The 115343-nt window shown below is 67.3% G+C and carries 106 protein-coding genes, 2 tRNA genes and 1 pseudogene (2 of these 109 cut by a window edge); 50 read left to right on the top strand and 59 right to left on the bottom strand.

What is annotated here, in order from left to right; translation table 11 throughout:
- The 3 genes in view from glpX to MTY59_RS15135 are tightly spaced (at most 53 nt apart) and all read left to right on the top strand, a layout consistent with a single transcriptional unit that may run on beyond the window.
- Positions 1-226, top strand: partial view of a class II fructose-bisphosphatase gene (gene glpX / locus MTY59_RS15145; protein WP_221041871.1) — the 3' end only. 854 nt of this gene lie to the left of the window's left edge; 226 of the gene's 1080 nt are visible here — the last part of the coding sequence; its start codon lies off the left edge, out of view; its stop codon occupies positions 224-226.
- 30 nt (positions 227-256) lie between these two features.
- Positions 257-1672, top strand: coding sequence for a class II fumarate hydratase (locus tag MTY59_RS15140; protein ID WP_221041870.1), 1416 nt, complete (start codon positions 257-259; stop codon positions 1670-1672).
- A 53-nt stretch (positions 1673-1725) separates the two neighbouring features.
- The gene (locus MTY59_RS15135) at positions 1726-2769 is read left to right on the top strand and encodes a flagellar basal body-associated FliL family protein (RefSeq protein ID WP_221041869.1); all 1044 of its coding nucleotides are present in this window, start codon (positions 1726-1728) and stop codon (positions 2767-2769) included.
- Between the two features lie 16 nt (positions 2770-2785).
- Here the strand turns inward: MTY59_RS15135 and MTY59_RS15130 are convergent, their stop codons facing one another.
- From MTY59_RS15130 to glyA, 5 genes are all read right to left on the bottom strand, one after another.
- Positions 2786-4228: an adenylate/guanylate cyclase domain-containing protein gene (locus MTY59_RS15130; protein WP_221041868.1), complete on the bottom strand. Its 1443-nt coding sequence runs from the start codon at positions 4226-4228 to the stop codon at positions 2786-2788.
- A 156-nt stretch (positions 4229-4384) separates the two neighbouring features.
- A complete protein-coding gene (locus MTY59_RS15125) occupies positions 4385-5260 on the bottom strand; it encodes a polysaccharide deacetylase family protein (RefSeq protein ID WP_221041867.1) in 876 nt (291 codons plus the stop codon).
- Between the two features lie 57 nt (positions 5261-5317).
- Positions 5318-6619 carry an RNA 5'-3' helicase PhoH2 gene (phoH2, locus tag MTY59_RS15120; protein WP_221041866.1) on the bottom strand — a complete coding sequence of 434 codons (1302 nt, stop codon included), beginning with the start codon at positions 6617-6619 and terminating at the stop codon, positions 5318-5320.
- Between the two features lie 249 nt (positions 6620-6868).
- The gene (locus tag MTY59_RS15115; protein ID WP_221041865.1) at positions 6869-7696 is read right to left on the bottom strand and encodes an acyl-ACP desaturase; all 828 of its coding nucleotides are present in this window, start codon (positions 7694-7696) and stop codon (positions 6869-6871) included.
- Between the two features lie 119 nt (positions 7697-7815).
- Positions 7816-9096, bottom strand: a complete 1281-nt coding sequence (gene glyA, locus MTY59_RS15110; RefSeq protein WP_221046459.1) for a serine hydroxymethyltransferase — start codon at positions 9094-9096, stop codon at positions 7816-7818.
- A gap of 116 nt (positions 9097-9212) precedes the next feature.
- On the opposite strand from glyA, the gene coaA reads away from it, so the two are divergent.
- Positions 9213-10151, top strand: coding sequence for a type I pantothenate kinase (gene coaA, locus MTY59_RS15105; protein WP_044487112.1), 939 nt, complete (start codon positions 9213-9215; stop codon positions 10149-10151).
- 27 nt (positions 10152-10178) lie between these two features.
- Here the strand turns inward: coaA and MTY59_RS15100 are convergent, their stop codons facing one another.
- From MTY59_RS15100 to MTY59_RS15090, 3 genes and pseudogenes are all read right to left on the bottom strand, one after another.
- A complete protein-coding gene (locus tag MTY59_RS15100) occupies positions 10179-10601 on the bottom strand; it encodes a hypothetical protein (RefSeq protein ID WP_221041864.1) in 423 nt (140 codons plus the stop codon).
- A gap of 245 nt (positions 10602-10846) precedes the next feature.
- Positions 10847-12219, bottom strand: a pseudogene (locus tag MTY59_RS15095) (hypothetical protein).
- A gap of 47 nt (positions 12220-12266) precedes the next feature.
- The gene (locus tag MTY59_RS15090) at positions 12267-13055 is read right to left on the bottom strand and encodes a (2Z,6E)-farnesyl diphosphate synthase (RefSeq protein WP_221046458.1); all 789 of its coding nucleotides are present in this window, start codon (positions 13053-13055) and stop codon (positions 12267-12269) included.
- Between the two features lie 169 nt (positions 13056-13224).
- Here MTY59_RS15090 and trhA point away from each other — a divergent pair, with 169 nt between their 5' ends.
- Positions 13225-13998, top strand: coding sequence for a PAQR family membrane homeostasis protein TrhA (gene trhA / locus MTY59_RS15085; RefSeq protein WP_221041863.1), 774 nt, complete (start codon positions 13225-13227; stop codon positions 13996-13998).
- Here trhA and MTY59_RS15080 read toward each other — a convergent pair.
- From MTY59_RS15080 to mca, 4 genes are read right to left on the bottom strand one after another with little or no spacing between them, the layout of a single operon-like run.
- The gene (locus tag MTY59_RS15080; RefSeq protein ID WP_221041862.1) at positions 13995-14378 is read right to left on the bottom strand and encodes a nuclear transport factor 2 family protein; all 384 of its coding nucleotides are present in this window, start codon (positions 14376-14378) and stop codon (positions 13995-13997) included. The genes trhA and MTY59_RS15080 overlap by 4 nt on opposite strands.
- Positions 14379-14399: 21 nt before the next feature.
- The gene (locus tag MTY59_RS15075; RefSeq protein WP_221041861.1) at positions 14400-16415 is read right to left on the bottom strand and encodes a thioredoxin domain-containing protein; all 2016 of its coding nucleotides are present in this window, start codon (positions 16413-16415) and stop codon (positions 14400-14402) included.
- Positions 16402-16713, bottom strand: coding sequence for a hypothetical protein (locus MTY59_RS15070; RefSeq protein ID WP_221041860.1), 312 nt, complete (start codon positions 16711-16713; stop codon positions 16402-16404). The genes MTY59_RS15075 and MTY59_RS15070 overlap by 14 nt, the downstream gene beginning before the upstream one ends.
- Positions 16710-17582 (bottom strand): mycothiol conjugate amidase Mca, encoded by an 873-nt coding sequence (gene mca / locus MTY59_RS15065; protein WP_221041859.1) that lies wholly within the window; start codon positions 17580-17582, stop codon positions 16710-16712. The genes MTY59_RS15070 and mca overlap by 4 nt, the downstream gene beginning before the upstream one ends.
- A 122-nt stretch (positions 17583-17704) precedes the next feature.
- Between mca and MTY59_RS15060 the strand changes: the two genes are divergently transcribed.
- Both MTY59_RS15060 and greA read left to right on the top strand, forming a co-directional pair.
- The gene (locus MTY59_RS15060) at positions 17705-18139 is read left to right on the top strand and encodes a DUF4307 domain-containing protein (protein ID WP_221041858.1); all 435 of its coding nucleotides are present in this window, start codon (positions 17705-17707) and stop codon (positions 18137-18139) included.
- Positions 18140-18360: 221 nt separating this feature from the next.
- Positions 18361-18855 (top strand): transcription elongation factor GreA, encoded by a 495-nt coding sequence (greA, locus tag MTY59_RS15055; RefSeq protein WP_064953998.1) that lies wholly within the window; start codon positions 18361-18363, stop codon positions 18853-18855.
- Between the two features lie 85 nt (positions 18856-18940).
- On the opposite strand, the gene MTY59_RS15050 is transcribed toward greA, so the two are convergent.
- From MTY59_RS15050 to MTY59_RS15035, 4 genes are all read right to left on the bottom strand, one after another.
- Positions 18941-20119, bottom strand: a complete 1179-nt coding sequence (locus MTY59_RS15050) for a cystathionine gamma-synthase (protein WP_221041857.1) — start codon at positions 20117-20119, stop codon at positions 18941-18943.
- A gap of 11 nt (positions 20120-20130) precedes the next feature.
- Positions 20131-20865, bottom strand: coding sequence for an RDD family protein (locus MTY59_RS15045; protein ID WP_221041856.1), 735 nt, complete (start codon positions 20863-20865; stop codon positions 20131-20133).
- A 98-nt stretch (positions 20866-20963) separates the two neighbouring features.
- Entirely contained in the window at positions 20964-22370 is a 1407-nt protein-coding gene (locus MTY59_RS15040) for a cystathionine beta-synthase (RefSeq protein WP_221041855.1), read from the bottom strand.
- 62 nt (positions 22371-22432) lie between these two features.
- A complete protein-coding gene (locus MTY59_RS15035) occupies positions 22433-23500 on the bottom strand; it encodes an alpha/beta hydrolase (RefSeq protein ID WP_221041854.1) in 1068 nt (355 codons plus the stop codon).
- Positions 23501-23744: 244 nt separating this feature from the next.
- On the opposite strand from MTY59_RS15035, the gene MTY59_RS15030 reads away from it, so the two are divergent.
- Both MTY59_RS15030 and MTY59_RS15025 read left to right on the top strand, forming a co-directional pair.
- A complete protein-coding gene (locus tag MTY59_RS15030; protein ID WP_221046457.1) occupies positions 23745-24707 on the top strand; it encodes an SGNH/GDSL hydrolase family protein in 963 nt (320 codons plus the stop codon).
- Between the two features lie 93 nt (positions 24708-24800).
- Positions 24801-26018 carry an acetyl-CoA C-acetyltransferase gene (locus MTY59_RS15025; RefSeq protein WP_221041853.1) on the top strand — a complete coding sequence of 406 codons (1218 nt, stop codon included), beginning with the start codon at positions 24801-24803 and terminating at the stop codon, positions 26016-26018.
- Positions 26019-26249: 231 nt separating this feature from the next.
- On the opposite strand, the gene MTY59_RS15020 is transcribed toward MTY59_RS15025, so the two are convergent.
- On the bottom strand, positions 26250-27101 hold the full coding sequence (locus MTY59_RS15020; RefSeq protein ID WP_221041852.1) for a Bax inhibitor-1/YccA family protein: 852 nt from the start codon (positions 27099-27101) through the stop codon (positions 26250-26252).
- A 213-nt stretch (positions 27102-27314) separates the two neighbouring features.
- Between MTY59_RS15020 and MTY59_RS15015 the strand changes: the two genes are divergently transcribed.
- Genes MTY59_RS15015 through MTY59_RS15005 form a run of 3 tightly spaced genes read left to right on the top strand, consistent with a single transcriptional unit; the run spans position 27315 to position 30957 of the window.
- Positions 27315-28364, top strand: a complete 1050-nt coding sequence (locus MTY59_RS15015; RefSeq protein ID WP_221041851.1) for an enoyl-CoA hydratase/isomerase family protein — start codon at positions 27315-27317, stop codon at positions 28362-28364.
- A gap of 13 nt (positions 28365-28377) precedes the next feature.
- Positions 28378-29160: an enoyl-CoA hydratase gene (locus tag MTY59_RS15010; protein ID WP_221041850.1), complete on the top strand. Its 783-nt coding sequence runs from the start codon at positions 28378-28380 to the stop codon at positions 29158-29160.
- Positions 29161-29169: 9 nt separating this feature from the next.
- Complete coding sequence (locus tag MTY59_RS15005) at positions 29170-30957, top strand: alpha/beta hydrolase (protein WP_221041849.1); 1788 nt, start codon at positions 29170-29172, stop codon at positions 30955-30957.
- Between the two features lie 11 nt (positions 30958-30968).
- Here MTY59_RS15005 and MTY59_RS15000 read toward each other — a convergent pair whose 3' ends face one another.
- Together MTY59_RS15000 and MTY59_RS14995 are read right to left on the bottom strand one after the other, a co-directional pair.
- Positions 30969-31406: a rhodanese-like domain-containing protein gene (locus MTY59_RS15000; protein WP_221041848.1), complete on the bottom strand. Its 438-nt coding sequence runs from the start codon at positions 31404-31406 to the stop codon at positions 30969-30971.
- Complete coding sequence (locus MTY59_RS14995) at positions 31403-32008, bottom strand: cupin domain-containing protein (protein ID WP_221041847.1); 606 nt, start codon at positions 32006-32008, stop codon at positions 31403-31405. Before MTY59_RS14995 ends, MTY59_RS15000 begins: the two co-directional genes overlap by 4 nt.
- Positions 32009-32124: 116 nt before the next feature.
- On the opposite strand from MTY59_RS14995, the gene MTY59_RS14990 reads away from it, so the two are divergent.
- Together MTY59_RS14990 and MTY59_RS14985 are read left to right on the top strand one after the other, a co-directional pair.
- Positions 32125-32568, top strand: a complete 444-nt coding sequence (locus MTY59_RS14990; RefSeq protein WP_250160571.1) for a lipoprotein LpqV — start codon at positions 32125-32127, stop codon at positions 32566-32568.
- A gap of 102 nt (positions 32569-32670) precedes the next feature.
- Positions 32671-33741: a patatin-like phospholipase family protein gene (locus MTY59_RS14985; RefSeq protein WP_221041846.1), complete on the top strand. Its 1071-nt coding sequence runs from the start codon at positions 32671-32673 to the stop codon at positions 33739-33741.
- A gap of 33 nt (positions 33742-33774) precedes the next feature.
- Here MTY59_RS14985 and MTY59_RS14980 read toward each other — a convergent pair whose 3' ends face one another.
- From MTY59_RS14980 to MTY59_RS14920, 13 genes are all read right to left on the bottom strand, one after another.
- A complete protein-coding gene (locus tag MTY59_RS14980; RefSeq protein WP_221041845.1) occupies positions 33775-34644 on the bottom strand; it encodes a patatin-like phospholipase family protein in 870 nt (289 codons plus the stop codon).
- A gap of 23 nt (positions 34645-34667) precedes the next feature.
- Positions 34668-35558 carry a class II glutamine amidotransferase gene (locus MTY59_RS14975; RefSeq protein WP_221041844.1) on the bottom strand — a complete coding sequence of 297 codons (891 nt, stop codon included), beginning with the start codon at positions 35556-35558 and terminating at the stop codon, positions 34668-34670.
- Positions 35559-35583: 25 nt separating this feature from the next.
- Positions 35584-36057, bottom strand: a complete 474-nt coding sequence (locus tag MTY59_RS14970; protein ID WP_221041843.1) for an SRPBCC family protein — start codon at positions 36055-36057, stop codon at positions 35584-35586.
- Positions 36058-36076: 19 nt separating this feature from the next.
- The gene (locus MTY59_RS14965; RefSeq protein WP_221041842.1) at positions 36077-37702 is read right to left on the bottom strand and encodes a long-chain fatty acid--CoA ligase; all 1626 of its coding nucleotides are present in this window, start codon (positions 37700-37702) and stop codon (positions 36077-36079) included.
- Positions 37703-37866: 164 nt separating this feature from the next.
- A complete protein-coding gene (locus tag MTY59_RS14960) occupies positions 37867-38985 on the bottom strand; it encodes a WD40 repeat domain-containing protein (protein ID WP_221041841.1) in 1119 nt (372 codons plus the stop codon).
- A gap of 435 nt (positions 38986-39420) precedes the next feature.
- Positions 39421-39759, bottom strand: coding sequence for a P-II family nitrogen regulator (locus tag MTY59_RS14955; RefSeq protein WP_221041840.1), 339 nt, complete (start codon positions 39757-39759; stop codon positions 39421-39423).
- Between the two features lie 15 nt (positions 39760-39774).
- Positions 39775-41190, bottom strand: a complete 1416-nt coding sequence (locus MTY59_RS14950) for an ammonium transporter (RefSeq protein ID WP_221041839.1) — start codon at positions 41188-41190, stop codon at positions 39775-39777.
- A 146-nt stretch (positions 41191-41336) separates the two neighbouring features.
- Positions 41337-42107 (bottom strand): DUF427 domain-containing protein, encoded by a 771-nt coding sequence (locus MTY59_RS14945; RefSeq protein ID WP_221041838.1) that lies wholly within the window; start codon positions 42105-42107, stop codon positions 41337-41339.
- Between the two features lie 7 nt (positions 42108-42114).
- Positions 42115-42387: a DUF6295 family protein gene (locus MTY59_RS14940; protein WP_221041837.1), complete on the bottom strand. Its 273-nt coding sequence runs from the start codon at positions 42385-42387 to the stop codon at positions 42115-42117.
- Between the two features lie 9 nt (positions 42388-42396).
- Positions 42397-43152, bottom strand: a complete 756-nt coding sequence (locus MTY59_RS14935) for a dienelactone hydrolase family protein (protein WP_221041836.1) — start codon at positions 43150-43152, stop codon at positions 42397-42399.
- Positions 43153-43272: 120 nt separating this feature from the next.
- Positions 43273-44079 (bottom strand): hypothetical protein, encoded by an 807-nt coding sequence (locus MTY59_RS14930; RefSeq protein WP_221041835.1) that lies wholly within the window; start codon positions 44077-44079, stop codon positions 43273-43275.
- 367 nt (positions 44080-44446) lie between these two features.
- Positions 44447-44520 (bottom strand) — tRNA-Leu (locus MTY59_RS14925).
- Positions 44521-44550: 30 nt separating this feature from the next.
- On the bottom strand, positions 44551-45777 hold the full coding sequence (locus tag MTY59_RS14920; RefSeq protein ID WP_221041834.1) for a methyltransferase: 1227 nt from the start codon (positions 45775-45777) through the stop codon (positions 44551-44553).
- Positions 45778-46004: 227 nt separating this feature from the next.
- On the opposite strand from MTY59_RS14920, the gene MTY59_RS14915 reads away from it, so the two are divergent.
- The 5 genes from MTY59_RS14915 to MTY59_RS14895 all read left to right on the top strand — a co-directional run bounded on the left by MTY59_RS14915 (position 46005) and on the right by MTY59_RS14895 (position 49949).
- Positions 46005-46292 carry a DUF732 domain-containing protein gene (locus tag MTY59_RS14915; RefSeq protein WP_221041833.1) on the top strand — a complete coding sequence of 96 codons (288 nt, stop codon included), beginning with the start codon at positions 46005-46007 and terminating at the stop codon, positions 46290-46292.
- A 733-nt stretch (positions 46293-47025) separates the two neighbouring features.
- Positions 47026-47931, top strand: coding sequence for a PPE family protein, SVP subgroup (locus MTY59_RS14910; RefSeq protein ID WP_221041832.1), 906 nt, complete (start codon positions 47026-47028; stop codon positions 47929-47931).
- 54 nt (positions 47932-47985) lie between these two features.
- Positions 47986-49164: a PPE family protein, SVP subgroup gene (locus tag MTY59_RS14905; protein ID WP_221041831.1), complete on the top strand. Its 1179-nt coding sequence runs from the start codon at positions 47986-47988 to the stop codon at positions 49162-49164.
- A 159-nt stretch (positions 49165-49323) separates the two neighbouring features.
- A complete protein-coding gene (locus tag MTY59_RS14900; RefSeq protein WP_064881136.1) occupies positions 49324-49620 on the top strand; it encodes a WXG100 family type VII secretion target in 297 nt (98 codons plus the stop codon).
- 44 nt (positions 49621-49664) lie between these two features.
- Positions 49665-49949: a WXG100 family type VII secretion target gene (locus MTY59_RS14895; protein WP_221041830.1), complete on the top strand. Its 285-nt coding sequence runs from the start codon at positions 49665-49667 to the stop codon at positions 49947-49949.
- Positions 49950-50060: 111 nt separating this feature from the next.
- On the opposite strand, the gene MTY59_RS14890 is transcribed toward MTY59_RS14895, so the two are convergent.
- Positions 50061-51422 carry a PPE family protein gene (locus tag MTY59_RS14890; protein WP_221041829.1) on the bottom strand — a complete coding sequence of 454 codons (1362 nt, stop codon included), beginning with the start codon at positions 51420-51422 and terminating at the stop codon, positions 50061-50063.
- Positions 51423-51638: 216 nt separating this feature from the next.
- Between MTY59_RS14890 and MTY59_RS27695 the strand changes: the two genes are divergently transcribed.
- The 10 genes from MTY59_RS27695 (at position 51639) to MTY59_RS14845 (ending at position 62906) form a co-directional block, all read left to right on the top strand.
- On the top strand, positions 51639-51770 hold the full coding sequence (locus tag MTY59_RS27695) for a hypothetical protein (RefSeq protein WP_284145215.1): 132 nt from the start codon (positions 51639-51641) through the stop codon (positions 51768-51770).
- Between the two features lie 351 nt (positions 51771-52121).
- Complete coding sequence (locus MTY59_RS14885) at positions 52122-52895, top strand: response regulator transcription factor (RefSeq protein ID WP_221041828.1); 774 nt, start codon at positions 52122-52124, stop codon at positions 52893-52895.
- Positions 52892-54421: a sensor histidine kinase gene (locus MTY59_RS14880; RefSeq protein WP_221041827.1), complete on the top strand. Its 1530-nt coding sequence runs from the start codon at positions 52892-52894 to the stop codon at positions 54419-54421. The genes MTY59_RS14885 and MTY59_RS14880 overlap by 4 nt, the downstream gene beginning before the upstream one ends.
- A gap of 303 nt (positions 54422-54724) precedes the next feature.
- Positions 54725-54808, top strand: coding sequence for a potassium ABC transporter ATPase (locus MTY59_RS14875; RefSeq protein WP_067128756.1), 84 nt, complete (start codon positions 54725-54727; stop codon positions 54806-54808).
- Positions 54805-54894 carry a potassium-transporting ATPase subunit F gene (locus MTY59_RS14870; RefSeq protein WP_221041826.1) on the top strand — a complete coding sequence of 30 codons (90 nt, stop codon included), beginning with the start codon at positions 54805-54807 and terminating at the stop codon, positions 54892-54894. The genes MTY59_RS14875 and MTY59_RS14870 overlap by 4 nt, the downstream gene beginning before the upstream one ends.
- Positions 54895-56565 carry a potassium-transporting ATPase subunit KdpA gene (kdpA, locus tag MTY59_RS14865; protein WP_221041825.1) on the top strand — a complete coding sequence of 557 codons (1671 nt, stop codon included), beginning with the start codon at positions 54895-54897 and terminating at the stop codon, positions 56563-56565.
- Complete coding sequence (gene kdpB / locus MTY59_RS14860; protein WP_221041824.1) at positions 56565-58715, top strand: potassium-transporting ATPase subunit KdpB; 2151 nt, start codon at positions 56565-56567, stop codon at positions 58713-58715. The genes kdpA and kdpB overlap by 1 nt, the downstream gene beginning before the upstream one ends.
- A gap of 1 nt (position 58716) precedes the next feature.
- Complete coding sequence (locus tag MTY59_RS14855) at positions 58717-59640, top strand: potassium-transporting ATPase subunit C (RefSeq protein ID WP_221041823.1); 924 nt, start codon at positions 58717-58719, stop codon at positions 59638-59640.
- A gap of 12 nt (positions 59641-59652) precedes the next feature.
- Positions 59653-62229, top strand: a complete 2577-nt coding sequence (locus MTY59_RS14850) for a sensor histidine kinase (protein ID WP_221041822.1) — start codon at positions 59653-59655, stop codon at positions 62227-62229.
- The gene (locus MTY59_RS14845; protein WP_221041821.1) at positions 62226-62906 is read left to right on the top strand and encodes a response regulator; all 681 of its coding nucleotides are present in this window, start codon (positions 62226-62228) and stop codon (positions 62904-62906) included. The genes MTY59_RS14850 and MTY59_RS14845 overlap by 4 nt, the downstream gene beginning before the upstream one ends.
- 77 nt (positions 62907-62983) lie before the next feature.
- Here MTY59_RS14845 and MTY59_RS14840 read toward each other — a convergent pair whose 3' ends face one another.
- The 7 genes from MTY59_RS14840 to mfd all read right to left on the bottom strand — a co-directional run bounded on the left by MTY59_RS14840 (position 62984) and on the right by mfd (position 72180).
- Positions 62984-63931 (bottom strand): Ppx/GppA phosphatase family protein, encoded by a 948-nt coding sequence (locus MTY59_RS14840; RefSeq protein ID WP_221041820.1) that lies wholly within the window; start codon positions 63929-63931, stop codon positions 62984-62986.
- Positions 63925-64413: a DUF501 domain-containing protein gene (locus tag MTY59_RS14835; RefSeq protein ID WP_221041819.1), complete on the bottom strand. Its 489-nt coding sequence runs from the start codon at positions 64411-64413 to the stop codon at positions 63925-63927. Before MTY59_RS14835 ends, MTY59_RS14840 begins: the two co-directional genes overlap by 7 nt.
- Positions 64406-65113, bottom strand: coding sequence for an FtsB family cell division protein (locus tag MTY59_RS14830; RefSeq protein ID WP_221041818.1), 708 nt, complete (start codon positions 65111-65113; stop codon positions 64406-64408). The genes MTY59_RS14835 and MTY59_RS14830 overlap by 8 nt, the downstream gene beginning before the upstream one ends.
- Positions 65114-65133: 20 nt before the next feature.
- Positions 65134-66423, bottom strand: a complete 1290-nt coding sequence (gene eno / locus MTY59_RS14825) for a phosphopyruvate hydratase (protein ID WP_221041817.1) — start codon at positions 66421-66423, stop codon at positions 65134-65136.
- Between the two features lie 56 nt (positions 66424-66479).
- Positions 66480-67208: a lytic transglycosylase domain-containing protein gene (locus tag MTY59_RS14820; RefSeq protein ID WP_221046455.1), complete on the bottom strand. Its 729-nt coding sequence runs from the start codon at positions 67206-67208 to the stop codon at positions 66480-66482.
- A gap of 258 nt (positions 67209-67466) precedes the next feature.
- Positions 67467-68477, bottom strand: coding sequence for a nucleoside triphosphate pyrophosphohydrolase (locus MTY59_RS14815; RefSeq protein WP_221041816.1), 1011 nt, complete (start codon positions 68475-68477; stop codon positions 67467-67469).
- Between the two features lie 46 nt (positions 68478-68523).
- On the bottom strand, positions 68524-72180 hold the full coding sequence (mfd, locus tag MTY59_RS14810) for a transcription-repair coupling factor (RefSeq protein WP_221041815.1): 3657 nt from the start codon (positions 72178-72180) through the stop codon (positions 68524-68526).
- Between the two features lie 120 nt (positions 72181-72300).
- Here mfd and lysA point away from each other — a divergent pair, with 120 nt between their 5' ends.
- Positions 72301-73641: a diaminopimelate decarboxylase gene (gene lysA / locus MTY59_RS14805; RefSeq protein ID WP_221041814.1), complete on the top strand. Its 1341-nt coding sequence runs from the start codon at positions 72301-72303 to the stop codon at positions 73639-73641.
- A gap of 10 nt (positions 73642-73651) precedes the next feature.
- Here lysA and MTY59_RS14800 read toward each other — a convergent pair whose 3' ends face one another.
- On the bottom strand, positions 73652-74245 hold the full coding sequence (locus MTY59_RS14800; protein WP_221046454.1) for a TetR/AcrR family transcriptional regulator: 594 nt from the start codon (positions 74243-74245) through the stop codon (positions 73652-73654).
- 160 nt (positions 74246-74405) lie between these two features.
- On the opposite strand from MTY59_RS14800, the gene MTY59_RS14795 reads away from it, so the two are divergent.
- The 8 genes from MTY59_RS14795 to pth all read left to right on the top strand — a co-directional run bounded on the left by MTY59_RS14795 (position 74406) and on the right by pth (position 80564).
- Positions 74406-74477, top strand: a tRNA-Gln gene (locus MTY59_RS14795).
- 123 nt (positions 74478-74600) lie between these two features.
- Positions 74601-76085 (top strand): bifunctional UDP-N-acetylglucosamine diphosphorylase/glucosamine-1-phosphate N-acetyltransferase GlmU, encoded by a 1485-nt coding sequence (gene glmU / locus MTY59_RS14790; protein ID WP_221041813.1) that lies wholly within the window; start codon positions 74601-74603, stop codon positions 76083-76085.
- A 103-nt stretch (positions 76086-76188) separates the two neighbouring features.
- Positions 76189-77169 (top strand): ribose-phosphate diphosphokinase, encoded by a 981-nt coding sequence (locus MTY59_RS14785; RefSeq protein ID WP_064878996.1) that lies wholly within the window; start codon positions 76189-76191, stop codon positions 77167-77169.
- Positions 77170-77526, top strand: coding sequence for an arsenate reductase (glutaredoxin) (arsC, locus tag MTY59_RS14780; protein WP_221041812.1), 357 nt, complete (start codon positions 77170-77172; stop codon positions 77524-77526).
- A gap of 17 nt (positions 77527-77543) precedes the next feature.
- On the top strand, positions 77544-78182 hold the full coding sequence (locus MTY59_RS14775) for an LpqN/LpqT family lipoprotein (protein WP_221041811.1): 639 nt from the start codon (positions 77544-77546) through the stop codon (positions 78180-78182).
- Positions 78183-78255: 73 nt separating this feature from the next.
- Positions 78256-79125 carry an oxidoreductase gene (locus MTY59_RS14770; RefSeq protein ID WP_221041810.1) on the top strand — a complete coding sequence of 290 codons (870 nt, stop codon included), beginning with the start codon at positions 78256-78258 and terminating at the stop codon, positions 79123-79125.
- A 182-nt stretch (positions 79126-79307) separates the two neighbouring features.
- Entirely contained in the window at positions 79308-79976 is a 669-nt protein-coding gene (locus tag MTY59_RS14765) for a 50S ribosomal protein L25/general stress protein Ctc (protein WP_221041809.1), read from the top strand.
- A 12-nt stretch (positions 79977-79988) separates the two neighbouring features.
- A complete protein-coding gene (gene pth, locus MTY59_RS14760; RefSeq protein WP_221041808.1) occupies positions 79989-80564 on the top strand; it encodes an aminoacyl-tRNA hydrolase in 576 nt (191 codons plus the stop codon).
- Positions 80565-80575: 11 nt separating this feature from the next.
- On the opposite strand, the gene MTY59_RS14755 is transcribed toward pth, so the two are convergent.
- The 5 genes from MTY59_RS14755 to MTY59_RS14735 all read right to left on the bottom strand — a co-directional run bounded on the left by MTY59_RS14755 (position 80576) and on the right by MTY59_RS14735 (position 86611).
- A complete protein-coding gene (locus tag MTY59_RS14755) occupies positions 80576-82210 on the bottom strand; it encodes a fatty acyl-AMP ligase (protein ID WP_221041807.1) in 1635 nt (544 codons plus the stop codon).
- A 338-nt stretch (positions 82211-82548) separates the two neighbouring features.
- On the bottom strand, positions 82549-83505 hold the full coding sequence (locus tag MTY59_RS14750) for a 4-(cytidine 5'-diphospho)-2-C-methyl-D-erythritol kinase (RefSeq protein WP_221041805.1): 957 nt from the start codon (positions 83503-83505) through the stop codon (positions 82549-82551).
- Between the two features lie 61 nt (positions 83506-83566).
- Positions 83567-84520 (bottom strand): 16S rRNA (adenine(1518)-N(6)/adenine(1519)-N(6))-dimethyltransferase RsmA, encoded by a 954-nt coding sequence (gene rsmA / locus MTY59_RS14745; protein WP_221041804.1) that lies wholly within the window; start codon positions 84518-84520, stop codon positions 83567-83569.
- Positions 84484-85611: a resuscitation-promoting factor gene (locus MTY59_RS14740; RefSeq protein ID WP_221041803.1), complete on the bottom strand. Its 1128-nt coding sequence runs from the start codon at positions 85609-85611 to the stop codon at positions 84484-84486. Before MTY59_RS14740 ends, rsmA begins: the two co-directional genes overlap by 37 nt.
- Positions 85612-85768: 157 nt before the next feature.
- Positions 85769-86611: a TatD family hydrolase gene (locus MTY59_RS14735; protein ID WP_221041802.1), complete on the bottom strand. Its 843-nt coding sequence runs from the start codon at positions 86609-86611 to the stop codon at positions 85769-85771.
- 33 nt (positions 86612-86644) lie between these two features.
- Here MTY59_RS14735 and metG point away from each other — a divergent pair, with 33 nt between their 5' ends.
- Together metG and MTY59_RS14725 are read left to right on the top strand one after the other, a co-directional pair.
- A complete protein-coding gene (metG, locus tag MTY59_RS14730) occupies positions 86645-88201 on the top strand; it encodes a methionine--tRNA ligase (protein WP_221041801.1) in 1557 nt (518 codons plus the stop codon).
- Between the two features lie 198 nt (positions 88202-88399).
- Positions 88400-88762: a PAS domain S-box protein gene (locus tag MTY59_RS14725; protein WP_081389457.1), complete on the top strand. Its 363-nt coding sequence runs from the start codon at positions 88400-88402 to the stop codon at positions 88760-88762.
- Between the two features lie 15 nt (positions 88763-88777).
- Here the strand turns inward: MTY59_RS14725 and MTY59_RS14720 are convergent, their stop codons facing one another.
- From MTY59_RS14720 to MTY59_RS14705, 4 genes are all read right to left on the bottom strand, one after another.
- Positions 88778-89830 (bottom strand): polysaccharide deacetylase family protein, encoded by a 1053-nt coding sequence (locus MTY59_RS14720; protein WP_221041800.1) that lies wholly within the window; start codon positions 89828-89830, stop codon positions 88778-88780.
- 13 nt (positions 89831-89843) lie between these two features.
- Entirely contained in the window at positions 89844-91892 is a 2049-nt protein-coding gene (locus MTY59_RS14715) for a hypothetical protein (protein WP_221041799.1), read from the bottom strand.
- A gap of 101 nt (positions 91893-91993) precedes the next feature.
- Complete coding sequence (locus MTY59_RS14710) at positions 91994-92704, bottom strand: TetR/AcrR family transcriptional regulator (RefSeq protein WP_221041798.1); 711 nt, start codon at positions 92702-92704, stop codon at positions 91994-91996.
- A gap of 132 nt (positions 92705-92836) precedes the next feature.
- Entirely contained in the window at positions 92837-93508 is a 672-nt protein-coding gene (locus tag MTY59_RS14705) for a TetR/AcrR family transcriptional regulator (RefSeq protein ID WP_221041797.1), read from the bottom strand.
- Positions 93509-93874: 366 nt separating this feature from the next.
- On the opposite strand from MTY59_RS14705, the gene MTY59_RS14700 reads away from it, so the two are divergent.
- Genes MTY59_RS14700 through MTY59_RS14670 form a run of 7 tightly spaced genes read left to right on the top strand, consistent with a single transcriptional unit; the run spans position 93875 to position 101937 of the window.
- Positions 93875-94021 (top strand): hypothetical protein, encoded by a 147-nt coding sequence (locus MTY59_RS14700; RefSeq protein WP_221041796.1) that lies wholly within the window; start codon positions 93875-93877, stop codon positions 94019-94021.
- 2 nt (positions 94022-94023) lie between these two features.
- Positions 94024-95253: a PPE family protein gene (locus MTY59_RS14695; protein ID WP_221041795.1), complete on the top strand. Its 1230-nt coding sequence runs from the start codon at positions 94024-94026 to the stop codon at positions 95251-95253.
- A gap of 55 nt (positions 95254-95308) precedes the next feature.
- Positions 95309-95881 (top strand): dTDP-4-dehydrorhamnose 3,5-epimerase family protein, encoded by a 573-nt coding sequence (locus MTY59_RS14690; protein WP_221041794.1) that lies wholly within the window; start codon positions 95309-95311, stop codon positions 95879-95881.
- Complete coding sequence (locus tag MTY59_RS14685; RefSeq protein ID WP_221041793.1) at positions 95866-97449, top strand: sugar transferase; 1584 nt, start codon at positions 95866-95868, stop codon at positions 97447-97449. The genes MTY59_RS14690 and MTY59_RS14685 overlap by 16 nt, the downstream gene beginning before the upstream one ends.
- A gap of 11 nt (positions 97450-97460) precedes the next feature.
- The gene (locus tag MTY59_RS14680; RefSeq protein WP_221041792.1) at positions 97461-98924 is read left to right on the top strand and encodes an oligosaccharide flippase family protein; all 1464 of its coding nucleotides are present in this window, start codon (positions 97461-97463) and stop codon (positions 98922-98924) included.
- Positions 98921-100882 (top strand): glycosyltransferase, encoded by a 1962-nt coding sequence (locus tag MTY59_RS14675; RefSeq protein WP_221046453.1) that lies wholly within the window; start codon positions 98921-98923, stop codon positions 100880-100882. Before MTY59_RS14680 ends, MTY59_RS14675 begins: the two co-directional genes overlap by 4 nt.
- 11 nt (positions 100883-100893) lie before the next feature.
- Positions 100894-101937, top strand: coding sequence for a glycosyltransferase family 4 protein (locus tag MTY59_RS14670; protein ID WP_221046452.1), 1044 nt, complete (start codon positions 100894-100896; stop codon positions 101935-101937).
- Positions 101938-101946: 9 nt separating this feature from the next.
- Here MTY59_RS14670 and MTY59_RS14665 read toward each other — a convergent pair whose 3' ends face one another.
- Together MTY59_RS14665 and MTY59_RS14660 are read right to left on the bottom strand one after the other, a co-directional pair.
- A complete protein-coding gene (locus tag MTY59_RS14665) occupies positions 101947-102432 on the bottom strand; it encodes a glycosyltransferase (protein ID WP_221041791.1) in 486 nt (161 codons plus the stop codon).
- Positions 102429-102884 carry a glycosyltransferase family protein gene (locus MTY59_RS14660; protein ID WP_221041790.1) on the bottom strand — a complete coding sequence of 152 codons (456 nt, stop codon included), beginning with the start codon at positions 102882-102884 and terminating at the stop codon, positions 102429-102431. Before MTY59_RS14660 ends, MTY59_RS14665 begins: the two co-directional genes overlap by 4 nt.
- Before the next feature lie 479 nt (positions 102885-103363).
- Between MTY59_RS14660 and MTY59_RS14655 the strand changes: the two genes are divergently transcribed.
- Entirely contained in the window at positions 103364-104488 is a 1125-nt protein-coding gene (locus tag MTY59_RS14655; protein ID WP_221041789.1) for a Gfo/Idh/MocA family protein, read from the top strand.
- Positions 104485-105360 carry a hypothetical protein gene (locus tag MTY59_RS14650; protein WP_221041788.1) on the top strand — a complete coding sequence of 292 codons (876 nt, stop codon included), beginning with the start codon at positions 104485-104487 and terminating at the stop codon, positions 105358-105360. The genes MTY59_RS14655 and MTY59_RS14650 overlap by 4 nt, the downstream gene beginning before the upstream one ends.
- 29 nt (positions 105361-105389) lie before the next feature.
- Here the strand turns inward: MTY59_RS14650 and MTY59_RS14645 are convergent, their stop codons facing one another.
- The 6 genes from MTY59_RS14645 to MTY59_RS14620 all read right to left on the bottom strand — a co-directional run bounded on the left by MTY59_RS14645 (position 105390) and on the right by MTY59_RS14620 (position 113975).
- Positions 105390-107099: an FAD-dependent oxidoreductase gene (locus tag MTY59_RS14645; protein ID WP_221041787.1), complete on the bottom strand. Its 1710-nt coding sequence runs from the start codon at positions 107097-107099 to the stop codon at positions 105390-105392.
- The gene (locus MTY59_RS14640) at positions 107096-108022 is read right to left on the bottom strand and encodes an aldo/keto reductase (protein ID WP_221041786.1); all 927 of its coding nucleotides are present in this window, start codon (positions 108020-108022) and stop codon (positions 107096-107098) included. Before MTY59_RS14640 ends, MTY59_RS14645 begins: the two co-directional genes overlap by 4 nt.
- 16 nt (positions 108023-108038) lie before the next feature.
- A complete protein-coding gene (locus MTY59_RS14635) occupies positions 108039-109055 on the bottom strand; it encodes a glycosyltransferase family 4 protein (RefSeq protein WP_221041785.1) in 1017 nt (338 codons plus the stop codon).
- Between the two features lie 86 nt (positions 109056-109141).
- Positions 109142-110644: an O-antigen ligase family protein gene (locus MTY59_RS14630; RefSeq protein WP_221041784.1), complete on the bottom strand. Its 1503-nt coding sequence runs from the start codon at positions 110642-110644 to the stop codon at positions 109142-109144.
- Positions 110641-112104: a tyrosine-protein kinase domain-containing protein gene (locus tag MTY59_RS14625; RefSeq protein ID WP_221041783.1), complete on the bottom strand. Its 1464-nt coding sequence runs from the start codon at positions 112102-112104 to the stop codon at positions 110641-110643. Before MTY59_RS14625 ends, MTY59_RS14630 begins: the two co-directional genes overlap by 4 nt.
- 191 nt (positions 112105-112295) lie before the next feature.
- Positions 112296-113975: a hypothetical protein gene (locus tag MTY59_RS14620; protein ID WP_221046451.1), complete on the bottom strand. Its 1680-nt coding sequence runs from the start codon at positions 113973-113975 to the stop codon at positions 112296-112298.
- Between the two features lie 311 nt (positions 113976-114286).
- Between MTY59_RS14620 and MTY59_RS14615 the strand changes: the two genes are divergently transcribed.
- Complete coding sequence (locus MTY59_RS14615) at positions 114287-115081, top strand: FkbM family methyltransferase (protein WP_221041782.1); 795 nt, start codon at positions 114287-114289, stop codon at positions 115079-115081.
- A gap of 22 nt (positions 115082-115103) precedes the next feature.
- Here MTY59_RS14615 and MTY59_RS14610 read toward each other — a convergent pair whose 3' ends face one another.
- On the bottom strand, positions 115104-115343 hold the final stretch of the coding sequence (locus tag MTY59_RS14610) for a putative bifunctional diguanylate cyclase/phosphodiesterase (RefSeq protein WP_221041781.1). Its footprint extends 1623 nt past the window's final position; 240 of the gene's 1863 nt are visible here — the last part of the coding sequence; its start codon lies off the right edge, out of view — the gene reads right to left on this strand; the stop codon is at positions 115104-115106.

The following is a 115343-nucleotide window of genomic DNA, read 5'->3' as shown; positions in this document are numbered from 1 at the left end:
GGTGTCCGGGAACAACGTCTTCTTCTGCGCCACCGGCGTCACCAACGGTGACCTGCTCAAGGGCGTGCAGTACTACCCCGGCGGCTGCACCACCCAGTCGATCGTGATGCGGTCGAAGTCGGGCACGGTCCGGATGATCGAGGCCTACCACCGGCTTTCGAAACTCAACGAGTATTCCGCCATTGACTTCACCGGCGACAGCACCGCCGCCTATCCCCTGCCCTGACCACCGATCGAAGAACGAGGAAGCCGCTTTATGGGCGCTGAAAACGTCGAAGACGCCGAGTACCGCATCGAGCACGACACCATGGGCGAGGTGCGCGTACCCGCAAAGGCGTTGTGGCGCGCGCAAACCCAGCGCGCGGTCGAGAACTTCCCGATTTCGGGCCGCGGCCTGGAACGCACGCAGATCCGCGCGTTGGGCCTGCTGAAGGGCGCCTGCGCACAGGTCAACAAGGACCTCGGGCTGCTGGCCCCGGAGAAGGCCGACGCGATCATCGCCGCAGCGGCCGAGATCGCCGACGGCCGGCACGACGACCAGTTCCCCATCGACGTCTTCCAGACCGGTTCGGGCACCAGCTCCAACATGAACACCAACGAGGTGATCGCCAGCATCGCGGCCGCCAACGGTGTGACGGTGCACCCCAACGACGACGTCAACATGTCGCAGTCGTCTAATGACACCTTCCCCACCGCAACTCACATCGCGGCCACCGAGGCCGCCGTGCGTCATCTCATCCCCGCCCTCGAGGTGCTACACGCCGCCCTGGCCGGCAAGGCCCGCGAGTGGCACACGGTCGTCAAATCGGGCCGCACCCACCTGATGGACGCCGTCCCGGTGACGCTCGGTCAGGAATTCAGCGGGTACGCCCGGCAGATCGAGGCGGGCATCGAGCGGGTGCGCGCGACCCTGCCCCGGCTCGGCGAGCTGGCCATTGGCGGCACCGCGGTCGGTACCGGCCTGAACGCTCCCGACGGCTTCGGCGCCAAGGTGGTCGAGACGTTGGTCGCCTCCACCGGCCTGAGTGAATTGCGCACGGCGGCAAACTCATTCGAGGCGCAGGCGGCGCGCGACGGGCTGGTCGAGGCTTCCGGCGCGCTGCGCACCATCGCGGTGTCACTGACCAAGATCGCCAACGACGTGCGCTGGATGGGGTCGGGCCCGCTTACCGGCCTGGCCGAGATCCAGCTGCCCGACCTGCAGCCCGGCAGCTCGATCATGCCGGGCAAGGTCAATCCCGTTCTGCCCGAGGCGGTCACGCAGGTCGCCGCGCAGGTGATCGGTAACGACGCAGCGGTCGCATGGGGCGGTGGGAACGGTGCGTTCGAGCTCAACGTCTACATCCCGATGATGGCCCGCAACATCCTCGAGTCCTTCAAGCTGCTGACCAACGTGTCCAAGCTGTTCGCCGAGCGCTGCATCACCGGGCTGGCCGCCAACGTGGAGCACCTGCGCGAGCTGGCCGAGTCGTCGCCGTCCATCGTGACGCCGCTAAACTCGGCGATCGGCTACGAGGAGGCCGCCGCGGTGGCCAAGCAGGCGCTCAAGGAGCGCAAGACGATTCGTCAGACCGTGATCGATCGCGGCCTGATCGGCGACAAGTTGTCGATCGAGGAACTCGACCGGCGGCTCGACGTGCTGGCGATGGCCAAGGTCAAGCCCGAAGGCTGAGCCGACCGTCCGGGGGTGACGGCGGTGGTCGACGAGAGTAAGGGTGGTTTTCCATGACGGCTCCTCCCGGTGGTCCCTACGGTCCGGGGCCCTACGGAAGCAATCCGTATGGGCAGGATCCGAATTGGGGCGGCCAGCCGCAGGGCGGTCCCGGGCCCTACCCGCCAGGTGGTCCCGGCCCCTACCCGCAGGGCGGTCCAGGCCCCTACCCGCAGGGCGGTCCAGGCCCTTACCCGCAGGGCGGCCCAGGCCCTTACCCGCAGGGCGGTCCGTACGCCTACCCGCCGCCCGGTGGCCCGTACCCATATCAGCAGTATCCTCAACCCGGACAACAGTTTCCGCCGGGCGGCCCGGCCGGGCCTTACCCTCCGGGGCCGCCGCCGGGTGGGTCCCGCTCGAAACTGCCGTGGCTGATCATCGCCGGCCTGGTCGTGCTGGCGGTCATCGCGCTGGTGGCGACCCTGCTGGTGATGCAGGGCGGCCATGACAACAAGCCGGCCACCGCGCCATCGACAACGAGCACCTCGGCCTCGCAGCCGAAGAACTCCGCGCAGAACGCGACCGACTGCACCCCGAACGTGTCCGGCGGTGAGATGCCGCGGAGCGACTCGATCTCCGCGGGCAAGCTTTCGTTCCCCGCCAGTGCGGCGCCGGGCGGCTGGACGGTGTTCTCCGACGACCAGGGCCCGAACCTGATCGGCGGGCTGGGAGTCGCCCAGGACGTGCCCGGGGCCAACCAGTGGATGATGACGGCCGAGGTGGGCGTCACCAATTTCGTTCCCAGCATGGACCTTACGGCGCAAGCCACGAAGTTGCTGCAATGCATCGTCGCGGGTCCCGGCTACGCGAACGCCCAGCCCACGCTCGGGCCGACGAAGTCGTCGTCGATCACCGTCGACGGCACCAAGGCGGCCCGGGTCGACGCCGACGTCACGATCGCCGATCCCAGTCGCAACGTCAAGGGCGACTCCGTCACGATCATCGCCGTCGACACCAAGCCAGTCACGGTCTTCATCGGCAGCACACCCATCGGTGACGCCGCCTCGGCGGGCCTGGTCGGCAAAATCATTGCCGCGCTGAAGGTCTCGAAGTCCTGACGCGGGGCATGCCCGGCTAGTCGGCCGGGCCGGTCGGTGCCGAGACGTGGGTGGCCTCGGATCGCCCGCGCAGCACGGTGGAATAGCATTCGGCCCACTGCGCGCGCTCGGCCTCACCCGCGGCATCGATGGCACCGGCCGAGCACAGGATCCGTCGGTCCGAGGTCTTGGCGAGGTCGGCCAGTCGCGCGGCTTCGTTGACGGCGTCACCGATCACGGTGTATTCGTACCGGTTTTCGGCGCCGACGTTGCCGGCGAACACCCGACCCGCCGACACACCGATGCCGAAATCGACCGGCAGCCTCCGCAGTTGGGAGCCGAGTGCACGGGCGGTCGCCAACGCCGACGATGCGGGCTCGCTGATCGGCAACGGCACCCCGAAGACGGCGAGTGCGGCATCGCCGGCGAATTTGTTGATCAGCCCGTGGTGTTCGTCGACGGCGTGCACGACGATCCGGAAGAAGTCGTTGAGCACCTCCGCGACCTCTTGCGGGGCGCGGCTTTCCGCGAACTGGGTGGACCCCACCAGATCGATGAACAGCACCGCCGCTTCGACCACGTCGCCCGACAGCGTGGCGCCCTCGGTGAGGGCGCGTTGCGCGACGTCGGCGCCGACATGGCGGCCGAACAGATCACGCAGCCGGTCGCGCTCGGCGAGGCCTGCCACCATTCGGTTGAATCCCGTTTGCAGTCGCCCGATTTGAGAACGTTCGTAGGCGCCGACATACGTTTCCATGTGGCCGTGTTCGATCTCGGCCATCGCGTCGACGACCTCGCCGACCGGATCCGAGATGGACCGCGAGGTCAGGATCATCGTGGGCAGCCCCAGCACCAGCGCCGCCAGCGCCACCACCAGAATCGGCACGTCCAGCGAGGCCGACTTCTCGATCAGCCAGCCATACGAGCGGAGAACCACCAACGTCGCGATGACGGCGATGGGAAAGGCGCTGCACAAGAACCACAGCAGAACCAGCCGGGCATACACGCTCGGCACCGCCAGCCGCGGCTCGGCGCCCAGCGTGGCGGCGCGCATGATGGGCCGCAGGGTGCGTTGCGCGAGCAGCATCCCGGTGCCGGCGGCGGCCGATCCGCCGAGCAGCACGCCGAGCACGATGGGCAGCAGAACTTGCGGCCCGCCAGTCAGATTCAGCAGGATGAAGATCCCGCCGGTCATCGCCCAGGACGTGACCAGGATCGCCGATTGGCGCCCGGCCAGCCTCACCACGGCTTCGCGTTGTTGTGGGGTGGGTTCGTCGCCCGCGACGAACCAGCGCACGGTGGGTGCCAGGCTGACCGCGCCGGCCACCGCGACGCTGACCACGCCCAGCACGATGAGTAGCACCACGGTCGCGGTGTTCTGGCGCGCGAAGTCGGCGTTGGCGCCGACGGAAGTGTGGCCCCGCAACGGAATCAGGATGGCCGCCGCCTCGACGACGGCCAGCACGTAGGACAGGCTCATATCGAACCCGTATTGAAAGAGCCACCTTCGAAACGACTTTCGTTGCCCCGTGGCGGGCTGCCGCGCCGGGTCACGCCGCGATGGCGGAAGCCGATCCCGAAGCCAGCCCACGGTGATCACCCTATGAAGGTAGCCGCGTCTGGTCCGAAATTTGCTCTACGCACCGTTGTTCGGCCCGCCGGAGTTCTGCCCTGGGATGTCGGTGATCGGGAAATTCGGCATCGGTTTCGGTGAGGGCGTGTTGGGCAGCGTGGGGATGTGGCCAGGTGGGATGTCGTGCAGGCCGTTGACGGGCGGTCCGTTCTCCCGGCTGCCGTAACTGCTGCCGGGAGAACGTGATCCCAGCAGGTCGCTGACCGCCACCAACCGGTAGCCGTTGGCCTTGAGCACCGGGATGAACTGATACACCAGGTCGACGGTGCTCGAGTAGGTGCTGTGCAGCAGGACCACCGAGCCGGGCTTGATGTAGGTCATCAGCATGTAGCGCGTCGCCGCGGTGTTCGAGTCATTCGCCCAATCGAAAGGGATCACATCCCAGAGGATTTCGGCCAGACCGAATTGGCCGGCGGCCTGGCGCACCACCGGGTCGGATAATCCGCCCGCGGGGCGATAGATGTTTGGGGTGCGGCCGGTCGCGGCGGTGATCGCGTCGTTGGCCTTGGAGAACTGGGCGGCGATGTCCTCGCGCGGGATCGTGGTCATGTTGGGGTGTTCCCAGGTGTGGCTGCCGACCTCCATGCCCGCGTCGGCGATGCGCTTGGCCCCGGCCGGGTTGGCGGCCACCTTGTTGCCGATCAGGAAGAAGGTGGCCTTGGCGTCGTTCTCCTTCAGGACTTGCAGCAGCCGGTCGTCGAACGGCCCGGGCCCGTCGTCGAAGGTCAACGCGACGCACTTGACGACCGAGCAGCTGAGGTCGTCGGCGCGCGTCACGTGACCCGTGAGCCCGCCGATCACCAGCACCGCGACGGCCGCCGCCACGCCGACAACCGTGCGCCAGTAGCGCCAGGCTTGGGTGTCGGGTCGTTTCGCCACCGTGGAAGTTTATCGAAGGGGGGCCTACCCGGGATCGAGCGCGCTGGTCAGGCGCCCTCACTGCGGGCCGGCGATCTCCTCGAGCATCTCGGTGACCAGGGCGGCGATCGGGGACCGCTCGCTGCGCAGCAGCGTGATATGGGCGAACAGCGGATGGCCCTTGAGCTTCTCGATCACCGCCGCGACCCCGTCGTGACGGCCCACTCGCAGGTTGTCGCGCTGCGCGATGTCGTGCGTCAACACCACGCGCGATCCGGTCCCCAGCCTGGACAGCACGGTCAGCAGGACGTTGCGCTCCAGCGACTGCGCCTCGTCGACGATCACGAAAGAGTCGTGTAAGGACCGGCCCCGGATGTGGGTCAGCGGCAGCACCTCGAGCATGCCCCGGGACAGCACTTCCTCGAGCACCGCCGGGCTGGCGAGGCCCTCGAGGGTGTCGAAGACGGCCTGCGCCCACGGCCCCATCTTTTCGCTCTCGCTGCCGGGCAGGTATCCGAGTTCTTGACCGCCGACGGCGTAGAGCGGCCGGAAGACCACCACCTTGCGCTGGGTCCGCCGCTCCAGCACCGCCTCCAAGCCGGCACACAACGCGAGCGCCGACTTGCCGGTGCCCGCCTTGCCGCCCAGCGACACGATGCCCACCGACTCGTCGAGCAACAGGTCGAGCGCCACGCGCTGCTCGGCCGAGCGGCCGCGCAGCCCGAACACCTCGCGGTCGCCGCGGACCAGTTGGACGCGCTTGTCCGCGTTGACCCGGCCCAGCGCGTGAGAGCTTCCGCCGAGCAGCCGAACCCCGGTGTGGCAGGGCAGGTCTCGCGCTTCCACCAGATCGATCTCGCCGTCGGCGAACAGCGCGTCGATGTCCTCGGTGGCGGTCTCGATCTCGCGCATCCCCGACCACCCGGAGGCCACCACGTCCTGCGCGTGGTATTCATCGGCGGCCAGACCCACCGCGGCGGCCTTGACGCGAAGCGGAATGTCCTTGCTCACCAACGTAACTCGCTTGCCTTCGGCGGCGAGGTTGGCGGCACAGCTCAGGATCCGGGAGTCGTTGCTGTCGCTGCGGAAACCCGCCGGCAGCACCGACGGGTCCGTGTGGTTCAGCTCGACGTGCAGCGAACCGCCTTGCGTCCCAACGGGAATGGGCTGATCCAGTCGTCCGTGCAACAGCCGGAGATCGTCGAACAGCCGCAAGGACTGGCGGGCGAACCATCCCAGCTCGTGGTGGTGGCGTTTGGCCTCCAGCTCGCTGATCACCACCAACGGAACAACCACCTCGTGTTCGGCGAACCGGCTGCACGCCCAGGGGTCGGACAGCAGCACGGAAGTGTCGATCACGTAGGTCCGGATTTCGGTCACGTAGCGCTCCTCGAGCGGGATGAGCCCGCGCGGACCCGCACAGGCATGTCGACGGGAACCGCAGCACCAGGACCGGGGCCGGTCCTTCCGTTGTGGTGACGGGAGGTGCCGCCCTGGCAGCAGAGCATGACGCTGACCATCGAGATCGACGCTACTCCCGTGGCCGCATGCGCGCTGTGCAGGCGCGCCGACGTGGGGCGAGCCGCGACCACCTTCGGCGGGCGGCCGATGTTGTGCGGGCAGGCCGGCTTAGCCGACGATCAATTGCCGCAGTTCGGGCTCGTCCGCGAGCCCCCATGCGGTGATGCGGTCGGAGATCGCCTGGCGCAGCTGCTCCGGACCGAAAATGCCTACCTTTTCGACGTTCTGCACCTTGTCCGCGTACGCGTCGATGTCGGCGCCGGGCACCTTGAGGTCGGCGGCGCGGGCGGCGATCGCCGCGATGGTCTCGTCGCGGGTGTAGTCGAGGCAGTGCGCGACGAGGTTGGAGAAGAAGACCTCGTGGCGGCGCTCGTCGCGGGCGATACGGTCGATGAGGCCGGCCAGGATGGGCTCCTCGAGCTTGGCCGCCAGGTTTTCACAGAACACGGCGTGGGTCCGTTCGACGAACGCCATGTGCACCAGCGTCTCCACCTGTGAGTAGGTGTCGGCCCGGTAGCCCTTCATGACGTACTGGACGCGGGCCTCTTCGTTGGCGGTCGGGTCGACCTCGCGGGTCACCACCAGGTACTCGCGCAGCGCGATGGCGTGCAGGTGCTCCTCGGCGGTCCACCGGCCCAGCCAGCGGCCCCAGTAGTCCTCCAGGATGAAGTGCTCGACCAGCTCACGGTGGTGGGCTGCCAGGTTGTCCTTGAGCAGCAGCATGATCTCGCAGGCGTCCGTCAACGGCCTCGGCAGCGTCATCGACGACGGGTCCCAGTCGCGCCCACCGAGGAAGGCGAAGTTCTCGCCCCGGTCGAACGGCACGAAGTCGTGTGCGAACCAGAGTTCTTCGGTGGACAGGTGGCGGTCGATGTTTGCTTCGACGACCGGCTCGAGTTCCAGGGTCAGCGCGTTAGCGACAGGTCTTTCGGCCATCAGATAACTGTAACCCGCGTACACATGTTCATGAAATCGACCGGGTCGTATCGCGGCAACTGGTGACATTGGTCCTCAGGGCCGCCCGGCCGGGCCGTTCGGCGCGCGCCGGAGCCGGGTCAGCGGCCGACCAGCGCCCAGTCTTCCAGGCCGTCGTACAGCGGAAACTCCTGCGCCAGCCGCGTCACGCGCTGCCGCAGTCCGGCCACGTCGGCGGAACTGCCGGCCGCCAGCGCGGTGGCGATGATGTCGGCGACCTCGCTGAACTCGGCGTCGCCAAAGCCGCGGGTGGCCAGGGCGGGCGTCCCGATCCGCAGCCCCGAGGTGACCATCGGCGGACGCGGGTCGTTGGGCACGGCGTTGCGGTTGACGGTGATGCCGACCTCATGCAGCAGGTCCTCGGCGGCCTGACCGTCCAGCGGGGAGTTGCGCAGGTCCACCAGCACCAGGTGCACGTCGGTGCCGCCGCTGACCACCGACACTCCCGCCTTCGCGACATCGGCGGCCAACAGCCGGTCGGCGAGGATGCGCGCGCCGGACAGCGTGCGCTGCTGCCGCTCGACGAATTCCGGGGTGCTCGCGATCTTCAGCGCGACGGCCTTGCCCGCGATGACGTGCATGAGCGGGCCGCCCTGCTGGCCGGGGAACACCGCAGAGTTCACCGCCTTGGCGTACTCCTGCTTGCCCAGGATCATGCCGGAGCGGCCGCCGCCGAGCGTCTTGTGAATGGTGGTCGAGACGATGTCGGCGTGCGGCACAGGAGACGGGTGCAGCCCGGCCGCGACGAGACCCGCGAAGTGCGCCATGTCCACCCAGAGTTTGGCGTCGACCTCGTCGGCGATCGACCGGAAGGCCGCGAAGTCGAGGATTCGCGGGTAGGCCGACCAGCCGGCGATGATCACCTTCGGACGGAACTCCAGCGCCTGCGCGCGCACCACGTCCATGTCGACCAGATGCGTCGTCGGATGGACGCCGTAGAAACCGTTCTCGTAGAGCTTGCCGGAGAAGTTCAGCTTCATGCCGTGCGTCAGGTGACCACCGTTGGCCAGGTCCAGACCCAGCAGCCGCTCCCCCGGCGACATCAGCGCGTGCAGCACCGCGGCGTTGGCCTGCGCGCCCGAATGCGGCTGCACGTTGGCGAAGTCGGCGCCGAAGAGCGCCTTGGCCCGGTCGCGGGCGATGTTCTCCACGACGTCGACGTATTCGCAGCCGCCGTAGTAGCGCCGCCCGGGCAGACCCTCGGCGTACTTGTTGGTCAGCACGCTGCCCTGCGCCTGCAGCACGGCGCGCGGCACGAAGTTCTCCGAAGCGATCATCTCGAGGGTGTCGCGTTGCCGGCCGAGTTCTTTGCCGAGAAGCTCGGCGATATCCGGGTCGACGTCGGCCAGCGGGGCGGACATCACGGACGTCGAGGGGCGGGCGTCAGGTGCAGCAGTCACGGCCGCCAGTCTATCCAGCGTTGAGTTTTCGCCAGCCCAGCCGTCGGGCATTTCGGCGCCCCTGCAACACTTGCACTATGCCGCGGCTTAGCGAGCCGAGCCCATATGTGGAGTTCGACCGAAAGCAATGGCGCGCGCTTCGTATGTCGACGCCGCTGGCCCTCACCGAGGAAGAACTCGTCGGGCTGCGCGGTTTGGGTGAACAAATCGACTTGCTCGAAGTCGAAGAGGTCTATCTGCCGCTGGCCCGGCTCATTCACCTGCAGGTCGCGGCGCGGCAGCGATTGTTCGCCGCCACCGCCGAATTCCTCGGCGAACCGCAGCAGAACCCGGACCGGCCGGTGCCGTTCATCATCGGGGTGGCCGGCAGCGTGGCGGTCGGCAAGTCGACGACCGCCCGTGTGCTGCAGGCCCTGTTGGCGCGGTGGGATCACCACCCGCGCGTGGACCTGGTCACCACCGACGGCTTCCTGTACCCGAACGCCGAGCTGGACCGGCGGAACCTGATGCACCGCAAGGGGTTTCCGGAGAGCTACAACCGTCGCGCGCTGATGCGGTTCGTGACTTCGGTCAAATCCGGTTCGGACTACGCGTGCGCGCCGGTGTATTCGCACCTGAAATACGACATCATCCCCGGGGCCAAGCATGTTGTCCGCCACCCCGACATCTTGATCTTGGAGGGGCTCAACGTTCTGCAGACCGGTCCGACCCTGATGGTGTCGGACCTGTTCGACTTCGGCGTGTACGTCGACGCCCGAATCGAAGACATCGAGCAGTGGTACGTATCGCGATTCCTGGCCATGCGCAGCACCGCCTTCGCGGATCCCGAATCGCACTTCCACCACTACTCGGCCCTGAACGACACCAAGGCGGTGGCCGCCGCTCGCGAGATCTGGCGGTCGATCAACCGGCCCAACCTGGTCGAGAACATCCTTCCGACCCGGCCGCGCGCCACCCTGGTGCTGCGCAAGGACGCCGACCACTCCATCAACCGGTTGCGGCTGCGCAAGCTCTGAGGTTGCGAGACCGGCCGGGGCGGCGGATCACGCCACGAGGCGGCGCAAGCCCAGGTATTGCAGAAGCGCGAACGCCGCCGTAAAGGCACCGGTGCCCAGCGTCAACGCGACGCCGGTAGCGGTGAGCGGCAGCGCTTCCGCGGCCGCGATCGAGGCAAGCGCGAAAACGATGTTGGCCACCAGGACGCTGACGCCGACGCGGCGCAGGTCCGGCACCGCCCCGAGGCTGAACACCAGCAGGCCGTAGAGCACAAGAAAGACGCCCCCGACGTATTCCTGGAACGACGTCAGGCCGGTCAGCGACGACAGCGGGTCGGCCAGGACGGCGATCGCCAATCCGCACAATCCCGTCAACGTCGCGTCGGCACGCACGGCAAAACGCAACAGCGAGTCGGTCGAGTCGTAGAGGGGCCGGGTCGTGATGCCTGAAACTTCCGTAACAGAGCTCATGTGATTACTCCTCGCGATGGCGGGTTGGGTCGAACAGCTTTGAGGGTGCCGCCAGTGCACTGCCATATCGACTCGTGGCGCTGCCAACTACTGCCACGGGTAGAAAGACGAGGTGGTTCACCAGACTATTCCCGTCGGCGGGTAAATATTTGACACGCGCCAGCCTTGGGGCTCAGCGGCCCCACAAGCCACAGGCGCACGGCACCGTGTGCCGTCCGGTGACCGCGGTGACTGAAGTACCCGTTCTAATCGCTCGGAACTCGCACCCGTCCACGAAGATCCGCGGCGATCAGCCGAGCGGCGGCGTTCTGCCAATTGTGCAGCGAGCGCTGTGGAACCTCGGTGACGAACCAGTGCCAGGCCTGCCGCGCGGTCGGATCCAGACCCGAGGCGGTGGCGTTCTGCGCGTACGCGCGCACCCCGACTACGTAGGGGAAATACAGCGAGTTGTAGTACCGCCACTCCTCGGTGGTTCCGAAGTCGCCGCCGTCGCGTGGCTTGAGCCGCGCTATGCCGTCGGCCAGTACGGCCTTGAGTTCGTTGGCCCGCTCGATCGGTTGGTCGGGGGCCCCCCGGGCGGCCAGCCGCTCGTCGATCACCGGCAACGCGGTCAGCGGGCTGGCGACCAGCTTGGTCAGGTCGCCGTAATGGCCCAGTGCGCGGCGGGTGAGCCTGGCGAAGGTGACGTCGTCGACGCCGGCCAGCGGATGCTCCTGGCGCAGCGGCAGCGCCGCCCCGGTATGGCGCAGCGCGGCCCGATCCGCCCGCAGCGCGGGAGATTTCGAGAACGCCAGCCGATCGAGGACCCCGGCCAGCGGATCGGCGAGCACCTGCACGGTGATCGCGATCGCGAGGCTGGTGAACAGCAGCACGGTCAGCGCGGTCTGCGCGCCGGGTTCATCGCGGGTCACCGCCAACCCGATCAGCGCCTGGCCACCGAACAGCACCGCCACCACCACCGAACCGGCGAACGAGCGCAGCATGTCGGCGCGCAGCGCGTGGCCCTCGTCGAACGCGTCCCACAGGGCGACGGCGACCCCGAGCCCGAGGACGTCGCAACTCGTCGACGCCAGCGCAACCCAGCTGGGCACCAGGCCCAGCGGAATGACCAGGATCGCATTGCTCAGCGCGAAGAACAGGGTCGCGGTGACGGCGAGTCCCACCGCCGGCCTCGGGCGTCGAGGGCGGCGCAGCGCGACGACCATCGCGCCGAGCGTCGACACCGAGATCACCACGAACATCAGCCAGTGGCCTAACCGCAGCGGCCCGTCGACGCTGCCGGCCAGCGCCGCCCCGCACAGGGCCAGCGCGGCGACCCCGGCCACGAGTAACACCTCGCGGGTGCGTGAGCGCCAGCCGTCACTGGGCCGGGACAACTCGACGAGCACCGCGAACCAGGCCACACCGGGGATGACCGCCAGGTAGATCTCGACCCGACTCAGCAGCTGGGCAGGCCCGGGGCCGGCGGTGCGAACCGCGCATCCAGGCCCACCACAAGCGCGAAACCGCACAGCCCGGCCGCGGCCAGCGCGAGGACGGGTTTGCGCGGATCGCGGGCGGCCAGATACAGGCCCAGCCAGGCGCTCAGCGTGAATACCACCGCCGACAGCGCAGCCATGTCCTTAGTGTGGCACGCGCGCGAGCGGGCGCTGAAGGTCTTTGGGGCTACTTGCCGTGCCGGCGATCCCGCTGGCTGTAGTCCCGCAGCGCGCGCAAGAAGTCGACGCGGCGGAACGCCGGCCAATGCGTTTCGCAGAACCACATCTCCGAATACGCGCTCTGCCACAGCAGGAATCCGGACAGCCGTTGCTCGCCCGAGGTGCGGATCACCAGGTCGGGGTCGGGCTGCCCGGACGTGTAGAGGTTCTCGGAGATGGCCTCGACGGTCACCGCCTCGACCAGCTCCTCCCCGGTGGCGCCGTTCGCGAGTTCTTTGTTCAGCAACGCACGCACCGCGCCGACGATCTCCTGCCGGCCGCCGTAGCCGACGGCCACGTTGACGTGAAAGGGCGCGACGCTGGGCGTGGACTCGACCGCACCGCGCAGCCGGCGGGCCGGCTCGTCGCCGAGCAGTTCCAAGTCCCCCACCGTGCGCACACTCCAGCGGTTGGCCGGTGCGCAGATCTCCTCCACGACGTCGGTGATGATTTCGATCAGGCCGGCCAGCTCGTCGGGATCGCGTTGCAGGTTTTCGGTGGACAGCAGGTACACCGTGGTCATTTCGACCCCAGCTTCCTGACACCAGCGCAGCATCTCGGCGATCTTGGACGCGCCCATGCGGTAGCCGTAGCTGACGTCCTCGTATCCCGCGTCGCGGGCCCACCGCCGGTTCCCGTCGCACAGCACGGCGATGTGCCGCGGCAGCTGGGATTTCGAGGCGGCCAGGCCCTGCCGCAGCCGCAACTCGTAGACGCGATACAGCGGCTCTTTGAGGCGCGGCGGGATAATTTCCACGAACATCCACCCTACTGCCAGCGGTGATTAATTCCCGGTTCTCATTTCGGCCCGGTCGGCTGAGAAGTCGAGACAGCGCCGTAACCATCCCTGGTTACTGTGGATCGTGAGCAGCCTCCCGGCGGCCTCCCCACCGGTACCCCACGTTGCGAGAGCAAGACACGGAGACATGAGCAGCCAGACCAGCACCGTCCCCACCCCGGATCCCGAACCCGAGTCGATCGTTCCAGGCAACACCGTCGAGCAGTTCGTCGAGGGCGCCGCCCAGTTCCTGGGCAAGCCCCGGTTGCGCGGCTGGATCCACTTCGTCTCGGCGTGGCTGGCCATCATCACCGGCGCCACGCTGGTGTCGGTGTCCTGGGCGCTCTCCTCGCCCCGCGCCGGCCACTCGACGCTGGTCTACGCCGCGGCGACGGTGGCGATGTTCGCGGTCAGCGCCACCTATCACCGGGTGCACTGGAAGTCGGCCGTCGCGCGCAGCCGGATGAAGCGGCTCGACCATTCGATGATCTTCGTGTTCATCGCCGGCAGCTACACCCCGTTCGCGCGGCTGGTCATGCCGCAGAACACCGGGGTGCTTGTGCAGTGCATCGTGTGGGGCGGCGCGGCCGCCGGCATCGCGTTGAAGATGTGCTGGCCGACGGCGCCGCGCTGGGTCGGCGTGCCGCTCTATCTGCTACTCGGGTGGGTGGCCGTCTGGTTCGCACCCACGATCCTGCACCAGGCCGGGGTGGCCGCGATGGTGCTGCTGGCGGTGGGCGGCGTCTTCTACAGCGTGGGCGGCATCTTCTACGGGCTGCGCTGGCCCGACCCATGGCCGACGACTTTCGGCTACCACGAGTTCTTCCACGCCTTCACCGCGATCGCGGCGATCCTGCACTACATCGCCATGTGGTTCGCCGTCTTCTACACCGGCGACCACGCCTGGCTGGCGGGCGGCTAGGCCGGGGCGACGTCGTCCTCCGGCGACCAGTAGGCCTTCATCGAGGCGATCTTGCCTTGGGCGTCGAAGACCATGACGTCGATCGGCTCGATCACCATCCGGCGCTCGCCCGCGGTCACGGTCAGCCGGAATTGGAAGGCCGCCTCGTTGCCGGCGACGCGCAGCGTCAGCAGTTCGGATTCGCGCTGCAGTTCGCTGACCGCGGAGTAGAAGCCGTGGATGGCCTGCCGGCCGATGTGCACCTCGCCGCCGACCGGATCCTCGACGGTGGCGTCGTCGGCGTACAACTCGACCAAGTCATCGGCGCCGCCCTTGGCGACCAACTCGATGTAGCGGTTGACCGTGTTCCTGATCGCTTCGGTCCTGGCGGCGTTCGGCATGGGACGCAGGGTAACCGCGCGCTAGCGGCCGGAAACACCTATGGCAGCGGCCAGTTCGGCCGGCGTCGTCACCGGCAGGTCGCAGGCCTGCCCGCGGCACACGTAGGCGGCGTCGGCGCCGCCCACCCGGGGCCGGCCGGCCAGCAGCGCCGACGAATCCAGCTCCCCGCCCACGACGATCGCCCCGCCGGGCGCCAGCCGCCGCGCGTGGGCGAGTAGCGCCGAGGCCGGCGAGTCGCAGGCGACCGCGATCTGCAGCGGTCCGCGCACCGCCGCTTCGGCGACGGCCAGCCAATGCCCGGCCGACCGCGGCGCACGGTCCAACAGCAGCGAGTGCGCGCCCAGCGATTCGGCCGCCGCCCGTAGATAACGCTCGGCGCGGTCGCCGTCGACCAGGTGCGCGGCGGTCAGCAGCGCCTCGGTGATCGACGACGCTCCCGACGGAGTCGCGCCGTCCAGCGGGTCGGCCGGCCGGAGCACCAACTGCTCGGCATCGTCGGCGGTGTCGAACCAGCGGCCGGGTTGCGCCCGATCGGCGAAGTGCGCCAGCGCGGTGTCCAGCAGGTCGGTGGCCGCGGTCAGCCAGGTCGCGTCGGCGCTCAGCTGATAGAGCGCAAGCAGCCCGGTGGCCAGCATCGCGTGGTCCTCGAGAATGGCAACGCTGTCGCCGACGACGCCGCCCAGGCTGGCGCGTCGCAACCGGCCGTCGACGACATGCAATTCCAGCAGCGCCCGCGCGCAACGCCTTGCGGCGTCGATCAATTCGGGCTCGTCGAGCGCCACCCCGGCCTCCACCAACGCGGTGATCGCCAGCCCGTTCCACGACGTGACGACCTTGTCGTCGCGGCCGGGCTGGATTCGGCTATGCCGGGCGGCCAGCAGCGCGGACCGCACCCGGTCCAGCCGTTGCGGATCTTCGGGATCCGCGGGTAGCTGCAGCACCGAGGCGCCGTGCTCGAACGTGCCGCCCGGAGTGACCGCGAAAACGCCTGCCGCCCAAGGGCCGTCGTCGGGCCCGAGCACCTCGTTCAGCTGCGCCGGTGTCCAGACATAGGTCGATCCCTCCCGGCCGTCGGCGTCGGCGTCCAGCGACGAGGTGAACATGGCGCCGTCGGCCAGATCGTCGAGCAGGAACCGGGCGGTCTGGGCGGTGACCCGGCGCGCCAGCGGATCACCGGTGCGCCTGGCCCAGTGCGCATACGCGCGCAGCAGCAGCGCGTTGTCGTACAGCATCTTCTCGAAATGCGGGACCACCCAGGCGTTGTCGACGCTGTAGCGGGCGAATCCGCCGCCGAGCTGGTCGTAGATGCCGCCGCGCGCCATCGCGGCGCCGGTGTGCGCGACCGCCGCGAGGGCCGCCGGCGATCCGGTGCGCTCGAAGTGCCGCAGCAGCGCCTCGAGCAGCGCCGACGGTGGGAATTTGGGCGCACCGCCGAACCCGCCGTGCACCGCGTCGCGTTCCCTGAGCAGCGTGGCGACGGCGTGGTCGCACAGCTCGGGCGCCACGGCCGGACCGGCACCCGGGAGAGCCGAAGCCATCTTGCGTAGCTCACCGGCGATATTGTCGGAGGCCTCCTCCACCTCATCACGACGCTCCCGCCAAGTGGCGGATACAGCCGAAAGAAGTTGCAGGAAGCCCGCTTTCGGATAGTACGTGCCGCAGAAGAAGGGGCGGCCGTCCGGCGTGAGGAAACACGTCATCGGCCAGCCGCCCTGCCCGGTGAGCGCGACCGTGGCGTTCATGTACACCGCGTCGATGTCCGGGCGTTCCTCACGGTCGACCTTGACGCAGACGAACTCCGCGTTCATCGCGGCGGCCACTTCGTCGTCCTCGAACGATTCGTGGGCCATGACGTGGCACCAGTGGCAGGCCGCGTAGCCGACCGAGAGCAGGATCGGCACGTCGCGGGCGGCGGCTTCGGCCAGTGCCTCGGGCGTCCACTGCTGCCAATGCACCGGATTGTCGGCGTGCTGGCGCAGATACGGGCTGGTCGCCAGCCCAAGGGTGTTCGTCGACGCGGGGTCAGCCGGGCTCATCGCCGGGCCCCGGGGCTCGCGGTGAACCGTCCGCCTGGTCGGGGGCGCCGCCCGGGTCGACCGCGTCGGTGCCCTCGTCGGCGGCCTGGTCCGGTTCGGGATGCTTGGGATCAAACGATTCCGGCACCTTCTTCAGCTGGCGGTTCATCGACCGCAGCAGAAACAGCGTGCTGATCAAAAGCAACACGACGATCAGCAGCCCGATCGGGCTGGCCTTGCCGAAATCGGGGCCGGTGTGGTGGGGCGGGCCGTCGGCCTGCCAGCCGGCGGCGGTCACGACCAGATAGAGGTGATTCACTCGTCGCTCTCGATTCCGGCGAACAGGTCGTCCTCGGGCAGCCGGACCGGGACGCGTGAGCGCGCCAACTCGAATTCCTCAGTGGGCCAAAGCCGTTGCTGCCACGCGATGGGAGCGGCGAAGAAGTCGTGGTCGGGGTCGATCTGGGTGGTGTGTGCGCGCAGCGCGTCGTCGCGCTGACTGAAGTACGCCGAGCACTCGACCCGCGTGGTGACCCGGGACTCGAACGGATCGTACTTGGCGTCCCAGTGTTCGAGCCACTTCTTGAACGGGGGTTCTTGACCGTGCTTGATGGCTTCGTCGTGCAGCAATTGCATCCGCGCGCGCAGGAACCCGTGGTTGTAGTAGAGCTTGGACACCGTCCACGGCTCACCGGCGTCCGGGAAGAGCCGGTAATCGCCGGCCGCCTCGAACGCGCCAACCGAAACCTGATGGCAGCGAACGTGATCGGGATGGGGATAGCCGCCGGTCTCGTCGTACGTGGTCATCACGTGCGGGCGGAACTCACGGACCACGCGGACCAGCGCCTCGACCGACTCCTCCAGCGGCACCAGCGCGAAACAGCCTTCGGGCAACGGCGGCGGCGGGTCACCCTGCGGCAGCCCGGAGTCGACGAAACCCAGCCAGGTGTGCTCCACGCCGAGTATCTCGGCGGCCTTGGCCATCTCGTCACGACGGATTTCGGCGATGTGTCCATGCACCTCAGGCAGGTCCATCGCCGGGTTGAGAATGTCGCCGCGCTCGCCGCCGGTCAACGTGACCACCAGCACCCGGTGGCCCTCGTCGGCGTAGCGGGCCAGCGTGGCCGCGCCCTTGCTGGACTCGTCGTCGGGGTGGGCATGCACCGCCATCAACCGCAATTCGCTCACGTGCTCCCTTGTCACCTCTGGTGGTCGCCCGGTCTGACCCTATAATTCCAGTTCCGACTTCGTTGCATGCCGCCGGCTGGTGCCCGGCGGCCGACGACCAGGCAAAACAGGCATAACCAGGTATGACCGAAACCCCGATTTCCCGCCCGGAGGCCCGCTACGGACGCTCCCGGCTGTCGCGTATCCCGCGGCGGTGGCTGATCGCCGCGCTGGGCGCGTTGGTGATCGTGGCCGGACTCGTCATCGCCGTCATCGGTTATCACCGGTTCGGCACCAGCGACGTCAAGGGGACGATGGCCGGCTACCGGTTGATCGACGACCAGACGGCGTCGATAACCATCAGCGTGACGCGATCGGATCCGTCGCGGCCGGTGGACTGCATCGTGCGGGTCCGCGCGCAGGACGGCAGCGAGACGGGCCGGCGCGAGCTGCTGGTCCCGCCGTCGGACGCGGCCACCGTGCAGGTGACCACGACGGTGAAATCCTTCGAACCGCCGGTGGTGGCCGACATCTATGGCTGCGGCACCGATGTGCCCGCCTACCTGCGCCCGGCGTGACCTCCCGATCCACGACGAACTGCGAATATGGGGTCATCAACTGTTTGCGCAGTGGTAACATGGATGAATGCACGGTTCCGGTTGGGGCCGTGTTGCTGCATTAGCGACCGTGAGCAAAACGGAGCGGCAGCACGCGGGGAGGGACCCGCACGCTCCGGGGGCGGCGGGGCTGACACTGCTTAACGCGAACTCGCGAAACAACATACGAGGAGCACGACGAGATGACGGACACTTCCGTGACCTGGCTTACCCAGGAGTCACACGATCGCCTCAAGGCCGAGCTCGATCACCTGATCGCGAATCGTCCGGTCATCGCCGCGGAGATCAACGACCGCCGCGAGGAGGGCGACCTGCGCGAGAACGGCGGCTACCACGCCGCCCGCGAAGAGCAGGGCCAGCAGGAGGCCCGGATCCGTCAGCTGCAGGACCTGCTCAACAACGCCAAGGTCGGCGAGGCGCCCAAGCAGTCCGGCGTCGCGCTGCCCGGCTCGGTGGTGAAGGTCTACTACAACGGCGACAAGTCCGACACGGAGACCTTCCTGATCGCCACCCGCCAGGAGGGCGTCAACGACGGCAAGCTCGAGGTGTACTCGCCCAATTCACCGCTAGGCGGCGCCCTGATCGACGCCAAGGAAGGCGAGACCCGCACCTACGTGGTGCCCAACGGCAACACCGTCGAGGTCACGCTGGTCAGCGCGGAGCCCTACCACTCCTGATCCCGTGGCGATCGCAAGCCCGGCGTAGCCGGGCGGCAGCGGGTCGCCACCATCGGTCAGGCGCCCGAAAGCCTGATCGGGGCTTCTAGCCCAGGGCCTGATCGAGATCGGCCAGCAGGTCCGCGATGTCTTCGATGCCGACCGACAGGCGCACCAGATCATCGGGGACCTCCAATTGCGATCCGGCCGTCGATGCGTGCGTCATCGCGCTGGGGTGCTCGATCAGCGACTCGACCCCGCCCAGCGATTCCGCCAGGATGAAGACCCTGGTCTTGGCGCACAGATCGCGGGCGGCGTCGCGGCCGCCGCGCATGCGGACCGAAACCATGCCGCCGAAGGCACTCATCTGCCGTGCGGCGACCTGATGGCCGGGGTGCGAGGGCAGGCCGGGATAGAGCACCGCGCTCACCGCGGGGTGGCCTTCGAGGAATTCCGCTACGGCAGAAGCGTTTTCGCTGTGTCGCTGCATGCGTAGCACCAGTGTCTTCAGGCCGCGCATCGTCAGGTAGGCGTCGAACGGGCCGGGCACCGCGCCGGCACCGTTCTGCAGAAAGGCGAACGCCTCGTCCAGCTCCTGATCGTTTGAGACCAGCGCACCGCCCACCACGTCGGAGTGCCCACCGATGTATTTGGTGGTCGAGTGCAGCACGATGTCGGCGCCCAGCGTCAACGGCTGCTGCAACGCGGGTGAGGCAAAAGTGTTGTCCACCAACACCTTTGCTGGGCTTTTGCTGGCCCGCCCGGCCGCCAGTTCGGCCAGCGCGGCGATGTCGGCGATGGACAGCAGTGGATTGGTCGGGGTTTCCGCCCAGATCAGCCGGGTTCGCGACGTCATCGCGGCGGCGACGGCGTCCAGCTCGTGCAGCGCCACCGGCGTGTACTCCACGCCCCACTGGGTGAAGACCTTGTCGATCAGCCGGAAGGTGCCGCCGTAGGCGTCGTTCGGGATGACCACATGGTCGCCGGGGCGCAGCAGCGCGCGCAGGGCGCAATCGGTGGCGGCCATGCCCGAACCGAAGGCCCGTCCGTAGGCGCCGTCTTCGACGGCGGCCAGCGCCGCTTCCAGCGCGGCGCGGGTCGGGTTGCCGGTGCGCGCGTATTCGAACCCGCCGCGCAGGGCGCCGACACCGTCCTGGGCGAAGGTGCTGCTGGCGTAGATCGGGGCGTTCACCGCGCCGGTTGCCGGGTCCGGCCGATAGCCGGCGTGAATCGCTTTGGTGGCCAGTCCGGTGAACTCGGGGTGCCCGTTGCGGTCGTCGCTCATCGACGGTCAGCCTAGGTGACGGCCGGCCTCTCGGCCCCGTCGATCGGCAAGCACACCGTCGTCATGATCTTGTCCGCCAGCGTTTGACGCTTCGAATCCCACAGCGGGAAAAGGAAACCGATGAAGCAGATGATCGCGTCGACGAAGTGTGCCAGCGAGCGCACCACCGACAGCCCGAAGCCGATGGGTTGACCGGTGATCTCGCTGACCACCTTGCACTTCAGCACGGACTTGCCGACGCTCGACCCGGTGGTGCCCTGCCGGTAGCCGTAATTCCAGATCAGATAGAACAGCCCGATTATCGACGCCAGCCACTGCGCCACCATGCCGACGGTCGAGTTCTGGGTGGCACAGTACTGGTTGACGGCGTACTGCGTGACGTCGGTGATGCAGGCGGTCTGCTGGGTGGCGACCAGGATCGCGGTGCCGATCCCGTGCACCACGATGTACGGGAGGATGTCGATGACGAACGCCAGCGCGCGGGTGAGCCACGGCGTGTAGTCCTGCGTCGGCAGCGTGCGGATCGCCGGCCCGGGTGGCGGCGGCGCGTACCCGCCGGCCGACGGCGGGGGCGGCGGGTACGACCCGCCGGGCGGCGGGGGCGGGGGCGGCGGATAGGACCCGGCGGGCGCCTGCGGAGGCGGCGGCGGCATCTGCTGTCCAGCCGGCGGCGGCTGATCGCCCGCGGGCCCGGGCGACGAGGGGGGTGGCGGGTAAGCGCCGCCGGGCGGCGGTTGATCGGTCATGGGCAACCTTCCACTCCGGGTCAGCTGGACCCCTAGCTGGGACAGCCGAAACAGTACCCGAGCGCGTCGCGCCCCAGCGAGACGCGCGGCGCCGTGAACTAGCGGCGCCCGGACAGCCCCCGCGGTCCCTCGGAAAGGAAGCCCAGCAAGTCATAGCGGGTGATCACCCCAACCGGTTTGCCTTCCTCGACCACCATCAGCGCATCCCAATCGCGCAGCGCCTTGCCGGCCGCGCTGACCGACTCCCCGGCGCCGATCATCGGCAGCGGCGGGCTCATGTGCTGCGCGACCGCGTCGGCCAATTTCGCCCGGCCCTCGAAAACGGCCGACAACAGTTCGCGCTCGGAGACGCTGCCGGCGACCTCCCCCGCCATCACCGGCGGCTCGGCGCCGACCACCGGCATCTGCGACACCCCGTACTCACGCAGGATGCCGATCGCGTCGCGCACGGTCTCGGACGGGTGGGTGTGCACCAGGTCGGGCAGCTCCCCGGACTTGCGGCGCAGCACGTCGCCGACCCGGGACTGTTCGGTGGAGCCGTCGAGACGGCTGCGCAGGAACCCGTACGACGACATCCAGGCGTCGTTGAAGATCTTCGACATGTAGCCGCGTCCGCCGTCGGGCAGCAGCACCACCACGATCGAGTCGGGGCCGGCCTGCTCGGCGACCTTGAGCGCGGCGACCACCGCCATCCCGCACGAGCCGCCGACCAGCATCGCTTCCTCGCGGGCCAACCGCCGGGTCATGTCGAACGAGTCGGAGTCGGAGACGGCGATGATCTCGTCGGGCACCGTGCGGTCATAGGCCTGCGGCCAGAAGTCCTCACCGACGCCCTCCACCAGATAGGGCCGGCCGGTACCGCCGGAGTACACCGATCCCTCCGGGTCGGCGCCGATGATGCGCACCGCGCCGCCCGACACCTCTTTGAGGTAGCGGCCCGCGCCGGTGATCGTTCCGCCGGTGCCGATGCCCGCGACGAAGTGGGTGACCTTGCCGTCGGTGTCGGCCCAGATCTCCGGGCCGGTGGTGGCGTAGTGGCTGGCCGGCCCCTCCGGGTTGGCGTACTGGTCGGGCTTCCATGCTCCGTCGATCTCGGTGACCAGCCGGTCGGAGACGCTGTAGTAACTGTCCGGGTGCTCGGGCGGCACGGCGGTCGGGCACACAACGACCTCGGCGCCGTAGGCCATCAGCACGTTGCGCTTGTCCTCGCTGACCTTGTCGGGGCAGACGAACACGCACTTGTAGCCGCGGTGCTGGGCGACGAGGGCCAGCCCGACTCCGGTGTTGCCCGAGGTGGGTTCGACGATGGTGCCGCCGGGCCGCAGCTGTCCGCTGGCCTCGGCGGCGTCGATCATCTTCACCGCGATCCGGTCCTTGGAGCTGCCACCGGGATTGAGGTATTCGACCTTGGCCGCCACGATGCCGGCGCCGTCGGGGACGACGGAATTCAGACGCACCAGCGGTGTGCCGCCGATGAGGTCACTGATGTGCTGGGCGATCCGCATGCGTTCATGGTCTCAGGCGGTTTCGCGCGGCGCACAACTACTCTCCCCGCGGTTTGCGCGAGTTAGCCGGTGGCCTCGCGGATGTAGTCGCCGATCTGTCGGAGCGAGCGGATGGCCTCGGGGACCATCGGCGCGGCCAGCTGGAAGTCGTGGACCTGCCCGGGCCACACCCGCACCTCGGCCGGAACGCCCACCGCGGCCAGCCTGCTCGCGGCCAGCCGTGCGTCGTGTAACAGCACCTCGGAGCCCGACACGTGGATCAGCGTGCGCGGCAGCCCTGGCTTGATGTGCTCCAGCGGCTCGTAGATCTCTTCGGGCTTCCCGTCGACGATGTTCTTCCGGGCCGCCCCGGCCACCAGCTCGGAGAGCGCATCGAACGCCCCGGCGGTGAACATCGCATCCGTCTCGATGTTGGGGTGAGCCTGCTTGGGTTCCTTGGCCAGCTGCAGCAGGGGCGAGATCGCCACCAGCGCAGCGGGCTCCTCACCCTCCTCCTGCAGGCGCTGGGCCAACGTTAGAGCCAGGTAGCCGCCCGCGGAGTCGCCGGCCAGCACGATCTGGTCGGGTTCGTACCCGCGCCGGCGCAGCCACCGGTACGCGTCGTGGCAGTCCTGGAGGGCCATCCCGACCGAATTCTTCGGCAGCAGACGGTAATTGACCACCAGGATGGGCGAGTCCGCGAACTTGGACAGGGCTTCGACGAGCCGGCCGTGCGAGTTCGCCCCACAAGTCAGAAAGGCACCGCCGTGGAGGTAGACGATCACGCGGCGGCTGCCGTCGGCGGGCAGCACCCCGGGCGCGCGGACCAGCTGCGCCGACGCATGGGGCAGCTTCACGGTCTCGCGGACGGTGGCCGACGCCGGGATCAGCACCCGGGCCGTGAGGTCGATGAGACCCCAGGGCCAGGGCAGGTTGGGGACATGGCTGCCGACGGACAGGATCGGCCGGATGGTCAGACGCGAGGTGAGGTTCGCCAGTCGCGCGGCGACGCTGGGCCCGGATTCCAGAACCTCGACGGGTGCCCCGTCGCTGATGGCGAATTTGCGCGCCCGGTCTCGACGCGCTCTCAGGACGTCATGGAGTCGAACGGTAGTTGCCGATGACCCCGATTCCTTGCTAGGTGCAGTCATGCTCAACACTTCCTACGCCGTCGTAGTCCGATACAGCATGTGACGAGGCGACCGAGCGTTTTGGTTCAGCCGTTTGCCAAAGCGCTCAGCCAACCCCTTGACTTCAGCTTGACAGGCGATGCTTAGTGCAACGTATGAAATAGCTGATTCGATACCAGTTTTGCTTCGCACCGTAATCAGTTCGTTTTTCAGCCACCCGCGCGAAACCTGCAGCCGCTCTAGACTTGATCGCGTGACCATGCGGGTGCCACGTCGTTCGGCGATCGCCCTGGCCACAGCGGGCGCGCTGGCCTCAACAGGAACCGCCTACCTGGGGGCACGCAGTCTGTTGGTCGGCCAGGCGACCCACGCGCGCACGATCATCCCCAAGTCCTGGGACATCCCGCCCCGGGCGGACGGCGTGTACGTGCGCGGCGGCGGTCCGGTGGAACGGTGGCATCGCGGCCTGGCGGTCGACCAGCACCTGATGATCTTCGGTGACTCGACCGCCGCCGGATACGGCTGCATGAGCGCCGACGAAGTGCCCGGGGTACGGATCGCCCGCGGCCTCGCCGAGCAGACTGGCAAACGCATCCGGCTGAGCACCAAGGCGATCGTGGGCGCCACCTCCAAGGGCGTGTGCGGTCAGGTCGACGCGATGTTCGTGGCCGGCCCGCCGCCGGACATCGCGGTGATCATGGTCGGCGCCAACGACGTGACCGCGCTGAACGGCATCAGCCAGTCGGCGCAGCGGCTGGGGTTGACCGTCCGCAAGTTGCGCGCCCGCGGCGCCGTGGTGATCGTCGGCACCTGCCCCGATCTCGGGTTCATCAGCGCCATTCCGCAGCCGCTGCGGTCGCTGGCGCACGAGCGTTGCCTGCAGCTTGCGCGCGCCCAGACCACGGCGGTCCGGTCGGCCGGCGGCGTGCCGGTGCCGTTGGCGCAGCTGATGGCGCCGCAATTCCGGGCCACGCCAGACGTCATGTTCTCCGCCGACGGCTTCCACCCCTCGGCACCGGCCTATGCGCTCGCGGCCGACGCGCTGCTGCTCGCCCTCTGCGACGCGCTGGGTGAGGAGGTGGAGCGTCCGCCGGTGAGTTCGCCGGTGCCGGCGGCGACGCCGGTGCTCGGTCAGCGGCACACGCGCACCAGCGTGATGTCGCGGCTGTGGCGGCGTCCGGCGCCCGGACCTGCCCCGTCTTCGTGCCCCGAGGTCGGCAGCGACTAGATTTGTTCTCACCCGTCGGGGTGGACCTACCGCCCGAAGGCGAAGCGAGCCAGCCCCATCTGTGGGATCTGCAGGGATCTGAAGGGAACCACCATGCCTGAAGCCGTCATTGTCTCAACCGCTCGCTCGCCGATCGGCCGCGCGATGAAGGGGTCGCTGGTCAACATGCGCCCCGACGACCTGACCGTCCAGATCGTGCGCGCCGCCCTCGACAAGGTGCCCGCCCTGAACCCGCACCAGATCGACGACCTGATCCTGGGCTGCGGCCAGCCGGCCGGCGAATCCGGATTCAACCTGGCGCGGGTCATCGCCGTCGAGCTGGGCTTCGACTTCCTGCCGGGCACCACCGTCAACCGGTACTGCTCCTCGTCGCTGCAGACCTCGCGGATGGCCTTTCACGCGATCAAGGCCGGGGAGGGTGACGCCTTCATCTCCGCGGGTGTGGAGACCGTGTCCCGGTTCGCCAGGGGCAGCGCCGATTCGTGGCCGGACACCAAGAACTCGCTGTTCGAGGAGGCGCAGGAGCGGTCGGCGGCCGCGGCCGAGGGCGCCGACGAGTGGCATGACCCCCGCGCCGACGACAACATCCCCGACGTCTATATCGCGATGGGACAGACGGCCGAAAACGTGGCGCTGCTGACCGGCATCAGCCGCGAAGACCAGGATCACTGGGGCGTGCGCAGCCAGAACCGCGCCGAGGAGGCGATCAAGAGCGGCTTCTTCGAGCGCGAGATCACCCCGGTGACCCTGCCCGACGGCACCACCGTGAGCACCGACGACGGCCCACGCCCCGGCACCACTTACGAGAAGATCAGCCAGCTCAAGCCGGTGTTCCGGCCCAACGGCACGGTGACCGCGGGCAACGCGTGCCCGCTCAACGACGGCGCCGCCGCGGTGGTGATCACCAGCGACACCAAGGCCAAGGAGCTGGGCCTGACGCCGCTGGCGCGCATCGTGTCCACCGCGGTCAGCGGCCTGTCCCCGGAGATCATGGGCCTGGGCCCGATCGAGGCGACCAAGAAGGCGCTGGCGCGCGCCAAGCTGTCGGTCAGCGACATCGACCTGTTCGAGATCAACGAGGCGTTCGCCGTCCAGGTGCTGGGCTCGGCGCGCGAGCTGGGCATCGACGAGGACAAGCTGAACGTGTCCGGCGGGGCGATCGCGCTGGGCCACCCCTTCGGCATGACCGGCGCACGGATCGCCACCACGCTGCTCAACAACCTGCAGACGCACGACAAGACGTTCGGCCTGGAGACCATGTGCGTCGGCGGCGGCCAGGGCATGGCGATGGTGATCGAGCGGCTGAGCTAGGCCGCTCGAGGGCGGGCGCGGGTGAGTGTCGACGAGCGTGACGGCCGGGCGACGAGAGTGAAACCTGGGCGACGACACGCCGCGTGGCCCCGCCGCAGCGTCACACTCGACGCCCTCAGCTCACACTCAACGCCCTCAACTCACACCTGACGGGCCGCAGCCGCACAAGAAGGCGCGGCACACGAAAAACCGGCACGCCAACAGGCGTGCCGGTTTTTCTCTGTGGCAGAGCTAGTCGTTCTGCAGATAACTCAGCAGACGCAGGATCTCGATGTACAGCCAGACCAGCGTCACGGTCAGGCCGAGCGCGATGCCCCATGCCGCCTTCTCCGGCGCGCCGGCGCGGACCATCTGGTCGGCCGCGTCGAAGTCGATCAGGAAGCTGAACGCCGCGATCGCGATGCACACCAGCGAGAAGATGATCGCCACCGTGCCGCCGCTGCGCAGGCCCAGGCCGGTGCCGCCGTTGACGTGGAACATCGCCAGCACGAAGTTGCCGAGCATCAGGGCCAGCACGCCGAACATCGCAGCGACCAGCATGCGGGTGAACTTGGGCGTCACCCGGATGGCCCCGGTCTTGTAGACGACGAGCATTCCGAAGAACACCCCGAAGGTGCCCAGTACCGCCTCACCGATCAGCGCCCCGGCGTTGGCGTTCGACACCGAGAAGTTGGCGAAGACGAACGAGATGGCGCCCAGGACCAGACCCTCGAGCACCGCGTAACCTAGCACGATGCCGGGGTTGTCCTGCTTGCGGCCGAAGGTGGCCACCAGCACCAGGGCCAGGCCGCCCAGCCCGCCGACCAGAGCAAGCGGCATGGCCAGCGCGACGTCGCGGGCGACCAGGAAGTAGGAGACCACGGCGGACAGCGCCAGCACGGCCAGCGTGATGCCGGTCTTGGTGACGACGTCGTCGATGGTCAGCGGACGCGAAGCTTTGGCCTCCTGGTACGGGGCCTGGTAGGGAGCCGCGTAGGGGTCGGCTCCATAGCCCTGCATCGGGGGCACGCCAGTGCCGAATTGCGCGTATCCGCCCCTCTGCGTAGGCAGCGAACGAAATACCGGGTTGCTTGTCTCCCGCACCGTCGGATCCTCTCTAATTGGCTTCGAGCTGTGCGAACACAATCTCAACGATCGGCGTTGCACCCTGGTTCCCAGTGGACCTGGTCGTTTTCCGGTGCATATAGCCACCGCCGTTGTCGTCGCGTTAAAGATAACCCTTACCCGCGGGCACCGCGCCCGTCGCGACGATCTAGATTTCTTCCTCGAGGCTGGACCGACGATGGGAGGAGAGGCGTGACCGACGAATCCGATGAGGTTCTGACCGAAGTCGAGGGAAGCGTCGGCTTGATCACGCTCAACCGGCCCAAGGCGATCAACTCGCTGAATCAGCCGATGGTCGATGCGCTGACAGCCATCCTCGCCGACTGGGCGGGCGGCGACGCGGTGCGCGCGGTGGTGCTGTCCGGCGCCGGCGAACGCGGACTGTGCGCCGGCGGCGACGTGGTCTCGATCTATCACAGCGCGCGCAAGGACGGGGTCGAGGCGCGACGCTTCTGGCGTGACGAGTATCTGCTCAACGCGCAGATCGCCGAGTTCCCCAAGCCGTACGTGGCGTTGATGGACGGCATCGTGATGGGCGGAGGCGTCGGCGTCAGCGCGCACTCGAACATCCGGGTGGTCACCGATACCTCCAAGATCGCCATGCCCGAGGTGGGCATCGGCTTCATCCCCGACGTCGGCGGCACCTATCTGCTGTCCCGGGCTCCCGGCGGGCTGGGTCTGCACGCCGCGCTGACCGGGGCGCCGTTCTCCGGAGCCGACGCCATCGCCATGGGTTTCGCCGACCACTATGTCCCGCACGGCGACGTCGAGGCGTTCCGCCGCACGGTGGTCTCCGACGGCGTCCAGGACGCACTCGCCAAGTACGCAACCGAACCACCGGCCAGTGAGCTTGCCGCGCAACGCAACTGGATCGACGAATGCTATGCCGGCGACACCGTCGAGGACATCGTCGCCGCCCTGCGCGGGCACGACGCGGGTCCGGGCGCTGAACCTGCTCAAGACGCCGCGAACCTGATCGCCACCCGTTCCCCGATCGCGCTGTCGGTGACCCTGCAGGCGGTGCGCCGCGCCGCCAAGCTCGCGACGCTGAAGGACGTTCTGGTGCAGGACTATCGGGTCTCGTCGGCGTCGCTGCGCTCGCACGATCTGGTGGAGGGCATCCGCGCCCAGCTGATCGACAAGGATCGCAATCCGAAATGGTCGCCGGCGCAGCTGCCCGCGGTCACCGCAGCCGACGTCGAGGCGTATTTCGCCCCGGTCGACGACGACTTGAGTTTCTAGAAAGGCGGTTTGGATGACAGACACGAATTACGAGACCATCCTCGTCGAGCGCGAAGAGCGGGTCGGCATCATCACCCTGAACCGGCCGAAGGCACTCAACGCCCTGAACACTGCGCTGATGAACGAAGTCACCAGCGCCGCAGCCGATTTCGATGATGACCCCGGCATCGGGGCGATCATCATCACCGGCTCGGCCAAGGCGTTCGCCGCCGGCGCCGACATCAAGGAGATGTCCGAGCTGACGTTCGCCGACGCCTTCGGCGCCGACTTCTTCGCCCCCTGGAGCAGGCTCGCCGCGATCCGCACGCCGACGATCGCCGCGGTGGCCGGCCACGCGCTGGGCGGCGGCTGTGAGCTCGCCATGATGTGCGATGTGCTGATCGCCGCGGACACAGCGAAATTCGGCCAGCCCGAAATCAAGCTCGGGGTGCTGCCCGGCATGGGCGGCTCACAGCGGCTGACCCGAGCCATCGGCAAGGCCAAGGCCATGGACCTCATCCTGACCGGGCGCACCATCGGCGCCGAAGAAGCCGAACGAAGCGGCCTGGTCTCGCGAGTGGTGCCGGCCGATGACCTGCTGACCGAGGCCAAGGCCGTCGCCACCACCATTTCGCAGATGTCGCGCTCGGCGGCCCGGATGGCCAAAGAGGCCGTCAACCGCGCGTTCGAATCCACCCTGACCGAGGGACTTCTGTACGAGCGCAGGCTCTTTCACTCGACTTTCGCGACCGAGGATCAGTCCGAAGGGATGGCGGCCTTCGTCGAGAAGCGCCCGCCGAACTTCACCCACCGCTAGGACGCTTGCATGAGCGAACCGGTTTCCCCGACACCCACCGAGGCAGACCAAGACCCGGCGGACGTCGTCGAGGAGTCCGCGGCGCCCAAGCCGGACGTCGCACCGCAAGCGGCACCCGCGCGGGCCGGGCGCGCGACGCCCACCCTGCCATGGACCGAAAGGCCTTGGTGGGTACGGCATTACACGTTCACCGGCACCGCGGTCGGCCTGATCTTCATCTGGCTTTCGCTGACACCGTCGCTGCTGCCGCGCGGCCCCTTGTTCCAGGGACTGGTCAGCGGGCTCTCCGGCGCCATCGGCTATGGGCTGGGCGTCTTCTCGGTCTGGCTGGTGCGGTTCATGCGCGAAAAGGATCACAGCCCGCCGCCGCCACGCTGGGCATGGAAGGTGCTGATCCCGATCGGCGTGGTGGGCCAGGTACTCATGGCGATCTGGTTCCACGTGTGGCAGGACGACGTCCGTGACCTGATGGGCGTCACACATTTGAATTGGTATGACTATCCGCTGTCGGGAGTCTTGTCGCTGGTCGTACTGTTCACGGTGGTCGAGATCGGCCAGTTCACCCGGTGGCTGGTCAGCTTTCTGGTCGGTCAGGTGGATCGGTTCGTACCGTTTCGGCTCTCGGCGACCATCGTGGTCGTCACGTTGGTGGTCCTGACCGTGGCCGTGCTCAACGGGGTCGTGCTGAAGTTCGCCATGCGCACCATGAACAACACCTTCGCCTCGGCCAACAGCGAGATGAACCCCGATAGCGCGCCACCGAAGACCCCACTGCGCTCCGGCAGTCCCGAGTCGTTCGTATCGTGGGAATCCCTTGGCCACCAAGGGCGCATCTTCGTCCAGGGTGGTCCCAAAGTCGACGATCTGACCAGATTCAACGGAGCCCCGGCAACCGAGCCTATCCGGGCCTACGCCGGGCTGAACTCCGCCGACGGCATCGTCGCGACCGCCGAACTCGCCGCGCGTGAGCTGCAGCGCGCCGGCGGATTGCAGCGCCCCGTCGTCGCGGTGGGCACCTCCACCGGTACCGGCTGGATCAACGAGGCGGAAGCCTCGGCGCTGGAATATATGTACAACGGCAACACGGCGATCGTGAGCATGCAGTATTCGTTTCTGCCGAGCTGGCTGTCGTTCCTGGTGGACAAGGAGAACGCCCGGCACGCCGGGCAAGCGCTCTTCGAGGCAGTCGACAAGCTGATCCGCCAGATGCCCGAAGCGCAGCGCCCCAAGCTCGTGGTGTTTGGCGAAAGCCTGGGCTCGTTCGGCGGCGAGGCGCCATTCATGAGCCTGAACAACGTGCTAGCCCGTACCGACGGTGCCCTGTTCAGCGGGCCCACGTTCCAAAACACCATCTGGACCGATTTGACGTCAACGCGTGACGGCGGATCGCCGGAGTGGTTACCGATCTACCAGGACGGCCGGTATGTCCGATTCGTCGCTCGCGCAAAGGATTTGACGCGTCCCGACGCGCCGTGGGATCACCCGCGGGTGGTGTACCTGCAGCACGCATCGGACCCCATCGCCTGGTGGACGCCGGACCTGTTGTTCAGCAAGCCCGACTGGCTGAACGAGCCTCGCGGCTACGACGTGCTGCCGCAGACGCGCTGGATTCCGGTCGTGACGTTCCTGCAGGTGTCGGCCGACATGGCGGTGGCGGTGGACGTACCCGACGGGCATGGCCACCACTACGTCGCCGACGTCGCCGACGGCTGGGCGGCGGTGCTGCCACCGCCCGGCTGGACGCCGGACAAGACCGCGAAACTGCGTCCGCTGCTGCACTCGGACGAGACAGCCTAGGACGAGACGATTTAGAGCCAGCGGCGCGCGATGCCGCCGGTATCGGCGAACACCGGATCGACCCGGCGCCCGGCCAGCTCGCTCAGCACACCGGCGCCGGCCAGCGCGTGATAGCCGCCGATGACGTCCGTGGCCCGGTGCAGCCCGATGTCCAGCAGCGCGGCCGCCGCCAGGCTGGAGGTGTAGCCCTCCGAACACAGGATCACCCATTCGACGTCATCGCCGACGGCCTCGGGCAGTTTGGCCTCGCTGGTGGGATCGCAGCGCCACTCCAGGACGTTGCGTTCGATGACCAGCGCCCCGGGCACCTCACCCTCGCGAAAGCGCTGGGCCTGCGGCCGGATGTCCACCAGCACCGCGCCGCGCCGCAGCGCAGCGGGCACTTCGACGGCGGGCAGGCGACGATACCGGCGCCGGGCGGATCTCAAGACGACGTCGATGCGACTCATGGCGATCCTTCCGGCTGGTCGGTCAGTTCGGTGCGTTCGCGGCGCAACGTCTTGCGGTCGGTGATCTCGTAGTACGACATCGCCGTCAGCGGCGGCGAGTAGGCATGCACGCTCAGGGTGGGCTGCACCTGCGCGGCGCTCGGCGCCCCGGCGACCGGCAGCGAAACGGGCACGGTGACCGGCCGCGGCGCCCAGACCACGTCGTGCACCCAGCCCAACGGGAATCCGGCCTGATCGCCGGCGTCCAGCCGGCGGCGTCGCAAAGCCCTTCCATCCCAACGGTATTCGTTCAACGATCCGGAAATGACGGTCAGCGCGCCCAGCGACCCGCCATGGTCGTGCAACTCGGTCGGCTGGCCGGGCACCCAGCTGATCAGCCAGACGTCGAGTTCCTCGTCGCCGTGGATGCGGGTGAACCAGCGCCGCGACTCGGGTATGCCGCCCGCCGGCAACAGGTGCTCGCAGCGCCCGCTGAGCACCTCGTCGGCGGCCCGGTCGGTGGCGTAGAGCAGATCAGGCACTCGCAGCCGGGTCGGTCCGGCGGACGGGGCGGAGAGGACTCGCGGGCGCGGGGCAGCAGCGGTGGCGACGGGCACAGACATTTACAGGAGCTTCCAGGCGAAAACGGACAGGACAAGCGGCGGCGTGTTACGGCCGACAACACTCGCAAAATCCGAAGCGCTCCATCACGGCCGCCAGTGTTGCATAGATTGAGACCGTGCGCTGGCGCGGTGGTCGGTCCGGGCGGTGGGGCGCGGTTGTCGCCGCGGCCGTCATCCTGGCGGTCACGGGGTGCTCGCACGGCGCCCACAGCGGCGCCTCCTCGTCCCCGCCGGCGCGCCAATCCGGCGTCGCCAACGGCCCGGGTTCGCCGCCCGCCGGCTCGGTGGGCCTGTCCCCGGGCGGTGTGACGACCAGGGTCGACGTCCCCGCGGCCTCCACCGAAGAGGAGTACTACCAGGCCTGTCACGCCGCGAAAGAGTGGATGGACGCCCAGCCCAACACCGGTGCGTCGCTGTTCGAGCCGTATCTGTCGATGGTTCAGGCGTCGCCGGCGGGCACCGCGGGCAGCTGGAACGCGCCGTGGTCGAAGCTGACGCCGGCCCGCCAGGCCGCCGTGATCGTCGCCGCCCGGGCGGCCGCCAACGACGAATGCGGGTAGGGCCGCGCCGCGGGGATTCATGGCCGCCGCGTAATTGGGATCACGGCTGAAAAAAGTGCCCGCGCCGCCCGCTGACCCAGTGTCGCCGCGCAGAATGTAGGGGTGCCGGACGAACTTCCGCGTCGATCAGAACCGACCCGGGTGGCACTCGCCCTGGGCAGCGGCGGTGCCCGCGGCTACGCCCACATCGGGGTGATCGAGGCCCTGGCGGCGCGCGGCTACGACGTCGTCGGCGTCTCCGGCTCGTCGATGGGTGCGCTGGTCGGCGGGCTGCAGGCGGCCGGGCGGCTGGACGAGTTCGCCGACTGGGCGAAGAAGCTGACCCAGCGCACCATCCTGCGGCTGCTGGACCCGTCCATCAGCGCGGCCGGCGTGATGCGGGCCGGCAAGATCCTGGACGCGGTGCGCGACATCCTGGGTCCGGTCGCCATCGAAGACCTGCCCATCCCCTACACCGCGGTGGCGACGGACCTGCTGACGGGCAAGTCCGTGTGGTTTCAGCGCGGCCCCCTCGACGAGGCGATCCGGGCGTCCATCGCGATCCCCGGCGTGATCGCCCCCCACGCGGTCGACGGGCGGCTGCTCGCCGACGGCGGCATCCTGGATCCGCTGCCGCTGGCCCCGCTCGCCGCGGTCAACGCCGACCTGACCATCGCGGTGAGCCTGTCCGGCAGCGAGGCGGTCAGCAACCGCGAACCGGAGCCGGGTGCCACCGTCGAGTGGTTGACCCGCATGGTGCGCAGCACCTCCGCGCTGCTGGACACGGCCGCCGCCCGGTCGCTGCTCGATCGGCCGACCGCGCGCGCGGTGCTGAGCAGGCTGGGCGGACCGGCCGGCGAGCCGGACAGCTGGGTGGACGCCCAGGACGACGAGCAGCCCGCGCCCGGTGACGACGCCGGCGACCTGGCCGGCGTGGGACCCGCCGTGCCCAAACTGGGCAGCTTCGAGGTGATGAACCGGACCATCGACATCGCCCAGGCCGCCCTGGCCCGCCACACCCTGGCGGTCTACCCGCCCGACCTGCACATCGAGATCCCGCGCTCGACGTGCCGGGCCCTGGAATTCCACCGGGCGGTGGAGGTGATCGCCGCCGGCCGTGCGCTGGCGGACGAGGCGCTGGACGCCCTGGAAGTCCAGGACCAGCGGGACGTCCCGCCCGCGATCGAGCGTTAAACGTCGCTCAAAACGCCTGCGCGCCAAGCACTGTCACAGCCCCAGGAAGCGGGCGATGGCCGCGGCTTCGCGGCGGCCCTGCCCGCGCCCGGCCAGGGCCGACGGGATGCGGCAGTTCGGGTCCAGCGCGTTGGGCCCGAAGGCGGCCAGCGAATCGGCGTCGGCGAAGACGGCGAACGCCGCGCCGGGAAACGCCGAGACCTCGGCGGCCGGCCCGGCACCGAACGGTGACGGCGCATCGACGCCCGAGGGCACCAGCACCACCACCGTCGCGCAGTCGGCGGCCACCACCAGGTTGACCGAGCTGGCGACCCCGCCGTCCATGTAGTGGCGGCCCGCGATCCTGACCGGCGGCCACGCCCCGGGCACCGCGCAGCTTGCCGCGACGGCATCGACCAGGTCGACGCCCGAGTCGCGGTCGAAGACGGTCAATTCGCCGGTTTCGACGTCGATCGCGGTGAGCCGCAACTCGGACTCCGGCCAGTGGTGCGACGGCAGCCGCCGCGCGATGACGTCGCGGCGCACCGGCGCGGGAACGGTTTCGGTGGCCAGCGCCACGGCACCGATGCGCTGCATCTGTTGCCGGGTCCTGTCCAGCGTGTCCTCATACGGCTGACCCAGGGCCGTCAGGAACAGTTCGGTGATGGTCTCCACGTCGACCCCGGAATCGATCTCGGCCGACGACTCGGCGACCTGCCGGTCGAACAGCTCGTCCAGGGTGTGGCCGCTGCGAAGCTGCGCGGCGACGGCCGAGCCCGCCGAGGTCCCGACCAGCACGTCCGACTCGATCAGCAGCCGAACCACCGCCGGCGACTCGTCGGCGATGCCTCGCAGAACACCTGTCTCCCAGGCGATTCCCGCTATTCCCCCACCGGCCAGCACCAGGGCGCGTTTGGTCATCACGTCGCCTACCTTGCCAGCCCGGATCAGGCCAGTTGCCGGGTGTTCGGCAGGGCGTGCTGCGACTCCTCCACCGGCGAGCTCAGGTCCTCGCGACGCAGCAGATGTTTGGGCGGGTCTGGCAGGATCATGCTGCGGTGGATTTGCAGATCTGCGTCGACATGGAAGAGTTCACCCGCCGGCAGCAGCCGCCAGCGTGGCTCGTCGTCCATCACCTCGGTGGCGAACACCACCGACGACCGCTCACACAGATGCTCCGACCGGGCGTGAATCCGCTTGGTGCACAAGTCGAATTCGGAATCATGCGAAGCCGTATCGTCGGATCGATCCAGAATATAGAGGTGGTGGGTTTCCGGGTAGCGCAGCGCCCACATGTCGGTGGCCGTGCTCAGCAGCACGTTGACCGCGTAGATCGGAGCGTGCTCGGCGAGCCATCGCATGGCGTCGGTGAGGCCGGCGGTGATGTCGCCGTCGCGGGCCCGGATCGCGGCGGTGATCAACGCGAAGACCCGCTCGGAATCGGTGTCGCCCAACACCAGGTCGTCGGTGCCGACCTCACGCAACCGCTCGTCGAGGATGTGCAATCCTTCGACGACGCCGTTGTGCGCGAAGATCCGCCCGTCCTGCAGGAACGGGTGGGTGTTGTGGATGTCGAGCGAGCCGGTGGTCGCGTAGCGGACGTGGGCGATGACCGTCGTGCCGGTCATCCGGTGCGCCTCGGTCGCGAATTCCGCGTCCTGCCAGGCCGCTATCGGCTCCTTGTACAGGTGCGGTTGGCCGTGTTCGTCGAAGACGCCCAGCCCGCTGCCGTCCGGATTTCTCCTGCTCTGCTGAGCCAGGCTGTCCGGGGCGTCGAGGAGCCAGAAGGTCGCGGTGCAGGCGTGCGTCCCGGCGTGCAGGCCAAAAAGTCGGCACATGGCTCCCCACGCTAGCGGTCGCGGGTCAGCCCGTCAGCACGGCCGACAGGTCGTGCAGCGCCCGGCGCGCGTAGCCCTTCCACATCCTGCCCAGCACCGGCAGTGCCCAGGCCGTCAGCGCCGTGGGTGGGCGGATGTCCCAGCGCCAGGTGATCTCGGTGCCGCCGCCGGCCGGAGCGAAGATCCATTCGCCGAGGACGTGGTCGACCAGCAGCGCCATCGGGCCGGTGACCTCCGAAAGCCGGTAGCCGAACGACCGCGGCGGGTCGACGCTGGTCAGTTCCTCGCGCATGCTGGCCCCGCCGACCAGGTGCACGACGCGGGTTTGGCCGGCCGCGTCCCAGGCCCCGGTCTGCTCGCGCACTTCCTTGATCGGCGGGAACGGCCCGTACCAGCGGTGGAAAAGCGTCGGGAGCGCAATGGGCAGCGTCCGGTTAAAAGCGTCCTGGACCGCGACCGGGGTGACGACGGATTGATCGACGATGAGTGAATGTGCCACGGGTGTAACGCCTTTCAGCTCAGCGCGCCTCGATCACCTGGTATTCGTCCTCTGCGTATCGCGACCGGATGGTTTTCTTGTCGTACTTGCCGACGCTGGTGCGCGGGATCTCGTCGACGAAGGTCCACCGCTCGGGCAGCCACCACCGAACGACCTTGTCGGCGAGAAAGTTTCGCAGCTGGTCGGGGCTCACCGCCGCGCCCTCCTTGGCCACGATCACCGCGAGCGGCCGTTCTTCCCAGCGCTCGTCGGGAACGCCGACCACGGCGGCCTCGACCACATCCGGGTGCCCGATCAAGAAATTCTCCAACTCGACCGAGGAGATCCATTCCCCACCGGATTTGATGACGTCCTTGGCGCGGTCGGTCAGGGTGACGAACCCGCGCTCATCGATGCGGCCCACGTCGCCGGTGCGCAGCCAGCCGGAGTCGAATTTCGATTCGTCGCGGCCCAGGTAGTAGGAGCCGGCGATCCACGGTCCGCGGACCTCGACCTCGCCGACGGCCTGGCCGTCGTTGGGCAACACCTGACCGTCGTCGTCGACGATGCGCATCTCCACTCCGCAGACCGGCTGACCCTGTGTCCCGCGGAAGGCCCAGTGCTGGTCCTCCGGGGTGCCCGGCGGCGGCCACGCCATGGTGGCCAGCGGCGACGTCTCCGTCATGCCCCACAGCTGCCGGATCTGTACGTCGTGCTTTTCCTCGAAGGTGCGCATCAGCGACACCGGGACGGCCGAGCCGCCGCAGACCACCAACCGCACCGACGACATGTCGTGGTCGGGGTCGTCCTCGAGGTGATGCAGGACGCCGTTCCAGATGGTGGGCACCGCGCCGGTCACGGTGGGCTTCAGGTCCTCGACCATCGCGACCAGCGAGCGGGGGTCGAGGTGGCAATCTGGCAACACCAAGTCGGCGCCGGCCATCAGCGCCGCGTACGGCAGCCCCCAGGCGTTGGCATGGAACATCGGCACGATGGGCAGCACGCTGTCGGTGGCCCCGACGCCGATGCCGTTGGTGGTACACGCGCCCATCGTGTGCAGGAAGCTCGAACGGTGGCTGTAGACAACGCCTTTCGGGTTGCCGGTGGTGCCGCTTGTGTAGCACATCGCGGCCGCGGAGTTCTCGTCGATGCGCGGCCAGTCGAACTCGGTGGACTCGCCGTCGAGGACGTCGGCGTAGCGCAGCACGGTCTTGCCCGCGCCCTGCAGCGGCTCAGTGTCGTCGCCGACGACGATCACGGTGTGCACGGTCTCGAGCTCGGGCAGCACGGGTGCCAGCGATTTGACCAGTGAGGCGTCGACCAGCACCACCTGGTCTTCGGCCTCGTTGGCGACGAAGGCGATCTGCTCGGGGAACAGCCGGATGTTGAGGGTATGCAGGACGGCGCCCATCGACGGCAAGGCGAGGTATGCGGTGAGGTGCTCGGCGTTGTTCCACATGAATGTGCCCACCCGCTGGTCACCGGTGACGCCGAGGCGGCGCAGGCCATTCGCCAGTTGCGCGGCCTGCTTGCCCAGCTCCCGGTAGGTGGTGCGCCGGTAGCCGTCCCCGGTGGCGGTCGTGACGACGCGTTCCCCGTGCACGGTGCAGCCGTGACGCATGATCGCGGTGATGGTCAACGGGAAGTCCTGCATCGTGCCGTCCACTGATCTACCGCCTTAGTCTCGGGGCAGCACCGCCTGTGCCGTCGGGCGCCTCCCACCCTAAGCCTCAACTCGGCGAGAGTGTCAGCACCCGAGGAGACTGACGATCGATTGCGTGGATCCCGTTCGGCCGGGGCCGCTTTGGGCGCCCCGCGAGACCAGCCGGCCTAGGCGAGGACCGGTTCCCACTCCGGCAGTTCGGGCAGCCAGCCGGCGACCGACAGGTCCGGGTCGCCCGCCCCGCCGCGGGTCGGCGATGGCGCGGTCGAGGAGATGCGCGCCGCGGTGACCACGCCGGAGTAATCGGCAACGTAGAGCTGGGTGCCGTCGGGGCTCTCCACCACGCACGACGGGTGCTTGGACACCTCGACTTCGCCGAGGACGTCCTGCTGGTGGGTGCTCAGCACCGTGATGCGGTCGTCGCTGACCAGGTAGGCCCGCGCGCCGTCGCGACTGAGCGTCATCCGTGTGAGCGGGCCGGTGATCTCCGGGATCTTGTGGGTGCCGACGATCTTGTTGACCCGGGTGTCGATCACGTCCAGTACCGCGCCCGCGACCGGATCGCAGCTGGCCACGTACGCCGTGCCGCCGTCGTCGCTCAACGCCACATCGCGCAGAGGCAGACCGAGGTCGACGACGCCGACGATGCGTGACCGGCCGCCGACCCGGCGATTGTCGGACCGCGTCCGGGTCTCGATCATGGCAAGGCTGCCGCCGGTCGGGGCGTTCATGCCGACATACAGCCGTCGTCCGTCGGCGCTGATCCGCACGCATTCGGTGGTGGTGCCCGGCGCGGTCGCCAGGTCTATGACCTCGAGTTCGCCGGTGGTGGTGTCCAGCACCGTCACATCGGCGCCGCGCACCGCGTTCCGGCTGGCGTAAAGGAATTTGCCGTCCGGGCTCACCGTCAGGTCGCTGACGCTGTTCGCGAGATGGTGGGTGGCGATGCGCCAGTTCGTGACGACGTCGATGACCTCGATGGCGTCGTAGCCGGCGGTCGCGATGCTGACGTAGGCGTAGTTGGAGTCCGCACTGCTCATGGTGACCGCGAACGGTTCGGTCAGCCCGGTGACGGTGCTCGAGACACGGCACGTGTTGGCGTCGATGACCGAAACCGCGTCGCGGCCGTAGTTCGTCGCGACCAGCCGCCGCCCGTCCGGGCTGATGTCGATATCGCTGATCGGGCCGTTGTGCAACGGAACCCGCACCACCGAGGAGGTGTCAAACTCGAAGATTCGGGCGTTTCGATCGTCGTGCGCGGCCGTAGGGCCGTTCACATCGTTCACGCTGGCACCGCCTTTGCTGTGTTGTCGGCTCTGGTCGTCAAGTGGCGAAGCCGCCGATACGTGTGCGACGATTTGGCCTCCGGATCCCACCGGCTTTCAGCACCGAAAGGCGCTGACGAGATTGGTTTTCGGTAGTCTACTGGCCACAAGTCGCCCGTTAGCAGATCGAACTGCTCGACGTTAGCTACGTCACTGTGCGCACTCAGGTTCTGCTCAGACTTCCAATCACGCTGTATCGCAGTCGCTTACCCGTAGCGAAAGTCAGGCAAACCCGCTTCCGGCGGATTTCACGCGCGCCGCTAACAGCCCACGTGAGCGCGCTATCGGGTGCGGATGTAGGGAATTCTCAGGTTTCGCGGCCGACGAGGGATAGATCACAACTGGGCCGGCACCAAAGTGTTGCGCCGGAATTCTCGCGCTTACGCGCGAATTCCATCACAGCGCGTTGTGGTCACGTTCCCCGGTCCGGATGCGAACAACCGCTTCCACTGGTGATACCCACACCTTGCCGTCGCCGATCTTCCCGGTGTGAGCCGCGCTGATGATGGCCCCCGTGACCCGGTCGACAAACTCCTCGTCGATCAGTACCTCGACCCGGACCTTTGGTACGAATTCGACCGCGTACTCGGCTCCGCGGTAGACCTCGGTGTGCCCTCGCTGTCTGCCATACCCCTGGACTTCGGTGACGGTTAAACCCAGCACACCGGCGGACTCCACGGCATGCCTGACGTCATCGAGGGTGAAGGGCTGGACGATCGCGGTAATCAGCTTCATGGCGTCTTCGCACCCTCAATCATCCACCGTCTCAGCGTGTTTGGAAATTATCGTCCCAGTCCGCGTTTCTGAGCGCGGCTCGACTCGCCTACCCGTGACGAGCGTTTCGTCCGGGTAAGCCTCTTCGTCGTGCACACCGAGGTCACCGCTTTCCAACACCTCGTCGGGCAACCGCAATTTCATAAAGAGGCCAAGGACTTTCAGGATGACGAATGTGATGAGCGCATCCCAGACGATGATCGTGGCCGCAGCACCGGCCTGGATCAATATCTGCTTGGGATGGTGACCGTACAGCCAACCGGCGAAGGTCACGTCCTGTCCCGTGCTGCCGCCCAGGTATTCGACAATATGCGGATCGGCGAGTACTCCGACCAGCAACCCGCCGGCCAAACCTGCGACACCGTGAGTGTGAAACACACCCAGCGTGTCGTCCACCTTCTTGAAAAGCGTTGTTGTACCAAGCCAATTCCAGGACATCCATACCAGGGACGAGGCGACGACGCCGATGATCATCGCACCGAAGCTGTTGACAAAGCCAGCCGCCGGCGTGATGGCGACCAGGCCGCTGATCATCCCGTTCACAGCGCCGAGGAATGTCGGTTTGCGCTGCTTGCTCGCGAAAAGGTCCCAGATCACCCAGGTGAGCAACGCGACTGCGGTGGCGAGATTGGTGTTGATCACCGCCAGTGACGCGTCGGCACCCGAAAAGTACGGGTCACCCCCGTTGAAGCCGTTCCAGCCCAACCACAAGACGCCGGCACCGACCGCGGCCAGGGGCAGGTTGTTCGGCACCGCGCGTTCCCGGTCCCGCGCCAGCCTCGGACCTATCACCGCGGCAGCGACGAAACCGGATGTCCCGGCGGCGAGGTGAATCACGTAGCCACCGCTGTAATCCAAGGCGCCAGCGTGTGACCACCAGCCACCGCCCCACAGCAGGAACGCATTGACCGAGTAGGCGAATGTCGACCACAGTGGCACGAAGATCAGCCAGGCCTTGAAGCTCATTCTTCCGATCACGCTGCCGAGAAAAAGCAGCGGGGTGATGGCGGCGAACACGAATTGGAAGTACGCCAGCGTGGTCTCCGAGAAGCGGAAAGACGGCATGGTGCCGTCCAGCAGCGGGATATAAGCGATCTGCTGGTTGTTGCTGCTCAGGATGGTCTTGGGTTTCCCGACCGCCGACTGCAGGATGCCCGGCCCGAGTTTCAGCGGTTCGCCGAACCCCATCTTGAAACCCCAGAGCACCCACACGACTAGCACCAGAGAGAACCCGGTGAAGGCCATCAACATGGTGTTGACGGCCCACTTCTTCTGCACGATTCCGCCGTACAGGACGGCGATGCCAGGAATGCTCATCAGGCCGACCAGAGTCGCCGCCACCAACTGCCAGGCGTTGTCCCCGGGATTAACCCAATCTGGATAAGGCAACATGGTTCAGACACACCCCAATTCGGGCCGGTAGGCCTTTTGAAATCAGCCGCGGTGCGAAGTGACGCCGTAGATGGGTGAAGCGTCGAATGGCAATGTTTCGCCCGTATGTGCGCGAGCTTAAGAATTTATTTCGGAATGCGGTGCGGCTAGCTGAACTGCGTCTGCGGTCTCTCCAGCCCGACCCCGTCGACGGTGATGTCGACTTTCTCGTTGTAGAAAGCGATCAGACCGGCGATTTGACCGACCGCCGGAAGCGGATAGTGGTAGGTCCATGCCAGGTCCTCGTGCACGGCGTCACCCACACGCACCGACCAATAACCTGAGGTAACCCCCTTGTACGGACACAACGTTTGCGTGGGGCTGGATTCCAGGTGCTCGAAGGCGACATCGGTCGCATCGATGTAATACCTTGTCGGCAAACCTGTTTCGAACAGCAAAACGGGAGTCCTTGTGTCGGCCAAGATAATTCCGCCGAGCTCGACGCGCACATGCCGATGCGAGCGTAGGGCGTCGACCCGCGAATACGGATTGCGCGGGTGGCAGTAGATCGGCTCGTCTTCTTCGAACCAGCGCAACGGATTCCACTCGAACCGCACTGTCCCGGCCAGCGGGCCGTCCCCGTCGGCGTCGAATACCCGCGCGGCGGACTCATGCTTTTGGCCGGCGCCCACCAGGGAGTAGAGCCGCGACGCACCGAATTGCACCTTCTGGGCGTGGTTTTCGTCGTGCAGGAACTCGGACCGGACGTCGTCGAGCGGGATGTAGTACTGCGGGTAGTACGGAACTTCCCACACGTACCGGGCGGCGGTGGTGTCGAAGACCAGCGCGTCGCCGAGATAACCACGGACCCGCCGCGGCGCGGGTTCGATCCTGCCGCGCGCGGCGGCCATCTGCGGGTAGCCGGTGTCGGTGGTCATAGCTGACCTACTGGTCCTTGGAGGCCAGTCCGGCCGGGGCGTGACCGATGGCCTTGCGGATGGCGTCGGCCAGCGCGAGCGCGCTTTCCTCGGTCAGTTCCAGGGCCACCCGCGCCGACGGGCCGAGCTGGGGGTTGATCACGTCGATGTTGACGGTGTGGCCGTAGGGCGCGTGGACGGGGTGGTCGACATACACCGTCGCGCGGTCGGCGCCGAACCATCCCGTCGCGCCCTTGCCGCTGCCGTCAATCTCGACATGTTCGGTGAGATAGGTGCACATGGGAGATGCCTAGCCCTTCAGGTAGGTGGCGAAGAAGTCGTCGATGCGCCGCCAGCCGTCCACCGCGGCCTCCGGCCGGTATGCCGGGCGGTCGACGGAGAAGAACGAATGGCCCGCGCCCTCGTAGGAGTGGAACTCGTGCTGCTTGTCCAGCCTGTTCAGTTCGGCGTCCAGGGTGGCCACCGCGGCGGGCGCGGGAAACCGGTCGTCGAGCCCGAACAGGCCCAGCAGCGGACAGCTGAGGTTGGCGGCGAGGTCCAGGATCGGCTTCATGGCCTTGGGCATGCCCTCGGGCGGGTTCTCGACGATGAAGGCGCCGTAGCAGTCCACCGCCGCATCGAACGGCAGCGAGCACGCCGCCAGGTAGGCGTGCCGTCCGCCCGAGCAGTGCCCGATGACACCGAACTTGCCGTTGGCGCCGTCCAACGCGCGCAGGTGCTCCACCGCGCCCGCGACGTCGCCGACCAATCGTTCGTCGGGCACCCCGCCCGCGGCGCGCGCCGCGGCGGCCGCGTCATCGGGCGCGGCACCCGGGGCTTCGCGCGAGTAGAGGTTCGGCGCCACGGCGTTGTAGCCGCTGACCGCGAGCCGGCGGACGAACTCCTTGGTCTCCCGGTCGTACCCGGGCATGTGGTGGATCCACACGACGCCGCCCCGCGAGGCCGGCGCGAGCGGCACGGCCTGGTAGGCCTCGATCTCGTCGCCGCCGTGGCCGGTGATGGTGATGGTTTCTGCGCGGATGGCGTCTGCGCTGGGTGCGTTCATCGCGACTCCCTTTCTCCGCTCCGGTGGGCATTCCGGTTGTGGCCACCCGGATGCGGAGCGCTGCGGCAGGTTTGGGGGCCGCTCCGCCGAGAACCAACGTAGCCGAATCGCGCTGAAGGCTCAGTGCCGCTTGTCTCGCACCTTGTAGGTCGAGGGCCACGACTTGCGGGACTCGTCTCCGGTCAACGGAGTTCCCATCCCGCCGACCTTGACGGCGTACGCCTCCTTGCCGGGGCCGACCTCGCGGTTGGCGTGTTCGGTGGCCAAAAAGTAGAGCTCGTCGATGGTGGCTTCGTCGTAGGCAACGAACGAGGTTTCCCGCGCGACGTCGTCGATGCCGGCCAGCATCCGCTCGGGCAGCAGTCGCGACGCGACCGCTGTGAGCCCCAGCAGTCCGAACGGAATGATCCAGTAGCAGAGAAACGACAGTGGCGTCTTCGTGTCCAGCATCAGGGCGGCGGTGGTCCCGGCGGGCCCGCCGGGACCCTCCAGGATCGACGGGATCACCGACGACACCGTCATCCCGGCGAACGTCGCGATCCACAGCCAGCTCAGGATCTTGACGACCCGGCCGAATAGCTCGGTTTTGACGACGTCGGCGGCTTGTTCCGCCGCGGCGAACTCGGCCACGAAGGGCTTGCCGACCAGCATCCCGATCAGCGTCACCAGGAAGATCCCGGCGTTGCTCAGCGGCAGTATCCACCGCTCGAGGAATGAGTCACCGAGCGTGAAGGACAGCACGGCGAGAATCAAAAGCACTGCGACGGAAGCAAAATCGAAGAACTGCCACTTCCTGCCGACCGCGCCTCCCAGGCCCAGGCCGGCGGCGGCGATCGCCAACGCGACCAGCACGGCCGCGGCGAACGGAACGTTGCCGACGAGTACCCAATACACGATCCACGGCGCGAGGCCGAACAGCATGCCCATGCTGGGTCAGTGTATGGATGACGGATTGCGGGCCCGTCGGCGGCGCGCCCAAACTGTTGGTCCACGCGCACGATGGCGGTGGCCGGCATCGAGGACGACACTTCGTCAGAAAACAGGGCTATTTTCGGCCGTGCGAACGTCAGGTCGATAGCCGAAACAGTATCGTGACAGCACCACGCGCGACTGCAATTTGAATGGTTGGCAGCACATTATGCTGTCGCGTTCAGGAGACAAGTTTGGGAAGCTGGCGCCGCGCGTGACGTCACAAGTCAACTGACTGCTGACGCGTTGCTGACGCGGAGAGTCTTGACGGCGACGACCACCCACACGTTCGAGGCAGATATGCCTCCTAGCAGGATAAACACTGTGCCCCCAGTCGGACTCGAACCGACACTGTACGGATTTTAAGTCCGCTGCCTCTGCCAATTGGGCTATGGGGGCCCGTCGCGAATGTAGCCGACCGGGGGCCGGCTATCCGGCTGGGTCGGCATGCAACGCCATGGCCAGAAAGTCCAGCCGCCACAAGCCCTGGAACAGCTTGTGGCCGAACTCTCGCAGCAGGGCCCGGTGCTCGTCGGGGACACCACCAACCTGGGCCACGCATTCGATGATCTCGGCGATCGTGCGCCGGCCGTCCACGTGTTGCACGAAGGGCAACTGGGCCGGATTGAGCTTCTGCTTCCCGCCCGGCCAATGGATTTGGTCGCCGGACAAAAAACACGCCGTGCGCAGCAGCGGCACGTAATCGAACGAGGCCGGTGACGCGAAATCGATGGTGTACTGCCCCCTGGGGCGCTCGGGATGGCAGGCCAGAAAGAAATGGGTGGCGTTCGCCGGTTGCAGGCGCTCCATCACGGACCACAGTTCGGCGTCGGGCAATTGGTTAAGCGCCGACTGGAATCCGCTCGCCGGCGTGAGCATCTCGTGGGAGTAGTACGGCGATTTGTGGAACCATCCCTGGAACGCGAGTCCGGCGGCGGCGACCAGATCCAGGCATTCGGCCACGGTGTAGCTGCGCGCCCGGGGGTGCAGAAAGGTGTCGACCAGGGCGCCGTTGGAGACCAGGTCGCGGGCCGCCTTGAGGTAGCTGCGCACCGGGTGGTCGGCGGGCAGCATCGCGACGGCCTCTTTGACCAGTTGGACCGACGCGTCGTCCTGCGACAGCTTGAGGTCGCGAAACACCGATTCGAGCATTTCGACGCCGATCCGGCCGTACTTGGCGTAGAGCATCACCGCAAGCGCTCCGTCGCGGCGCAGGCACGCGCCCAGCGCGGTGAGCCCGGCCAGCGGGTCCGCCATGTGGTGCAGGACGCCGCTGGAGACGATCAGGTCGAAGTCGCGCCCGAGCGCCGACACCTCTTCGATCGGCAGCAGGTGCAACTCCAAGTTCTGCAGCCCGTGCGTGTCCTTCAGCCGACTCTGGTGATTCAGGGCGTTGCCGCTGACGTCGATCCCGACCACCGTCGCGCCGGGATTCTTGAAGGCGAACAGGGCGGCCTGAAAGGTGCCGCAGCCCGCGATCAGAATGTCGAGGTCCGGCCTGTATTCCCGGTCCGGCCACAACACCCGGTGGGCCCAGAACGGATCGAACCAATCCCAGTGGGCTTCGCACCACGCCGCGAGGTCGGCCACCGGGGGCGGGTACTCCCACCGATCGTATTGACGGGAGACGGCGTCACCCCGCGGGTCCTCGGTCACTTCGGCGCTGGCTCCTTCGCGACGGGCGGGTTTTCGTGCCTTGCGTTGGCGGTGGCGATTAACTTACAAGCCTCCGCCGATATCCGGATGCCGAAAAACCCCTGGTTAACTCGTCGAGACAGATTTGCCGGACGCAATTAAGATTCGGTTCCTGCACGCAGGTATGGAACCGGAGGAGTCGACGAGTGAAAAACACGGCACGTTTTGCAGGCCCTGTCGCCGTCGTCGTGGCCGGTGTCGTCGGCATCGTCGCCGCGCCGATCGCGAGTGCCGACCCCGCGGATGACCAGTACCTGCAAACGCTGCATTTGCGCGGCCTCAGCTGGGCGGATGGCGCCGATCAGTCGATGATCAATGTGGGGCATGCCGTGTGTACGGACTTCGATGGCGGGGACACAGCGGCTCAGACCATCGGCGATGTGAAGAAGTCGGTCGGGTTGAGCGGCGGCGGCGCCAACATCATCGTGGGCGCGGCGGTTGCGGCGTACTGCCCGCAATACCGCAGCAAATTGTAGGGGCCGCCAACAGCGGCAGCGGCACCATCGTCGGGGTGCTGCGACGGCCACGTACTGCCCGGAGTTCCGGAGCAAGATCCCCTAACCCCTCCCAGCCGCTCGCGGGTTTGCTACCCGACACCGGGAGCAATGCCACCTAATCGCCGGGAGCAAATGCCGGCGGTCCGCGACGGCCATGCCGTGGCGTGCGTCACAGCAAGCCTCGCGGCACCCTACTCGGGCAGCTGCCGGAAGCTCAGACCAGTTTGCGCGACACCGGCCGCAGCCGGGCGCCGCCGGAACCGCAACCTGCGTCAATCAGACGCACCCGCAACTTCCCGCCACGGTCGAACGTTAACCGGCACTTGGGGATTTGACTCCGTCTTCCGTCGCAAATCGAGCCGTCGGGGGGTCGGCGCACGGCGACCGCCCGCAGGCGCGGCCACCAGCCCGCCATTAGCCAGATGTATAACGTGCGGCGCGGGCGGGCGTCGACTAGGATCCGCGCGCCGCGCGCGGTTTCCTGTAGCGCCGCCCGAGCTCAGGTGACGTCACGGTATCGCCCGACAGGAGCTTGTTAAAACTACGACACTCGGCGTTAAGAAGCCGTAAACGGCTGTCACGTGTGCCTTTTCGGCGCGAACGTGGAGTCGGTGGATAGCTAGCCTTTCCCCAACGCACAGGGACCGTGACGCCAACGCACAGGCCGACCAACCGCAAGGGGCCGGCCAGTTCCGAACACTAGGAGCAACGGATGTCTTTTCTGACAACACAGACCGAAGAGATGTTAGCCGCGGAGCAACTGCTCAGCGGCATCAACACCAACCTGGCGGCGCAGAACGCGGGCGCCGCGTCGGCTACAACCGTGATCGCTCCCGCGGCTGCCGACCCGGTCTCGGCCCAGCAGGCAGCTATCTTCTCGAGTTACGGCACCCAGTACCAGGCCCTCGCCGCCCAGGCGCAGGCGCAGCTGGAGCAGTACGCGAGCACCCTGGGGATCAGCTCCAACGCCTACGGCGACACCGAGGCCGTCAACGCGAGTCAGGCCGTGCTGTCGAATGCCGCCTCGCCCCTCGCCGCCGCCGCGGCCACTCCGTCGAACACTCCCCTGGACTACCTCTCCTACCTCCTCGGTAGCACCGGCAACGGCACCAACCCGAACATGCTCGGCGGGATCTTCGGCCTCTCGAGCAACGGTGCCAACATCTTGAACATCGGTGCTGGCAACTGGGCCTCGGCCGGGTCCGACCTGCTGGGAATGGCCGGTGGTGGTCTGCTCGACACCTCCGGCGACGCCGCCGGTGCCGGATTGGCCGCGGATGTCGCCTCCTCGCCAGGGCTCGGCGCCACCGGCGCCGCGGCCGGCGGCATAACCGGCATGGGGGCCGTCAGCGCAGTGCCGGTGGCCTCGATGGGCTCCGCGACCATGGTCAACAACCTGGCGGTGCCGCCGAGCTGGGCCGGCGCGCCCGCCCCGGCCGTCACGCCCGTCAGCGCGATCCAAACGGCGGGCTGGACCGCCGCCGCGCCGCAGGCCGGCGCCGGCACGGTCGTCCCCGGCATGCCCGGAATGGCCTCGGCCGCGCGCAGCAGCGCCGGCTTCGGCGCTCCGCGCTACGGCGTGAAGCCGATCGTCATGCCGAAACCGACCGCCGTCTAAGCAGCGGTCACCCAGACGTCGCATTCGAACAGACAACTAAGGAGCGGGACAGAAATGGTGCTAAGTTTTGCGGCAATACCCCCGGAGATCACCTCCTCGCTCATCTACTCCGGTGCGGGCGCGGCGCCCCTGATGGCGGCGGCGACGGCCTACGCCAACCTGGCCGCCGAGGTGAGCACGACGGCCACCCAGTGGGAGTCGATCGTCGCGCTGCTGACCAGCGAGCAGTGGACGGGCGGCGGGTCGGCGGCGGCGGCCACGGCGGCCCAGCCCATCGTCACCTACCTGACCGAGACGGCGGCGACGCTCGAGCAGGCCAGTGCCCAGGCCACGGCGTCGGCGGCCGCGTTCGAGGCGGTGTTCGCAGCGGTGGTGCCGCCACCGGTGATCGCCACGAACAGGGCCACCCAGGCGGCGCTCGTCGCGTCTAACGTGCTCGGCCAGAACACCCCCGCGATCGTCGCGCTGGACACCCTGTACGCCGAGTATTGGGCCCAGGACGCCGCCGCGATGGCGGCGTACCAGGCGTCCTCGGCGGCGGCCGGGGCGCTGACCCCGGTGACGCCGCTGACGTCGACCACCGACCCGGCGGCCGCCGCGGTCGTGGACAACACCGCCCTCGCCGGTGGTGCGACCGGCGGCACGGCTCAGGCGCTCGCAGCGCCCCTCGCGGCGGCGCCTCTGGCGGCCGCGGCGCCCACCCTTCCGTTCCAGACCACAGGCATCTTGTCCTCGATCGACAACTTCCTCGGCACGCCGTCCGTGCTCAACGGCATCAACGGCGCGGTCAACACCGGGGCCTGGTTCACCATGAACGCCATCCCGACCGCGGTGTCGCTGGGCCACACCCTGGGTACCGTGCCGTCCATCGCCGTCGGTGACGTGGCGCCCGACGGTGTTGCGGGCATCACCGAAGGCACCATGGTGAGCTCGGTGGCGCCGGGAAGCGGCCTGGGCGCGGCGACATCGGCAGCCGCCGGGCAGGCGTCCACGGTCGGCCGTCTGTCGGTGCCGCCCACGTGGTCTGCAGCCGCGCCGGCGACGCAGTTGGCTTCGGCCACCGCGCCACTCGAGGGCTCGGGCTGGACCGTCGCCTCCGAGACCGCCGAGCCGGTCACCGCGATGCCCGGTATGCCCGGAATGGCGGCGGCAGCAAAGGGCGCCGGTGCCTACGGCGCCGGGCCGCGGTACGGCTTCAAGCCGATCGTCATGCCCAAACAGGTTGTCGTCTGAGAGGGTCCGCTGATATGGGAAGAAGGGGGTACATGTCACCCATTTGAGGCGAGCAATTAACCGGCAGGCCGTAGTCTATTTACAACGCGGCCACCGCTGCATCAATTACAACTGTTAAGACTTCGGCGAACTGAAGCTTCAAGATAGGAGACAGCCGACATGGCAACACGTTTTATGACCGACCCGCACGAGATGCGGGCGATGGCGGGCCGCTTCGAGGTCCACGCCCAGACCGTCGAGGACGAGGCTCGCAAGATGTGGTCGTCGTCGATGAACATCGCCGGCTCGGGCTGGAGCGGTCAGGCCCAGGCCACCTCGTACGACACCATGGGACAGGTCAACCAGGCCTTCCGCAACATCGTCAACATGCTCCACGGGGTGCGTGACGGGCTGATTCGCGACGCGAACAACTACGAGCAGCAAGAGCAGGCCTCGCAGCAGATCCTCGGCAGCTAGCAGTCCAAGCGGCTGTCGCCCAACACTTTTAAGGAGCTAAGCAAATGAGCATCAATTACCAGTTCGGCGATGTAGACGCCCACGGTGCCTTGATCCGCGCCCAGGCCGCGTCCTTGGAGCAGGAGCACCAGGCCATCGTTCGCGATGTGCTTGCTGCCGGCGACTTCTGGGGCGGTTCGGGTTCGGTGGCATGCCAGGAGTTCATCACCCAGTTGGGTCGCAACTTCCAGGTCATCTACGAGCAGGCCAACTCCCACGGACAGAAGGTCCAGTCCGCGGGCAGCAACATGGCCAGCACCGACAGCGCCGTCGGGTCCAGCTGGGCCTGACACCTCATCTCGACACCGGGGCCGCACACCACTTGGTGTGCGGCCCCGGGTTTTCGGTAGACGGACGGGCTTGTGCCGCAACGGCGCAAGCCCGATTTGTGCCGGGCGTGGCTATCCGGCCACCGGCGAACGCGGAAACAGCGACGGGCGCAACCCGATTCGGTGTTCCCCACCGTCGGACTCGCGGCCAACCATCGCGCCCAGCGGCAGCTTGGAGATGCCCGTGCCTGTTGCCGGTGATGACACCGCGCCCACCGCCCCGGGTGCGGCGGCGTCGAAAGCCGGCAGCGGCGCGACGGACGAAACCGTCTCGGCCCACGCCGGCGGCACCGACAGAGTGCCGAGCGACGACGCTTGGCCCACACTCGCCGATGTGGTTGCGCCGAGTCCCCCCACCGGCCCGAGGCTGCCCAGCGCGCCCAGGTCGCCCAGGTTTCCCAAGCCCGGGGCCGCACCCCCTTCGGCGCCGATGATCGAACCCGCGCCCTCCATGTCGAGCCCCAGGCCGTACACGTCCATTGCGACTCCAGCGCCGTCGCCGCCCAACCCGGCACCGTCGGCGCCCAGACCGGCGAAATCGGAACCCAGCCCGATCGCATCCGACGCCAGGCCGGCCGCGTCCCCGGACCCCGCGGCACCGCCGAGCGCGGAGCTGACGCCCTGCACGGCCCCCAGGCCGGTGCTCGCGCCCTTGGTGGCACCTTTACTGGTGCCCGACAAGCTCGATAGCGCGCTGATCGGGGCGGAGGCGCCGGACGACCCCAGCGACGCCCCGGTGCCCATCGCGGCCTGCGACAGCCCCGTGCCCGTTGACGAGCCCGGGGTGGACAAGCTCTGCAGCGCTTGCGGCACCGAGGACATCGCGTGCGCCGAGGCCGCCTGGGCCTGGCCACCGGCCTGGGCCGCGGTCGCGTGAGCGACCGCACCCGCCTGACCGGTCAGGCCGCCGGGATTCGTCGTCTGTGGTGGTGGCGGGAACGCGCTGAATGTTGAAGCGGTTGCCGAACTGGCCGCGTAGCTGTACATCGCGGCGGCGTCCTGCGCCCACATCTCGCCGTATTGCGCCTCGGTGGCCATGATGGCGGGGGTGTTCTGCCCGACGAAGTTCGTCGCAACCAAGGTCATCAGTTGAGCGCGGTTGGCCGCGATGAGCGGCGGTGGCACCGTCATCGCGTAGGCGGTTTCGTACGCGGCCGTGGCGGCCGCGGCCTGCATGCCCGACTGCTCGCACTGCTCGGCGGTTGCCCGCAGCCACAACACGTACGGCGCGACGGCGGCCGCCATCGACATCGACGTCGGGCCCAGCCAATCGTTGGTCAGGGTGGTGATCACCGATTCGTATCCGCCCGCGGCGGCGCTCAGCTCAGCGGCCAGTGCGTCCCATGCCGCCGCGGCGACCAGTAGCGTCCCGGGGCCCGGCCCCAGATACATCCGCCCGGAATTGACTTCCGGGGGCAACGCGCCGAAATCCATTGTCTTCCTTAATCTTAGAAAAGTTTGCTGGGCCGGCCGGACGCGACAAACGGCACCGGCCCGCGGCGACGCAGCCACACGGCGCCCCGGAGCCGGTTCGGTCCCGGGTGGGGCGCGGCCGATTCAGCACCGGCGGGTAAGGCCGTACCTTCGGATCCACCGGTCGACGCCTGTCGGGTGGCCCGGAACGCGATGCCGTCGCGGAAAGGATGCGCCGTGTCTGCGTTGGCCACCGTCGTGCGCGTCGGGGCATCGCCGCCGATCCGGGTCGGCACCGAGCTCAGTGTTTGGGACTTCGCGCAACCGGGTTGCGCCACGAAAGACATATCGATGAACCACTATTCGTAACACGATGTGACTTGAAAGTTATGAAGAATGGGACACCGTCGTCCCCGGACGTCGTCGCGCGTTTTGGGCAGTCAACGACATTGGCTGCAGCGCAGCGGTTGCGCTCTAGATGAAATTGATTCTGGCACCGTTGATTTGGCGAGCGCGACCAGGTACCGGATCACGTCCGTCAAACCAACGACTCTGCATTCCAGTATTTTTCGATCGGCACTTCATCTCAAGGCGACACACGCGGCACATAGAGAACACATATTTGAGCCGGACCGGATGTGACCTGGCGAACAGGCCTACATTTGAGAATTCTATGAACTCCGTGACAGTCCCGTGTGTGGCTTGCCAGAATGTAGGAGCATGACCGTAATGTCGGGATACTCAGGCGCGCAGCGCCCACGCCAAGCCATCCTGGGGCAGCTGCCCAGGATCTACCGGGCCGACGGGTCACCCATCAGGGTTTTGCTGGTCGACGACGAGCCGGCACTGACCAATCTGGTGAAGATGGCGCTGCACTACGAAGGATGGGTCGTTGACATCGCCCACAACGGGCGCGAGGCGATGGCCAAGTTCGATCGGGTCAATCCAGACGTCCTCGTCCTCGACATCATGCTTCCCGACGTGGACGGATTGCGGATCCTGGAGCGCGTCCGCCAATCCGACGCCTACACCCCCACGCTCTTCCTCACCGCGCGCGACTCGGTGATGGACCGCGTCACCGGTTTGACCGCGGGCGCCGACGACTACATGACCAAGCCGTTCAGCCTCGAGGAGCTGGTCGCCCGGCTGCGTGGGTTGCTCCGCCGCTCCGGCCAGCAGCCCACGCCGACGGCCGAAACCCTCAAGGTCGGCGACCTCAGGGTCGACAGCGCGAGCCGGGAAGTCACCCGCGATGGCGACCCGATATCGCTGTCCTCCACCGAATTCGAATTGCTGCGCTTCCTCATGCGCAATCCCCGCCGTGCGCTGAGCCGCACCGAGATCCTGGACCGCGTCTGGAATTACGACTTCGCCGGCCGCACCAGCATCGTGGATCTCTACATCTCCTATCTGAGGAAGAAGATCGACTCGGGGCGCGAACCGATGATTCATACCGTCCGCGGTGTGGGGTACATGCTGCGGCCTGCGGAATGACCCGAGACCCAGACGCCGCATCCGGGGGCTTTCCGCGGTGGTTCCCCCACTCGCTACGCCGTCAACTGCTGTTGGGTGTGCTGGCGGTGGTCAGCGTGGTGCTGGTGACGGTCGGGATCGTCTCGGTGCTGAGCCTGCGCGGCTATGTCAATGCCATGAGCGATGCCGATGTCGCCGAGTCCCTGGACGCGTTGAGCCACCAGTACACCAAATACCGTAACGGCGAACATGTTTCGTCGCATCCCGGTACCCCGCCGATCGACCAGGCGATGCTAGAGTTCACCGGGCAGACGCCGGGAAACCTGATCGCGGTGCTGCACAACGGCACCGTGATCGGATCGGCGGTTTTCTCTGAGGACGAACCCAAGCCCGCACCGGCCGACGTCGTCCGCGACCTGCAGGCGCGGACGTGGGGTGATGGGCCGCCGCGCACCGAGATCCTCGGCAAGCTGGGGCCTTACCGCGTCGACAGCACCGTCGCCGGGTCCGACGTCCTGGTGGTCGGGACGTCGCAGAACCTCGCCGACCGGATCATCGCCCGCAAACAGCTGACCACCATCGTGCTCACCGCGGCGGCGTTGGTGCTCACCGCCGGACTCACCGTGTGGGTGGTCGGTTACACGCTTCGGCCGCTGCGCCGGCTTGCGTCGATCGCGGCCGGCGTCGCCGCCATGCCGCTCACCGACGATGACCACCGGATCAGCGTCCGGGTACCACCGCAAGACACCAACCCGCAAAATGAGGTCGGGATCGTCGGGCACACGCTGAACCGCTTGCTGGACAACGTCGATAGCGCGCTGGCGCATCGGGTCGACTCGGATCTTCGGCAGCGGCAGTTCATCACCGACGCCAGCCACGAGTTGCGCACACCGCTGGCGGCCATTCAGGGCTATGCGGAACTCACCCGCCAGGACAGTTCGGCCCTGCCGCCGACCACCGAATACGCGTTGGCCCGCATCGAGTCCGAGGCCCGCCGGATGGCTTCGCTCGTCGACGAGCTGCTGCTGCTCTCCCGCCTGGGCGAAGGGCAAGACCTGCAGTCCGAGGACGTCGATCTGGCCGAGGTGGTCAGCAATGCGGTGAACGATGCGACCGTGGCAGCGTCGACGCATCACTGGCTCAAAGACCTGCCCGACGAGCCGGTTTGGGTGCGCGGCGATCACGCCCGGTTACATCAACTGGTCAGCAATCTGCTCAGCAACGCCCGCGTGCACACCCCGCCGGGGGTCACGGTGACCACCGGAATCACCTGCCGCCGTGGCGGTCCCGGGGCGCCCTACGCGGAGCTGACCGTCACCGACGACGGTCCGGGCATCGACGCGGAGCTACTGCCCAAGTTGTTCGAACGGTTCGTTCGGGCCGACAAGTCGAGATCCAACGGCTCGGGCAACGGGCTGGGTCTGGCCATCGTCAGCTCGATCGTCAAGGCCCATCATGGTTCGGTCACCGCCGAATCCAACGAGGGCGGCACGGTGTTCCGGGTGCGGCTCCCGTTGATGTCGAGCGCCGACAAATCATCACCTTAACTCGCCGACGGCGATGACGCCCGGCATGGAAGTTTTTGTCACAGAGGATGATTGGCGACCTCGGTCGGTCCCCCGGCCGGACCGGCACCGTCGGCGGGGCGGCGCCGGCCAATGCGGCCGCCCGGGGGCGTTAAGAAACCGTAAATGTGCAGTGTGCGTCCGTTAGGAAACCGTCAATCGAGCGCCCCGGCGGATGACGTCCCGATAATTTCGAGCTGATCTTGCCTGGCGAGACTGCACTGTGGCTGGCTCACCGAGGTCGCTTTCGTATGCATTGTGATTGGCGCGCGGGACGGAGAAATGATGGGCGTGGTGGTGTACCTCGTGCTGACCGTGGCGGTGTTCGCCGCACTCGGCCTGGCCCAGAAGTTGGTCGAGCGGCTGTGAACTACCAGAATGCGATCGGCTTGGTGCTTTCCATCGTCATCGCGCTCTATATCGGTGGCGCCCTGCTGTTCCCGGAGAGGTTCTAAGTGAACACGACAACGGCCGGGATCGGATTCTTTCTCGTTCTTGTCGCGGCCGTGGCGGTGGTGCATGTGCCCTTCGGGGACTACATGTTTCGGGTATACACCTCGGAGAAGGACCTGTATGCCGAGCGGGCGGTCTACCGACTGATCGGGGTCGACGCCCGCAAGGAGCAGACGTGGGGCGCCTACGCACGAAGCGTGTTGGCGTTCTCGTCGGTCAGCATCCTGTTCCTGTTCGTGCTCCAACTCGTGCAGGACAAATTGCCCCTGCATCTGCACGATCCGGCCACCAGGATGACGCCCTCGCTGGCGTGGAACACCGCGGTCAGCTTCGTCAGCAACACCAACTGGCAGGCCTACTCCGGTGAGTCCACGCAGGGCCATCTGGTGCAGATGGCCGGCCTGGCGGTGCAGAACTTCGTGTCGGCCGCCGTCGGGATGGCGGTGGCCGTCGCGCTGGTGCGCGGGTTTGCCCGCCGACGCACCGGCGAGCTGGGCAACTTCTGGGTCGATCTGGTCCGCGGAACGCTGCGGATCCTGCTGCCCATCGCCGTCCTCAGCGCGATCCTGCTGGTGGCCGGCGGGGCGATCCAGAACTTCCACCTGCACGACCAGATGGTGACCACCGTCAACGGGACCCAGCAGACCATCACCGGCGGCCCGGTGGCCAGCCAGGAGGTCATCAAGGAGCTCGGCACCAACGGCGGCGGGTTCTACAACGCGAACTCCGCGCACCCGTTCGAGAACCCGACCGTGTGGACCAACTGGCTGGAGATCTTCCTGATCCTGGTGATCGGCTTCTCGCTACCGCGCACCTTCGGGCGCATGGTGGGTAACACCAAGCAGGGCTTCGCGATCGTGGCCGTGATGGCGACGCTCTACACGGCCAGCACGACGTTCATGCTGTGGTTCCAGGCGCAGCACCACGGCACGGTGCCGACCGCGATCGGCTCGGCGATGGAGGGAGTCGAGCAGCGCTTCGGCGTCACCGACTCGGGGGTGTTCGCCGCGGCGACGACACTCACCTCCACCGGCGCCGTCGATTCCACCCACGACTCGCTGACCAGCCTGGGCGGCATGATCGCGATGTTCAACATGCAGCTGGGCGAGGTCGCCCCGGGCGGCACCGGCTCAGGCCTGTACGGCATCCTCATGCTGGCGGTGATCACCGTCTTCGTCGCCGGGTTGATGGTCGGGCGTACCCCCGAATATCTCGGCAAGAAGATCACCCCCCGCGAAATCAAGCTTGCCGCAAGCTATTTCCTGGTCACACCGCTGATCGTGCTGACCGGCACCGCGATCGCGATGGCGCTGCCCGGCGAGCGGGCCGGCATGCTCAACGGCGGACCGCACGGGCTCTCCGAGGTGCTCTACGCGTTCACCTCGGCGGGCAACAACAACGGGTCGGCCTTCGCCGGGCTGAGCGTCAACACCGACTGGTACAACACGGCCCTTGGCCTGGCCATGGTAATCGGCCGGTTTCTGCCCATCGTGCTGGTGCTGGCCCTGGCCGGGTCACTGGCGAGGCAGGGCAGCACACCGGATTCGGCAGGCACCTTGCCCACCCACCGGCCGCAGTTCGTGGGCATGGTCGCCGGCGTCACATTGATCGTCGTTGCCCTCACGTTCTTGCCCATGCTCGCGCTCGGGCCTCTCGCTGAAGGGATCCACTGATGACCGCGACCGCGATCCACCCCACCGAGCGGACCCAGCCGGCGGTGTCCACCGGCAGAAAACGGGTGCAGGGCGGACTGCTCGACCCGAAGATGCTGTGGAAGGCCACACCGGACGCGCTGCGCAAACTCAACCCACGCACCCTGTGGCGCAACCCGGTGATGTTCATCGTGGAGGTCGGCGCCGCATGGAGCACCGCGTTGGCCGTCATCGACCCGACGTGGTTCGCCTGGCTGACCGTGATCTGGTTGTGGCTCACGGTGTTGTTCGCCAATCTGGCCGAGGCGGTGGCCGAAGGCCGGGGCAAGGCGCAGGCCGAAACGTTGCGGCGCGCCAAGACCCAGACCATGGCCCGGCGCCTGCGGGACTGGGTACCCGGCGCGACCGCCGTCGAGGAAGCGGTCGCCGCGCCTCAGCTGCAGCGGGGCGACATCGTCGTGGTCGAGGCCGGGCAGGTGATCCCGGGCGACGGTGACGTCGTGGAAGGCATTGCCTCGGTGGATGAATCGGCCATCACGGGCGAGTCGGCGCCGGTTATCCGCGAGTCCGGCGGCGACCGTTCCGCGGTCACCGGCGGCACCACCGTGCTCAGCGACCGCATCGTCGTGAAGGTCACCCAGAAGCCCGGGGAGAGCTTCATCGACCGGATGATCGCGCTCGTCGAGGGCGCCAACCGGCAGAAGACCCCGAACGAGATCGCGCTGAATATCCTGTTGGCCGCGTTGACGATCATCTTCGTCTTCGCCGTGGCGACCTTGCAGCCGTTGGCGATCTACTCGAAGGCGAACAACCCCGGCGTCCCGGATGGCCAGGCGCTCAACGCAAGCGGCGTCACCGGCATCGTGATGGTGTCGCTGCTGGTGTGCCTGATCCCGACGACGATCGGTGCGCTACTGTCGGCCATCGGCATCGCCGGCATGGACCGTCTGGTACAGCGCAACGTCCTCGCCATGTCCGGGCGGGCGGTGGAAGCCGCCGGCGACGTCAATACCCTGCTGCTGGACAAGACCGGCACCATCACGCTGGGCAACCGGCAGGCCGCGGCGTTCATCCCACTCGACGGGATCTCCGAAGAACAACTGGCCGACGCCGCACAGTTGTCCAGCCTCGCCGACGAAACACCCGAGGGCCGTTCGGTTGTCGTGTTCGCCAAGCAGCACTTCGGGCTGCGTGCGCGCACACCGGGCGAGCTGTCCCAGGCCCAATGGGTGACGTTCTCGGCCACCACCCGGATGTCGGGTGTCGACCTCGACGGTCACCTGCTGCGCAAGGGTGCGGCGAGCTCGGTCGCGGAATGGGTACGCGCCCAAGGGGGTAATGTCCCCCAGCAGCTCGGCGACGTCGTCGACGGCATCTCGGCCGGCGGCGGCACCCCGCTGGTGGTCGGGGAAAGCCGCGACGGCGAAGCGGCGGTGCTCGGTGTCATCCATCTCAAGGACGTCGTCAAGCAGGGCATGCGCGAGCGGTTCGACGAGATGCGGCGGATGGGCATCCGGACGGTGATGATCACCGGCGATAACCCGTTGACCGCCAAAGCGATTGCGGACGAGGCCGGAGTCGACGACTTCCTGGCCGAGGCCACGCCTGAGGACAAGCTCGGCTTGATCAAGCGCGAGCAGGCGGGCGGCAAGCTGGTCGCGATGACGGGCGACGGCACCAACGACGCGCCCGCCCTGGCACAAGCCGACGTGGGTGTGGCGATGAACACCGGCACGTCGGCCGCTAAAGAGGCCGGCAACATGGTCGACCTGGATTCCGATCCCACCAAACTCATCGAGATCGTGGAAATCGGCAAGCAGCTGCTGATCACCCGGGGTGCGCTTACCACCTTCTCGATCGCCAATGACATCGCGAAGTACTTCGCGATCATCCCGGCGATGTTCGTCGCACTGTTCCCCGGCCTGGATCTGATCAACGTGATGCGGCTGCACAGCCCGCAATCGGCGATCCTGTCCGCGGTCATCTTCAACGCGATCATCATCGTCATGCTGATACCGCTGTCGCTGCGCGGCGTGCGGTACACGCCGAGCAGCGCGTCAAAGCTGTTGAGCCGCAACCTCTATGTCTATGGCCTCGGCGGCATCGTCGCCCCGTTCATCGGAATCAAGTTGATCGACCTGATCGTCCAATTCATCCCAGGGATGTCCTGACATGACGTTGTCGAATTTCGTCCGCCTGCATTGGGCGGCATTGCGCGCGCTGCTGGTGCTGACCGTGATCACCGGCCTGGCCTATCCGCTGTTCATCTGGGTGGTCGCACAGTTTCCCGGACTACGTGACCAGGCCGAAGGGTCGATTCTGTCCGCCAGCGGAAAGCCGTTGGGCAGCGGGCTGATCGGCCAGTCGTTCACCGATAAGGACGGCAATGCGCTGCCGCAGTACTTCCAGAGTCGCCCCTCGGCGGCCGGTACCGGGTATGACCCGATGTCGTCCGGCGGCAGCAATCTGGGCCCGGAAAGCATCGTCGACACGCCCGCCGACCCGTCGCAACTGGCGGCCGGCAAGTCCGCGTCGGATGCGGGTTTCAAACCGAGCCTGTTGACGACGGTGTGCGCACGCAGCGCCGCGGTGGGCAAGCTCGAGGGAGTCGATGGGTCGCGGCCGTTCTGCACGGGCGGCGGCGTGGGAGCGGTGCTGTCGGTGATCGGCCCGCGCGACGCACGCGGCAACGTCATCCACCCGACCCGGGTGGTCAGCGTCAACGAGCCGTGCGGATCGACGACCACGCCGTTCCTCACGCTCTACGAGGGCGTACGGGTCGAATGTGCCAAGTACGGCGACGACTACACGATCGGGCAGATGGTGCCGATCCGCGGCGCCGCACCGGCCGATCCTGCGGTGCCCGCCGACGCCGTGACCGCCGGCGGCAGCGGCCTGGACCCGAACATTTCGCCCGCGTATGCCGATATCCAGGTGGCGCGGGTGGCCAAAGTGCGTCACGTCAGCGCAGATCAGATACGTGAAGTGGTCGCGCAGAACAGCACCGGCCGGGGCCTCGGGTTTTTCGGTGAACCGCGCGTCAATGTGCTGCAACTAAATCTGCAACTCGACCACCGGTATCCGGTCACGAGCTAGCGGCGAGGGGGGATGATGGTTGACGTGAGTGACGTCAACCTCCGCGACCACCATCCCAAGCGCGGGGAGTTACGCATCTACCTGGGTGCGGCTCCGGGCGTGGGCAAGACGTACTCGATGCTGGGCGAAGCACATCGGCGGCTGGAACGCGGCACCGATCTGGTCGCGGGCGTGGTGGAAACCCACGGGCGGTCGAAAACCGCTGAGCTGCTTGAGGGCATCGAGGTGATTCCGCCGCGCTATGTCGACTACCGCGGCGGCAGCTTCCCGGAACTCGACGTGCCGGCGGTTTTGGCGCGCCGCCCCCAGGTCGTCCTGGTCGACGAACTCGCGCATACCAATACGCCGGGCAGCAAAAACCCCAAGCGGTGGCAGGACGTCGAGGAACTGCTCGACGCCGGGATCACCGTGATCTCCACGGTCAACGTGCAGCACCTGGAAAGCCTGAACGACGTCGTCGCACAGATCACCGGGATCGAGCAGAAGGAGACCATACCGGACTCGATCGTGCGCCAGGCGTCGCAGGTCGAGCTGATCGACATCACACCAGAGGCGTTGCGCCGCAGGTTGTCTCATGGCAATGTCTACGCCCCGGATCGCATCGATGCGGCGCTGTCCAACTACTTCCGACGTGGAAACCTCACCGCCTTAAGGGAATTGGCGTTGCTGTGGCTTGCCGACCAGGTCGACACCGCGCTGGCCAACTACCGGGCCGAGAACAAGATTACCGACATGTGGGAGGCCCGCGAGCGGGTCGTGGTGGCGGTCACCGGTGGTCCCGAGTCCGAGACCCTGGTACGACGGGCATCCCGGATCGCCTCGAAGTCGACCGCCGAACTGATGGTGGTGCACGTCATCCACGGTGACGGGCTGGCCGGGCTGTCGGAGGCACGGATGGCCAAGATCCGGGAGCTGGCGAACAGCCTGGATGCGTCGATGCACACCGTGGTCGGCGACGAGGTGCCCACGGCCCTGCTCGAGTTCGCCCGCGAGATGAACGCGACGCAGCTGGTGGTCGGCACCTCCCGCCGGTCGCGCTGGGCGCGGCTGTTCGAGGAGGGAATCGGCCCGCGGATCGTCGAGCTGTCCGGGAAGATCGACGTGCACCTGGTCACCCACGAGGAATCCAAACGCGGCTTCCGCGCGTCCTCGCTGGCGCCCCGCGAGCGGCGGGTGGCGTCGTGGCTGGCGGCCTTCATCGTGCCGTCGGTTATCTGCGCGATCACCGTGACGACGCTGGACCCGTATCTGGATACCGGCGGCGAGAGCGCCCTGTTCTTTGTCGGCGTACTGTCGGTCGGGCTGTTGGGAGGCATTGCCCCCGCGGCACTTTCGGCGGTGCTGTCCGGGTTGTTGCTGAACTACTTCCTGATCGCTCCGCGGCACAGTTTCACCATCGCCGAACCCAACAGCGCCATCACCGAATTGGTGCTGCTGCTCATCGCGGTCGCCGTCGCGGTGCTGGTCGACTTCGCGGCCAAACGCACCCGGGAGGCCCGTCGCGCCTCGCAGGAGGCGGAGCTGCTGACCCTGTTCGCGGGTTCAGTACTGCGGGGTGCCGATCTCGAGACGCTGCTCGAACGGGTGCGTGAGACTTATGCGCAGCGGGCGGTCAGCATGCTGCGCGAGCCGGGCGAGGAAGCGCGTGCCGGCGGCGGGAGGAACGAGGTCGTCGCCTGCGTGGGCCGCGATCCCTGTGTCACCGTCGATTCCGCCGACACCGCGATCGAGGTCGGCGACGACGAGTTCTGGATGCTGTTGGCGGGCAGAAAGCTCTCCGCGCGCGACCGGCGGGTGCTCGGCGCGGTCGCCAGGCAGGCCGCGGGGTTGATCAGGCAGCGTGAGCTCGCGGACGAGGCCAGCCGGACCGAGGCGATCGTCCGGGCCGACGAATTGCGGCGCTCCCTGTTGTCGGCGGTCAGCCACGACCTGCGCACGCCGCTGGCGGCGGCCAAGGTCGCCGTCTCCAGCCTGCGCGCCGAGGACGTCGCCTTCTCCCCCGCCGACACCGCCGAATTGCTGGCCACCATCGAGGAGTCGATCGATCAGCTGACCGCGCTGGTCGGAAACCTGCTCGATTCATCGCGTTTGGCCGCCGGGGTGATCCACCCGGATCTGCGTCGGGTGTATCTGGAGGAGACCGTGCAGCGGGCCCTGGTCAGCATCGGGAAGGGCGCCACCGGATTCTTCCGGTCTGCCATCGACCGGGTCAAGGTCGACGTGGCCGATGCGATGGTGATGGCCGATCCCGGGCTACTGGAACGCGTCCTGGCCAACCTGATCGACAACGCGCTGCGTTACGCGCCCAACTGTGTGGTGCGGGTCAACGCCGGACGGGTGGGCGATCGCGTGCTGATCAACGTCATCGACGAAGGCCCCGGGATTCCGGATGGGGCCGAGCACCAGATCTTCGAGGCGTTTCAGCGACTCGGCGATCACGACAACACCACCGGCGTCGGCCTGGGGATGTCCGTGGCGCGGGGCTTCGTCGAGGCGATGGGTGGGACAATTACGGCCACCGACACGCCGGGAGGCGGACTGACCGTGATCGTGGATATGGCCGTGCCGCAAGCGGTGGACGCGGTATGACGCGCGTACTCGTGATCGACGACGAACCGCAGATCCTGCGTGCGCTGCGGATCAACCTGACCGTGCGGGGCTACGAGGTGATCACCGCGTCAAGCGGGGCCGGCGCGTTGCGCGCGGCCGCCGAGCACAAACCCGACGTGGTGATCCTCGACCTCGGCCTGCCCGACATCTCCGGCATCGATGTGCTGGACGGCCTGCGCGGCTGGCTCACCGCGCCGGTGATCGTGTTGTCGGCGCGCACCGACTCGTCGGACAAGGTCGAGGCGCTGGACGCCGGCGCCGACGACTATGTGACCAAACCCTTTGGGATGGACGAGTTCTTGGCCCGGCTGCGCGCGGCGGTGCGCCGCAACACCGCCGCCTCCGAACTGGAGCAACCGGTCATCGAGACCGAATCGTTCACCGTCGATCTGGCTGCCAAGAAGGTCACCAAGAACGGCAGCGAAGTCCACCTCACCCCGACCGAGTGGGGGATGCTCGAGGTCCTGGTCCGCAACCGCGGCAAGCTGGTCGGCCGCGAGGAACTCCTCAAAGAGGTGTGGGGCCCGGCGTACGCCACCGAAACGCATTATCTGCGCGTGTATCTCGCGCAACTACGCCGCAAACTCGAGAACGACCCGTCGCACCCCAAACACCTGCTGACCGAGTCGGGCATGGGGTATCGCTTCGAGGCTTGAGCCCGCGAGGGCCGAAACCGCGCGCCGTTTTCATCCCGCCCGCCACTTTGGCTTCCGCGCGGGGCGGCGTTTGTGACCTACTCGGCGATCGACAACACGATACCGTCCAGGATGTCGTGCTCGCTGACCGTCAGCTCGTCGATCCCCGCGCGGGCGCGCAGTTCGCGCGCCAGCTCCTCGACAACGATCGCGCCCCCGCCGATCACGTCGGCGCGGCCCTCGTGCATCGGCGGCAGCGCCGCGCGCTCGGCCCGTGTCATGCCGATCAGCCGCTCGCACACCGACAACAGGTCATCACCCGAAACACGCGAAAGATGAATGGCCGCAGAGTCATACGTCGTCATGTTGTGGGCCAGCGCGGACAGCGTCGTCATCGTCCCGGCCAGCCCGACCCAGGTCTTCGCCCCCTGCACGGGCACCACACCCAGCGCGACCTCGAGTCGTTCGCGCACCACCTGCCGGGCCGCCGCCACCTCCTCGGGCGTCGGCGGGTCCGAATGCAGGCAGCGTTCGGTCAGCCGCACGCAGCCGATGTCCGCCGAGTAGCTCGCCGTTACCGCGTCGCGGCCGATCACGATCTCGGTGGAGCCGCCACCCAGGTCGACGACGACGAAAGGGCCTGTCGCAGTGTCCAGCTCGCCGACAGCTCCGCGGAACGAAAGCTCGGCTTCCTCGGCGCCGGTGATCACCTCGGCAACCGCCCCGGGCAGCACCGCGCCCAACACCTCGGCCGTCATCGCGAAGAAGGCGTCGCGGTTGGCGACGTCGCGGGCGGCCGACGTGGCCACCATCCGCACCCGCTGCGCGCCATGCGCTTTGATCAAGGCCGCGTAATCGGCGAGCGCCGCGCGGGTGCGGGCGATCGCGTCCGCCGCGAACTCACCGGTCGCATCGACGCCCTGACCCAGCCGCACAATCCGGGTCTCGCGGTGCACGTCGCGCAGCCGGCCGCCGTCGAAGTCGGCGATCAGCAACCGGATTGAGTTGGTACCGCAGTCGATTCCCGCGAGCCTGCCGTTCACCATTGGCCGGCCACCAAGATGCCGGCCATCGCGGGCTCGTCGGCCAGGATCGCCAGCGCCTCGTCGCCGAACGGATTCACACCGGGGCCCTTGGCCAGTGAATGGGCGATCAGCACGTGCAGACACTTGACCCGATCGGGCATCCCGCCGCCGGAGAAGGTGGTGCCCAGTGGTTCGATCGCGTCCCGTTCGGCCAGATACGACTCGTGGGCGCCCCGGTAGGCGGCCGCCAATTCCGGGTCGTGGCGCAGCCTTTCGGTCATCTCACGCATCAACCCGGTGGTCTCCAATCTGCTGGCGGCGGCCGTCAAGGCCGGATGGGTCAGGTAGTAAAGCGTCGGAAACGGAGTGCCGTCAGGCAGTTTTGGCGCTGTCTTGACCACACCCGGTTCACCATTGGGACACCGGTAAGCGATTTCGAGTACCCCGCGCGGCTCACGCCCCAGCTGGCGCGCCACCGCTTCCAGGTCGGCATGGTCAGCCACCGGGACCCGTGGGATTCGGTGCGGGCACCGGGCCCGGGGATCCCGGTTCGGGCGGCGGGGCTTCGGGCGCAGGCGCTTTGGTCGGCGGCAGGTGCGGGGTGTCGGCGATGGTGTGCCACAGCGACGTGTACCAGGGGTCACCGTTGGCCGGTTTCGCCGACGGCGATCCCGGCTGCACGGGCTCGGCCGCCGACGGCGGAAGCTGAACCTGGAACGGGATGTCCCCGGGTTTGACGAAGCCGAGCCGCTCGCGTGCCTGCGCCGCAATGTAGGCCGGGTCACCGAGTTTGGCCTTGCGCTGCTCCAGGTCCGCGACCTGACGGCGCAGCGCCGCCTCGCTGGCGGCCAGCTGATTCATCTCGGTGCGCTGCGCGAAGTAGGTGCGCACCGGTCCGGCGATGGTCAACGTCAGCACACAGATGACCGCGGCCAGCACCGCCGCCCGGCGCGCGGTGAAACCCAGCCGTTGCTCGGAGCGCTGCTCCACCGATTCGGCGGCCTGGCGCGTGATGGGCTCGACGACATGCTCTTGCTGCGTTCGCGTGGCGGTCCGACCGGTCTGGTTCGCCGTGGGCGACGTCCGCGAAGACGGCTTGGAGGACGGCTTGGCCGTGCGGCGGCCCCGCCCCGAATCGCCGGCCTTCCCCGGGCGTGCAGCCGGGGAGCGCCGTTTCGAGTCGGGCCGTTTCGCGTCAGCCATGTCAGCCGTTGGACGTCAAGCTATTTCGCCTCCACGGCGTACCGCGGGAACGCCAGGTCGCCCGCGTAGCGCGCGGCGTCACCGAGCGCCTCCTCGATCCGCAGCAGCTGGTTGTACTTGGCGACGCGCTCGCTGCGGGCCGGTGCGCCGGTCTTGATCTGCCCGCTGCCGACGGCAACCGCCAGGTCGGCGATCGTGGTGTCCTCGGTCTCGCCGCTGCGGTGACTCATCATCGTGCGATAGCCGCTGTGGTGGGCGAGCGCGACGGCGTCCAGCGTCTCGGTCAGCGTGCCGATCTGATTCACCTTGACCAGCAACGCATTTGCCACACCCTTGTCGATGCCCTCTTCCAGGCGCTCGGGATTGGTGACGAAGATGTCGTCGCCGACCAGCTGCACCCGGTCACCGATCGACGCGGTCAGGGTCGCCCAGCCGTCCCAATCGTCTTCTGACAGCGGGTCTTCGATCGACACCAGCGGGTACGAGCCGAGCAGGCCGGCGTAAAAGTCCGCCATCTGCTCGGCGGTGCGGGTGGCACCCTCGAACTTGTAGCCGGTCCCGTCGGTGAAGAACTCGGTGGCCGCCGCGTCGAGCGCCAGGGCCACGTCGGAGCCGAGTTTGAAACCGACCGACTCGATGGCCCGGCTGATCAGGTCCAGGGCCGCGACGGTGCCCGCCACGTCGGGGGCGAAACCGCCCTCGTCGCCCAACCCGGTGCTCAGGCCCTCCTTCTTCAGCACCGACTTCAGCGCGTGGTACACCTCGGCGCCCCAGCGCAACGCCTCGGCGAAGCTGGGCGCACCGATCGGCGCCACCATGAACTCCTGGATGTCGACGGCGGTGTCGGCGTGCGCGCCGCCGTTGAGGATGTTCATCATCGGCACCGGCAGGATGTGCGCGTTCGGGCCACCGAGGTAGCGGAACAGCGGCAGCGCGGCGGAATCGGCGGCGGCCTTGGCCACGGCCAGCGACACGCCCAGGATCGCGTTGCCGCCCAGCCTCGACTTGTCGGGGGTGCCGTCCAGATCCAGCAGCGCCTGGTCCACCAGCCGCTGATCGTCGGCGTTCAAGCCGATCACCGCCGGGCCGATCTCGTCCAGCACGGCCTGCACCGCTTTCCGCACGCCCTTGCCGCCGTAACGCTCGCCACCGTCGCGCAGCTCGACGGCCTCGTGCTCGCCCGTCGACGCGCCGGACGGCACGGCCGCGCGGGCAAACGTCCCGTCGATCAGGGCTATCTCGACCTCGACTGTCGGGTTACCGCGGGAATCGAGGATCTCGCGGGCCCCGACCTGCTCGATAATCGGCACTGAGTTCTCCTTGCGTCGTCGCCGGTGCGTGCTTTGCCGGTCAGCGATACATCCTGCTACAGCGGGTGGCCCTTCGCGTAAGCGGTCGCCCAATCGCGGACCGCCCGGGCGTAGACGCCGGAGTTGTTGTAGGCGCGCAGCGCCGTGATCCAGCCACGAGGCGTCCCGAGATCCTTTCCGCGCCAACACAGATACCCGGCCGCCGCGAGCGCGGCGTCGTCGATGTTGTCCGGGCTGACGCGGCCGTCGTTGTGAGCGTCGACACCATAGAGCCGCCACGTCTCCGGGATGAATTGCATCGGCCCCATGGCGCGCGTCACACCGTCCCCGTCCGTGACCTCCTCTTCGGTGTCGACGATGCGCAGCGTGCCGCCGCTGCCGTCGAGGCGGACGCCCCTAATCGGGGGGCTCACATCGCCGTTGGGCGCCAGCCGCGCGCCGCGGTAGGTGCCGTGGTGGCTCTCGACCTGACCGATGCCGGCCAGCGTGGTCCACGCGATGTGACATTTCGGGTTCTCGACTTCGGCGACCCGGGCCGCGTAGGCGTAGGCCTCGAGCGCGATCACCGGGATCTCCAGCCCCGCCGACCGCTGTTGGGCCCACTCCCGCAACTGATCCGCGGGCCGGCCGCTGGCGTGGGTGTCCACCGCGGGCACCGGATCCCCGGGCGGTGGCGGGACGCCGTCGGGGATGAACAGGCTGAGCTGCCAGGTGCAGCTTGAGGCCAGAACGATCGCGGTCGCGCCGATCACGGCGGCCGCGCGCATCCAACGCCTCGGCGACACCATGCTTTTCTGAGCTCCCCTAAACTCGCCTGCACCAACTTCCGCCACACCATCGTCCCATGCGTTCGGCAACTACCCGGTTGCCTCGGGCCTCGGCGCACCGACCTCTCGCCGGTTTCAGCTAACGTTCGGTTAGCTGCTCGTCGTCTCGGCTAGCGCAGTCAGACCTTCGCCGACCACGGGGATTCGCAACCTCATCCGCGATATTACCGAGCGGCCGATGACAAATGCGGCAAACATTCCGATGATCGCTCGGACTCAACCGCCAAAAGTGCGAATTTCGGCCTCGTGGTCGGTCTCGGGTGCCGACTCCCGCGGCCGATCGTCGACCGCGGGTTCCTCGGTCGGCCAGTGCTCGCGCCACTCCTCCTCGGAGATCTCGCCGAGCGGGGCGACGTCGAACTCCTCGGGCACCCCGGTGCCTCTACGCGCCGCCGCGATCACCCGCTCGACTCCGCGGACCGTCTCCACGAATTCCAGAACTGAGGTGCGCAGGGCACTTTCGGCATCGACGTCGGCCGACACCGAGATCGAGGTGACCGCCGCAGGAATCAGGTCCGCAGGCAGCCCCGCTTTGCCGGCCCGCGCAATGACCTTCTGCGCCAGCGCCAATGCGGGCTGTCCGGTGTGCACCTCGTCCATCACCGATTTGCGCGGCTTCTCGGCCGCCTTGCGCTCTTCCCACTGGGCCAACTGCTCTTCGAGCGAAATCGATTGCCCGGCAAGCACTCCCGGCACCCGGTTGCCGAGTTTGCGCATCAGGGTGGCGGCGACGTCGTCGATGGTGAAGGGGAACTGCGACGCGTCCTCGGCGATGCGGGCGTGGAACAGCACCTGCAGCAGTACGTCGCCGAGCTCTTCACGCAACTGGTCGGCATTGCCGCTGCCGACGGCGTCCAGCAGCTCGTAGGTCTCCTCCAGTAGGAACCTGCGCAGCGAGTCATGGGTTTGCTCGCTCTCCCACGGCCCGGCGGTGCGCAGCTTGTCCATCATCGCCACGGCATCGACCAACCGTTCACCGCGCGGCGTCTCGGGCGCCGAGATCAGCCGGGCCCCGGCCGCCAACCGCGCGACGACGGCGGGGTGGTCGGGGTCCGACGACAGCAGCACCGGGGCGTCTTCACCGGAGTGCACCGGGCGCGCCGCGGACAGCGACCACGGCACCGCGACGGGCATCTCCTCGGTGTACTGCACCTCGCCGCTGAGGTGCTCGATGGCTTCGATGGGCACCAGCGAGGGACGGCGCGGGTCGAACAAGACGACAATCACAAGCGCCCCTCCTCATCGCTTCTCTCTGCATCGTCGCGGGCGCGGATCATCGCGCCTGTCGCTCCTCGCTTGCCATCGACGCAGGTAGTTCACTCGTTATACCAATGTCGGTCTGCGGTTTGCCCTGCAGTGCCGTCACCAGGTTGGCGACCATCTGCACCAGCTCGACATCGCGCAGTCGCGGCGCGCCCACCCCGCCGGCCCGCGGAATGGGAACCTGCACGGTGGACGTCGTGGCACGGTAGCTCGCGGCCGGGTACATCCGCTTGAGCCGCACCTGAGCCGAGTCCGGCAGCGTCATCGGGGAGAGCCGCACGGTCGACGCCGACGCCGCCGACACCTCGGTGATGCCGGCGGTGCGGCACAGCAACCGCAGCCGCGCCACCGCCACCAGGCGCAGGGCCGGTTCGGGCAGCGCCCCGTACCGGTCGATGAGTTCCTCCACCACGGCGTCGATCTCACCGTCGGAGGCCGCCGCGGCCAGCCTCCGGTACCCCTCCAGGCGCAGCCGGTCGCTGGCGATGTAGTCCGGCGGCAGGTGTGCATCGACCGGCAGGTCGATCCGCACGTCCTTGGGCTCCTCGGCCGTCGTGACGGTCTGGCCGTCGGCGGCCGCCCGGTAGGCCTCCACCGCCTCGCCCACCAGCCGGACGTACAGGTCGAAGCCGACCCCGGCGACGTGCCCGGACTGCTCGACGCCCAACACGTTGCCGGCGCCGCGGATTTCGAGGTCCTTCATTGCGACGGCCATGCCCGCGCCCAGCTCGTTGTTCTGCGCGATGGTGGCCAGCCGGTCGTAGGCCGTCTCGGTCAGCGGCGAGTGCGGCGGATACAGGAAATAGGCGTAGCCGCGCTCCCGGCTGCGGCCGACCCGGCCGCGCAGCTGGTGCAGCTGCGACAGGCCGAAGGTGTCGGCGCGCTCGACGATCAGCGTGTTGGCGTTGGAGATGTCCAGCCCGGTCTCCACGATCGTGGTGCACACCAGGATGTCGTATTCGCGGTTCCAGAATCCCTGGACCGTGCGTTCCAGCCGTTCCTCGGGCATCTGCCCGTGCGCGACGACGACCCGCGCCTCGGGCACCAGCTCGCGGATCCGGGCCGCCGTGCGGTCGATCGAGCTGACCCGGTTGTGCACGTAGAAGATCTGTCCGTCGCGCAGCAGCTCGCGCCGCAAGGCGGCCGCGACCTGCTTGTCATCGTGCGGGCCGACATAGGTCAGCACCGGATACCGCTCCTCGGGCGGCGTCAGGATCGTCGACATCTCCCGGATGCCGGCCAGGCTCATCTCCAGCGTGCGCGGGATCGGGGTGGCGCTCATGGTCAGCACGTCGACGTGGGTGCGCAGCGACTTGATGTGCTCCTTGTGCTCGACGCCGAACCGCTGCTCCTCGTCGACCACCACCAGGCCGAGGTCCTTCCAGCGCACCCCGGTCTGCAGCAGCCGGTGCGTGCCGATCACCATGTCCACCGAACCGTCCGCCAGGCCCTCGATCACGGCCTTGGACTCCACCCCGTCGGTGAACCGGGACAGGCCCTTGACGGTGACCGGGAACCCGGTCATCCGGTCGGTGAAGGTCTGCAGATGCTGGTCGGCCAGCAGCGTGGTGGGCACCAGCACGGCGACCTGCTTGCCGTCCTGGACCGCCTTGAACGCCGCTCGCACCGCGATCTCGGTCTTGCCGTAGCCGACGTCGCCGCAGATCACCCGGTCCATCGGGATCGGCTTTTCCATATCCCCCTTGACTTCGGTGATCGCGGTGAGCTGGTCGACGGTCTCGGTGTAGCCGAACGCGTCTTCCATCTCGGCCTGCCAGGGCGTGTCCGGCCCGAACGCGTGCCCGGGGCTGGCCTGCCGCTTGGCGTACAGCGAGACCAGCTCGCCGGCGATCTCGCGCACCGCGCGGCGGGCCTTGGTCTTGGTGTTGGTCCAGTCGCTGCCACCCAGCTTGCTCAGCGCGGGCGCCTGCCCGCCGACGTACCGCGACAGCTGGTCCAGTGAATCCATCGGCACATACAGCTTGTCGGACCCGCCGCCGCGCTTGCTCGACGCGTATTCGAGCACCAGGTACTCGCGGCGGGCGCCGCCGACGGTGCGCTCGACCATCTCCACGAACCGGCCGATGCCGTGCTGATCGTGCACCACCAGATCACCGGCGGTGAGCGCCAGCGGGTCAACGGTGTTGCGCCGCTTGGCCGCCAGGCGCTTGCCCTCGACGGCCGCCACTCGGCTGCCGGTCAGGTCGGTCTCGGTGATCACCACCAACGTGGCGCCGGGGATGATGACGCCGTCGTGCAGCGGACCCTTGAGCACACCGACCACGCCGGCCTTGGGTGCGGCACCCGATTCGAGCATGGCGGCGGGGGTGTCGCATTCGGCCAGCCGCTCCACCACGCGATGCGCGGTGCCGGTGCCGGGTGCGACGACGACGGCGTAGCCGCCGGTGCTGACGTGCGCGCGCAGCATCGCGAAGATGCCGTCGATGTCGTGCTGATGTCCCCGAGCCGACGGCGCCGAGCGGATCTCGAGTTCCACGGCCGACTCGTCGGACAGCTGACTCAACGTCCACCACGGATGCCCGGCGCGCGCCGCCGCGGCCCGCACCTCGTCGAGTTCGGCGAATCCCGATCCACCGAACTGCGCCACGTCGACCGGGGCGTCGGTACCCAACGCGGCGACCGACCACGACGCTTCGAGGAACTCGCTGCCGGTCTTGATCAGGTCGGCGGCCCGGGTCCGGACCTTCTCCGGATCGCAGAGCAACACCGGTGTGCGCTCGGCCAATTGATCGGTCAGCAGCACGTGCTCGCCGGGCCGAAGCACGGGCAGCAGGGCCTCCATGCCGTCGACCGTGATGCCCTCGCCGATCTTGGCCAGCATGTCGGTGACGCTGCCGGTGATGGCGGGTTCAGTGGTGCGGTGCCGGGCGGCCAGCTCGGCGGCGCGCTCCCGCACCTCATCGGTCAGCAGCAGTTCGCGGCAGGCCACCGCAATCAGGGTGTCGACCTCGATCTCCGGGATCGAGCGCTGATCGGCGACGGAGAACATCCGCATCTCGCTGACCTCGTCGCCCCAGAACTCGATCCGCACCGGGTGCTCGGCGGTCGGCGGGAAGACGTCGAGAATGCCTCCGCGCACGGCGAATTCGCCGCGCCGGCCGACCATGTCGACCCGGGTGTAGGCCAGCTCGGCGAGCCGGGTGATCACGCCCTCGAATTCGATCTCCGTCCCGACCGTCAGCGTGACCGGCTCCACAAGCCCCAGCTGCGGCGTCATCGGCTGCAGCAACGAGCGCACCGCGGTCACCACCACCTGCAGGGGCGGACCCAGCCGGGCATCGTCGGGATGGGCCAGCCGGCGCAGCACCGTCAACCGGGCGCCGACGGTGTCGACGCCGGGCGAAAGTCGCTCGTGCGGCAGCGTTTCCCACGACGGGAAGACCGCGACGGAATCGCCGAAGACCCCGCGCAGTTCAGCGGTCAGGTCGTCGGCTTCGCGCCCGGTCGCGGTGACTACCAGCAGAGGACCCAACCGCGCCAGCGCACTGGCGACGAATAGCCGTGCGCTGGCTGGACCCACCAGGCTCAACTCGGCAGGCGAAGCGGACGCGCTGTCGATCAACTGCTGGAAGGTCGGCGCGGTGAGCGCCAATTCAACGAGCCCCGCGATCGGGGTTTCTGGGCGAGCAGCCCCCGGTGCGGTCATGATGAATTCCATTCTAGGGGCGATGCCGGACACACCGAACCACGTCAATATTGAGGTCGCCGCCGTCAAGGGATCGTAAGAAAGGCACCAGCCGGATACCCGCGGGCGCAGGTTGGATTCATGACATTGCTCGACATCCTGCCGTCGCTCGGTCAGGCGGCTTCCCCGCGTTTCGATCCCGCCATCTGGCCGATCACCGCCCACCCCGACGAGGAGGGCAGGCTGTGCGTCGGCGGTGTACCACTGGCCGATATCGCCGACGAGTTCCACACCCCGGCCTACGTCATCGACGAAACCGACTTCCGGCACCGCGCCCGCAGCTATCGCAAGACGCTGCGCGGCGTCGAGGTGGTCTACGCCGGAAAGTCGCTACTGAGCACCGCGGTGGCCCGCTGGGCCCGCGAAGACGGCCTCGGACTCGACGTCTGCTCCGGCGGCGAGCTGGCCGTCGCCCTCGCCGGTGGCGTCGACCCGGCGCGCATCGTCATGCACGGCAACGCGAAATCGCCCGAGGAGCTGCGCGAAGCGGTGCGCGTCGGCGTGGGGCGCATCGTGCTGGATTCCGGCATGGAGATCGCCTACCTCGCCGGCCTGGCGCAACGCCGCCAACCCGTGCTCATCCGGGTGACCCCCGACATCGACATCCACGGGCACCGCGCCGTCACCACCGGCGTCAGCGACCAGAAGTTCGGTTTCACGCTCCACGGCGACCGCGCCGACGTCGCGGCCCAGCGCGTGCTGTCGCACCCCATCCTCGACCTCGTCGGACTGCACTGCCACATCGGCTCGCAGGTCACCGACCCGGCCCTGTACGGCGAGGCGATCCGCCGGATGATCGCCGCGATGGCCGACATCCGTGCCCGGCACGGCGTCATACTCACCGAGCTGAACATCGGCGGCGGGCACGCCATCCCCTACGTCCCCGGCGAGCGCGGGCTGAATCTCGAGCAGCTGGCCGACGTCATCGACAACGCCCTCGACGAGGCCTGCGCCGCCGAGCATTTCCCGCGGCCGCAGATCGTGGTGGAACCGGGTCGGGCCATCTGCGGGCGGGCCGGGGTGACGCTGTACCGGGTGTGCTCGATCAAGACCCAGCCGGGCGGACGCACCTTTGTCGCGGTCGACGGCGGCATGAGCGACAACCCGCGGGTGTCGCTGTACGGCGCGCAATACACGGCCGCGCTGGCCAACCGGCATTCGATGGGACTCAAGCACCGGGTCACCGTCGTCGGCCGGCATTGTGAGGCGGGCGACGAGATCGCCCGCGACGTCGAGCTTCCGGCGGACCTGCATCCCGGCGACCTGGTGGCGGTGGCCTGCACCGGCGCCTACCACCACAGCATGGCGTCGAACTACAACATGGTCGGGCGCCCGGCGCTGGTGGCCGTCAAGGACGGCCGGGCCCGCGAACTGGTCCGCCGGGAGACCGTCACCGACCTGCTGGCCCGCGACTGCGGCTAGCTACTGGCGGCTACTCGTCTCGCAGCCGGGGGTCGGCTTCCAAACCGATCAGCCCGTTCCACATCAGGTTGACCAGGTGCGCGGCCACCACTTCCTTCTTGGGCTCGCGGGTGTCCAGCCACCACTGCGCCGTCATCGACACCGAGCCGACAAGCGCCTGGGCGTACAGCGGCGCCAGCCCCGGATCCAGCCCGCGACGCGAGAAGTCGCCGGCCAGGATGGAGCTGACCTGATTGACGGCGTCGTTGAGCAGGCTGGAGTAGGTGCCCGAGCTGATCGCAGCCGGCGAGTCGCGGATCATGATCCGGAAGCCGTCGGTGCGCTCCTCGACGTAGGTGAGCAGCGCCAGGGCGACCCGCTCGACGCGCACCCGGGACCGGTTGTTGGTCAGCGACGAGGTGATGCCATCCAGCAACGCCGACATCTCGCGGTCGACGACGACCGCGTACAGGCCTTCCTTGCCGCCGAAATGCTCGTAGACGACCGGTTTGGACACGTTGGCGCGCAGCGCGATCTCCTCGATCGAGGTGCCTTCGTACCCGCGTTCGGCGAACAGCGTGCGCGCGATGCCGACCAGCTGTTGGCGGCGCTCGGTGCCGGTCATCCGCGCGCGCGGCGCCCGCACCTCCTTATCCGGTTCCTTGTCCAGCACGGCCACGTTGTTCAGCGTATCGGTCAACAGCCGACAAGCGGCCCGCATCGTCGCCAGACTAAAGTCTTGGTGGCGCGGTCGGTCTCAACCGCCGTTCGCCATGGGTTAGCGATCCGTCGTGGTGTAATCGGCAGCACCTCTGATTTTGGTTCAGATAGTTCAGGTTCGAGTCCTGGCGACGGAGCTTCGATTGCTAGTTGCGATATCCCATCGTTTTTTGCCTTCACCGCAGCTGAAGTGACACGCTTGACGGCGTGTCGGCGCTTCCGCGCGCAGCCCGCGCGGGACGAACCCAAGAGGAGGGTTGATGTCGTCTCCCGGTGACACCGCCGTCCTGGTGCTAGCGGCCGGACCCGGCACCCGGATGCGGTCGGACACCCCGAAAGTCCTGCACACCATCGGTGGGCGCAGCATGCTCGCCCATCTGCTGCACGCGATCGCCAAGGTGGCTCCCCAGCACCTGGCCGTCGTTCTCGGCCACGACCACGAGCGGATCGCACCGCTGGTGGCCGACTGGGCCGACGCGCTGGGACGTCCCATCGACGTCGCGCTGCAGGACCGGCCCCGCGGCACCGGCGACGCCGTGCTGTGCGGCCTGTCCGCGCTGCCCCCCGACTACGCCGGGGTCGTCGTGGTCACCTCGGGCGACACCCCGCTGCTGGACGCCGACACCCTGGCCGACCTGTTCGCCTCCCACAGCGCGGCGCCGGCCGCGGTCACGGTGCTGACCACGACGGTGAGCGACCCCAGCGGCTACGGTCGCATCCTGCGCACCCAGGACAACGAGGTCACCGCGATCGTGGAACACGCCGACGCCACGCCCTCGCAGCGCGAGATCCGTGAGGTCAACGCCGGCGTCTACGCCTTCGACACGGCGGCGCTGCGCTCGGCGCTGAACCGGTTGAGCTCCAACAACGCCCAGCAGGAGCTCTATCTGACCGACGTCATCGCCATCCTGCGCGGTGACGGCCTGACCATCCACGCCCGCCACGTCGACGACAGCGCGCTGGTCGCCGGCGTCAACAACCGCGTCCAACTCGCCCAGCTGGGCGCCGAACTCAACCGCCGCACCATCGCGGCCCATCAGATGGCCGGCGTCACCATTGTCGACCCCGCCACCACCTGGATCGACGTCGACGTCAGCATCGGTCGCGACACCGTCATCCAGCCGGGAACACAGTTGCTGGGCCGCACCCAGGTCGGGAGTCACTGCGTCGTCGGCCCGGACACCACCCTGACCGACGTCAGCGTCGGTGATGGCGCCTCGGTGGTCCGCACCCACGGCACCGCGTCGTCGATCGGTGCCGGCGCGACCGTCGGACCGTTCACCTACCTGCGTCCCGGCACCGTACTCGGCGACGACGGCAAGCTCGGCGCGTTCGTCGAGACCAAGAACGCCACCATCGGCACCGGCTCCAAGGTGCCCCACCTGACCTACGTCGGGGACGCCGACATCGGCGAACACAGCAACATCGGCGCGTCCAGCGTGTTCGTCAACTACGACGGCGAAACCAAACGGCGGACCACCATCGGCTCGCACGTGCGCACCGGCTCGGACACCATGTTCGTGGCGCCGGTGACCGTCGGCGACGGCGCCTACACCGGCGCGGGCACGGTGGTGCGCAACGACGTCCCGCCCGGAACGCTGGCGGTATCCGCGGGTCCACAGCGCAACATCGAAGGCTGGGTGCACCGCAAGCGCCCGGGCAGCGCGGCCGCCCAAGCGGCCGAGGCCGCCGAGAAAGCCGCTGGTCAGGGCCGCGCGGACGGCTCCGCAGCTAAAGCCGAATAGACACCGTGAATTTGCTAGCTGGCAACCCGGCCACATTTCCGTACGATTCGCTTCGTACGATGGTGCCTTCCATCCCCCACCCCGATTTTGCGAGGGCAGTGCGTTGAGCCACGACTGGACCGATAACCGCAAAAATTTGATGCTCTTCTCCGGCCGTGCGCATCCGGAGCTGGCCGAGCAGGTGGCCAAGGAGCTCGACGTCCACGTCACCGCACAGACCGCGCGGGAGTTCGCCAACGGCGAGATCTTCGTCCGGTTCCACGAATCGGTGCGCGGATGCGACGCGTTCGTCCTGCAATCGGCCCCGGACCCGGTGAACAACTGGCTGATGGAACAGCTGATCATGATCGACGCCCTCAAGCGGGGCAGCGCCAAGCGGATCACCGCGGTCATGCCGTTCTACCCGTACGCCCGGCAGGACAAGAAGCACCGCGGCCGCGAGCCGATCTCGGCTCGGCTGGTCGCCGACCTGCTCAAGACCGCGGGCGCCGATCGGATCGTGACCGTCGACCTGCACACCGACCAGATCCAGGGCTTCTTCGACGGGCCCGTCGACCACATGCGCGGGCAGAACCTGCTGACCGGCTACATCCGTGACAACTACCCCGACGGCAACATGGTGGTCGTCTCGCCAGACTCCGGCCGGGTGCGCATCGCCGAGAAATGGGCCGACGCGCTGGGCGGCGTCCCGCTGGCCTTCATTCACAAGACCCGCGACCCGCGAGTGCCCAACCAGGTGGTGTCCAACCGCGTCGTCGGCGAGGTCGCCGGACGCACCTGCGTGCTGATCGACGACATGATCGACACCGGCGGCACCATCGCCGGTGCGGTGAAGCTGCTGCGCGACGAGGGCGCCGGTGACGTGATCATCGCGGCCACCCACGGTGTGCTCTCCGATCCGGCCGCCGAGCGGCTGGCCGCCTGCGGAGCCCGGGAAGTGATCGTGACGAACACCCTCCCGATCGGCGAGGAGAAGCGTTTCCCGCAGCTGACGGTCCTGTCCATCGCGCCGTTGCTGGCCAGCACCATCCGCGCCGTCTTCGAAAACGGTTCTGTTACCGGGCTTTTCGATGGAGACGCCTAGATGGCCGGCAAGCCAGACGACGCCGTTATCTTCCACAACCCACGCTGCAGCACTTCCCGCAAGACGTTGGACCTGTTACGGGACAACGGCTTTGAACCCACCGTGGTGGAGTACCTGAAGACCCCGCCGAGCCGCTCCGAGCTGGTGAAGATGATCCGCGACGCGGGCATCGACGTGCGCACCGCGACCCGCAAGCGCGAGTCGCTGTATGAGGAGCTCAATCTCGCGGACGCGACCGACGACCAGTTGCTCGACGCCATGGTCGAACACCCCATCCTCATCGAACGACCCTTCGTCGTCACGCCGAAGGGCACTCGGCTGGCCCGCCCGATCGACGCGGTCCGCGAGATTCTGTGAACCGGCCCGGCCGGCGCATGGCCGCTGCCGCGATGGTTGCGGCGGCCTTCTCCGCGAGCGGCTGCGCACCGAAACCGCCTGACTACCAATCGATCCTGTCGAAGGCCTCGACGACCACGACCACCAAGGCGGCGGAGAAGCCGGTTCCCCTGTCGCAGTATCTGCAAAGCATCGGGGTGACCGGAGAGCCGGTGGCACCGGGATCGTTGCCCGACCTGACGGTGTCGATCCCGACTCCCCCGGGCTGGTCGCCGTTCACCAGCCCCAACATCAGCCCGCAAACGCTGATCATCTCCCAGGGCGGCAAGTTTCCGACGGCGCGGCTGGTGGTGTTCAAACTAAACGGTGACTTCGACCCGGCCCAGGTGATCAAGCACGGCAACGACGATGCGCAACTGTTCGAGAACTTCAAGCAGCTGGACGCCTCGGGCGCGCCCTACAACGGTTTTCCCTCGTCGATGATCCAGGGCAGCTACGACCTCGAGGGTGGCATGCGGCTGCACAGCTGGAACCGCATCGTCATTGCGACCGGATCACCGCCCGCCCACCAGCGTTACCTGGTGCAGCTGACCATCACCGGCTTCGCCAATCAGGCGGCCGCACAGGCCAGCGACATCGACGCGATCATCCACGGATTCGTCGTCGCGGCGAAGTAGCGGCACCCTGCCGCTCGAATTCGACGCCGGGCACCAGGCGGTCCGGCCCGCGTCGCGATTAGTGTTGTCGGCCATGACTGGCTGGACTGCCGCAGACCTACCGTCGTTCGCCGAACGGACCGTCATCATCACCGGTGCCAACAGCGGGCTGGGCGCCGTGACCGCCCGCGAGCTGGCGCGACGAGGGGCCACGATCATCATGGCCGTACGCAACATCCGCAAGGGCGAGACAGCGGCCCGTCAGATGGCCGGCCAGGTCGAGGTGCGAGAACTCGACCTGCAGGACCTGTCGTCGATGCACCGGTTCGCCGACGGGGTGAGCAAGGCCGACGTGCTGATCAACAACGCCGGCATCATGGCCGCCCCCTTCGCGCTGACGGTCGACGGCTTCGAGACCCAGATCGGCACCAACCATCTCGGTCACTTCGCGCTGACGAACCTGTTGCTGCCCAAGCTGACCGATCGGGTGGTGACGGTCTCGTCGATGGCGCACTGGCCCGGAAGCATCAACCTCGACGACCTGCATTGGCAGAAGCGGCGCTACTCGCCGTGGCTGGCCTACAGCCAGTCCAAGCTCGCCAACCTGCTGTTCACCAGCGAGCTGCAGCGCCGCCTCACCGCTGCCGGTTCGCCGCTGCGCGCGCTCGCCGCGCACCCCGGCTACTCGCACACCAACCTGCAGGGCGCCTCCGGCCGCAAGCTGGGTGACACGCTGATGTCGGCAGTCACGCGGGTGGTCGCCACCAACGCCGATTTCGGCGCCCGGCAAACCCTGTACGCGGCGTCCCAGAATTTGCCCGGGGACACCTTCGTCGGACCCCGATTCGGCCAGATGGGCCGCACCCAACCGGTCGGGCGCAGCCGGCGTGCCCGGGATTCGGCCACGGCGGCGGCGCTGTGGTCGCTGTCCGAGCAGCTCACAAAGACCAAGTTCCCGCTCTGAGCCCGCTGAGCTTTCGGTCCCACCTGCCACCGAATTTCCCCTGTGAGGTGCGGATGCGCTAACCTGGCCGGGCGTCACGGCGAGGGTGGCTGGTTGGCCAGCACCGTTATCGACGGAGACCGACGAATCGTCGCGATCCTGGCCGTGCCCCGAAACACGAGCGAGCACACAGGAGCGACACGATGGCCAAGCAAGCACTCAACCAGTTGAAGGTCGCGGTCCGCGGCGAGACCGGCAAGGGTGCGTCCCGGCGAGCCCGCCGCGACGGCAAGATCCCGGCCGTCCTCTACGGCCACGGCGCCGACCCGCAGCACCTGGAACTGCCCGGCCACGACTTCGCCGCGGTGCTCCGGCACGCGGGCACCAACGCGGTGCTGACCCTCGACATCGAGGGCAAGGAGCAGCTGGCCCTGACCAAGTCGCTGGACATCCACCCGATCCGCCGCACGATCCAGCACGCCGACCTGCTGGTGGTGCGCCGGGGCGAAAAGGTCGTCGTCGAGGTCCGTGTCGTCATCGAGGGCGAGGCCGTGCCCGGCACCCTGGTGACCCAGGACGCCAGCGCCATCGAGATCGAGGCCGACGCCCTGTCGATTCCCGAGCAGCTGACGGTGTCGGTTGAGGGCGCCGAGCCCGGCACCCAGTTCTCCGCCGGACAGATCACCCTGCCCCAGGGCGTCACCCTGATCTCCGACCCGGAGACCCTGGTGGTCAACGTGGTCACCGCGCCGACGGCCGAGGAACTGGCCGAAGAGGGCGCGGGCGAGGTCACCGAGGAGGCCGCGGCGGCCGAAGGCGAAGAGGAAGCCGAGGCCGGCGAAGAAGAGGTTGCCGAGTCCGAGTCCGAGTAGGCGGATCACAACGTGGCCGAGCCGTTGCTGGTCGTCGGCCTCGGCAATCCCGGAGACAACTACGCCCGGACCCGGCACAACATCGGGTTCATGGTCGCCGACCTGCTGGCTGCGCGGATGGGTTCGAAGTTCAAGGCGCACAAGCGTTCCGGCGCCGAGATCGTCAGCGGCCGGCTCTCCGGGCATCCGGTGGTGGTGGCCAAACCGCGCTGCTACATGAACGAATCCGGCCGCCAGGTCGGCCCGTTGGCGAAGTTCTACTCGGTGACACCGGGCGACGTCATCGTCATCCACGACGATCTCGACTTGGACTTCGGGCGTATCCGGCTCAAGATCGGCGGCGGCGAAGGCGGCCACAACGGCCTGCGTTCGGTTGCTAATGCTCTGGGCAGCAAGGACTTTCAACGGGTTCGCATCGGGATCGGCCGTCCCCCGGGACGCAAGGATCCGGCGGCGTTCGTGCTGGAGGCCTTCAACGCCGCCGAGCGCGCCGAGGTTCCCACCATCTGCGAGCAGGCCGCGGACGCGACCGAGTTGCTGATCGAACTGGGCCTAGAGCCCGCGCAGAACAGCGTCCACGCCTGGTAGGCCCGCCCGGACTAGGTGACCAGGCTGACCGAGGTCGACCGGCGCAGCTTGCCCGACGGCGTCTTCGGGATGGTCCCCGGACCGAGCACCACCACGTTGCGCGGCCGCACGTCGACCTCGGCCACGACCTCCCGGGCGACCTGGTGCTCGATGCGACGCACCTCGGCCTGGTCTTGGAAAGCATTGGACTCCACGGCCACCGCGAACGTCTCGCGGGAATGGCCGGCGTCCAGCCGGACCGCCACGGCGCAACCGGGCCGCACCCCCTCGACGCGGCAGGCGGCGCGCTCGATGTCGGTCGGATAGATATTGCGGCCCGCCATGATGATGACGTCCTTGACGCGGCCGCAGACCACCACGTGACCCTCTTCGGTCAGGTAGCCGAGGTCGCCGGTGTCGTACCAGCCGTTCTCGTCCTGGGCCGAGATGAAGCCACCCATGGTGAGGTAGCCGGGCGTCAGCGACTCGCCGCGCAGCTCGATGACACCGACGCCGCGGGCGGGCATCACGTCGCCGTTCTCGTCGATGATGCGCGCCTCGAGGTCGCGAAGCAGCGGGCCGAGCGTGGCCAGCCGGCGGGTGTTGCCCTTGCTGGCCGGCACGGCGCGGCGCAGGGCGGCCAGCAGGTCGGCGTCCACCTCGTCGACCACCAGGCCGGCGTTGCACTCGGAGAACGACACGGCCAGCGTGGTCTCGGCCATGCCGTAGGCCGGCAGAATCGCCGAGGACCGTAGGCCGAACGGCTTGCCGGCGTCGAGCAGGTCCTCGACGTCGGCGGGCTCGACGGGCTCCGCGCCGGACAGGGCGAAGCGCAGCGTTGACAAATCGAAGTCGCCGGGCTTGGCGTTGCGGCGCAGCCGCTTGGCCAGCAGCGCGTAGGCGAAGTTGGGCGCCGCGGTCATGGTGCCCTTGTACTTGTCGATGAGCTTGGCCCACAGCAACGTATCGCGCAGGAAGTCCATCGGCGTGACCTTGACCAGCTCGGCGCCGAAGTACATCGGGATCGTGAGGAAGCCGACCATGCCCATGTCGTGGAAGCAGGGCAGCCAGCTGACCATGACGTCCTTGGTGACGTCGTACTGGGCGCCGATGAACATCGCCTCGGCGTTGGAGTAGATGTTGCGGTGGGTGATCTGCACCGCCTTGGGAGACCCGGTCGAGCCGCTGGTCAGCTGCATCAACGCGAGCGCATCCTCGCCGACTTCCACGGGTTCGATGGGCTCCGCCGCGAGCAGATCGGCGACGGTGACGACCTTGATGCCCTTCTCCTCGAGCACCGGGATGGCCACCAGGAACGGCTCGGAGACGACGACGGCCTTCGCCTCGATCATGCCGATGACGTTCATGGTGTCCTCGGCCCACACGGCCAGGTCGGTGCGCGGCGTGGGCTGGTGCAGCATGGTAAGGCTGGCCCCGCGCATCCACAGGCCCTGCGCCGTCGGCGCGATCTCCACCGGATAGCCGGCGAGCACACCGACCGCGTCGTCCGGGCCGATGCCCGCGGCGGCCAGGCCACCCGCGATGCGGCGCGCGCGCTCGTGGACCTCGCCCCAGGTGTGGCGGACCGGTTCGTGGGGTTCACCGGTGACCATGCCCGTCGTCACGGACCGGGCATTGCGGTACATCTTCTCGGTAAACCTGCTCACAAAAACCTCCTCGGTTCCAGCCCTGATCCGAATGCCCGGAATCTCATGTTCCGCCCGCCGGGTAACTCTTCGTCGCAAGCACGCAAACACAGTTGGGCGGCGGTTAGGTCTCGGATCGATGATGGGTCCGCGCCCGCCGCGATGGGGCGGCGCGCGATCACCCGATAGGCGCGAGTCGGGCCGGAGAAACCGTGTCGGGCCCCATTCATTAATCGTCCGCCGGAGCGCCCGGCGGACGATGGATTTATGTGATCTTGCTCAACGCTTCCCGTCACCGCGCATTATCTTAAGCTCCTCTTAGGGAACCGCAAAACCAACGCGTGGATTCGAGTAATTTTTCACACTTCGGTGGGCGTGGGCACCACCCGCGCCCCCACCACCGGCCCGCTGGCGACCCGCACCGTGCGGCAGACGCCCGCCCCCGACACCTCGGTGCCGACGTCGACCGCGGCCGCGGCCGATGAGCACAGGAAGGCACACGTCGGGCCCGACCCGGACACGATCCCCGCCAGCGCCCCGGCCTGCACGCCGGCGCGCAGCGTCCGCCGCAGGGCGGGGTGCAGGCTCACCGCGGCCGCCTGCATCTCGTTGCCCAGCAGCGGAGCCAGCTGCTCGGCATCGCCGGCGGCGAGGGCGGCCAGCACCGGCCCGGGAGCGGGCAGCCGGGGCGGGTCCCCCGCCTCGCGCAGCCGGTCCAGTTCGGCGAAAACGGCCGGCGTCAGCAGCTCACTGTCGGCGAACGCCAGCACCCAGTGGAAGGTGTTGCGGGACAACACCGTCGCCAACTCCTCGCCACGGCCGGTGCCCAACGCGGTTCCGCCGTGCAGCGCGAACGGGACGTCGCTGCCCAACCTGGCGGCCAGCGCACGCAGGTCGCGGCGCGGAACGTTGAGTTCCCACAGCGAGTTCATCGCGACCAGCACGGCAGCCGCGTCGGCGCTGCCCCCGGCCATCCCGCCGGCCACCGGAATCGATTTGTCGATCATGATCGACACATCCGGCGCCCGGCCGACGTGTTCAGCCATAAGCTCGGCGGCCTGCCAGGCGAGGTTGCGTTCGTCGGTGGGCAGCGTCTCGGCGCCCTCGCCGACGATCTCGAGCGAGAGCACATCGGCATTGCGCACCGTCACCTCGTCGAGCAGCGAAACGGCCTGAAAGATCGTGTTCAGCTCGTGGTAGCCGTCCTCGCGGCGGTCGCCGACCGCCAGGTAGAGGTTGACTTTCCCGGGGGCCCGGACGGTGACCGACCCGGTGGGAACCCACTGCGCGGCGGTGTTGCCGTCAGACGCTGACACCGCAGCAGACTATCGCTGCTGAGAGCCAACCACACGCAACGGCGCTCCGGCGGTCCGCCGTCTAGCCGGCCGACGCCCCCTGTTCGGCGCTTCGTGGAGTCGTCTCGGCGGCGCTGTGGGGCCGGTCGGCGGATCGCTGCAACAACCGCACGAAGTCGTCGATCGAGAGCGTCTCCCCCCGGCGCGCGGGGTCAATGCTGGCGGCCAGCAACCGATCCGCCGACTCGTTGCCCGAGCCGGCCCAGTCCACGAACGCGTTGCGGCAGGTCTTGCGCCGCTGCCCGAACGCGATGTCGATAAGCGCGAAAACCTCGCGACGGAACACCTCGTCGGTGGGCCACGGCGAGGTGGCGTAGCGGTCGATGCGCACCAGCCCGGAGTAGACGCGGGGAATCGGCCAGAACACGGTCGGCGACACCATGCCGCAGCGGCGGACCCGGCCGAAGAAGCGCACCTTGACGCTGGGCACGCCGTACTCCTTGCCGCCCGGGTCGGCGGCCAGGCGCTCGGCGACCTCGGCCTGCACCATCACCGTCACGGTGTGAATCGACGGGAACTCGGCAAGCAGGTGCAGCAGCGCCGGGACGGCGACGTTGTACGGCAGGTTGGCGACCACGGCTGTCGGCTGCACGGCCAGCTCCTCGCGGCGCAGGGTCAAGACATCGCGGTTGAATACCGTCAGGCGGTGGCTTTCGCTGTTGGAGTGCTCGGCGACCGTTTGGGGCAGCCGCTCGGCCAGTACCGGGTCGATCTCGACGGCGGTGACGGGCGAGCCGCGGTCGAGCAAAGCCAAGGTGAGCGACCCGAGACCGGGCCCGACCTCCAGGACGTGGTCAGACCGGCTCACCCCGGAGGTCGAGACTATCCGGCGCACCGTATTGGCGTCGTGGACGAAGTTTTGGCCGAGCGATTTCCTTGGCCGAAATTCAAGTTCTTTGGCCAGCCGCCTGATCTCGGTACGCCCGAGTAGCCGGATGGTCAGCGTGCACCAGCTCTTCCGCTGCACACTGGCCATGCACCCCAGCCCTGGCGCTCACGGGTCACCTCGGCAACGGTGATCTGCTCCTCGCGGGTGGCGAGGTCGGCGCGCGAGGCGAACCGCAAACCGCCGTTGCGCTCCCACGTGCCCTGGTCGAACTGCACACCGCCGTAATACCCGTTTCCGGTGTTGATCGCCCAGTTTCCGCCCGCCTCGCAGCCCGCGATCGCGTCCCAGACGGAACCGTCGCTGACCGGAGGCACCTCGGTGCCCGGCTTGGTGCCGATGCGGACCACGGAATCGCGGGCGGGCGTGATCACCGTGTTGGCGATCGGCAGCCGGCCGCTCTCGACGCCGTTGACGGTGGCCACCGAGAAGGTAACGTCCTGCGTGCCCGGGCTGCCCGGATCCTCGACGACCTGGCGGCTTATGTTCATGCCCGGATCTTCGATGCGACGGGCGTTGGGGGGCAGCGGGATCCGCTCGGTCACCTGCTGGATCCGGTTGCGGGTCACCTGGACTTCCATCCCGTCGACGATCGGCGCCGTCGCGGCGGGCACCACCTGGTCGCTGTCGAGCAGCGGCGCGCCGGCGGCGCTCAGCAGGCCGGCGACGTTCGGTGCCGCCAGGTGCACATTGCGGATCGCACCGGCGTCATTGATGCGGACGGTCTTGGCGCTGACGACGGGCAGCGCCATTCCGGCCAGCGGAACACGGCTGCCGCGGTTGGCCGCGGCCGGGGCGGTGTCGGTCATCGCCAGCTGGGCCAGCGCCTCGTCGACGGTGGATGCGGTGGTCCACACCTGCTTGGTGTCGTGGCCGTCCAGCGAGATCTGCAGCGGACGGCTACGGCGCAACACGATCTTGCCTGCGTCGTGCACGGCGACATCACCGGCGGGATACAGGTCGTCGCGCTCGTCGATCGCGAAGCCGTTCTCCTCCACGACGTCGATCACGTGGGACTTCATGGTGGTCACCTGCATGGCGACGCCGTCGACGGTCAAGGTCACCGTCTTGCACACCGAGACCGCGTATCCGCCCGCGAATGCCAGGACTACCAGCAGCCCTCCGACTACGAGACGCAACATCGGCGAAGGAGACTGATGAAGTTTTGTCAATACACTCAACGCGCTTTACCCAACCCTCAACGACCACTCATTTAGCAGCAGGTCATAAATTAAGGGCCCGCAGGCCCATACCGTTCGATCACAAGACGGTAACGAACCGGTCACCGTTGGGCAACTCCGACGCGGCCGACTTAAACCATTCGCCTGGTGGTTTACCTCACACTGCGACCAATCCGTACACCCGTTCAGCATTGGCAGTTGTTTTCTCGGCCAGCTCTTCCGGGCGACGATCCATCAGTTCGGCGATCGCCCGAACAGTATAAGGAAGGCAATACGGCTCATTCGCCGTCCCCCTATACGGATGGGGCGTCAAGAATGGTGCGTCGGTCTCCACCAGCAGTTGCTCCGGCGGTATCAAGGGGACGGCTTCGCGCAGGGCGTGCGCGTTGCGGAAGCTCGCGGTGCCGGACAGGCTCAGCAGCCATCCGGCGTCCACGCAGCGGCGGGCCATGGCGGCATCCGAGGAAAAGCAGTGAAAGATCACGGCGTCCGGGGCGCCCTCGGCCGCCAGCACGTCGAGCACTTCTTCGTCGGCGTCGCGGTTGTGGATCATCAGCGGTTTGCCGCACCGCTTCGCCAGGTCGATGTGCCAGGCGAACGCCTCCCGCTGCACGGCCGGTTCGGCGCAGCCGTCCAGGCGGCCGGGCCAATACAGGTCCAGGCCGGTCTCGCCGACGGCCACCACCCTGGGGTGGGCCACCAGTCGCTCGATTTCGGCGCGGGCGGCGTCGTCGAGCGCGCCGGTGCGGGTCGGGTGCAGGGCCACGGCGGCATAGACCCGCGGGTCCCACTCGGCGGCGCGGGTGACCCAGCGCGCCGAGTCCAGGTCGTCGGCGATCGTGACGACAGCGCCCACCCCGACCGCCGCGGCGCGGTCCACGATGGCCCGCACGCCCTCGGCGTCGACGGCACCACACGCATCCAGGTGGGTGTGCGCATCGACGAGCGGGCTCAACGGCTCGGGGGCCGGGGGCGGCCGGCGTTCGGAAGTCACGCGCACACCATAAGTCGCCCCCAAATAAGGTTGGGGGCGATGAGGCCCTATTACGTCACCACCGCGATCACCTACCCCAATGGCGATCCGCACATCGGTCACGCGTACGAGTACATCGCGACCGACGCGATCGCCCGGTTCAAGCGGCTCGACGGGTTCGATGTGCGGTTTCTGACCGGCACCGACGAGCACGGCCTCAAGATGGTCGAAACGGCGGCGGCCGAGGGCATCCCGACGGCCGAGCTGGCCCGGCGCAACTCCGATGTGTTCCAGCGGCTGCAGGAGCGGTTGAACATCTCGTTCGACCGGTTCATCCGCACCACCGACGCCGACCACCACGAGGCATCCAAGGAGATCTGGCGCCGGATGTCGGCGGCCGGTGACATCTATCTGGACACCTACTCGGGCTGGTACTCGGTGCGCGACGAACGGTTCTTCGTCGAATCGGAGACCAAACTCCTCGAGGACGGGACCCGGCTGGCCGTGGAGACGGGCGCGCCGGTGACCTGGACCGAGGAGCAAACCTATTTCTTCCGGCTGTCGGCCTACACCGACAAGCTGCTGGCCCACTACGAGGCGAACCCGGACTTCATCGCGCCCGACGTGCGGCGCAACGAGATGGTCAGCTTCGTCTCGGGCGGGCTGCGCGACCTGTCCATCTCCCGCACCTCGTTCGACTGGGGCGTGCAGGTGCCCGAGCATCCCGACCATGTGATGTACGTCTGGGTCGACGCGCTGACCAACTACCTGACCGGTGTCGGCTACCCGGACACCGAATCCGAGCGGTTCCGGCGCTACTGGCCGGCCGACTTGCACATGATCGGCAAGGACATCATCCGGTTCCACACCGTGTACTGGCCCGCGTTTTTGATGTCGGCCGGAATCGAGCTGCCGCGTAGGGTTTTCGCGCACGGGTTCCTGCTCAACCGCGGCGAGAAGATGAGCAAGTCGGTGGGCAACGTGGTCGACCCGATCAACTTGATCGACACGTTCGGGGTGGACCAGGTGCGCTATTTCCTGCTGCGCGAAGTGCCGTTCGGCCAGGACGGCAGCTTCAGCGAAGACGCCATCGTCACCCGGATCAACTCCGATCTGGCCAACGAGCTGGGCAACCTGGCCCAACGGTCGTTATCGATGATCGCCAAGAACCTCGATGGGGTGCTCCCCGAGCCCGGTGAGCTGATTGCCGCCGACACCGAGTTGCTCGCCACGGCCGACGGCCTGTTGGAACGCGTGCGGGCCAGTTTCGACTCACAGGCGATGCATCTGGGTCTGGAAGCGATCTGGCTGATGCTCGGCGAGGCCAACAAGTACTTCTCCGCGCAGCAGCCGTGGGTGTTGCGCAAGAGCGAGTCCCAGGCCGATCAGGAACGATTTCGCACCGTTTTGTACGTCACCTGCGAGGCGGTCCGCATCGCCGCCCTCCTGGTGCAGCCAGTCATGCCCGAATCGGCCGGCAAGCTGCTGGATCTGCTCGGCCAGCCGTCAGAGCGGCGAGCGTTTGCCGCTGTCGGCACGCGCCTGGCTCCCGGCACGGCGCTGCCCGCTCCGGTGGGTGTTTTCCCCCGCTATCAGCCGGCTTCCGAAGTCGAGTGAGCAGAACGCGTGAAGCCCGAGGGCAGAGTGTCCGCCTCGGGCGTGGAGTGAGCCGAAAACGCGAAAGTAGAGTGACCCGTTGTCGTAACATGAATACTTCGGCGCCACATTAGAGTAAAGCACTCAACACAACGTCTCGCGTAGACCATAATCTTCGGTGTGGAACGACGCCAGAACAGCCACCAGAGCCAATCGCCGATGACGACCTTGAAGGAACTGCCCGCTCTGGTTGTGCTGGAGCGGATCCCGGTTCCGGTGCTGGCCATCGGCGATGACGGCAGTATCTTGTTTGCCAACACAGCATTTGCCGACATGATGGGCTACGAGCCGGACGAAGCCCTGTCGCTGCGATTCGAACAGATCTTCCACCAGGCGCCGGCGTCGGATTCACTGTTGGCGACCGTCCACGCTCTGGCGAACATGGTCGTCGAGCTGGCGCATAAGGACGGCTCGGTCGTGCGCGCGATGATGAGCAAGTCCGCCGTGCGGCGGGCCGATGACCAGTTCGCCCTCGCCGCGTTCCAGGATCTGACCGAACAGCTCTGGGAAGAAGCGCGCTAGCGCCGCCGATCCCCCTCAGCGGCTCGACGCACCGGCCGTCCCGCGCCGGCGCGGCAGCCCGCCGGAGACCATGAGCCGGAAGTAGTCGAACGAGGAATTGCTGCCCACCGCCAACCGCGGCAATGCCAGCGGGTCGCAGCGACGGTCGGCGAAGCCCGGCGCGGTCGACAACGCCCAGCGCACCCCACGGCGGCGTAAAGCGTCCATGGCCCGGCCGTCGAAATCCTGAGGTCGGCCGTTCGGGTAGGCGAAAATTGTTGGCGCCAGCCCGGTCTCACGTGTCAGCGCCGCACAGGAATCGGCGATCTCCTGCTCGACCTTGTCGTCGCCGCACCGCGACAGGATGGGGTGGGTGACCGTGTGCGGATACAGCGTCACCAGTGGATCGGCGGCCATCTCCCGCGCCTCGTCCCAGCTGAGCATCCGGAACGGGCCGGGGTCGCCGCCGTCGCGGCATCCGAGTGCGCCCAGGATCTCGTCCAGCGCCGCGATGCGTTTTGCGTCGGCAAGGTTCTTCAACCCCTCGACGGCCGCGACGTAGACAGCGCCACGTTTGGCGCTGCCGTCGAGGGAGCGCGTCCCCAATCCCAGTGCGGCCAAATCGACTTCGGTGGCATTGCTGCCGGCGATCGCCAGCCACAGCCGGTCCGGCCACAAGGTTGCGCCGGTGCCGATCGGGCCCGTCGCGAGGAACACCGCCGCGGGCAGGTTCAGCTCGCGCAGCACCGGCAGCGCGTGTGTCGCGAGATTGCGGGTGCCGTCGTCGAACGTGAGCGCCAGCGCGCGCGGCGGTAACGTCCCGGCGGCAAGGCGGGCGAGGGCCTCCTCGAGCGGAAGGACGTTGAAATGCTTACGCACATAATTCAATTGGCGGCGATACAGCTGCGCGCCGTTGACATGCCAGCACGGCGGCGACAGCGGGTGGTCCGCCACGCCGTGGAACATGACGATGGCGAGCACGTCGCGGTGCCGCCGCCGCGTCAGCGCCGGAACGCCGGCGGCACACAGTAAGCGGGCCGCGATGTTCTTGACGGCCGGGCGCATCAGCGTGCTCCTGACTTGTGCCATCAAGCGTCAAACCCTATTGGCGCCGCCATGATTCGCGTCTCACGCGCCACAGGATCACCCCGGCACCGACGATGGCCACAGCGACCCAACCGGCGCCGAACCACCACAGCCAGTCGAGGCCGGAATGACCTCCGGATCCCGCGGCGGACGCGCCGGCGGCCAGCGGCGGATGGTCGACGGTCACCGGGTCTTGCCCGGGCACCGATACCACCGCAACGCCTTTGAGTCGCTGCCAATGCTTGTTGTTGTCGCTGTTGAGCCACCTGATCAGCTCGTCGAGCTGCCCGGGCGCCCCGTTGGACGTCGCAACCAGCAGCGACCGGCCGCGGTTGAAAACCGTTTGGAGAGACGCGAACCGCAGCACGGGGTCCAGCGTGAGCTTGGCCGGCTTGTCACCAGGCCCGACGGCGTTGACGGTGATCGGGCCGCTGGGTCCCGCGGCCACCGGGAGCACCACGTCGGATTGGTTCCACCCGTCGGCGGAAATCAGCAGTGCGGGATTCGAGGAATCGATCGCCTGTTTGACGCTCGTGACGGTGGTATCGATCGGGATCGAGCTGATTCGCTGCAGGCCGATCATGATGTCGAGCGCGCGCACGGTGTCGATGAACGAGTGCTCGGCGATGCCCACCTGGACGCGAGGCATCAGGGTTTGGGGCACCGATTGGAAGCCGTCGGGCACCGGCGGCGCGGCGGGGCCGCTCTGAATGACGCTGTCACCGCTGACATTCAACGAGAGGAGCTGGTTGCCGGGCCCCGCGGTGTAGAAGTCTCCGCAATGCCCGACGTTGCTCGCGACATCGAGTACCAGGTCGACAGTGGTGTAGCGCTGCAGCAGTCGGTCCGGCACGTCGACCCACCGGTCGATGTTGCCGTGGCCGTCGGTCGGCCAGTGGTCGATGGTCTCCGATCCCACGGTGACGGCGATCTGGCCGCCGATGTTGTTCGGCGTCGGAGTGTATGAGCCCAGCAGATGCACCCGCACCGAATGCACCGACCTGCCCAACCGGGTTTGGTCCACTCCGATCGACACGCGGGGTTGCAGCGAAGTCGAGTTGGCGACGGACTGGCCGAGTTCGCGCAGTGTGGCGGTGTCTCCCGGCAGTTGCACCTTGGGCTTCGGCGAGTCCATCGAGGCCTTGGATGACAGCGCAAGATCCGACAGGTCGCTGAACAACACGGCCGTATCCGACTCGTCGGTGCGATTCAGCGGGCCCGAAATCAACAGCCAGGGCACGCCGGAGGAACCTTGCAGCGAAAGCCCGTTGTCCGGGCCCTCTTTCACGACGACCTGGCGCTCCAGCGATTGCGGCGGCGTCGGTGGTGAGTTCTGCCCTTCCGGCAACGGGATCACCGTGATGTCGGGGGCCTGCTTGCCATAGTGCGCGGCGGTGGAGGTGGCGAGCTGAATTGCCGTGTCGGACTCGGCCGTCGACGGCGACTGTGGCAGAAAGATGCTCAGCTTGCGCAGCACCGGCGGCAGGAAATGCGACACCGTGGTGGGCGGCAGTTCGGTGCCCGTGTAGTTGACCGTCCCATTGACCAACCGCAGCGGGCTTTCCTGGTATAGGCAGTAACCGTCCAATGGGACCAGGTATGCGTGCACGGTTACCGTCAGCCAGTTGTCGGTCACTTCCGCTCCGCCCAACGGGATCGTCATCGGTGTCTGATCGGTGGTGGGCAGGTTCAGCCGCGTGAGGGTGCGATCGCCCTGTGTGACCGTGATCAGCCCCGACCGCAAATTAATCGGCAGTTCGACCGTCGTGTTCAGCGTGGCCGGGGTCAGTCCATGCAGCACTGGCACGGTCAGTTGCTGGCTGCTCGTCAGGCCCCAGAACTCCAGGTTCGCGGACGCCCCGACGTCGGTCATCGACAGCGTCGTCGTGGTGGTCGTCGCCGTGGCCGACGTCGAAGTCGAAGTCGAAGTCGAGTCTGACGGGGCGGTCGGGTCGGCGGGCGCACCCCACGATGCCGGAGCACTCATCACCACGAATCCGACGACACCGGCCAATGCAAATACTCGGCGGAGGGATTTCCGGTACGTCACCGGAACAGTATGCATTGTTGAAAGCGCTTCAACCCCAATAACGGAATCTCGTCATGGCGATCGCGAAAAGGTATCTGGCGCCACCTCTTCGAGATCGGCCACCCGACTTTCGGGCCCTATTCGGTTTCCGATTCCGCTGCGGCCTCGTCGCGGGCGGCTCTGGTCGCCGCGTGACGCATTCCTTCGCGGCGCAGGAATTGGTCGAAGTAGGGCAGCGACGCTTCCGAAACCACGCCCGGCAGCAGCAGCTTCCATATCTGATGCAGGCGCGCGGCGGGGTCGCCGATGATGTCGCCGATTCTGCCGTGGCTCGATATGGCATTGGCCACCAACCGGGCACCGAAAATGGTACCGATGATCGACGCGCTGAGCACGTCGGGATCGATTTCGGTGCGGAGGTCGCCCTCCTTGATCGCGCGGCGTGCCTCTTGTGCCGTCTCCAACATCAGGTTCGCGAAGAAGCGCGACGCCGCTCCGTTGAATCCGCTTAACGCCGTGGCCAATTGTGCGGCCGCGCGGGCCATTTTGTCCGAGCTCAACACCTCGACAATCGTGAATGTGCCGTGCAGCAGGTTCTCCAGCCCCGGCGACGACGCCCCACACACGTTGCGGAAAGCGCTGAGAAGTGCGTCCGAACCTTCCTCGATGATGTTCGACGCCAACGATTCTTTCGAATCGAAGTGGTGATAGAGAGCGCCCTTGGTCATTCCCGTGCGCTCGATGATCGTGCTCCATCCAGCGGCGGCATACCCGACGTCAGCGAAAACTTCGATCGCGGAATCGAGGATTTTTCGGCGAGTGGCTTCAGAGCGAACTTGGCGCGCCATTGTGCACGCACCTCCGGAGTCTCATCGGATGCGCAGATCGCTCATCCGGTTTCACCTTGCCCGCAAGACGGCCCACAGTATCAGCCGCCACCACGGCGATCCCCCTGGTGCAACCCCCCGGTGTTGCCGTCGTCAGTCGACATCCGCGGAACTGGCGTTGATGGCGAGCGCCGCACGCCGCCTGAGGAATTGGCGGAAGTATTCGGTGCGGTCCGGCTGCAGGACCCCGGTCAGGAGCAGGGACCAGCAATTCTCCAGGTCGCGCAGGAATCGTTCCGGTTCGTCCAGATTGCTGGTCTTCCGCAGGCCCATGTGCAGCGAGACCATCAAGCGGCCGATGTCCTGCGGGTCGCACTCATCATTGATGTCGCCCTCGGTTTTGGCCTGCTCGGCGACCTTGGCCAGCGCTTTGATCCACTGGTCGAACAACTTCTCCTGCAGCCCGTCCGCCAGGCCGACCGACTCCATCAGGTTCAGGCCTGACCTGACGATATCGGTCTTGATGTCCTTGATGGCGATCAGATAGGAGAAGTCGATCAGGGTCTCGAGGCCCGAGAGACCGCGCGACAGCAGTTCTTGCACGGCTTCGGCGCCGGACTCGGTCTGGCCCTCGATGATCGCGACCGCCAACGCGTGCTTCGACTTGAAGTGGAAGTACATCGCGCCCTTAGTCAGCTCGGCCTCGGCCAGGATGTCGTCGAGGCCGACGTCGTGGTACGGGCGCCGGGCGAACTGATGAGACGCGGCCCGCAGTATCTGTTGCCGGGTCGCATCGGCTCGTCCGTCAGTCGAGTGGGTCGTCATCGCAATCGAGAAGTCGGATTCCCCGCGGCGCGAGTTTTGACGCAAAGGTCCGGGCCGAGGCCGAGGCCGACGTCGCGGGCGGCGTCACCCGTCACGTCGACGAACGCCTTGCTCAAGCAGGCCACAACCACCTCGGCTCTTCAGGGTGTGGAGCGAAACACGCACCCGCGTCGCTCAAGATATCCAGTCCACTTCTGAGGTTAGCAGTCATACGGCTGTCCCGGTTGACGCGTCGGTAAATACCTGAGGTCTAGATCACACGTTCTTGTCAAACCATTAGTATGTTTTGTAGGCTATTGTCATATCGTCAGTTTGGAAATGGCCTAAACATCGTCTCGACCGTCTGCACCACATAAGGGGAAGCACATGTCGTTCGTCACGGCGAACCGCTGGTCACAGGTCTCATACGACCGCCAGACCAGGGCTGACCTGCGGTTTATCGATGCATCCCCGGTCACCTGCACCTCCTTCGTCGCCACCGCCGCCTCGCCCCGCCTGACGGCCACGGTCTGAAAATGATCGATTTCGGAGCGCTTCCCCCGGAGATCAACTCCACCAGGATGTACGCCGGCCCCGGCCCGCTGTCACTGATCGCCGCCGCGGTGGCCTGGGACGGTTTGGCCGCCGAACTGCACGCCGCGTCGAGCTGCTACCGCACCGTGATCGCGGGTTTGACCACCCAGCGCTGGATGGGCCCGTCGTCGCTGGCAATGGCCTCCGCCTTCGCCCCCTACATGGCGTGGACGGCAGGCGCCGCCGCGCGGGCCGCGGAATCGGCCGGTCAGGCCAGGCTAGCCGTCGAGGTCTACGAAGCCGCCTTCGCCATGACCGTCCCGCCACCAGCGGTCGCCGCCAATCGTTCCCAGCTCGCGGTGCTGGTCGCGACCAACTTTTTCGGCCAGAACGCGGCGGCGATCGCGGCCACCGAAGCCGAGTACGGCGAGATGTGGGCGCAGGACGCCGCGGCGATGTATGAATACGCCGCCGGCTCGGCCGGCGCCTGCTCGGTGACCCAATTCAACCCGGCGCCGCACGTCACCAATGAGGGCGGGATGGCCCAGCAGGCCGCGGTAGTCGGACAGGTCACCTCGCAATCGGAGCAGGCGAATCTCGCGCACGTGGTGTCCAACGTCCCCACCGCGCTGCACCAGCTTTCCTCACCGATGACCACTGCGAGCGGCACCGCCGGCGACCTCGGCGGAACCGCCGGGGCCGTTGGAACGGCCGGAAGTGCAGCCGCGGGCGCAACCGACTCGAGCTCGTCGTCGATCATGACGGGGCTCGCCTCGGGTATACCCGGCGCTATTCCCAGCGCTTTCTCGGCGGCGGCGACCCCGCTGTATGGGATGTCCTCCATCCTCGGCATGGCCCAGACCGCGCAGGGCCTGGCGAACGCAGCGACCAGTGGAGCAGCGGCTGCGGCCACCGGAGCCGCCAGTGCGGCCAGCTCCGGCGCGGGAGCGCTCGGATCGATCGGATCGATCGGATCTGGCGTGTTCGGCAGCCTCGGCAGCGCGGCCTCGCTGGGGCCGCTGGCGGTGCCGGCGAGCTGGACCAGCGTGATCCCGGCCGCCCACAGCGCCGTGTCCGCGTTGCCCGCCATCAACCTCGCCGGCGCGAATGTGCCGCCGAGCGTCATGGGCTCGCTGCCGCGCCTGGCGGCCGCGTCGGGCAAGACGCTTGGACCCCGCTACGGCGTCATCCCCACCGTGATGACGCGCCCGCCGGCCGCCGGATACGCGTGAGCCCTCGCATGAGCGACATGGTTTTCAGCAGGCCCGGTTACAGAAGGAGCGGTAAGTGAAGTACACGCCCACCAAGGTCGCCGGAGTGACAATCATCGACCTCGAGCTCCATCGCGACCATCGCGGGTATTCCTCACGCTCGTTCTGCGCCCGGGACTTCGCCAATCACGGACTGAATTTCGATGTCACGCAGACGAATATCGTCTTCAACTACACCCGCGGCACCGTGCGTGGTCTGTACCGACAGGTGCCGCCACACGCCGAGGCCATGCTGGTCCGCTGTACCCGCGGTGCCATCGCCGCCGTCGCGGTCGACGTCCGCCCCGACTCGCTGACCTATGGCGACCACGTCATGGTCGGGCTGAACGCCGACGACCACCGGACGCTGTACTTGCCGCCCTATGTCGCCCACGGGTTCCAGACGCAGGTCGACAACACCGAAGTCAGCTACCAGATCAGCGGGGACCACACGCTGGCCGACCAGCAGGGGATCCGCTGGGACGACCCCGAATTCGGCATCTCGTGGCCCATACCGGTCACGGTCATCTCCGAGCAGGACGCGAGCTGGCCCGCACGCAAACCCAGATTGGTACCAGTGGAGCAGGTGGCAACATGCATCAGTCGGTGATGATTCGCAACACGGAGCATGTCATGCCCCGCCGGCGACCGCTGAAGACCCGGCCCGCCAACATGACCACGTCGCATGGCGGCGACACCAATGGCTCGCCGACCACTGCGGGTCCGGCGCCTTCGGCCGGTGCCGGCGTCTTACGGCGTTGGCAGGACCACTATTCGCAGAACCTGCGCATCAGCGACTCGGTGATCGTCTGCGCCTCGGTGTTGCTTGCCCAGTACGTTCGCTTCGGCGAGATCGCGAACACATCGGGTTACTCGGACCCGATGATGACGCTGTTCTCCTGCCTCTTCGCGGTGCTGTGGCTGTCGGCCCTCGCGGTATTCCAAACGCGCTCAACGCGAGTGATCGGCGCGGGAATCGAGGAGTACCGCCGGATCGGCACCGCATCGTTTTGGACATTCGGAATCATCGCGATGGTGACGCTGCTCGCCAAGGTCGACCTGGCCCGCGGCTACCTGGCCATCGCGCTTCCCGTCGGCACCCTGGCGCTGCTGGGAAGTCGCAGCGGGTGGCGCAAGCACGTCAACCGCAAGCGCGCCGAAGGCCAGTACCAGACCCGCGTTTTGGCCATCGGAGACCGCCAGGCGGTTACCCACCTCGCACACGAACTGGCCCGCAACCCGCTGGCCGGCTGCGTCGTGGTCGGTGTCTGCATCCCCGGCTACGGGCCGGACCGCGGCAACTGCCTGACCATCGCGGGCCGCGAGATCCCGATCCTGGGCGACCAGACCCACGCGGCTACCGCGATCACGCGCTGCGACGCGGACACCGTGGCGCTGACCCAGACGGATCGCTTTGGGATGCACGGGATCAGGGAGTTGATGTGGCAGCTCGAGACCATGAACGTCGACCTGGTCGTGTCGCCCGGCGTCATGGACGTGACCGAGGCGCGATTGACCCTGCGCCTCACCGCGGGCCTGCCTCTGCTGCATGTCGACAAGCCGCAATACGAAGGGGCGCACCGCTTTCAAAAGCAGGCCTTTGACTTCTTGTTCTCGTTGGCAGCCCTGGTCGCCACCGCACCGATTCTCATTGCGGCCGCCATCGCCATCAAGCTGACCAGCAGGGGGCCCGTCTTCTACCCGGCCGAGCGCATCGGCGTCGACGGAAAACCCTTCACGATGCTGAAGTTCCGCACCATGGTTGACGGGGCGGACACCCAGATCGAGCACCTGCTGACAATGAATGAGTGCGCCGGCGGCATGCTGTTCAAGATGCGCGAAGACCCTCGGATCACCCCCGTCGGCAAGATTCTTCGCCGCTACAGCATCGACGAGCTGCCTCAATTCATCAACGTCCTCAAGGGAGACATGAGCGTCGTGGGGCCGCGGCCCCCGTTGCGACGGGAAGTCGACAAGTACGAAACCGACGTCAAGCGGCGGCTGCTGGTGAAGCCGGGCGTCAGCGGATTGTGGCAAGTGAGCGGCCGTTCGGACCTGTCCTGGGAAGAGTCGGTGCGGCTGGACCTGTCGTATGTCGACAACTGGTCGATGTCGGGTGATCTGGTGATTGTCGCCAAGACGGTGAAAGCGGTTCTAACGAGCCACGGAGCCTACTAGGCTCGCGAGCCATGACCGAGCCGACGGCACCCGACGCGGTGGTGTCGTCGGTGCCACTCACGCGAATGGCTCATGCGTTCTCGATCCAGCTGATCTGCCGCGCCGTTGGCATGCTCGCCTCGGTCGTCTCGGTGGCCATGACCGCCCGCTATCTGGGACCGGGACGCTACGGCCAACTCTCCATCGCGGTTCTCTTCATCGCCATGTGGACCAGCCTCGCCGATCTCGGTATCGCGACCGTGATCGTGCGCCGGGTGACCTCGGGCCGCGGCGACTTGGAACGCCTGGTGCGCATCAACAGTGGCCTGGCCCTGATCTATTGCGTCCCGCTGGCGGTATTGGCCGCCGTGTCCGGCCTGCTCATCTATCACGATTCGGACGTGCGGATCATGCTCGTCGTGCTCTCGGGAGCGCTGCTGATGCAGACCATGGTGACGCGCTTCGAGCCGATATTTCTGGCCACCGTCCGGTTCTCCGCGGTGGCCATCTCCGACATCGCCGCCCGCACGGGCACCCTGGCAATGGTCGCCTGTCTGGTTGCGATGCGGTCGGGCGTCATCTGGTTCGCCGTCGCGCAACTGATCCCGCCCGCTGTGCAGCTGTTGATCCAGGGCGCCGCGGCCACGCGGCACATCTCGGTCCGCCCGATCTTCGCGCCGCGAGAGGCGGCCGACTTGTTACGGGAAAGCCTGCCGCTGATCGGCTTTCTGGTGATCGGTCTGCTGTACTGCCGCGCCGACGGCGTGATCCTGTCCTTGTTGAGCACGCATTCCGAAGTGGGCGTCTACGGCCTGGCATTCACGATCGCGTTCAACACCATCGTGGTGTCGCTGATCTTTCACAAATCGACGCTGTCGACGGCCACCGAGCTGTTTTCGCGTGACGTCGCCGCTTTCGCGGGCTTTCTACGCCGAAGCGTAGAGCTGATGTGCTTCGTGGCGGTGCCGGTCGCAACGGTCGGTGCGCTGCTGGCCGGATCGCTGATCGCGTTCTTCGGCGACAACGCGTTCGTCCATCGCGGCACGCCGACGCTGGCGTTGCTGTTCGTCGCGGCGGCGTTGCGATTCGTCGGCGGCACCCTGGGCCAGGGCCTGGTGGCCAGTCATCATCAGCGGATCTTGTTTTGGTTGACGATGGCCACCCTGGTGCTCAACGTCGCACTCAATCTCAGTCTCGCCGGACGGTACGGGGCGGTCGGTCCGGGCGTCGCGCTGGTGTGCACGGAATTCTTCAACTTGGTGGTCAGCACCTGGTGGTTGCGCCGTCGCTGCGGCTACCGTACGCCGGTGATGTTCTTGCTGCGCTTGCTGATCCCGACGGCAGCGAGTGTTGCCGTGACACTGCTGCTTTCGGGTCACCACGTCGTGGTGACGCTGATGGCCGCCGCTGCCGCCTATCTGGCCACCAGCGCGATCGCGGGGCCGATCGGCTGGTCGAACTTGACCTCGCTGCGCGGGAATCAGCTGCCGGCATGAAGCGCGAATCAGATCGGGCGTATCTGAAACGTACGACCGGCGACCCGCCGGACCTGCCTGCCGCGCGCTCGCTCGCGGTGGTGATCGTAAGCCGTCGCAACCACGAATCGCTGCAGGGCTGTTTAGCCAGTATCGCCGAACATTTGCCTGCGCTGCCGGTGTACATCTACGCGGACAGCGATCAGCAGGATCCGGGGTGTGTCGAACTGGCCGCGAAATGCCCTGCGGCGCATTGGGTGTCGGGATCGGCAAACGTTGGTTTCGCACAGGCATGCAACGCGCTGGTGGACCAAACGCCCGCCGACTCCGATCTGTTGTTACTCGCCGCCGACGTTCGCGTGCTGGGACCACTCACCCGCACCCGGGAGTTACTTCGCCAGCCCAAGGTGGCGGCGGTTTCACCAATGGTGCGCGCGCCCGGTCGGGCGCCATGGGACATCGCTACCCGGCGACCGACACTGGTGCGGTCTCTCATCGCCGCTGCCGGCTACTCCGGCTCGCTCCGTCACGCACCGATCTCACCGTTGTATGCTCACCAGCCTTCCGAAACACACGGCCTGGAAGGTGATTTGAGCCCCGCCTGTCTGGCGATCAACCGCGCTGCGTGGAACGCCATCGGCGGCTTCGACGAAGAATTCTTCGGTTACGGCGAGGCCGCCGACTGGCAGGCCCGGGCGCGCGCCGCAGGCTGGCGCGTCTTGCTGGCCGACGAACTCGGTGCTGAACGCGCCACCGCGCCCGGCCAAAGCGACAAATCCCGCCGCAATCAGGACCTGCGGCGCACCAACACCGCGCTGCTGCTCGAACATCAACGCAGCGTTCATCACGCTGACGCGTATCTGGCCGGCACCACCGTGCTGGACCGGCTTCAAAGGCCAAAACGGATTGCGCGCCGGGTCGCTCGGGACCGCCGGAGTACGGACCTACCCACGATCGTGATCACCACCAACCGCCTGGTCTACGGCGGGGCCGAGCGACAAAAAGCGTTATTGGCAACGGAATTAGACCGACGCGGCTTTCCGGTCGTCGTCGTCTGCGTTCAGCGGCTCGGCCCGTTGATCTCGGAGATTGCTCATGCCGTGCGCGTGATGCGCCAGCCCTGGTGGGCTCCGGTCGTTGACATCCCGAAGGGCCCGGCGGTGGTTGTCACCGGCGACACCAACACCGAGGTGGGATTCGGTAGTTTGTGGCGCGCGAGCGGTCGAAATCGACGCTGGTTGATTGCTCCGCATGTTCCCCCCGAGGAGGACGCGCCCATCTACTCCCGGCCACTGACGTCCGCGATGCGGCGTGCCGACGGCTTTATCGTTTTGGCGCAACGGCATTGGGATATGCTGCTCGCGCAGCATCGGCTCTCGGGAAGGCGATTCATCGCACCCAACGGCGTCGCCGCCATCGGGGAACCCGTCCTTCGGCACCGCAGTGCAGGCGAGCCACTGCACCTGGTGATGCTGTCCCGCATCGTCGAGCACAAGAACCCCCATCTGTTGATCGAAGCGCTGCGTGGGCTTGCCGAGATGCCCTGGAAGTTATCGATTTTCGGTGACGGACCCGATCGGGAGAGGCTGCAGGCGGGTACGCCTCCCGAATTGGGCGAGCGGGTTCAGTGGCGCGGATGGTCGGCGGGCCCCGAGCCTGCGCTGGCCGACGCGGATCTACTCTGCGTTCCGAGCCGCTCCGAGGCCTTCCCGGTGGTGATCCTCGAGGCGATGTCGCGGGCGATACCGGTTGCGGCCTCGGCGGTTTGCGCCGTCCCCGAAATGTTGGATTTCGGCACGGCCGGATTCCTCGTCGAACCCGTGTCGGCTTCGGGCTGGCGAGAAGAGCTCGCCCGGATCCTGGCGGACCCGGGCGCACTGCCACCGGTTGGACGCCGTGGCTACGAGCGCATGCGCAAGCACTACACGGTGCAGGCAATGGCCGATGCCTACCTCGATGCGATCGGAGCTGTGCTGTGAGTTCGCCTCGTGTGCTTTGGCTTTCGCCGTGGACACGGCCGGCGGTACGTGTGCAGGCCGAAGCGCTGCTGCGACATGGCGCCGAGGTACTGTTGGTGACCTCCGATCAGCACCCCGAGTCCGATGCCGCACGTGATTACGAGTTGGTGCTCGACCCGCGGTTTCGCACGGCCGCGACCTGGCTGCCGACTTTCAAGGCCTGGCGCCGCGTCCGCGAGTACCGGCCTGACGTCGTGATCGCCGAACTGGTCCGGGATCCGCGCTGGATCGCGCTGGCGGGACGAGACCCCCGCATCCAGGTGGTGCACGACGACCGACCACACGATCCCGACGAACTGACGCCGGCGTACGAGCGTGCGGTATTCGACCGCTGGGGCGCCGGTTCGGCGGCGACGGTCACCTACAGCGAGTATGTCGCGGCCGCCGTCACCGCGCGGCGTGACATCGCGGGCACTCCTGTGCATGTCGTGCCGTTGGCCAGCGACCTCGACCTGGACAGACTTCCGCCGTTCGTGGGGCCCGAAGGGCGTCGTGACTTTGTGATGTTCGGCCGCCTCAACCCGTATAAGAACGTCGACGTCGTGCTAGAAGCCTGGCGGCGACATGTGATCGGGGGCGGCTGGCGTGGGGACAGCCTGGTGCTCATCGGCAACGGACCGTTGGACGCGGCCGCCCTGCCCAAGCACACGCGCTGGCGCAACGGCAGCTTCCGCTACGCCGATGTCATCCCGGCGCTGGCCGCCGCGAAAGGTTCGATCGCCCACTATCGGCGCGCCTCACAAAGCGGCGTGCAAGTGCTCTCCATGCAGTTGGGCGTCATGCCGATCGTGTCCACCGCCGGCGCCCTGCCCGAGTACCAACCACCGGGCTGCGTCCCGGTCGGCATCGACGACATTGACCGGCTCGCAGCCACATTCGATGCATTGGCGGATCCGGAGATAGCGGCGGCGAAAGGGGCCGAGGCCGCGCGTTACTATGCGCGGCGATGCTCGGTCGATCTGGTCGCGGAGCGCTTGTTACAGGTCATCGCACAGGTGGTGGCTCGTCAGCGCTGACGCGGCGGCTCAGCCGAGCCCGCGCCAGAAGGTCTCCAGCCACCCCGTCAGCTCACGCGCCCGGCCCAGCGCATCGGCCGGGGCCGTCCGAGAACGCGTCGCCTCGATCGCTGCCGGTAGCTCCTCCATTTCTCGGACCACGGTGGCCAGCCCGCCTGCCTCCAACTTCTCGGCGAACGGCAGCTGGTGCTCGTCGACGTGCTCGCCGAGCCGCGATCGACGAGGGACCATCACCGGATGCTTCCCCTGTTCGATGCAGAGCAAGGTGGACCCGGCGCCGGCGTGAGTGACGGCCACGGACGCCGACCGTATCTGTTCGCAGACATCCCCGAAGGACAGGAAGCGCTTGAACCGGGCATGCCGTGGCTCGTAGCCGCAGGTTCCGAGCTGCACGAAAAAGTCCTCCCCGGTGGTGCCCGCCCGGGCCATCTCGTCGACTGTGCGCGCCAGCCTGTCGAAGGGGTGCACCTCCATCCCCATGATCACGAAGATCACACGATCCTCCCGTGGTATTCCGTGCGGGGAATGCGGTCGACCAGCTCGGGCCACTGCACCAAAAACCGGGTGGCAAAAGGCTTCACCATCCGGGCGGTGAGGGAGAGCTCGGTGATGCGGGTGATCGACTCCACGAAGACGGTGGGGATCCGCAGCAGCCAGGCCAGCCAGAGGAAGGGGGCGGCCACGCCCGAACCTGTGGTCAGGATCATCGCGGGCCGGTGGTGGATCAGGAGCCGCAGTGCCAGCACCAAATTGCGCATGAGGTTGGGAACATTCCGGACGGTGGGGTGCGCCGCCCAATGAATATCCTCCTCGTCGCGCAGCAGGTACTGGGCGTCCGCGGTTGGAAAACTCACCCAAAACCGATCCTTGTCCTGCCAAAACTCCCGCAGGCAAAACATTTCGTAGATGTGGCCGCCGGAGGACGCGATGAGGAGCAGGCGGCCCATGTCCTCCCCCATCTCAGGCGTTCGCGATCAAGCTCGGCCGCGCGACGAGAGCCTTCGCTCCCGCCCCGTAATGCATCAGGCGATGCGGCAGCTCAATGTTAGTGAATCCGGTGCTTTCCAACCCGCGTTCTCGCATATACCAACGAAACTCGCCCGCACCGGCCAGACGTCTCTTCCGCCGCCGTCGAAGCGCCGGCACCGAGTTCGACGAGATCGACGAAATCATCAGCTCGCCGATGCTAACGTCATCCTCGTTGCGTTGAGCGCCCCCCGACAGGCGATCTCACTGCGTACGAGGACAGGGATGCCCGGTATGTCTTGACAGGCGTCGGCGCAGTAAAAGACTGCGGGCGGCCGTGGTGAATCCATGCACCACCGGCGCCCATGCGTGAGCAATGTGGAATTCCTTCAGCCCATCTGGCTCGACAGCAATGGCTGCACATGTCGCCGCGGGACTCGAAGAGTGAAAGGCGCACACAATGATTCGAACGGCCATCGTTGGCCTCGGAAAAATGGGGCTGTCGCATCTTGCGATCCTGCGAACGCATCCGCACCTCGATGTGGTCGGTATCTGCGATTCGGCCGGCTACGTGCGTGATGTCCTGTCCAAATACACCGGCCTGGACTGTTATGACGACTTCGATCGGATGCTGGCGGCAACCAATGCCGAGGCGGTCGTTGTCGCCGTCCCCTCGAGGCTGCACGCGTCGGTCGTCGAGAAGGCGCTGGGGGCCGGGGCGCATGTCTTCTGCGAGAAGCCGTTCGTCCTCGACGTGAACGACGGCGAGCGCCTGGTGGGCTTGGCCGAGACGAACCGGCTCGTCACTCAGGTCGGCTATCACTGCCGTTTCATTGGTTCTTTCCAAGAGGCGGCGCGGCTCGTCGGGGCGGGCGCACTGGGACGCGTACACCATGTGCGCGCAGAAGCATACGGTCCGGTCGTCCTCCGCGAAAAGGGCAGCACCTGGCGCGGAGTGAAGGCCGAGGGTGGCGGCGCCCTCTACGACTACGCGTGCCACGCCATCGATCTGATGAACTTCATGGTCGGCGTACCCCATTCGGTCGACGGAGTCGTCCGGCGAAGCATCTTCTCGCGCGATGTCGACGACGAGGTCTACTGCACAATGCGTTACCCCGACGGCGCAACCGGCCAACTGTGCGTGAATTGGAGCGACGAGAGCTTCCGCAAGATGTCGACGAAGGTGTCGGTATGGGGAACAAATGGCCGCATCACGGCCGATCGGCAGGAGTGCCAAATCTACCTTCGTGAGGCGCACCCCCAGCTCCCCGAGTTGGCGAAGGGATGGACCATCCGATACACGACCGACCTCACCGAGGAGGTTTGGTACTACCTTCGGGGCGAAGAATACTCGGCGCAGATCAACTATTTCGCCAACAGTGTGAGTCAGAACCGGGTGGATGGCGAGAACACGTTTCGTTCGGCACTCGATGTCGATCGAGTGGTCGAGATGATCACCGGCGACGCGGACACCACACGCTCGGTGCAGGGGCCGCGGGGGTCGGCGAATGGATCCCCGCGCGGCGCGTTCCGCCGTGAGATCGTCGCGCGTATCAGAAAACTCGCGACCTCGAGGGCGTCGTGACCATGGACCGTGTGCTATTCGGCGACAACCAGTTCTTCGGCGTCAACCACATGTCCGAGGAGAAGGCACGCGCACAGGCGATACGCTTTCAACATCTCCCGGCTGTGCTCGCGACGCTGGACGACGCCTATCGGGAAGGCATCCGCACATTCGTTTGCACGACCCATGATCGGGTCGGCGAAATCTGTGATCACTTCCGCGCCAATCGAACTGAGTACCCCGACTACACCTTCTACCCGTGCATGCCGTACGCGCATAAATATGCGAATGCTGTGACCGAGTTCGGAATCGTCGAGGCGCTGCGGAAGTTTTTGCCGGACGATGGGGCGGTCAGGTCGATGTTCAAGGGCGGTGTCGCCATTGCCAGTAAGGACGTCGACCCCTTGATGCAGCTGTTGGTCGATGCCGAGATGAAGATGTTCGCCGGGTTATCGACACCCGTCATTTTCATTCAAAACGTGGTAACCGACTTGCTTCTCGGACTCGGAATGGAAGAGGCCTTCCGGTTGTTTTCCGATCACGTCAGGCTCAAGTACCACGCTGAGCCGGGGTTCATCAGTATGAACCTGCCCAGGCTTCTCGATGCGCTCGAAAGGCAAGGAATGGAGAACCCGATCGTGTGCACCAATTTCAATAAAATCGGCTTCCGGATGTGCGGCGGCGTTGAGCTTTACGAGAAGACTATCCGCGAACGGCGATGCCGGCTGATCGCGATGTCTGTGCTCGCCTCGGGCGCGATTCCGCCTCGCGAGGCAATCGAGTACGTGTGCGGGCAGCCGAGGATCGAGTCGATCGTGTTCGGCGCGTCCAGCCGCAACAACATTCACCAGACAAAATCCCTCATCGACGAAATGTGGCCGAGGGCGACCTGATACCTGCGCCGGGTGCAGCGCATGCACCGTCAATACCCGGGTATCCCGAGACCGGTTGCGCCGCATTCCCTTCGAGCGTCAGCAAGACGCCGGGCGAGCCGGACCCCCAACGCCATCCCGACGAGCGTCGGGTTGGCTTGGCCAGACGTCGGCAGCACCGACGTGCTCGCAATGTACAGCCCGCACACCCCGTGTACCTGCAGCTGGGAGTCCACGACGCCGTCCTGCGGCGAGTTCGACATCCTGGTCGTTCCCGCCTGGTGGTACCCGGTTCGCTTCTCCATGAACGCGCGCACCGAGCCCTCGACATCGTCGCTCAGCCACTCCACGTAGCCCACACCGTGGCGACGAAGATGCTCGTCGACCGCGACGATGGCCTTGCGCACGCTCTGGTAATCCGCTTCGGAGAAGTGCATGTGGGTGCGAATACGCCTCATACCCAGCGCATCCCGCTCGTCGGTCAGCTCGACACGGCTCTCCCAATGCGGGAGATGCTCGCCGTGGTATTGGAGTAGGTAGCGATTGTCGGCGCTCTTCACGAAAAATCCCGGAGCTTTCCTGCCCCTGCGCAGGAACCGGGCGTAGCAGAAGGCGATCGCGAACCGGATCGAGGGGAGCAGGTCTCGCGCAACGTTGCGCAGGTGCGCGACGATCTGCGGCGACCCAACGGTCCTGGTGTGCGCCTCACGAATGGCTCCGGCGAGCAGGAACCGGCCGAGTGGGGAGATGAGGGTCAGGTAGACGCCGGACAGGATCCCGCTCCCGTGGCCCGGGTCGCTGATCGGCGGATTCACCAACCAAACTGCGGCGTTGGGCATTCCGGACTCGCGTAACAGGTGCGGATCGAAGGTGAAGCGCCGGCGAACGTAGACCCCCTCGCTGTCTCTTTCATACGCGTAGAGGACCTGATCCGTGGTGAAGTGCACCCGCGCCACTCGGCCTTCGACGTGAGCCATGTACCACCGTCCCAGGTGGCCGCCCGCATTCCCCAGCCCCGCGGGGTGATGGCGGTCCGACGTCAGCAGCAGACGGGTGGCCTCCAAACCGCCGGTCGCGATGACGTAGTCCGCTGCGACCACCCTCCCCTGCCGGCCGTCGCGCGCCTTGACCACGAGGTGATCAACGCGCTCACCGGCCGGCACGGTCACGATTTCGGTGCAGGTCAGGCCGGTCCACAGCGTCAGGCCGGACGTCTCCCGCAATGCGGTGCGGTATTTGCGCCCGAAACGTGTTGGCAGGGACCAGCGTTCGAGGTCTGTCGTGCGCACCTGGCCGTCGGGAAGTCCAACGATCATGTCGCGATCCGCAATTTCAGGGATGTCACGCGCATTGAATGCCGCCCGGCCGCATACCGCGTAATCGCAGGCGCGTTGAAGATACGGCTCGACATCGTCATGCCCGATGGGCCAGGGCGCCTGTGCGGTGATGGGTCGAGCCTCGAAATCGATGAGGTCGAACTTGACACAGCGCCCACCCCAGAGCGCCGAGGTTCCACCGACTTGCCGGCGGACCGTGAGCTCACTGCCTGAATGGAAGTAGTCGTCCTGGCGAGAGTCGAAACTCGACAACTTCTGCGCCGCACGGTCACTGCGCTCGAGGCCGCTTTCGATGAGCGTCACCTGCACGCCCGCCCGCGCAAGTTCGAGCGCCGTCGCGATACCGATCGGACCGGCCCCGACGACTGCGACGTCGGTCTCGATCGTCATATCGGACGTGAAGTCGGCCATGCGCCGGATCATGCGGCAGCCCCGTCGCGAAACTCCTTGACTAGAGCGAGGAACCGCGTCACGGTCTCCGCGTCCGGCGGCGACAAGACGGCGGCCGCGGCCTCGGTGACCCGTTGGGGCCTGGTGCTGCTGTAAAGGATTGCCTGACAACCCGTTGCGGCGGCGGATGATCCGAGGATCAGTGTGGCAAGCACGCCGGGAGCCAGGGGGTCGGTCTGCAGGGCCTCGCGCCAGCGTCCCGCCAACATCGGGTCCGCCTGCAACGCCCCCGAGAGTCTTCGGTGCGGACCACTCAGGACACCGAAGGCGAGGTGGGCGGGTCGAGGTGACGGATCGAGGAGATCGCTGCGAAGCTGACTCACTCCCTCGGGTGCGAAAGCTCGGGAGAAATCAACGTCCAGCCCCTCATCCTGGGATACCCCCCAGGCGAGAATCTTGCCCTGTCGGCGAGCGCGTTCGAAGAACGCGCGGAGTTCATCACTGACCAGCGTGTCACCGGGCCGGGGGGCGTGAACGAACAGGATGTCGACATAGTCGACACCGAGCGCCGCAAGGCTCTGGTCGAGGCTGCGAGCCGCGACGGCCGCATCGTAGAGCCGGACGGTGGTGGGCGGGGCATGGCGTCGCTTGACGGTCGCGCGGAGCGCAGGGGCTTTGCGGAGCAATGCTCTTGCCGGACTTTGGAACCGGGCGAGGCGCCGCGCCGCGCCGCCGACATCGATGCCGAATTTCGTAGCGATGGTCACGGTGTCGCGCTCGACCGTGCGTAAGAACGTTCCAAGCTCTGCCTCTGCCATACCCAGGCCGTACATTCGCGCGGTGTCGAAATGGGTGATGCCGCCCGCCATTGCGCTGGCGAGCACGGCCATGCGCTCCTTGCGGGAGGGCGACTGCATCAACGAGCCGCATCCGAAACCGATTGCGCTGACCGACAATCGCGGCCCCTGAAGTTCAACTCGATGCAACGCCACAGCCCTCATAGATTTGGCGCAGCCGGGCGCCGATGACCTCGGGGCTCCGGGTGGCCGCGACGTGCTGTTGCCCCCGTAGCCCATCACGCTCAGCCAGGGCCGGGTCACGCAGGTAGCGCCCGATCGCCGCAGCCAGTGCTGGAACGTCATCGAGTGGGACGAGCATGCTCGGGTCCGGGGTGATCCCTGCCGTGCCGCCAACCGGCGTCGCCACAAACGGTCGCGCACCCGCGAGGGCCTCGGTCAGTATCATAGGCATTCCCTCAGCGGACGACGGAAGCACGACGACTCGAACCGAGCGGAGCAATTCACGGACCGCATCCGGATGCACCGGGCCTTCGACGGTCAGCCGCTCTGTTGGCGGCGGCGTGTAGTCGTCGATGGGACCGACTATGCGACAACATCCGTCGATACCCTCGGCGAGCAGCAGCTGCCACGCCGCGACAAGTCTGTCCACACCCTTGCGCTGCCCGACCGTGCCGGCAAAAAGCACCACGGGTGGGGTGGAGCCGGCCCCGGGCGCATCTCGATCGATCACGATCGGGTTCGCCACAATCGTGGTTGACGTCGCGGGCGCCACGTCGGCAACCGCGGCGGCCGCTTCCTGCGACAGGGTGATCACATGGTCCGCATGGTTCAGCACCCCACCCACAAAATGGGGGTGAGATTGGGCGAACTCGGGAAAGTCGGAGCCGTGCACGGTGACGATCACCCGCAGGCCGCGCGCTCTGGCCAGTCGGATCAAGGATCCATCCCGCAACCACGCTCCGCCATTCGAGACGTGAAAGTGCACGATGGTCGTGCGAGACATCTGAGCCAGCACCAACCCCGCACCCGCGGTGAGCAATAGGCTCTTGAGATGCTGGTGTGGTCCGGCCCACGTCGAGAGGACTCGGATCTCGTCGGCGCCGATCCGGTTGTCGCGGATGACCCGGATCACTGATTGCGTCCCGCCGATGCTGTACATGTCGGGCCCCACGTGAGTCACCGCGATCATGTTCGGCCCGTGGCGGATCCGCGCACCCACGAGTGGCAGGTGTGTGCGAAGAAGTAGATGGTCAGCACCGGCCGCACCCCCACGAATCAGCTGGACGTGGCGAGGCCGACATTGGCATGTGCGGTCGAGCCGGACGTCGGGGCCGGCGCAGGGCTGACATCTCCCCGGCCACCGTCACTGTTTCTGCGCCGCAGACCCGCGTACCCCATTGCCGCGCCGAGGGCCAGACCGAGTCCCAGTGCGTCCATCGGCATTTCCGGCAACGGCCACACGGCGGATATCGCCAGGAGGCCGGCGGCGACCGCCGCGCTGATTTTCGCGGGCCCCGGCGCGCATCGCAGCGCCAATATGACCGGCGTGAGCGCGAATAGCGCGAACACCGCCATGCCCACGGCTCCGGCCTTGGCCAACCACCAGAGGTAGAAGTTGTGGGAATAGGCGGGATACAAGTAGAGATGGAACTCGTCGTCGCCGGTAGGCGGTTGATACACGTAGCCGAGTCCGTGCCCGAACACCGGGGCGCGAGCGATGGTCTCCTTGAGCAGGTTGATTTCGCGCAGTCGTTCCAGTGCCGAATCGTCAATGGCGAGCGCGCTTGACGACACCCCGCCCAGCACGCGCTGATTGAAGGCGGCGTACTGATCGCTGAGCCACGCCCCGGTCTTCGAGCGTTGCAACAAAAACAGCGATCCCGGCACCGTCACGGCGATCATGGCCAAGCCGACCGCAGCGGCCGCGACCGTGCGCCGAATCGCGGCCCAGCTCAAGCTCCCGAGTAGCGCTACCCCGGCCGCCACCCCCATCGAGATCAGCGTGTTGCGGGAGAAGGACAACAGCGAAATGCTCAGCGCCGGTGGGCCCAACGCGAGATACATTGCGGGCCTGACGCGCCCGACGATCGGCGCGGCGACCAGCGCGGACAGGATGGCGGTTGCCGGCGTTTGGGTGGACAGGATGATGCGCACGGCCTGGCCGGCGCCCGTGGTCCCTTCCAGGCTTTCCGACCGGCCGGCCAGCCGGATGGCAGACAGCGAACTCACAATCGCCATACCCGCCGAAAACCACAGGATCACAATCATCACCCGGATCGAGAATTTGACGTGGCCGGCGTAGACAACGAGTAGCGCCAACATGAATCCGATGGCCATCTCGATCATGCTCGACGATTCACGCATCACTACGAGGGCAGCGTGTCCGGTTTCGAAACCGGTGATGGTGGACCACGCCACCGTGAGCACCAAAAGCCCCGGCAACACGAAATCGTACGATCGCGGTCTCGCGGATGGGATCAGATAACAAATGGCAAGCACCGCGGCCACGTGGTATGCGTAAATCGTCACGGGGCCAATGACTTTGCCGACGTGCAATCCTTCTGGCAGTGCCGCGAAGGCCCCGAACAGCGTGACCGCCACCATTCCTTCGGGCTTCACCCAGTACACGACCACGCAGAACAACGCGGCGGTCAGCAGCACTCCCTCGGTGGTTCGGCGCACCGAGAGCACACCGAACACAAAGCACCCGAACACGAAGATCGCGAGCAGGGTTCCGTCCACCGCCAGGCGGGGACGAGCCCGCAGGTACAGATTCACGCCGACCCGCTGGCCTTTGACCGGTAGGCGCGGTCGGCCGCCCTGATGTGCAGCGACTGACGCGCGTCGATGAGTACGGTGCCGACAACTTGCGCCCCGGCCGAGCGCAGGGCGGTCAGCGCGTCCTTGAGTTCGTCGGCGGTGGTGCGCCGCGCCCGCACCACTACCACCGTCGCGTTGACGGCGCCGCCCAGCAGGCCGGCGTCGGCCGTGGCGAGGACCGGCGGGCCGTCGACGACGATCCGATCGAAGCGTGACGACAGCTCCTGTAGGACGCGGTCGATCACTTCCGGCAAATAGCCACTGACAGGCAAACTTTCGCGGCGCGCGGACCGGGACGCCAGGATGAACAACCTTGAAATCGGCGTCGGCTTGACGGCTTCGGCGGCGATGTCGGGGTTGGCCAATGCGTTGCCCAGCCCCTCGCCTGATTCGACCCTCAGCAATCCGGCGAGCACGTGTCGGCGGCTGTCGCCCTCGACAAGCAATGTGTCTTCACCCATTTCGGCGAGGGCGAGCGCAAGGTTCATCGCCGTGGTTGTCGCGCCTTCACCGCCGAACGGCCCGGTCACCAGCACCCGGCGGGCATCCGGTCCGATCGCCCTGAGCAACCGGGTGCGCATGCCGCGCACGGCATCGTCGGATGCGGTGTCGGTGCCGAACCGCGGAACCGTGCCGCGCTTTCCGGGCAGCTCCGCCAAAGTCGGCAGCCCCGAGACTCCTTCGAGCTTCTCGCGGGTGCGGATGGTGCGATCGCCGGCCTCGCGGGTCAGCGCGACCGCGATAGCAAGGAGCACCCCGGCGACAAACCCGATCACCATGTTTCGCATCGGCACCGGAGAAACGGGAACTCTCGGCACGCGGGGCGGCTCGACCACTGTCGCCCGGGCCGCCGGTATCGGTTTGCCCGTGGGCTGTGCGGAGGCCGGCATGTCCGAGGGCTGGCCCGACGGCGGGGTTATCTCAACGCCCTCGGGCCGCGGTCCAGCGGTTACCCGTTCACCGGCACCGGTCGGACCCGAAGCCGGATTGAGGGTGGGAAGGATCGCGCTGAACTGATTGGCCATGGCACCCGCCAGCGCGGCGGCGCGCGCGGGATCGGTGTCCTTGACGCTGATCGTGAAGAGCACCGATTTCGGAGTGTATTTCACTTGGGTTTGGCTCAGCAGATCATCGGCGCTTGTCGAAAGCTGGAGCTGACGTATTGCGCGCTCGGCCACGATGTGTCCGCCTGCGATTTGGGCGTATGACGACAACCGTTCTTGTGCAGCCTCCGTGCCGCTGTATAGCTCATTCAGATCAGTCGCACCCGAAAACGAGATGAGGACCGTGGCCGAAGATTGATAGTGCTTCGTCTGCAACGCCGTTACGAACGCGGCGCCGATCGTGCAGGCCAGCAGCGCGGTGATGGCGAGCTTCCAGTGCGTGCCGAGTATCCGGACGAAGGTACGGAAATCCATCGGCTAATAACCTTTCTAGAAGCTTATGACGCGAATGGCGTCATCAGATTTCCCGGCACCGGCCACGCATATCCACTGCAGATTATGCAGCATCATCACGCGGCCATTGCCGAAATCGCAGTGGTGCCGGCGAGCAGGTCCGGTGCCGCCGCCAAAACCGGCAAGCGGAGTGGCATACCGGCTGTGCAGTATCAGGTGGCATGGGTCGGCGCGTCGCGCGGCAGGTCGAGCGTCGCTAAGGGATAGCACCCGGAGCCGTCGCGTCCGTCGCGGGCCAGCCGCATGGGCGGATAGTTCACCACATGCGACGCACCCGGCTTGTGCTGTTGCCAGTCCACCGAGGCGCACAGCGTGTAGTGCCCCGGCGCCAAGCCCGCCAAGTCGAAATGAATGGACTCAGTGGACGACGTCGGAACGGGTTCCTTGCGGGAGCCGTCTCCGAGTTGCCCTCCGATCAGCGACTTGAGCGCCACCGTCGCGGGAATCGAACGGATCACCGCCCCCGAGAAATCGACCAGCCGGTAGCCCGGGACCCAGTTCTCGGTTGCCGCGGCGGCGCCGAAATTCGTCCACGTGACGGTCAGCGTCGCCTTTCCGTCGCGCACTGACTGCGACCCCTGCCCCGCCTCGACCGAATATCGGTATCCGGCGACAACGTTGGCATGGGCCCACAGCAGGTACAGCGCAGGATCCATCGGCGTGGTGGAATCCACGGCCGGAAAGTTGTAACTCGATGTCATCGACACGTGGTACTTGACGACGTCGTACAGACCCTTTTCGTAATAGGTCCGTGGATCGGTCCCGTCGGGCAGCTGGCACCATTCGGTGATCACCAAAGCCGAGGCCATCCGGCTCTTCAGCGCGCTGACCAGCGGATCCTTCGACTCCACATAGTGCGAGCCGTCTTTGTCTGCCCATGCGGGCAACGGCGCCTGGACCCCAAGGCAATCCGCACGGATCCCCACCGGCGCGGAAAGTTTCTTCGTGACGTCGTCGGCGAGCAACTGACGCACGATCTCCGGATTCAGCGCCGTCGTCACCAATTGCGTATGGGGGAAGGCATTTACGGTCGCTGTGACCAGCTGCCGAATGGATCCGGCGGTGATGCTCTGGTCACGAAACTGGCTGTAATAACCCAGCTTCGCGACGCTCTCGTCAGGTGCCGGTCCGGGCGCGCCCAACGTGTCACGCAGATACGAGATGTGGTTCTCGCTGAAATCACCGTAACCGGAGAACTCGAAGACACTCAGTCGCTCGTCGCCGTCATAGCGGCGGCCCAGCGCGCCCAACAGCTGACCGAATGCGTTGAGGTAATTCGGGTCATTCCAGTTCGGAACGACCTGCGTCACACCAGGCGTCCACCAATAGCGTTGCGGACCGGTGTAATTGGTGGCCACGGAGCGCATCCAGTCAGGCATGGCGATGTTCGTGTTGTTCGCATAGGTGTTGTCGCAACAGGAGTTATAGGCGACCACGCGCAGAGTCAGCCGCATGTTGCGACTGCCCAGCTTGGCCAGCGCGTCATCGATCACGCTGAAATCGAACCTGCGGTCGTCGGGGGCGTCCGGCGGCAGTGTGCTCGGATCGGTGGGCTGCAACTGCCGCCACGGCACGCGCAGACTTGCATCGTAGGATGCGGGCCATGCCGGGTAACGCTGCTGCGCGCGATTTCCTTGCGGGAAAAGCGGTTGCAGGAGATCTTCGTACTGGCCGCGCAGCGGGTTCGATACGTCCTGCATGGCCATCGGGATGGCCGGACTGGCAATCGCGTTCAGGGGCCCGAGGTCACGGCCACGACTGCATCCACTCAGCACCAGCGCCATGCATACGCCGACGATAAGGATATGTTGTTGTCGAATCGTCCGTACCATAACTTCGTTCGCTAGACCACGTCGGGCGACAACGGCTCGCGGTAGGCGAGGAACGACATCGGCATGCACCGGCGGGCATGCACCGTCTCCATCAATCGCATCGACTGCCACCTCTCTAGGGTTCGCGTTCGCTACCGTCATGGACCCGTTGGCTGACGCCACGTCGTCGTGCGGGATGTCAAGGGTTACAACAGGCTATAGCCCAGACCCCGGTCGCACAGGCAAATCCGGACGCCTGTCCTAAAGCCCGTCGCCTTGCGGAAGATCAACTAAGCTAATGGCTCCGCAGATCGGGCAGGAGATCACCACAAATGGCTGTCGCACCCTCGGTCAAACGTTGGCTCGCACCCGCGGCGGAGAAACTCGCACCGCGGCTGTTCTGGCGCCGCAGATTCCGCATCCTGCAGGACCTGGGCCGATCTCGCCCGGACATACAGCTGGTGGCCTCGTTATGCGATCCAGAACGGGTCTCCTTGGACATCGGAGCCGATCTCGGTGAGTTCACGATCGCGATGCTCGCGTCGTCGCGATCGGTGATCGCATTCGAACCCCGGCCGGCCCAGGCCTGCGATCTGGCATCGATGTTCGACGCGGTCGGCGCCGCGGTCCGAGTGGAACCGGTGGCGTTGTCGGACGAGCCCGGCGTGGTGGCCATGCGAGTGGTTGCGTCCGAGCCGGGCCGTAGCACCATCGAGGCCGGCAACAAGCTGGGCGACGTGAATGGCGGCACTATCGAAAGCATCGACGTGCCGGTCAGACGCCTCGACGATGTGCACTTGGGAGACATCGGTCTGATCAAGATCGATGTCGAGGGCCATGAACTCGCCGTGTTGCACGGCGCCACAGAAACTCTCACTCGCCACCGCCCGGCGATTGTGGTGGAAGCCGAGGAACGCCATCACCCCAATTCAGTCGCCGAGATCACCGCGCTGCTGGATGGACTCGGCTACGCAGGCTTCTTCGACCTCGGCGGCGTGCGGCGCCCGATCATCGAGTTCGACCCGGCCCGGCATCAGGATGAGGCCAACGTCGGCAGCCGGGAGAACGGTTGGGCGGGCCGCGGCATCTACGTCAACAACTTCGTCTTCCTGCCCGAGAATCGCTGAGAAGCGCCGGCGACAGGCGATGCTAGACCGGACCCAGCGACGATGACTCGCGATCGGCCAGAAACGGCATCGGCATCCAACGCGCGGACAGTAACGCTTCCATCGCATCACCGGGGAGCGGGCGCGACAACAAGAAGCCCTGCGCCCGGTGGCAGCCGTGTTGCATCAAAGTCAGTGCGGCAGCGGGCGTCTCGACGCCTTCAGCGACCACTTCCAGGCCAAACGCCTCGGCCAGCCCGATGATCGCGCGGACGATGGCCAT

Origin of the sequence: Mycobacterium senriense, from assembly GCF_019668465.1 — a bacterium.
Taxonomy (GTDB): Bacteria; Actinomycetota; Actinomycetes; order Mycobacteriales; family Mycobacteriaceae; genus Mycobacterium; species Mycobacterium senriense.
Note: the sequence above shows the minus strand (reverse complement) of the source record. Positions and strands in the feature narration are given on the sequence as shown.

What these genes read in the sequence shown, in the direction of transcription:
- MTY59_RS15010 (WP_221041850.1), top strand. Translation starts at nt 28,378, where the DNA reads ATGACAGACACGAATTACGAGACCATCCTCGTCGAGCGCGAAGAGCGG.
- MTY59_RS14705 (WP_221041797.1), bottom strand. Translation starts at nt 93,508, where the DNA reads ATGACGACCCACTCGACTGACGGACGAGCCGATGCGACCCGGCAACAG.
- MTY59_RS14955 (WP_221041840.1), bottom strand. Translation starts at nt 39,759, where the DNA reads ATGAAGCTGATTACCGCGATCGTCCAGCCCTTCACCCTCGATGACGTC.
- MTY59_RS15040 (WP_221041855.1), bottom strand. Translation starts at nt 22,370, where the DNA reads ATGCGGATCGCCCAGCACATCAGTGACCTCATCGGCGGCACACCGCTG.
- MTY59_RS14975 (WP_221041844.1), bottom strand. Translation starts at nt 35,558, where the DNA reads ATGTGCCGACTTTTTGGCCTGCACGCCGGGACGCACGCCTGCACCGCG.
- trhA (WP_221041863.1), top strand. Translation starts at nt 13,225, where the DNA reads ATGAGCAGCCAGACCAGCACCGTCCCCACCCCGGATCCCGAACCCGAG.
- MTY59_RS14675 (WP_221046453.1), top strand. Translation starts at nt 98,921, where the DNA reads ATGAAGCGCGAATCAGATCGGGCGTATCTGAAACGTACGACCGGCGAC.
- MTY59_RS15000 (WP_221041848.1), bottom strand. Translation starts at nt 31,406, where the DNA reads ATGAGTCGCATCGACGTCGTCTTGAGATCCGCCCGGCGCCGGTATCGT.
- MTY59_RS15005 (WP_221041849.1), top strand. Translation starts at nt 29,170, where the DNA reads ATGAGCGAACCGGTTTCCCCGACACCCACCGAGGCAGACCAAGACCCG.
- MTY59_RS14685 (WP_221041793.1), top strand. Translation starts at nt 95,866, where the DNA reads ATGCATCAGTCGGTGATGATTCGCAACACGGAGCATGTCATGCCCCGC.
- MTY59_RS15080 (WP_221041862.1), bottom strand. Translation starts at nt 14,378, where the DNA reads ATGCCGAACGCCGCCAGGACCGAAGCGATCAGGAACACGGTCAACCGC.
- MTY59_RS14950 (WP_221041839.1), bottom strand. Translation starts at nt 41,190, where the DNA reads ATGTTGCCTTATCCAGATTGGGTTAATCCCGGGGACAACGCCTGGCAG.
- MTY59_RS14900 (WP_064881136.1), top strand. Translation starts at nt 49,324, where the DNA reads ATGGCAACACGTTTTATGACCGACCCGCACGAGATGCGGGCGATGGCG.
- MTY59_RS14660 (WP_221041790.1), bottom strand. Translation starts at nt 102,884, where the DNA reads ATGGGCCGCCTGCTCCTCATCGCGTCCTCCGGCGGCCACATCTACGAA.
- MTY59_RS14765 (WP_221041809.1), top strand. Translation starts at nt 79,308, where the DNA reads ATGGCCAAGCAAGCACTCAACCAGTTGAAGGTCGCGGTCCGCGGCGAG.
- MTY59_RS14620 (WP_221046451.1), bottom strand. Translation starts at nt 113,975, where the DNA reads ATGGTACGGACGATTCGACAACAACATATCCTTATCGTCGGCGTATGC.
- MTY59_RS15100 (WP_221041864.1), bottom strand. Translation starts at nt 10,601, where the DNA reads ATGAGCTCTGTTACGGAAGTTTCAGGCATCACGACCCGGCCCCTCTAC.
- rsmA (WP_221041804.1), bottom strand. Translation starts at nt 84,520, where the DNA reads ATGGCCAGTGTGCAGCGGAAGAGCTGGTGCACGCTGACCATCCGGCTA.
- MTY59_RS14875 (WP_067128756.1), top strand. Translation starts at nt 54,725, where the DNA reads ATGGGCGTGGTGGTGTACCTCGTGCTGACCGTGGCGGTGTTCGCCGCA.
- MTY59_RS14895 (WP_221041830.1), top strand. Translation starts at nt 49,665, where the DNA reads ATGAGCATCAATTACCAGTTCGGCGATGTAGACGCCCACGGTGCCTTG.
- MTY59_RS15135 (WP_221041869.1), top strand. Translation starts at nt 1,726, where the DNA reads ATGACGGCTCCTCCCGGTGGTCCCTACGGTCCGGGGCCCTACGGAAGC.
- MTY59_RS14850 (WP_221041822.1), top strand. Translation starts at nt 59,653, where the DNA reads ATGATGGTTGACGTGAGTGACGTCAACCTCCGCGACCACCATCCCAAG.
- lysA (WP_221041814.1), top strand. Translation starts at nt 72,301, where the DNA reads ATGACATTGCTCGACATCCTGCCGTCGCTCGGTCAGGCGGCTTCCCCG.
- MTY59_RS14720 (WP_221041800.1), bottom strand. Translation starts at nt 89,830, where the DNA reads ATGGCACAAGTCAGGAGCACGCTGATGCGCCCGGCCGTCAAGAACATC.
- MTY59_RS14645 (WP_221041787.1), bottom strand. Translation starts at nt 107,099, where the DNA reads ATGATCCGGCGCATGGCCGACTTCACGTCCGATATGACGATCGAGACC.
- MTY59_RS15130 (WP_221041868.1), bottom strand. Translation starts at nt 4,228, where the DNA reads ATGAGCCTGTCCTACGTGCTGGCCGTCGTCGAGGCGGCGGCCATCCTG.
- MTY59_RS14840 (WP_221041820.1), bottom strand. Translation starts at nt 63,931, where the DNA reads ATGGTGAACGGCAGGCTCGCGGGAATCGACTGCGGTACCAACTCAATC.
- MTY59_RS14910 (WP_221041832.1), top strand. Translation starts at nt 47,026, where the DNA reads ATGTCTTTTCTGACAACACAGACCGAAGAGATGTTAGCCGCGGAGCAA.
- MTY59_RS14800 (WP_221046454.1), bottom strand. Translation starts at nt 74,245, where the DNA reads ATGACCGGCACCGAGCGCCGCCAACAGCTGGTCGGCATCGCGCGCACG.
- MTY59_RS14770 (WP_221041810.1), top strand. Translation starts at nt 78,256, where the DNA reads ATGACTGGCTGGACTGCCGCAGACCTACCGTCGTTCGCCGAACGGACC.
- MTY59_RS15075 (WP_221041861.1), bottom strand. Translation starts at nt 16,415, where the DNA reads ATGAGCCCGGCTGACCCCGCGTCGACGAACACCCTTGGGCTGGCGACC.
- MTY59_RS15140 (WP_221041870.1), top strand. Translation starts at nt 257, where the DNA reads ATGGGCGCTGAAAACGTCGAAGACGCCGAGTACCGCATCGAGCACGAC.
- MTY59_RS14940 (WP_221041837.1), bottom strand. Translation starts at nt 42,387, where the DNA reads ATGTGCACCTATCTCACCGAACATGTCGAGATTGACGGCAGCGGCAAG.
- MTY59_RS14945 (WP_221041838.1), bottom strand. Translation starts at nt 42,107, where the DNA reads ATGACCACCGACACCGGCTACCCGCAGATGGCCGCCGCGCGCGGCAGG.
- MTY59_RS14775 (WP_221041811.1), top strand. Translation starts at nt 77,544, where the DNA reads ATGGCCGCTGCCGCGATGGTTGCGGCGGCCTTCTCCGCGAGCGGCTGC.
- MTY59_RS14725 (WP_081389457.1), top strand. Translation starts at nt 88,400, where the DNA reads ATGACGACCTTGAAGGAACTGCCCGCTCTGGTTGTGCTGGAGCGGATC.
- MTY59_RS14830 (WP_221041818.1), bottom strand. Translation starts at nt 65,113, where the DNA reads ATGGCTGACGCGAAACGGCCCGACTCGAAACGGCGCTCCCCGGCTGCA.
- kdpB (WP_221041824.1), top strand. Translation starts at nt 56,565, where the DNA reads ATGACCGCGACCGCGATCCACCCCACCGAGCGGACCCAGCCGGCGGTG.
- MTY59_RS14695 (WP_221041795.1), top strand. Translation starts at nt 94,024, where the DNA reads ATGATCGATTTCGGAGCGCTTCCCCCGGAGATCAACTCCACCAGGATG.
- metG (WP_221041801.1), top strand. Translation starts at nt 86,645, where the DNA reads ATGAGGCCCTATTACGTCACCACCGCGATCACCTACCCCAATGGCGAT.
- MTY59_RS15115 (WP_221041865.1), bottom strand. Translation starts at nt 7,696, where the DNA reads ATGGCCGAAAGACCTGTCGCTAACGCGCTGACCCTGGAACTCGAGCCG.
- MTY59_RS15035 (WP_221041854.1), bottom strand. Translation starts at nt 23,500, where the DNA reads ATGACTGCACCTAGCAAGGAATCGGGGTCATCGGCAACTACCGTTCGA.
- MTY59_RS14855 (WP_221041823.1), top strand. Translation starts at nt 58,717, where the DNA reads ATGACGTTGTCGAATTTCGTCCGCCTGCATTGGGCGGCATTGCGCGCG.
- MTY59_RS14710 (WP_221041798.1), bottom strand. Translation starts at nt 92,704, where the DNA reads ATGGCGCGCCAAGTTCGCTCTGAAGCCACTCGCCGAAAAATCCTCGAT.
- MTY59_RS14845 (WP_221041821.1), top strand. Translation starts at nt 62,226, where the DNA reads ATGACGCGCGTACTCGTGATCGACGACGAACCGCAGATCCTGCGTGCG.
- MTY59_RS14625 (WP_221041783.1), bottom strand. Translation starts at nt 112,104, where the DNA reads ATGGATTTCCGTACCTTCGTCCGGATACTCGGCACGCACTGGAAGCTC.
- MTY59_RS14615 (WP_221041782.1), top strand. Translation starts at nt 114,287, where the DNA reads ATGGCTGTCGCACCCTCGGTCAAACGTTGGCTCGCACCCGCGGCGGAG.
- glmU (WP_221041813.1), top strand. Translation starts at nt 74,601, where the DNA reads ATGTCGTCTCCCGGTGACACCGCCGTCCTGGTGCTAGCGGCCGGACCC.
- MTY59_RS14885 (WP_221041828.1), top strand. Translation starts at nt 52,122, where the DNA reads ATGACCGTAATGTCGGGATACTCAGGCGCGCAGCGCCCACGCCAAGCC.
- mfd (WP_221041815.1), bottom strand. Translation starts at nt 72,180, where the DNA reads ATGACCGCACCGGGGGCTGCTCGCCCAGAAACCCCGATCGCGGGGCTC.
- glyA (WP_221046459.1), bottom strand. Translation starts at nt 9,096, where the DNA reads ATGTCCGCCCCGCTGGCCGACGTCGACCCGGATATCGCCGAGCTTCTC.
- MTY59_RS14700 (WP_221041796.1), top strand. Translation starts at nt 93,875, where the DNA reads ATGTCGTTCGTCACGGCGAACCGCTGGTCACAGGTCTCATACGACCGC.
- MTY59_RS14715 (WP_221041799.1), bottom strand. Translation starts at nt 91,892, where the DNA reads ATGCATACTGTTCCGGTGACGTACCGGAAATCCCTCCGCCGAGTATTT.
- MTY59_RS15060 (WP_221041858.1), top strand. Translation starts at nt 17,705, where the DNA reads ATGACCGAAACCCCGATTTCCCGCCCGGAGGCCCGCTACGGACGCTCC.
- MTY59_RS14880 (WP_221041827.1), top strand. Translation starts at nt 52,892, where the DNA reads ATGACCCGAGACCCAGACGCCGCATCCGGGGGCTTTCCGCGGTGGTTC.
- MTY59_RS14905 (WP_221041831.1), top strand. Translation starts at nt 47,986, where the DNA reads ATGGTGCTAAGTTTTGCGGCAATACCCCCGGAGATCACCTCCTCGCTC.
- greA (WP_064953998.1), top strand. Translation starts at nt 18,361, where the DNA reads ATGACGGACACTTCCGTGACCTGGCTTACCCAGGAGTCACACGATCGC.
- coaA (WP_044487112.1), top strand. Translation starts at nt 9,213, where the DNA reads ATGCCGCGGCTTAGCGAGCCGAGCCCATATGTGGAGTTCGACCGAAAG.
- MTY59_RS14890 (WP_221041829.1), bottom strand. Translation starts at nt 51,422, where the DNA reads ATGGATTTCGGCGCGTTGCCCCCGGAAGTCAATTCCGGGCGGATGTAT.
- MTY59_RS15025 (WP_221041853.1), top strand. Translation starts at nt 24,801, where the DNA reads ATGCCTGAAGCCGTCATTGTCTCAACCGCTCGCTCGCCGATCGGCCGC.
- MTY59_RS14930 (WP_221041835.1), bottom strand. Translation starts at nt 44,079, where the DNA reads ATGGGCATGCTGTTCGGCCTCGCGCCGTGGATCGTGTATTGGGTACTC.
- MTY59_RS14995 (WP_221041847.1), bottom strand. Translation starts at nt 32,008, where the DNA reads ATGTCTGTGCCCGTCGCCACCGCTGCTGCCCCGCGCCCGCGAGTCCTC.
- MTY59_RS14635 (WP_221041785.1), bottom strand. Translation starts at nt 109,055, where the DNA reads ATGATCGCGGTGACTCACGTGGGGCCCGACATGTACAGCATCGGCGGG.
- MTY59_RS14655 (WP_221041789.1), top strand. Translation starts at nt 103,364, where the DNA reads ATGATTCGAACGGCCATCGTTGGCCTCGGAAAAATGGGGCTGTCGCAT.
- arsC (WP_221041812.1), top strand. Translation starts at nt 77,170, where the DNA reads ATGGCCGGCAAGCCAGACGACGCCGTTATCTTCCACAACCCACGCTGC.
- MTY59_RS15050 (WP_221041857.1), bottom strand. Translation starts at nt 20,119, where the DNA reads ATGAGCGACGACCGCAACGGGCACCCCGAGTTCACCGGACTGGCCACC.
- MTY59_RS14935 (WP_221041836.1), bottom strand. Translation starts at nt 43,152, where the DNA reads ATGAACGCACCCAGCGCAGACGCCATCCGCGCAGAAACCATCACCATC.
- MTY59_RS15045 (WP_221041856.1), bottom strand. Translation starts at nt 20,865, where the DNA reads ATGACCGATCAACCGCCGCCCGGCGGCGCTTACCCGCCACCCCCCTCG.
- MTY59_RS14680 (WP_221041792.1), top strand. Translation starts at nt 97,461, where the DNA reads ATGACCGAGCCGACGGCACCCGACGCGGTGGTGTCGTCGGTGCCACTC.